Origin of the sequence: Peribacillus sp. NPDC097895, from assembly GCF_050277555.1 — a bacterium.
GTDB lineage: Bacteria > Bacillota > Bacilli > Bacillales > DSM-1321 > Peribacillus.
In genome coordinates, this window is sequence record NZ_JBNNSH010000009.1 from 1 (window position 1) to 106577 (window position 106577).

At 38.4% G+C, this 106577-nt stretch carries 93 protein-coding genes, 1 tRNA gene, 1 rRNA gene, 3 pseudogenes and 3 riboswitches; of the genes and pseudogenes, 32 read left to right on the forward strand and 66 right to left on the reverse strand.

The genetic code is table 11. From position 1 onward, the window contains the following. Positions 1-427 precede the first annotated feature (427 nt). The 7 genes from ptsG to ACQKMH_RS25590 all read right to left on the reverse strand — a co-directional run bounded on the left by ptsG (position 428) and on the right by ACQKMH_RS25590 (position 11639). Positions 428-2494, reverse strand: coding sequence for a glucose-specific PTS transporter subunit IIBC (gene ptsG, locus ACQKMH_RS25560; protein ID WP_427590146.1), 2067 nt, complete (start codon positions 2492-2494; stop codon positions 428-430). 216 nt (positions 2495-2710) lie between these two features. Beyond that, a complete protein-coding gene (gene glcT / locus ACQKMH_RS25565) occupies positions 2711-3553 on the reverse strand; it encodes a glucose PTS transporter transcription antiterminator GlcT (protein WP_427590147.1) in 843 nt (280 codons plus the stop codon). Positions 3554-3704: 151 nt separating this feature from the next. Then, the gene (locus ACQKMH_RS25570) at positions 3705-5036 is read right to left on the reverse strand and encodes an NCS2 family permease (protein ID WP_230161771.1); all 1332 of its coding nucleotides are present in this window, start codon (positions 5034-5036) and stop codon (positions 3705-3707) included. Positions 5037-5142: 106 nt separating this feature from the next. Then, positions 5143-5244, reverse strand: a riboswitch (purine riboswitch). Between the two features lie 222 nt (positions 5245-5466). Next, positions 5467-7023 carry a glutamine-hydrolyzing GMP synthase gene (gene guaA, locus ACQKMH_RS25575; protein ID WP_427590148.1) on the reverse strand — a complete coding sequence of 519 codons (1557 nt, stop codon included), beginning with the start codon at positions 7021-7023 and terminating at the stop codon, positions 5467-5469. Positions 7024-7165: 142 nt separating this feature from the next. After that, a riboswitch (purine riboswitch) is annotated at positions 7166-7267 on the reverse strand. A gap of 36 nt (positions 7268-7303) precedes the next feature. Beyond that, on the reverse strand, positions 7304-9508 hold the full coding sequence (locus ACQKMH_RS25580; RefSeq protein WP_427590149.1) for a transglutaminaseTgpA domain-containing protein: 2205 nt from the start codon (positions 9506-9508) through the stop codon (positions 7304-7306). After that, positions 9505-10683, reverse strand: a complete 1179-nt coding sequence (locus ACQKMH_RS25585; RefSeq protein WP_427590150.1) for a DUF58 domain-containing protein — start codon at positions 10681-10683, stop codon at positions 9505-9507. The genes ACQKMH_RS25580 and ACQKMH_RS25585 overlap by 4 nt, the downstream gene beginning before the upstream one ends. Continuing rightward, on the reverse strand, positions 10683-11639 hold the full coding sequence (locus ACQKMH_RS25590) for an AAA family ATPase (RefSeq protein WP_427590151.1): 957 nt from the start codon (positions 11637-11639) through the stop codon (positions 10683-10685). The genes ACQKMH_RS25585 and ACQKMH_RS25590 overlap by 1 nt, the downstream gene beginning before the upstream one ends. Before the next feature lie 187 nt (positions 11640-11826). Beyond that, positions 11827-12045, forward strand: a riboswitch (cobalamin riboswitch). Between the two features lie 151 nt (positions 12046-12196). Between ACQKMH_RS25590 and ACQKMH_RS25595 the strand changes: the two genes are divergently transcribed. Together ACQKMH_RS25595 and ACQKMH_RS25600 are read left to right on the forward strand one after the other, a co-directional pair. Further along, entirely contained in the window at positions 12197-12742 is a 546-nt protein-coding gene (locus ACQKMH_RS25595) for a hypothetical protein (protein WP_427590152.1), read from the forward strand. 2 nt (positions 12743-12744) lie between these two features. Beyond that, positions 12745-13689: an ABC transporter substrate-binding protein gene (locus tag ACQKMH_RS25600; protein WP_427590153.1), complete on the forward strand. Its 945-nt coding sequence runs from the start codon at positions 12745-12747 to the stop codon at positions 13687-13689. Positions 13690-13965: 276 nt separating this feature from the next. Here ACQKMH_RS25600 and essA read toward each other — a convergent pair whose 3' ends face one another. From essA to ACQKMH_RS25635, 7 genes are all read right to left on the reverse strand, one after another. Then, on the reverse strand, positions 13966-14448 hold the full coding sequence (gene essA, locus ACQKMH_RS25605) for a type VII secretion protein EssA (protein WP_427590154.1): 483 nt from the start codon (positions 14446-14448) through the stop codon (positions 13966-13968). Next, entirely contained in the window at positions 14435-17365 is a 2931-nt protein-coding gene (gene esaA / locus ACQKMH_RS25610) for a type VII secretion protein EsaA (protein WP_427590155.1), read from the reverse strand. Before esaA ends, essA begins: the two co-directional genes overlap by 14 nt. Continuing rightward, a complete protein-coding gene (essC, locus tag ACQKMH_RS25615; protein WP_427590156.1) occupies positions 17358-21839 on the reverse strand; it encodes a type VII secretion protein EssC in 4482 nt (1493 codons plus the stop codon). Before essC ends, esaA begins: the two co-directional genes overlap by 8 nt. Before the next feature lie 30 nt (positions 21840-21869). After that, a complete protein-coding gene (gene essB / locus ACQKMH_RS25620; protein WP_427590157.1) occupies positions 21870-23174 on the reverse strand; it encodes a type VII secretion protein EssB in 1305 nt (434 codons plus the stop codon). A 70-nt stretch (positions 23175-23244) separates the two neighbouring features. Next, complete coding sequence (locus ACQKMH_RS25625; RefSeq protein WP_377357412.1) at positions 23245-23484, reverse strand: EsaB/YukD family protein; 240 nt, start codon at positions 23482-23484, stop codon at positions 23245-23247. A 96-nt stretch (positions 23485-23580) separates the two neighbouring features. Further along, on the reverse strand, positions 23581-23871 hold the full coding sequence (locus ACQKMH_RS25630; protein WP_230161790.1) for a WXG100 family type VII secretion target: 291 nt from the start codon (positions 23869-23871) through the stop codon (positions 23581-23583). 589 nt (positions 23872-24460) lie between these two features. Next, the gene (locus ACQKMH_RS25635; protein WP_427590158.1) at positions 24461-25375 is read right to left on the reverse strand and encodes a nucleoside hydrolase; all 915 of its coding nucleotides are present in this window, start codon (positions 25373-25375) and stop codon (positions 24461-24463) included. A 390-nt stretch (positions 25376-25765) separates the two neighbouring features. Here ACQKMH_RS25635 and ACQKMH_RS25640 point away from each other — a divergent pair, with 390 nt between their 5' ends. Continuing rightward, entirely contained in the window at positions 25766-25948 is a 183-nt protein-coding gene (locus ACQKMH_RS25640) for a hypothetical protein (protein WP_427590159.1), read from the forward strand. A gap of 59 nt (positions 25949-26007) precedes the next feature. Here the strand turns inward: ACQKMH_RS25640 and ACQKMH_RS25645 are convergent, their stop codons facing one another. The 7 genes from ACQKMH_RS25645 to ACQKMH_RS25675 all read right to left on the reverse strand — a co-directional run bounded on the left by ACQKMH_RS25645 (position 26008) and on the right by ACQKMH_RS25675 (position 36075). Continuing rightward, the gene (locus ACQKMH_RS25645) at positions 26008-27735 is read right to left on the reverse strand and encodes a glycine betaine ABC transporter substrate-binding protein (RefSeq protein WP_427590160.1); all 1728 of its coding nucleotides are present in this window, start codon (positions 27733-27735) and stop codon (positions 26008-26010) included. Between the two features lie 4 nt (positions 27736-27739). Then, a complete protein-coding gene (locus ACQKMH_RS25650) occupies positions 27740-28945 on the reverse strand; it encodes a quaternary amine ABC transporter ATP-binding protein (protein WP_427590161.1) in 1206 nt (401 codons plus the stop codon). A 1035-nt stretch (positions 28946-29980) separates the two neighbouring features. Continuing rightward, the gene (locus tag ACQKMH_RS25655) at positions 29981-31375 is read right to left on the reverse strand and encodes an amino acid permease (RefSeq protein ID WP_427590221.1); all 1395 of its coding nucleotides are present in this window, start codon (positions 31373-31375) and stop codon (positions 29981-29983) included. Positions 31376-31722: 347 nt separating this feature from the next. Then, on the reverse strand, positions 31723-33240 hold the full coding sequence (gene hutH / locus ACQKMH_RS25660) for a histidine ammonia-lyase (protein ID WP_427590162.1): 1518 nt from the start codon (positions 33238-33240) through the stop codon (positions 31723-31725). A gap of 114 nt (positions 33241-33354) precedes the next feature. Beyond that, positions 33355-33804 carry a hut operon transcriptional regulator HutP gene (hutP, locus tag ACQKMH_RS25665; protein WP_427590163.1) on the reverse strand — a complete coding sequence of 150 codons (450 nt, stop codon included), beginning with the start codon at positions 33802-33804 and terminating at the stop codon, positions 33355-33357. A gap of 208 nt (positions 33805-34012) precedes the next feature. Further along, positions 34013-35035, reverse strand: coding sequence for a FecCD family ABC transporter permease (locus ACQKMH_RS25670; protein WP_427590222.1), 1023 nt, complete (start codon positions 35033-35035; stop codon positions 34013-34015). Continuing rightward, entirely contained in the window at positions 35035-36075 is a 1041-nt protein-coding gene (locus ACQKMH_RS25675; protein ID WP_427590164.1) for a FecCD family ABC transporter permease, read from the reverse strand. Before ACQKMH_RS25675 ends, ACQKMH_RS25670 begins: the two co-directional genes overlap by 1 nt. A gap of 136 nt (positions 36076-36211) precedes the next feature. Here ACQKMH_RS25675 and ACQKMH_RS25680 point away from each other — a divergent pair, with 136 nt between their 5' ends. After that, on the forward strand, positions 36212-37213 hold the full coding sequence (locus ACQKMH_RS25680) for an ABC transporter substrate-binding protein (RefSeq protein ID WP_427590165.1): 1002 nt from the start codon (positions 36212-36214) through the stop codon (positions 37211-37213). A 105-nt stretch (positions 37214-37318) separates the two neighbouring features. After that, a complete protein-coding gene (locus tag ACQKMH_RS25685; RefSeq protein ID WP_427590166.1) occupies positions 37319-39040 on the forward strand; it encodes an ABC transporter ATP-binding protein in 1722 nt (573 codons plus the stop codon). 119 nt (positions 39041-39159) lie between these two features. Here ACQKMH_RS25685 and pbp4b read toward each other — a convergent pair whose 3' ends face one another. Beyond that, entirely contained in the window at positions 39160-40530 is a 1371-nt protein-coding gene (gene pbp4b, locus ACQKMH_RS25690) for a penicillin binding protein PBP4B (protein WP_427590167.1), read from the reverse strand. An 84-nt stretch (positions 40531-40614) separates the two neighbouring features. Beyond that, positions 40615-41280 carry a hypothetical protein gene (locus tag ACQKMH_RS25695; protein WP_427590168.1) on the reverse strand — a complete coding sequence of 222 codons (666 nt, stop codon included), beginning with the start codon at positions 41278-41280 and terminating at the stop codon, positions 40615-40617. A 338-nt stretch (positions 41281-41618) separates the two neighbouring features. Between ACQKMH_RS25695 and ACQKMH_RS25700 the strand changes: the two genes are divergently transcribed. Continuing rightward, entirely contained in the window at positions 41619-42149 is a 531-nt protein-coding gene (locus tag ACQKMH_RS25700) for an ECF transporter S component (protein ID WP_427590169.1), read from the forward strand. Positions 42150-42420: 271 nt separating this feature from the next. Then, positions 42421-43377, forward strand: a complete 957-nt coding sequence (locus tag ACQKMH_RS25705; RefSeq protein WP_427590170.1) for a patatin-like phospholipase family protein — start codon at positions 42421-42423, stop codon at positions 43375-43377. A gap of 351 nt (positions 43378-43728) precedes the next feature. On the opposite strand, the gene ACQKMH_RS25710 is transcribed toward ACQKMH_RS25705, so the two are convergent. Then, on the reverse strand, positions 43729-43953 hold the full coding sequence (locus ACQKMH_RS25710; protein WP_427590171.1) for a hypothetical protein: 225 nt from the start codon (positions 43951-43953) through the stop codon (positions 43729-43731). A gap of 557 nt (positions 43954-44510) precedes the next feature. Between ACQKMH_RS25710 and ACQKMH_RS25715 the strand changes: the two genes are divergently transcribed. Beyond that, complete coding sequence (locus tag ACQKMH_RS25715; protein WP_427590172.1) at positions 44511-45755, forward strand: MFS transporter; 1245 nt, start codon at positions 44511-44513, stop codon at positions 45753-45755. A 54-nt stretch (positions 45756-45809) separates the two neighbouring features. Further along, positions 45810-47231 carry a M20 family metallopeptidase gene (locus tag ACQKMH_RS25720; RefSeq protein ID WP_427590173.1) on the forward strand — a complete coding sequence of 474 codons (1422 nt, stop codon included), beginning with the start codon at positions 45810-45812 and terminating at the stop codon, positions 47229-47231. Between the two features lie 135 nt (positions 47232-47366). Here ACQKMH_RS25720 and ACQKMH_RS25725 read toward each other — a convergent pair whose 3' ends face one another. From ACQKMH_RS25725 to ACQKMH_RS25735, 3 genes are all read right to left on the reverse strand, one after another. Next, entirely contained in the window at positions 47367-48659 is a 1293-nt protein-coding gene (locus ACQKMH_RS25725; RefSeq protein ID WP_427590174.1) for an ArsR family transcriptional regulator, read from the reverse strand. Between the two features lie 517 nt (positions 48660-49176). Continuing rightward, positions 49177-50082, reverse strand: coding sequence for a VanW family protein (locus ACQKMH_RS25730; protein WP_427590223.1), 906 nt, complete (start codon positions 50080-50082; stop codon positions 49177-49179). A gap of 84 nt (positions 50083-50166) precedes the next feature. Further along, the gene (locus tag ACQKMH_RS25735; protein WP_427590175.1) at positions 50167-51021 is read right to left on the reverse strand and encodes a hypothetical protein; all 855 of its coding nucleotides are present in this window, start codon (positions 51019-51021) and stop codon (positions 50167-50169) included. Positions 51022-51439: 418 nt separating this feature from the next. Here ACQKMH_RS25735 and ACQKMH_RS25740 point away from each other — a divergent pair, with 418 nt between their 5' ends. Next, entirely contained in the window at positions 51440-51904 is a 465-nt protein-coding gene (locus ACQKMH_RS25740) for a hypothetical protein (RefSeq protein WP_427590224.1), read from the forward strand. Positions 51905-52189: 285 nt separating this feature from the next. Here the strand turns inward: ACQKMH_RS25740 and ACQKMH_RS25745 are convergent, their stop codons facing one another. The 5 genes from ACQKMH_RS25745 to ACQKMH_RS25765 all read right to left on the reverse strand — a co-directional run bounded on the left by ACQKMH_RS25745 (position 52190) and on the right by ACQKMH_RS25765 (position 55140). Beyond that, on the reverse strand, positions 52190-52321 hold the full coding sequence (locus tag ACQKMH_RS25745; RefSeq protein WP_221408210.1) for a DUF6254 family protein: 132 nt from the start codon (positions 52319-52321) through the stop codon (positions 52190-52192). A gap of 115 nt (positions 52322-52436) precedes the next feature. Then, positions 52437-52619 (reverse strand): hypothetical protein, encoded by a 183-nt coding sequence (locus tag ACQKMH_RS25750; RefSeq protein ID WP_034310968.1) that lies wholly within the window; start codon positions 52617-52619, stop codon positions 52437-52439. A gap of 307 nt (positions 52620-52926) precedes the next feature. Continuing rightward, a complete protein-coding gene (locus tag ACQKMH_RS25755; protein WP_427590176.1) occupies positions 52927-53718 on the reverse strand; it encodes an aminoglycoside phosphotransferase family protein in 792 nt (263 codons plus the stop codon). A gap of 333 nt (positions 53719-54051) precedes the next feature. After that, positions 54052-54666, reverse strand: coding sequence for an undecaprenyl-diphosphatase (locus tag ACQKMH_RS25760; RefSeq protein ID WP_427590177.1), 615 nt, complete (start codon positions 54664-54666; stop codon positions 54052-54054). Between the two features lie 150 nt (positions 54667-54816). Continuing rightward, positions 54817-55140: a transketolase-like TK C-terminal-containing protein gene (locus ACQKMH_RS25765; protein ID WP_427590178.1), complete on the reverse strand. Its 324-nt coding sequence runs from the start codon at positions 55138-55140 to the stop codon at positions 54817-54819. Between the two features lie 16 nt (positions 55141-55156). Between ACQKMH_RS25765 and ACQKMH_RS25770 the strand changes: the two genes are divergently transcribed. From ACQKMH_RS25770 to ACQKMH_RS25785, 4 genes are read left to right on the forward strand one after another with little or no spacing between them, the layout of a single operon-like run. Then, complete coding sequence (locus ACQKMH_RS25770) at positions 55157-55825, forward strand: GntR family transcriptional regulator (protein ID WP_427590179.1); 669 nt, start codon at positions 55157-55159, stop codon at positions 55823-55825. Further along, the gene (locus ACQKMH_RS25775; RefSeq protein ID WP_427590180.1) at positions 55809-56480 is read left to right on the forward strand and encodes a DUF2848 family protein; all 672 of its coding nucleotides are present in this window, start codon (positions 55809-55811) and stop codon (positions 56478-56480) included. Before ACQKMH_RS25770 ends, ACQKMH_RS25775 begins: the two co-directional genes overlap by 17 nt. A gap of 12 nt (positions 56481-56492) precedes the next feature. Continuing rightward, positions 56493-57749 (forward strand): MFS transporter, encoded by a 1257-nt coding sequence (locus ACQKMH_RS25780; RefSeq protein ID WP_427590181.1) that lies wholly within the window; start codon positions 56493-56495, stop codon positions 57747-57749. Positions 57750-57773: 24 nt separating this feature from the next. After that, the gene (locus ACQKMH_RS25785; RefSeq protein WP_427590182.1) at positions 57774-58562 is read left to right on the forward strand and encodes a carbon-nitrogen family hydrolase; all 789 of its coding nucleotides are present in this window, start codon (positions 57774-57776) and stop codon (positions 58560-58562) included. A 105-nt stretch (positions 58563-58667) separates the two neighbouring features. Here ACQKMH_RS25785 and ACQKMH_RS25790 read toward each other — a convergent pair whose 3' ends face one another. Continuing rightward, positions 58668-58889, reverse strand: coding sequence for a cyclase (locus ACQKMH_RS25790; RefSeq protein ID WP_427590183.1), 222 nt, complete (start codon positions 58887-58889; stop codon positions 58668-58670). Between the two features lie 439 nt (positions 58890-59328). On the opposite strand from ACQKMH_RS25790, the gene ACQKMH_RS25795 reads away from it, so the two are divergent. The 3 genes from ACQKMH_RS25795 to ACQKMH_RS25805 all read left to right on the forward strand — a co-directional run bounded on the left by ACQKMH_RS25795 (position 59329) and on the right by ACQKMH_RS25805 (position 61511). After that, entirely contained in the window at positions 59329-59904 is a 576-nt protein-coding gene (locus ACQKMH_RS25795) for a LysE family translocator (protein WP_427590184.1), read from the forward strand. A 25-nt stretch (positions 59905-59929) separates the two neighbouring features. Beyond that, on the forward strand, positions 59930-60706 hold the full coding sequence (locus ACQKMH_RS25800) for a helix-turn-helix domain-containing protein (protein WP_427590185.1): 777 nt from the start codon (positions 59930-59932) through the stop codon (positions 60704-60706). Positions 60707-61133: 427 nt separating this feature from the next. Then, a complete protein-coding gene (locus ACQKMH_RS25805; RefSeq protein ID WP_427590186.1) occupies positions 61134-61511 on the forward strand; it encodes a hotdog domain-containing protein in 378 nt (125 codons plus the stop codon). 431 nt (positions 61512-61942) lie between these two features. On the opposite strand, the gene ACQKMH_RS25810 is transcribed toward ACQKMH_RS25805, so the two are convergent. The 9 genes from ACQKMH_RS25810 to ACQKMH_RS25850 form a co-directional block, all read right to left on the reverse strand. Continuing rightward, a complete protein-coding gene (locus ACQKMH_RS25810) occupies positions 61943-63238 on the reverse strand; it encodes a hypothetical protein (protein ID WP_427590187.1) in 1296 nt (431 codons plus the stop codon). Between the two features lie 229 nt (positions 63239-63467). After that, a complete protein-coding gene (gene argH, locus ACQKMH_RS25815; protein WP_427590188.1) occupies positions 63468-64787 on the reverse strand; it encodes an argininosuccinate lyase in 1320 nt (439 codons plus the stop codon). A gap of 32 nt (positions 64788-64819) precedes the next feature. Next, positions 64820-66391, reverse strand: a complete 1572-nt coding sequence (locus tag ACQKMH_RS25820) for an APC family permease (protein WP_427590189.1) — start codon at positions 66389-66391, stop codon at positions 64820-64822. Between the two features lie 1467 nt (positions 66392-67858). After that, positions 67859-69187, reverse strand: a complete 1329-nt coding sequence (locus tag ACQKMH_RS25825) for a 6-phospho-beta-glucosidase (RefSeq protein WP_427590190.1) — start codon at positions 69185-69187, stop codon at positions 67859-67861. 44 nt (positions 69188-69231) lie between these two features. Next, positions 69232-69555 (reverse strand): PTS lactose/cellobiose transporter subunit IIA, encoded by a 324-nt coding sequence (locus tag ACQKMH_RS25830; protein WP_427590191.1) that lies wholly within the window; start codon positions 69553-69555, stop codon positions 69232-69234. A 38-nt stretch (positions 69556-69593) separates the two neighbouring features. After that, entirely contained in the window at positions 69594-69902 is a 309-nt protein-coding gene (locus ACQKMH_RS25835) for a PTS sugar transporter subunit IIB (RefSeq protein WP_230162202.1), read from the reverse strand. 35 nt (positions 69903-69937) lie between these two features. Then, positions 69938-70651, reverse strand: a complete 714-nt coding sequence (locus ACQKMH_RS25840; protein ID WP_427590192.1) for a GntR family transcriptional regulator — start codon at positions 70649-70651, stop codon at positions 69938-69940. Between the two features lie 359 nt (positions 70652-71010). Continuing rightward, on the reverse strand, positions 71011-71292 hold the full coding sequence (locus ACQKMH_RS25845; protein ID WP_427590193.1) for a hypothetical protein: 282 nt from the start codon (positions 71290-71292) through the stop codon (positions 71011-71013). A gap of 17 nt (positions 71293-71309) precedes the next feature. Continuing rightward, complete coding sequence (locus tag ACQKMH_RS25850; protein ID WP_427590194.1) at positions 71310-72623, reverse strand: PTS sugar transporter subunit IIC; 1314 nt, start codon at positions 72621-72623, stop codon at positions 71310-71312. A 425-nt stretch (positions 72624-73048) separates the two neighbouring features. Here ACQKMH_RS25850 and ACQKMH_RS25855 point away from each other — a divergent pair, with 425 nt between their 5' ends. After that, complete coding sequence (locus tag ACQKMH_RS25855; protein ID WP_427590195.1) at positions 73049-73213, forward strand: hypothetical protein; 165 nt, start codon at positions 73049-73051, stop codon at positions 73211-73213. Positions 73214-73422: 209 nt separating this feature from the next. Here the strand turns inward: ACQKMH_RS25855 and ACQKMH_RS25860 are convergent. From ACQKMH_RS25860 to ACQKMH_RS25875, 4 genes and pseudogenes are all read right to left on the reverse strand, one after another. Continuing rightward, positions 73423-73548: pseudogene (locus tag ACQKMH_RS25860) on the reverse strand (IS110 family transposase); the annotation flags it as partial. 46 nt (positions 73549-73594) lie between these two features. Then, the gene (locus ACQKMH_RS25865) at positions 73595-74926 is read right to left on the reverse strand and encodes a peptide MFS transporter (protein WP_427590196.1); all 1332 of its coding nucleotides are present in this window, start codon (positions 74924-74926) and stop codon (positions 73595-73597) included. A gap of 404 nt (positions 74927-75330) precedes the next feature. Then, a complete protein-coding gene (locus ACQKMH_RS25870) occupies positions 75331-75966 on the reverse strand; it encodes a response regulator (protein ID WP_427590197.1) in 636 nt (211 codons plus the stop codon). Beyond that, positions 75963-77303: a sensor histidine kinase gene (locus tag ACQKMH_RS25875; RefSeq protein ID WP_427590198.1), complete on the reverse strand. Its 1341-nt coding sequence runs from the start codon at positions 77301-77303 to the stop codon at positions 75963-75965. The genes ACQKMH_RS25870 and ACQKMH_RS25875 overlap by 4 nt, the downstream gene beginning before the upstream one ends. Positions 77304-77507: 204 nt before the next feature. Between ACQKMH_RS25875 and ACQKMH_RS25880 the strand changes: the two are divergent. After that, positions 77508-77669 (forward strand): annotated as a pseudogene (locus ACQKMH_RS25880) (IS6 family transposase); the annotation flags it as partial. A 2144-nt stretch (positions 77670-79813) separates the two neighbouring features. On the opposite strand, the gene ACQKMH_RS25885 reads toward ACQKMH_RS25880, so the two are convergent. From ACQKMH_RS25885 to ACQKMH_RS25915, 7 genes are all read right to left on the reverse strand, one after another. Then, positions 79814-80521, reverse strand: a complete 708-nt coding sequence (locus ACQKMH_RS25885) for a hypothetical protein (RefSeq protein ID WP_427590199.1) — start codon at positions 80519-80521, stop codon at positions 79814-79816. 761 nt (positions 80522-81282) lie between these two features. Next, positions 81283-81921: an AAA family ATPase gene (locus tag ACQKMH_RS25890; RefSeq protein ID WP_427590200.1), complete on the reverse strand. Its 639-nt coding sequence runs from the start codon at positions 81919-81921 to the stop codon at positions 81283-81285. A 114-nt stretch (positions 81922-82035) separates the two neighbouring features. Next, positions 82036-82902, reverse strand: coding sequence for a class II fructose-bisphosphate aldolase (locus tag ACQKMH_RS25895; protein ID WP_148359447.1), 867 nt, complete (start codon positions 82900-82902; stop codon positions 82036-82038). Positions 82903-82942: 40 nt separating this feature from the next. Then, entirely contained in the window at positions 82943-83341 is a 399-nt protein-coding gene (locus ACQKMH_RS25900) for a hypothetical protein (protein WP_427590201.1), read from the reverse strand. 30 nt (positions 83342-83371) lie between these two features. Next, a complete protein-coding gene (locus tag ACQKMH_RS25905; protein ID WP_141993394.1) occupies positions 83372-84661 on the reverse strand; it encodes a PTS sugar transporter subunit IIC in 1290 nt (429 codons plus the stop codon). Positions 84662-84696: 35 nt separating this feature from the next. Continuing rightward, the gene (locus tag ACQKMH_RS25910) at positions 84697-85005 is read right to left on the reverse strand and encodes a PTS sugar transporter subunit IIB (RefSeq protein ID WP_098373543.1); all 309 of its coding nucleotides are present in this window, start codon (positions 85003-85005) and stop codon (positions 84697-84699) included. 87 nt (positions 85006-85092) lie between these two features. Next, the gene (locus tag ACQKMH_RS25915) at positions 85093-87201 is read right to left on the reverse strand and encodes a BglG family transcription antiterminator (protein ID WP_427590202.1); all 2109 of its coding nucleotides are present in this window, start codon (positions 87199-87201) and stop codon (positions 85093-85095) included. A gap of 916 nt (positions 87202-88117) precedes the next feature. Here ACQKMH_RS25915 and ACQKMH_RS25920 point away from each other — a divergent pair. From ACQKMH_RS25920 to ACQKMH_RS25960, 9 genes are all read left to right on the forward strand, one after another. Then, positions 88118-88567: an EAL domain-containing protein gene (locus ACQKMH_RS25920; protein WP_427590203.1), complete on the forward strand. Its 450-nt coding sequence runs from the start codon at positions 88118-88120 to the stop codon at positions 88565-88567. 46 nt (positions 88568-88613) lie between these two features. Next, complete coding sequence (locus tag ACQKMH_RS25925) at positions 88614-88850, forward strand: hypothetical protein (protein ID WP_427590204.1); 237 nt, start codon at positions 88614-88616, stop codon at positions 88848-88850. Next, complete coding sequence (locus ACQKMH_RS25930) at positions 88847-89503, forward strand: PIG-L deacetylase family protein (RefSeq protein WP_427590205.1); 657 nt, start codon at positions 88847-88849, stop codon at positions 89501-89503. Before ACQKMH_RS25925 ends, ACQKMH_RS25930 begins: the two co-directional genes overlap by 4 nt. After that, positions 89500-90810, forward strand: a complete 1311-nt coding sequence (locus ACQKMH_RS25935; RefSeq protein ID WP_427590206.1) for a glycosyltransferase family 4 protein — start codon at positions 89500-89502, stop codon at positions 90808-90810. The genes ACQKMH_RS25930 and ACQKMH_RS25935 overlap by 4 nt, the downstream gene beginning before the upstream one ends. 13 nt (positions 90811-90823) lie before the next feature. Continuing rightward, positions 90824-92002, forward strand: a complete 1179-nt coding sequence (locus ACQKMH_RS25940; protein WP_427590207.1) for a carbamoyl-phosphate synthase — start codon at positions 90824-90826, stop codon at positions 92000-92002. A 30-nt stretch (positions 92003-92032) separates the two neighbouring features. Further along, positions 92033-93106: an aminoglycoside phosphotransferase family protein gene (locus ACQKMH_RS25945; RefSeq protein WP_427590208.1), complete on the forward strand. Its 1074-nt coding sequence runs from the start codon at positions 92033-92035 to the stop codon at positions 93104-93106. A 96-nt stretch (positions 93107-93202) separates the two neighbouring features. Continuing rightward, positions 93203-93586, forward strand: a complete 384-nt coding sequence (locus tag ACQKMH_RS25950) for an NAD-dependent epimerase/dehydratase family protein (protein WP_427590225.1) — start codon at positions 93203-93205, stop codon at positions 93584-93586. Between the two features lie 194 nt (positions 93587-93780). Further along, on the forward strand, positions 93781-94014 hold the full coding sequence (locus ACQKMH_RS25955; RefSeq protein WP_427590226.1) for an NAD-dependent epimerase/dehydratase family protein: 234 nt from the start codon (positions 93781-93783) through the stop codon (positions 94012-94014). 96 nt (positions 94015-94110) lie between these two features. Further along, positions 94111-94689: an RIO1 family regulatory kinase/ATPase gene (locus tag ACQKMH_RS25960; RefSeq protein WP_427590209.1), complete on the forward strand. Its 579-nt coding sequence runs from the start codon at positions 94111-94113 to the stop codon at positions 94687-94689. A gap of 89 nt (positions 94690-94778) precedes the next feature. On the opposite strand, the pseudogene ACQKMH_RS25965 reads toward ACQKMH_RS25960, so the two are convergent. The 3 genes and pseudogenes from ACQKMH_RS25965 to ACQKMH_RS25975 form a co-directional block, all read right to left on the reverse strand. After that, positions 94779-95027, reverse strand: a pseudogene (locus ACQKMH_RS25965) (chemotaxis protein CheA); the annotation flags it as partial. A 102-nt stretch (positions 95028-95129) separates the two neighbouring features. Beyond that, positions 95130-95381, reverse strand: a complete 252-nt coding sequence (locus ACQKMH_RS25970) for a hypothetical protein (RefSeq protein WP_427590210.1) — start codon at positions 95379-95381, stop codon at positions 95130-95132. Between the two features lie 310 nt (positions 95382-95691). Continuing rightward, a complete protein-coding gene (locus tag ACQKMH_RS25975; RefSeq protein ID WP_427590211.1) occupies positions 95692-96201 on the reverse strand; it encodes a hypothetical protein in 510 nt (169 codons plus the stop codon). An 18-nt stretch (positions 96202-96219) separates the two neighbouring features. Here ACQKMH_RS25975 and ACQKMH_RS25980 point away from each other — a divergent pair, with 18 nt between their 5' ends. Then, on the forward strand, positions 96220-96387 hold the full coding sequence (locus ACQKMH_RS25980) for a tyrosine-type recombinase/integrase (protein WP_427590227.1): 168 nt from the start codon (positions 96220-96222) through the stop codon (positions 96385-96387). Positions 96388-96489: 102 nt separating this feature from the next. Here ACQKMH_RS25980 and groL read toward each other — a convergent pair whose 3' ends face one another. Both groL and groES read right to left on the reverse strand, forming a co-directional pair. Continuing rightward, complete coding sequence (gene groL / locus ACQKMH_RS25985) at positions 96490-98127, reverse strand: chaperonin GroEL (RefSeq protein ID WP_427590212.1); 1638 nt, start codon at positions 98125-98127, stop codon at positions 96490-96492. A gap of 59 nt (positions 98128-98186) precedes the next feature. Further along, on the reverse strand, positions 98187-98471 hold the full coding sequence (gene groES / locus ACQKMH_RS25990) for a co-chaperone GroES (protein ID WP_053348954.1): 285 nt from the start codon (positions 98469-98471) through the stop codon (positions 98187-98189). Positions 98472-98796: 325 nt separating this feature from the next. Here groES and ACQKMH_RS25995 point away from each other — a divergent pair, with 325 nt between their 5' ends. Together ACQKMH_RS25995 and ACQKMH_RS26000 are read left to right on the forward strand one after the other, a co-directional pair. Beyond that, positions 98797-99522 carry a CPBP family intramembrane glutamic endopeptidase gene (locus ACQKMH_RS25995; protein WP_427590213.1) on the forward strand — a complete coding sequence of 242 codons (726 nt, stop codon included), beginning with the start codon at positions 98797-98799 and terminating at the stop codon, positions 99520-99522. Then, a complete protein-coding gene (locus tag ACQKMH_RS26000) occupies positions 99519-99731 on the forward strand; it encodes a YdiK family protein (protein ID WP_230162263.1) in 213 nt (70 codons plus the stop codon). Before ACQKMH_RS25995 ends, ACQKMH_RS26000 begins: the two co-directional genes overlap by 4 nt. Before the next feature lie 33 nt (positions 99732-99764). Here ACQKMH_RS26000 and ACQKMH_RS26005 read toward each other — a convergent pair whose 3' ends face one another. Next, positions 99765-100427 carry a redox-sensing transcriptional repressor Rex gene (locus ACQKMH_RS26005; RefSeq protein WP_230162262.1) on the reverse strand — a complete coding sequence of 221 codons (663 nt, stop codon included), beginning with the start codon at positions 100425-100427 and terminating at the stop codon, positions 99765-99767. A 37-nt stretch (positions 100428-100464) separates the two neighbouring features. Continuing rightward, positions 100465-100971 (reverse strand): cyclic pyranopterin monophosphate synthase MoaC, encoded by a 507-nt coding sequence (moaC, locus tag ACQKMH_RS26010; protein WP_427590214.1) that lies wholly within the window; start codon positions 100969-100971, stop codon positions 100465-100467. A gap of 132 nt (positions 100972-101103) precedes the next feature. On the opposite strand from moaC, the gene ACQKMH_RS26015 reads away from it, so the two are divergent. Continuing rightward, on the forward strand, positions 101104-103023 hold the full coding sequence (locus ACQKMH_RS26015) for an ABC-F family ATP-binding cassette domain-containing protein (RefSeq protein ID WP_427590216.1): 1920 nt from the start codon (positions 101104-101106) through the stop codon (positions 103021-103023). Between the two features lie 269 nt (positions 103024-103292). Here ACQKMH_RS26015 and tsaD read toward each other — a convergent pair whose 3' ends face one another. From tsaD to rrf, 6 genes are all read right to left on the reverse strand, one after another. Continuing rightward, positions 103293-104306: a tRNA (adenosine(37)-N6)-threonylcarbamoyltransferase complex transferase subunit TsaD gene (tsaD, locus tag ACQKMH_RS26020; RefSeq protein WP_427590217.1), complete on the reverse strand. Its 1014-nt coding sequence runs from the start codon at positions 104304-104306 to the stop codon at positions 103293-103295. Then, positions 104303-104755, reverse strand: coding sequence for a ribosomal protein S18-alanine N-acetyltransferase (gene rimI, locus ACQKMH_RS26025; protein ID WP_427590218.1), 453 nt, complete (start codon positions 104753-104755; stop codon positions 104303-104305). The genes tsaD and rimI overlap by 4 nt, the downstream gene beginning before the upstream one ends. 22 nt (positions 104756-104777) lie before the next feature. Next, positions 104778-105470: a tRNA (adenosine(37)-N6)-threonylcarbamoyltransferase complex dimerization subunit type 1 TsaB gene (tsaB, locus tag ACQKMH_RS26030; RefSeq protein ID WP_427590219.1), complete on the reverse strand. Its 693-nt coding sequence runs from the start codon at positions 105468-105470 to the stop codon at positions 104778-104780. After that, entirely contained in the window at positions 105470-105922 is a 453-nt protein-coding gene (tsaE, locus tag ACQKMH_RS26035) for a tRNA (adenosine(37)-N6)-threonylcarbamoyltransferase complex ATPase subunit type 1 TsaE (protein WP_427590220.1), read from the reverse strand. The genes tsaB and tsaE overlap by 1 nt, the downstream gene beginning before the upstream one ends. Before the next feature lie 201 nt (positions 105923-106123). Beyond that, positions 106124-106197, reverse strand: a tRNA-Met gene (locus tag ACQKMH_RS26040). Positions 106198-106263: 66 nt separating this feature from the next. After that, positions 106264-106379, reverse strand: a 5S ribosomal RNA gene (gene rrf, locus ACQKMH_RS26045). Positions 106380-106577 lie beyond the last annotated feature (198 nt).

Genomic DNA, 106577 nt, shown 5'->3' on the forward strand with positions numbered 1-106577 from the left:
ATGTTTGACTTGCTCATTTGCTTTTTTAATAGTGTGTGCTCACTTAAAATTTAACGTTGGCGCTTTGTTTTGTTCAGTTTTCAAAGAGCAATTTTTTCATTGCTTCATCAGCAACTTTATTAGTTTAACACCTTTCAAACAACATGTCAACAACAATTTTATATTCATTCTTACTTAACGTTGCTGTCTCAAGCGGTGTATTTAATATATTATCACCCGCATGGAGACAAGTCAATTAAATATTTGAAATTTCTTCGGTTTTTTTTACATACCACCATCTTCTTCTATAATACATTCCCTTTCATACTATATTGCTAATATGTCCAAGCACAAAAATTAGAATACACTTTAGCACCTGTGCTAATGAATAACTAAAAACAGGAGGGCAGCTAATTGCAGCTGCCCTCCTGTTTTTATAATGTTTTATTTATCCGATGGAAATAACGTTCGCTTCTTCTCTATCTACATTTCCGACCTTTTCAATCTTTACACTTTCCCCTTCGGAAAGGTTGGTAAAGACGATTGGCGTAATGATAGAGGTGGCATTGTTTTTGACATACTCTATATCAACTTTAAGCAACGGCTGTCCGCTTGTCACTTTATCTCCTTGGGCAACAAGTGCTTCGAACCCTTTGCCTTCTAACTTAACTGTATCGATCCCAACATGTATCAATATTTCACGTCCAGCATCGGAAACGATACCTATTGCGTGCTTAGTCGGGAATAGGTTAACGATCGTACCATCTACAGGAGAAACAACAAGTCCTTCCTCTGGTAAGATGGCGAACCCATCACCCATCATTTTTTCAGCAAAGACTGGATCAGGAACTTCCGTAATCGGTTTTAATTCCCCTTTAATAGGTGAAATAAAATGCTCGGAAACTCCATCTGTCCGTAAAGGTTTAGGGACGATGTCCTCGATTTGATTTTCCACGCCCACTTCAGGAGACGCTTCAACTTTACGAGGTCTTTTTCCATCTATGATATCTTTTATTTGCCCTTTGATCGTTTCTGAACGAGGTCCAAAGATTGCCTGGATATTATTGCCCACTTCCAGCACTCCAGCGGCACCAAGTTTTTTCAACCTATTTTTATCAACGTTACCAATATCATTAACTGATACACGAAGACGTGTAATACATGCGTCTAAGTGAGAAATATTTTCTTTTCCACCCATAGCTTCCAAGATATCTGCAGGTAGACTTCCAGCAGTGCTTGCAGTTCCTTCTGCTCCCTCTTCCTCTTCCTCTTCACGACCAGGAGTTTTAAGGTTAAACTTCCGAATCGCAAATCGGAATCCAAAGTAATAGATAAGCGCAAAGACTAACCCAACCGGAATAACAATCCAAGCGTTTGTTTGAGGATTAATTAAGCCAAACAGTACGTAGTCGATTAATCCTCCTGAAAACGTCATCCCGATTTTCACATCAAGTAAATGCATAGTCATGAATGATAGACCTGCAAACACACAGTGGATACCGAAAAGTATCGGTGCTACAAATAAGAATGCAAATTCAAGAGGCTCTGTAATCCCAGTCAAGAACGATGTAAGTGCAGCCGAAGCCATCAAGCCACCAACTATTTTCTTTCGTTCAGGTCTAGCCTCATGATAAATAGCCAAAGCTGCAGCTGGTAATCCGAACATCATGAATGGATATTTACCAGTCATGAAGGTACCTGCCGTTAAATTCTGTACACCATCTTTAATTTGTGCCATGAAGATAGCTTGGTCACCTCTGACTGGCGTTCCCCCACCTTGAGGGATATAACTGCCAAATTCAAACCAGAATGGTGAATAGAAAATATGATGCAAACCAAACGGAATTAATGCACGTTCTACAACTCCGAACACGAAAGCTCCCAGAGTTAGGTTTGCTCCCAACATATTTTCGGAAAATGAATTTAACCCCGATTGTATCGTCGGCCAAACCAGAATCATCAACAACCCAAGGATAACTGCGCTTGCAGCTGTTGCAATGGGTACGAAACGTTTACCTGCAAAGAATCCTAAATAAGAAGGCAGTTCAATTTCATAAAATTTATTATACATAATAGCAGCCATGACACCGACAATAATACCGCCGAAGACGCCTGTTCCCAATGTCGGGATTCCCAGTACATTGGTATATACTGCACCATTGTTCTTAATATCAACAGCGTCAATTCCAAGAACCGTCCCCATTGTTACATTCATGATCAAAAATCCGATAATTGCCGCAAGCCCGGCAACGCCATCCCCGCCAGCTAGCCCAATTGCGACCCCAACAGCAAACAGCAAGGGAAGATTCCCGAAAATAATATTTCCGGCATTCTCCATGACGGATGCGACCATTTCTACTCCGCCACTCGCAAGAAACGGAGCGATATCCAACAAAGTCTCATTTTGCAATGCATTACCAAACGCAAGCAAGATTCCGGCCGCTGGTAAAATGGCTACAGGAAGCATCAAAGCTTTACCGATCTTTTGCAAAACACCAAACAACTTCTTAAACATATGTTTTCCTCCTCTTTACTGTTTTTTTCCGGCTAATAAAACGGTTACATTTAAACGATAGGATTCATCTTCCAACGCAACAGGATTCAATACAAAAAAGGCATAAGCAAAGATTAGGATTGAAATGAAAATTCAGGTATATAATACCCTCTTTCACAACAATCATTCTCCCCACTTATGCCTGATCGAATCAGTAACACGTAAGTTAATGTATTTTTATTTTATTTTCTTTTGTAATCGTTGGATATGCATCGTTAGATAGACAGCTTCCGCATCACAAACCGGTTTGCCTAATTTCTGCTGCATAATTTTTATTAGCTTCCATGAAATATTGTAACACAAAGGATATTCTTCTTTCAATAGCAATGCAATTTTTTCAGGTTCATCCACTGTTTCCCCAGCCATTACCCTGTCTATCATGAATCTTAAATGACGGACCAAACGCGTGTAATCAATGCTTTCCTTATTTATTTGTACGTTGAGTTGTTCTTCAACGACTTGGATAAGTTGAAAGATTAGCTGCGAATGCTGATTGACTTCCGATAAGTCCTTATTTGATATTGCACTATGAATATGAAGCGTGATAAATCCTATTTCCCCTTGGGGAAGGCCTATGCCTGTCTTATCTTGAATTAAATCGATGACATCAACAGCAATATCATGTTCAAAAGGATAGAGGGTTATCGTTTCTTTCAAAAAGGGGTTTTTGATGGTCATTCCTTGAGAAACACGCTGAAGGGCGAACAGTAAATGATCAGTTAAACCGACATGTATATGTTCATTGAGTTTTCCTGACACTCGATCGTTAATAAGATGAATGGATTCTATAATGGCTGCTTGAAGATTTTGATCGATCTGCGGCAAAAGTTTTTTATAACTTTCCTGTTCTTTAACATTTTTTAGAACAAAAGTTTTCTCTGCAAGTTCCGGACTCAACTCTTCGCCTTTCTTCCGGTTGAAGCCTAACCCCTTTCCAATAGAAACGACTTCGCCATATGACGGATGCGTGGCAATCACCACGTTATTGTTCAAAACCTTTTCAACGATAAAACCATTCATTTTTCTCCCTCATTTTTTCGCAAAGTCATCCCTAAGCCTCACAGGATAAAGTACTTAGTATTTAGTCCTTTTACTATACACGATATGTCCTTTCTCTTACAACATGAAAGAAGAGCCCCAAAAACAGGACTCTTCTTACTTACTCGTATTTTTACTTCAAGAAAATGAAATAAAGTAGGAAGACGACTCCAAGCCCCCACATGATAGGATGAACTTCTTTAGCTCTTCCTTTCATCGTCATGGTGATAGGATAGAAAATGAATCCACAAGCTATCCCTGTAGCGATTGAATAAGTCATAGGCATCATGATAACGGTAAAGAAGGCCGGTACCGCTATTTCGAACTTGTGCCAGTCAATATTTTTGAGTGAAGATGCCATTAATACTCCGACTATCACCAATGCTGGTGCAGTCACCGCCGATGTTACGACTGAAAGAAGCGGGAAGAAGAAAAGCGATAAAATAAATAGTAATCCTGTTACTACAGCCGCAAAACCGCTTCGAGCACCAGCAGCAACACCCGATGTTGACTCTACATAAGAAGTAGTTGTGGATGTACCTAGAATTGCACCTGAAACGATGGATAATGAATCCGCAAGTAATCCTTTTCCAACTCTAGGAAGAACATTATCTTTCATCAAACCTGCTTGTTGTGCAACAGCCACCAACGTACCAGCTGTATCAAAGAATGCTACGAACAAGAAGGTCAATATCACGATTAACATTTGTCCAGTAAAGAGGTCACCCGGGTTTCCGAAAGCATCGAATGCAACTCCGAATGTAGGCGCTATGCTTGGAACGGCCCCGATTATTTTCTCCGGAACGGGTACTTGTCCAAAGATCATTCCTGCGATGGCCGTAATGACCATTCCTATGAACACGCCGCTTTTGACGCCTCTTGTCATCAAAATAACGGTTACCACAATTCCAAAGACAGCCAATAAAGTATTTCCTGATGTTAAGTCTCCCAATCCAACAAGAACGCTATCATCATTCGTGATGATTCCTGCATTTTGGAACCCTACAAAAGTAATGAATAAGCCGATACCAGCCCCAACTGCGTATTTCAATTCAACTGGAATCGCATTAATGATTTTCTCACGTATTCCAGATAGGGAAAGCAAAACGAAGATAATACCTGAAATCAAAACTCCTGATAAAGCAGTCTGCCAAGGAATACCAAAACCAAGAACAACTGTAAAAGCAAAGAAAGCATTCAATCCCATACCTGGCGCGAGCGATATTGGATATCTGGCTATGAGCCCCATCAATATCGAGCCAATCGCTGCAGCTAAAGCCGTCGCTGCAAAAACTGCTCCGTAGTCCATTCTTAATTCATCCGGATAGTCCTCGATGCTTTGTAAAGTTAGCATCACAGGGTTAACAACCAGGATATATGCCATAGAAAGGAACGTAGTTAGACCACCAAGTATTTCACGGCGATAATTGGTTCCCAGCTCGTTAAACCGAAAATAATTTTTCATTATGAGTCTCCCCTATCTTAAAATCATAAGCCAACAGAAAATGCCCCATTCGCTTTCGAACGGGGCTTGACTGCGGTCATGTAAAGAAGTGGCGGCTTATCCATACTCGCCAATCCATACACATCGTAGTCAAGCCGTTCACGGCAGCTTGGTAGAAACTTTTGGGCCATATCCCCAATATTATACGACAATTATGTTTTTTTATTATTATAGGTATAGTGTATCAGTCACTAAAATAATCGTCAATATATCAAACGAATATTTTTTATGTAATTTTAGGAAATGTTCGCGTTTCGCTATATATTCCTTACTTATTATGGCTATTCATTCGCCAACATACGTGAAATTAAGTAATCAACCTATCCAAAAGTTATCTTAACAAAAAAACCAGTGAAGGTTAATTCCTTCACTGATTGGATGTTTTTTTATTCTATTCCCACTCGATCGTTGCAGGTGGCTTAGACGTAATGTCATACACGACGCGATTTACATGATTAACTTCATTAACGATTCTTGTTGAGATGATTTCAAGTACATCCCACGGAATTCTCGCCCAATCGGAAGTCATTCCGTCAATGGATGTAACCGCACGGATCCCGATAGTGTAATCGTACGTACGGGCATCGCCCATGACCCCTACACTACGGATGTTAGGAAGCACCGTGAAGTACTGCCAGATTTCACGTTCCAAACCGTTCTTTTTAATTTCTTCACGTAAGATATGGTCAGATTCACGAACGATTTCAAGTTTTTCATCTGATATTTCGCCTAATACACGGATGCCTAGACCTGGTCCAGGGAATGGCTGGCGCCAAACGATTTCATCCGGAATGCCCATTTCACTTCCAAGTGCACGCACTTCATCCTTGAATAGAGTATTCAATGGCTCAATCAATTTAAACTGCATATCTTCCGGCAGACCGCCAACGTTGTGATGCGATTTAATTGTTTGTGCAGTGGCCGTACCACTTTCAATAATATCCGTGTAAAGCGTTCCTTGTGCAAGGAAATCAATACCTTCAAGCTTCGTTGCTTCATCATCGAATACATAGATGAACTCATTACCGATGATTTTCCGTTTTTGTTCAGGATCTGAAACGCCAGCAAGTTTCGAAAGGAAACGTTCTGATGCATCAACCTTGATTACGTTCATATTGAAGCCTTCACTGAATGTTTCCATTACACCTTCAGCTTCCCCTTTACGAAGTAATCCATGATCAACGAAAATACATGTTAGCTGATCGCCGATTGCTTTATGGATCAATACGGCAACAACGGATGAATCCACGCCGCCACTCAATGCGCATAATACTTTTTTATCTCCGACCGTTTGACGGATTTTCTCCATCTCGATTTCAATGAAGTTCTCCATGGACCAGTCACCTTTGCAACCACAAACGCCGAATACGAAATTTTTCAAAATGTCATTTCCGTATACTGAATGGCGTACTTCCGGATGGAATTGTACGGCATACAATTTACGTGACTCATCACTCATTGCTGAAATGGGGCAAGATGGGTTCGTTCCATCAATACTGAAGCCTTCAGGTGTTTCCACCACTAAATCACCATGGCTCATCCAAACGATTTGTTCTTTCGGCAAGTCACTGAATAACTTAGATTCATTTTGGACAGCAAGTGTCGCTTTTCCGTATTCACGATTTTTCGCTGGTTCCACTTTTCCGCCAAAATGCTTGGTCATAAGCTGCATACCATAACAAATACCGAAAATTGGTAGACCCATTTCGAAAATGCGTTCATCACAGCCAAATGCAGCTGCATCATAAACACTGTTCGGACCTCCTGAGAAAATTATTCCAGTAGGGTTCATTTCCTCAAGTTCTTCTACAGTAATTGTATGAGGATGAAGCTCACTGTACACACCGAATTCACGGATACGACGAGTGATCAATTGGTTATATTGGCTTCCGAAATCTAGTACTACGATCATTTCCTGGTTTTTTTGCAATTCTGTTTTCCCCGGCACAAACGTCACCTCTATTAATGTAATTCACTCATAAAATCGAGCGATACTTTCTTAAAAAAAATATTATCATAAAAAAAGAAAAACTAAAAATCCACCCTCAAAAATACACAAAAAGTATAGACGAAGGCAGATTTTCAGCTTTCCTGTTAAAATCCGCCTTCATAGTCAAATCATTTACGGTGATTCGGTAGAAACTTTCGATCCATATTATCGAGGATATATGAAGGATATATTAGTTTAAGTTAGTTTTTGTTATTGTATCAATATAATAAAAACCTGGTCAAGAGCTAGTTTTTCTCATTAAGCTTTCCCAACCGTTTTGAAAGTGCTCCCATTCTCCATCTTCCACGTCTCCACGATATAACATTAACTCGTATCCGGCCGTCAATTCACTCATCACATCTGTCTCGTACACTGCATCCACATAGGCGGCATACTCCCTTAAGGTTTGTCCATCCGGACGAACTAAACCAGCACGTTTTAATTGTTTCAATAATATTATATAGGCTGTCGTAAAATGAGAACCGGATTTCTTTTTATAATGAAAAATCAGCAGATGCGGGATCCACTTCCTTCGGGAGAAATACCCAATTGCCCCGAGAATCATTACACTTAACAGACTGATGGCAGTCCATTTTAAGAACCCTAGCCGATCGCCAGCACCAGTTTTCCCAGATGATTGGGTCTCCTTATCTGGTGTCTCCTTGCGTTCCTCGATCTCTTTCTTTGTTTGTTCTTCCTTAGCTACAGCTTCCTGCTCTGAGTTCTTGACCTCATCCGGCTTCAATTCCGAGTCATAAAATTCAGCTTGCCCGTTAAAGCCCTTCGTCGGCTCGAAGGGTACCCAGCCTATCCCTGAAAAATAAACCTCGACCCAGGAATGTGCATTATTATTAGTCACCTTATATACGGATTCACCATCGAGGATTGTTTTTTCTCCTTCCGTGTACCCTTTAACCCACCTGGCAGGGATATTGGCGGCACGGAGTAAAACAACCATCGCAGTCGAATAATTATCACAATACCCTATCTGTGTCTCGAATAAAAATTGATCGACATAATCTTGATTTGTCTCTGGATACGGAATATCGTCCTTTGAATAAATGAATTCAGGACTGTCAAAATAATCCTCAATCGCTTTTGCTTTATCGTACCAATTCGTTTCATTTCTTGTGAGCAACGTTACCAATTCAAAGATTCGGTAAGGTAAGCCCTCTGGAAGCTGTGTGTGTTTTTCCATTAGCACATCCATCGTTTCATCGGGTTCTGTTACCTTCCTTAGCTCAGATATATCAAAACTCGGCATATCATAGTTCAGCTCATATTCTTTCATGACAAGTCGTTCGCCATTTTCCCGTTCGGAAATGATTTTGTCCAACCCAGGATAATAGTTAAAACCAATTCCGTTTTTGCCCTCAATCTTTTTTAAATACCCGGACTGCGGATGAAGGATATGAGAATACGATTCCATCATGGACACTTTTGCTGTCATTTCTTCTGTTTTCACTACATCCGGAACATCGTAAATATTTAAAGATGCGATATCCTGACCGTTAGAAAAAGATGAAAAGTCCGTTTCCTGCATGGAAACCCATCCTTTCCCCGTATAAATATCCTTGTTCTCCACTTTCCAATAATGTCCGGCTGATGCATCATTATAAAAAACGATGGAACTATCAGGCTCTATCGAACCGCCAAGATCGGAATCATCCTCATCGTATCCGACACTTTTGTCTTTTGAACCACCGTCTTCTTTCATCGCTCTATCTGAATATGATGTAAAATAAGGAACGGGATCCGGCCACTGTGGAGAAAGCTTTGGGGCACCGAAGCCAACAAGGACACTTATCAATATCATGCCTGCCAGCATCAAGATCCATTTATTAATGGAAGCCATCGGAAACCTAATCCGCTCCTGTATCGTTAGACGCAGCAGGGACAGCAGTCCAAGCATCAAGAACCCAATGAGGATGATTCTTACCATTGCCTTATCCCCCACATAGGGAGTGAATGTATCAAGTACAGATACAAAAATCACCGTTAACATAAAAAAGAAAAAGATGCTTTGCCTCACCATCACCCAGTAATGGATCATGTATGTTACAAGCCATAGAAGCACAAAAAATAGAAATGTCCGAAATGGATTTGTGATCAGCTCCCAATTCCCATCGTATATATAACCAAGGTTGCTTGTAAAATCCACTAGAAACCCCATCAACCATGTTAATTGAAATAATTCGGTTTTCGAATGAAGGAACTGTAATGAAATCATGATAAAAGCACTGATGAGAATAAAACGGATCGACCAATGTATGCGGGAATAATGCAAGAGTAGGGAAAAAATCAAAAATAGGACAAAAATGATAATATTACCTGTATCCGTGAGTTTATCGACAGGTCTTAACCACTCCGTGATCAATAACAATCCAAAAATATACAGAAGGACATGCATGAACCTTTCCAACTTTTCGGCATTGACAGTCATTTCTCCATCACCTCTGATCTGCCATCTCCAAAAAAGCTAAGCTTTATCCCCCTCGAGATAGCTGTAGAACTTGCCATTTTTTCCTCATCTGTAAGATCTACTGGTTTCTTCACACATAACATCGTCAATCCCTTATTAGCACGGAAAGAACTCAATATGTCCACCTTTTCAAGGGTTAAATCGGAAACAACGAATATCACAGCCGCGTTTGCCAGCAGAAGCCCCTTGCTTACTTTCTCGTTCAAAGCGTTTACCACATTGGGCTCTTCTTTAGCAAGGCGGTAGAAAATCTTTCGTCTCTGGTTACTGCCCGCTCCTGGCGGAAAGATTAGCCTTGAACCCGTACTCGCATATCCAATCTCCATGCCTTTTTTTAACAAGGCGTGTACAAAGGAAGCCGTCATTACAATGGATTCTTCAAAGTAAAGGGATGGCTGGTTATCAAGCATGATGAATACATCCAGTTTTTTCTGCACTTCGAATTCCTTCGTCATGATTTCACTCGCTCTAGCCGTCGCCTTCCAGTTAATCCACGACAGCTGATCTCCCGGCTGATACTCTCTCACCCCTGAGACCACTGAATGTTCCCGTTGTGTTTTCTTTGTTGAGCCCAATGACCCATGATTGAACATTCGATCAAGATCGCTGTATGCCAGCTCACGATATGGAGGAAAAACAGTTATTTTCAAAGGCGAGCTATATACCGCTTCCTTTTCAAAGAGCCCAAATAAGTCACCTATCCAAAAGCGGATCGATTGAAACGAATGATCACCGCGCGGCAAATTTTCCAAAGTATATGACATACTGAAAGTACGCTTGATTCCCGGAAAGATAAGTGTCTTCCTTTGGATCGCCCTATCTTCCATTTCCTGAGGCATCTCCTCCTCCACCACCATCAATAATAGCGGCAGCCTGTTTTTACGGGTAAATGTCATGGATATTTCAACAGATTCGCCGGCCTGGCATTCTCTTTTATTGACCTTTCTATCAACCGTAAAGGCGTGAAGCGGATATAACAATAGAATCGCAGCATACACAGCGAACGGCAAAAATGAATAAAAAATGAACCAACTGACAAAACCTCCTTGAAACATCGCAAAGCAAAAGGAAATTGTCATGAGAAATAACAGTCCGACCACACTCATGTTTTTCTTTAGAATGATGAAGTGGCGCATTAGGTTACAGCCCGCTTCACAGGCACTTGAGTCATCGCGACGATTTCATGGATCACCATTCCAGCGTCGAATCCATCATAATTCGCTTCAGGTTTCAAAATAATTCGGTGGGAAAATACGAACGGAACTAAATATTGAACATCGTCCGGAAGAACATAGTCCCTGCCCTGGAGAAGTGCGTAGGCTTGTGCTGCCTTCATCAATGCAATCGAACCACGCGGACTTACCCCTAGATAGACTCCTTCATGTGTACGGGTTTGATTCGCCAATTCGACAATATAACGTCTTATTGTATCATCCACTATTACCGCTTTAGCCTCTGCCTGTAAAGCGAGCAGTTCATCTATGGTGATGACGGATTCCAGCTCTTCAAGCGGTGCCATATATTGAGCTCTTTGAAGTACCTCTATCTCTTCTTCTACACCTGGATAGCCCATTTTCATTTTTAACAGGAATCTATCCAATTGAGCCTCTGGAAGCGGGTATGTTCCCTCGTACTCGATGGGATTTTGTGTCGCCATGACGAAAAAGGGCTTATCCAATCTTCTTGTGATACCGTCTATCGTCACACTTGCCTCTTCCATCGCTTCAAGCAAGGCGGACTGCGTCTTCGGTGAAGTCCGGTTAATTTCATCGGCTAAAATAATATGGCCCATTATCGGTCCTGGCCTAAAAATGAATTCTTGTTCCTTAGGATTGAAGATCGAAACACCCGTTACATCAGAAGGCAGTAAATCAGGCGTGAATTGTATACGCTTAAAACTTGCACCTATGGATTTTGCCAGGGCCCTGACCATCACAGTCTTGCCGACACCCGGAACATCCTCCAATAAAACATGCCCACCGGAAAGAAGTGCTACGATGCTTAGTTCTGCTATATCCCGTTTTCCAATAATAACCTTTTCAATGTTTCCTAGAACCTTTTCAAGCTTTTGATTGACCTGCTTATATATCATTCTCTACCTCCCGAAAACACCTATCACTTTTATTTCATTCCTATTCTATCAATGTTTTTTTACATTAACCTCCAATTAAACCTTACATTGTAATTTTACTAGATATTTAGTAAACCATAAACGAAATTCTCTAAAAATATTAATACTCTTTAAGGAAAAAGGTATGGTAAACTGTTGCTAAGTGAATATAAACCTTGCAGAAAAAGGTGCTGCCCAGTCAGCTTAATAGGGAATTCGGTTTAAAACCGAAGCTGTTTCCGCAACTGTAAATGCTAATGAAATAAGATGCATACCACTATTTGAGGATGAAATCGCACATCGATTACCATCCATTTACCCAAATGGGAAGGTTCTTAGAGTAAGATGACGCACAAGCCAGGAGACCTGCCTTTTTTTATCGTATCATGCTCTTCGGAAGATAGGAGATTGTACGGCGGTCTTCCATCTTTTTTCTACTATGATGTTCGATGCCGACCAAGTCTCTTGGTCGGCTTTTTGTTTGCTGCAAAAAGCGATACGGAGGTCATTCACACAACTACGTACAGGAGGTGGGAGTTATGGTAAAAAAGGACTTTCGATTTCTATGCTACCCATACATGCGCGAATCCGTTTCCACCGTCGATTTTGAAATCCGCACAGACTCATTGACGACACAAATCGGCCTGGCTGCCTCGCTTACTAAGGATGTCCCGGACGTATACCGTGACTTAATGGAATTACTGCCCATGGCTTACCATTTGAATGGCTCAGTTCGTGGAAATTTAGCCATTACCAACAATGACCTGGACCGGTTAAGTGGAACCTATGACCGGTATGTCGCTGAAGTAAAAGATCGCATCGAGACATTTGTCCTACCACAAGGCTCAACGGCAGCATGTGCTCTGCACACTTGCCGCAGTGAAGCCAAAAAATCCGTACGCGCTTTACATAAGGTAAGTCTAGAAAGAGAGATTCCATCCATTCTCTTTGATTACGCACACTTGCTTGCAAACGTTTTATTCGTAATGGCAGTATACGTCAATAAGCACGAGGGTATCGAGGAGATTCCTTTTATTAGCAAATCATACCCAACCAAACCCTTGAAAAAGAAAGTGGAGGAATAATAATGAAGAAAACCCTACAATTCAGCTGGATTTCCATGCTGTTGCTTACCCTTTTCCTTTCCGGATGTGGAGTTACCGATGATTCAGCCTCAAAGGATAATAAAGATACTAACAAGGCAGACAAAGCCTATACTGTTATAGATGATACTGGAAAGAAAATAAAATTCGATAAAGCGCCAGAAACAGTTGTTTCACTTCAGCCAAGCAATACGGAAATCCTATTTGCTCTTGGGCAGGGAAAAAAAGTCGTTGGCGTGACAGACTTTGATGATTATCCTAAGGAAGCAAAGGATATTGAACATGTTTCAGACTCTGTGAATATCAATACAGAAAAAATCATTGCCTTGAAGCCAGATGCCATCATAGCTTATACCATTGGTGATGAAACCGCACTGAAACCACTCGAAGATGCTGGCATCCCTGTATTCGTCATTAAATCTGCGGCAAATTTTGATGATGTATATGGAGATATTGGACAGATCGCTAAAGTCATGGGTGTTACCGATAAAGGGAATAAATTAGTGAAAGATATCAAATCCCAAATTACAAGTGTCGAAGAAAAAGTGAAAACGTTAGATGAAAAGGAACAAACATACTTTGAAATTAGTCCTGCTCCGGAAATCTATACAACAGGTGCTGAAACCTTCCAACAAGAAATCCTGGACACAGCAGGCATTAAAAACATCTTTGACGACCAAAAAGGCTGGGTTAAAGTATCCGAAGAAGAAATCGTCAAGCGGAACCCTAAAGCCATCATTACCACTGCCACATATACAGAAGATGCTGTTGGTGAAATTAAATCGCGTAAAGGCTGGGAAGATATCGATGCGGTGAAAAATGATGACGTCCATTTGCTTGATGAAAATGTCATGTCAAGACCTGGACCAAGGATTGGTGAAGCTGTAGAACTCGCAGCAAAAACCGTTTATCCTGACTTATTCAAATAACCCGTAAGAAAGAAGGATGCCCCAATATTTTGGGGCATCCTTCCTTTTCCAGCTCATTACATTGATACATGTAACTAAATTTGAACCCACTGCCCTTCTTTGTTGTTTATGCTAAAATGAATGCAATTCACTCTAAAGATCGGGGTACTGAACATGTATAAAAAATTCTTCATTTGGGTCTTGGCAGCCGCCATTCTTTTAGGGCTTCTTAAAACCCTTATGGCCATGTAGCAAAAACAGCCCGAGTTCTGACAAAGATCAGGACTCGGGCTGTTTTCATTTTTGTTTAACGTCACCATTTTGCTTCCCCATTTTCGGGATAAGGATAAAAAACAAACAAACCACCGAAAGCGCTAATACGATACCGAGCAAAATCGTCAGGTCAAAATTAAGGGAAGGCTCTGTTTCTTCTCCGCTTCTCGTTCGAATGCCGACTTCTGAAAATAATCCAAGCTGGTCGGCTTTAGAAGCGATGGTATTATTATTTTCCTCCGTTATCGGGGAAAGAAACAGTGTGTCCTTAACCGAGTCCATGACATCATATTTCCCTCTTTCAAAAGTAAGATCCTTTTGTTCTTCCGGCAGTCTCTGCTTCTGTTCCAGTAACCCTTCCTCATGGAAATACTCCGTCTGAATATCAATATTCTTTTCTTGATATTCATTGGGCTCCACCATGGGTTCCTCCTCGGCCACACTATGTGAAGTGTGGCTAAAGAACAAGATAAGCAGAATGGGCATTACATATTTATTCCACTTCATGGGCCATTTCTCTTCTTTCCGTAAAACGCTTCACTATATATGGAATGATCGTTCCGATTAACGTCAGGATGATCAAGATGACAATAGCCGGAATGAATGCCGACTGATCACCAAATTGAATGGACATGTATACGTCTGCAATCGGGTGGTCGACATTAAAGTTAGGCATGATTAAATCCAATAATGGAATGGTAAAGAAACTGATCAAACCGATCACCAGGATGGAACCGACAAATGGTCCAATGGAGAAGGCAAGTCGGGTGAACGCTGAGCAGAAGAATAAAAGCAGGACAGTGAAAACGGTCCACTTAATCGCCTGTATATCACCCAGTGGATAAATCTTCAAACCATACATGCTGATGATTAATCCCACGATCAGATTCAATAAGGTAAACAATGCCGCATGCACCATCGTTGTTATGGTTTCATAATGATGCAGGAAGAAACCGATCAATAATCCGGAAATGAGTATGATCACCAACATGACGATTGGCGGAATATTGACCTTTTCCTGATGAAGGACTTCCCCGCTAATTTGAACGGGATTCGCTAAATATTCGTACACATAACCGTTCTGCTGATCATCGACTTGGGTGTTATTCAAGACACTATATACGTCCGTCTTGATTTTCACGGTTGAGTCTACATTTTGGGACCAATTATCATTAAGCTGATCGGCCCTTTCCTGTACGGACCCCACTTTCGCTTGCAGGTCGGCTGTATCCTTCGTAACCGTGTCTTGTCGTTCGGCGACAGAATTAACCAGTTCGGAAATGAAGCCGACCGTTGTTGCCGTATTATCTTGCAGGGATACGAACATTTCACCATCAAGGTTTACTGGTGGTTCAGGCTCCATTTCAGGTACCACCGTATGCTCAGACAAATTGGCTGACACTGCTTGAGCCCGTTCGGTAATGGCCGCCAATTCTGCCAATGTGGCTTCCTGCCCTGATTTTACGTTTTCATCATATTCGGTCATATAACCTAAAATGGAATCGGAGAACATCCCAAAATTTTCATTGACTCCTGCTAAGCTGGCTTTGACGAGTTTCGCTTCCTCATCTACGTTTCCGGAAACCCCATTTTTCAAGTTTTCCAATTCTTTTATATTGGCTGCAAAAACCTTATCTACATTCGCTTCCGTGACTCTTTCAGCCAATTCACTATAAGATGATAGCGAGCCATAATAGGCAAGGAGGTCATTTGAATCGCGGTTCGTGATCGAATCATTAAAGACCTCGACTAACACCGCCCGCCTTTCTCCCCCCACTTTTTCAAGGAGTGCCTGTTCGAGGTTCTTGATCTCCGCTATGGACTCGTCGATGGTCATGCTCTGAATGTCCTGTAGCTTTTGAATATCCTCTTGTGACTTTTTCCATTGGTCTCCTAAATCCTTATAATTCGTGCCGAGTTTATTATAATCGTCTTGTAATTGCGTAAACTGCGCCAGAAGCTCATTATATGAATCTACCAGTGTATTAAACTCCGCTATCACTTGATTATAATTTCCCGTTCTACCGTTCACCGTTCCGCTCAGATTATTGATTTCAGTTTGGAGTTCTGCTGTAAGAATGTTGATTTGTTCAGCAGTTCCTTCACTTCCCTCAGCCGGCACCAAACTTTCAAGTGCCGTGTTGATACCATTGATTTGGTCCAGCAGTCCCTGTAGCGAAAGTTCATCGATCGGATCCTTCTTAGAAGGAGCGGCACCCGATTCACCTTTTCCCGTTTCGGTTTCAATTTCCTCTATTGGTGCCGTACCGCCTTCTGTAACATCCCCCCCATTACCAGGGCTTCTTGCAAGGTTCCCTCGTTGCGCAAGCAAGGTAGCCTGAAGTGTATCAAGACCAGCCTCTTCCGATTGTTTGATTTGTTCAATCGAGCTTTGTTGATCTTGGGTGATTTTCGAAATTTGTTCTACTTGTTTGTCTTTCACGTTAGTTGAAAACTCTTCTAATTCATTATTACTAGAATCAATTTTCTGCTGCATGACCCCTACATTCTCATTAATGCCTTGGTCATTAAGACTGTATTTCGTATTCATCCCTTGCTGAATCTCTGGTACCGATTGGTTCCCCTCATTCAACACCTTGTCATATGATTGAACACTCTCCGTGATAAGTTGCTGATTTTGGGCCGAAGCCTCCGCAAAAAGGTCACTTTGAGCTTGTTGATATTCTTCAAAAGTAACGACATCCTTCACAAAGGAAGCCATTTGGGCTTTCGTGTTTCCTAGTTCACCCATTGTTTCATTACTCGTTTTCCCTGCATCCTTCGTTTGGGCAAAGACTCCTTCAAGCATGTCCTTATGTTGCTTGATTTCCCCAGCAAGACTTTCCGAGCTTGGAGTATAGAACTCATACATCGTGTTTTGAAAAGCGATTTCTTTGGCAAGGACATTATCGAACTTCTTACGAATATCCTCGACTGATTGGGAAACATAACTCCAATACTGCGTTGAAATGTGCTTATTCATCTTGCTCTTTGTTTTTTCTAATTCCTTTTGTACCTTTTCCATATTCTCTGCGTTCAAACTTGTTTGTACTTTGTACTTAATTCCCGCCTTGACTGGCTGTTCATCATCGAACGTATAAATATTCTCTGAAAAATCCGATGGGAAGTAAATAACGGCATCGTACTTTTCGTTTGCCAGTCCACTTTCCGCCGTACTTCGGTTAACCACAAACCAATCATATTCAGAATCCTTGTCCAATGTGGTAGAAAGCTCTGAACCGACGTAAATGGGATTATTGTTAAATTCAGTCCCATTATCTTCATTGACAATGGCGATTTCACGAGAAGCCGTTTCCGTCTTTTTCATTGGATTTTGTCCAATATAAGAAAAAAACAGGATTGGCAGCGCTAAGATCACCAGTATTTTACCGATTAATAGAATCGGCTTTATTTTTTCAGACACTCTCTTGCACTCTCCTTCTATATTCACTTAGAGGAATTTGGATTTTACTTTCCTGACCGTTCAGTACAAAATATCCGTAACCAGGCTGAATTTCTTCTTCTTTTCTCGAATAGGAGAGCGTGTACAAGCTTTGGTCCGACTTTTTAAGAAGCAAAACTGCCTGTCTTACTTGTTTCAATTCGGTTGTCAACGAATCATACCCTTTGGTGAAGTCATTAGCATTTCCAGCGACGATCAGACTAAACCCAAGATGACTGTACTGTTTCATCAAACCACTGATCCTATCTTGAATCCTGCCATCGATCGATTGTTGAAGCCTTGAAATACTATCAATGACAAAAATGATCGATGGGAACTCCATCTGCTTCAACGATTTCATTTCCAATGCCGCTAGATAACGTCGTTCACGATCCTCAAAGATGTCAGTGATATGATCGAGCCATTCGGTTATCTGATCTTTTGTCTCCACATAACGTACCGTCTCCATCGAAGCATATGAAGATAGGCCACGGTCAACTCCGTCAAATAAACCTATTTCCCCAATGGTCTGTGTAAGCAGCGATTCCAAGAGTATTTTAAGAACATTCGTTTTCCCCTTACGTGACTGTCCGACGACAAGCAAGAATGGATTGGAATCCAACTCCACACAAACAGGTGTAACGCTTTCCTCTGAAAGCCCGATTGGTATGGAATCCTCCTTAATGGCTTGTGAATAATATGTCTTGAAGGTGCCGGAATCAAGACGTGTCGGTAACATCGGAATGGCCGGCGGCTTAGCTAATTCTTTATATTTATCCTTATGCTTTGCGACAGCTTGTTTCATTTCATCCAACACGGATATATCATCCGCTCCATCGGCTGGTAAATAGACCTGCATGAGATAGGTTTGGTCCTTTTTCACCAACGCCCTACCCGGAACAGGTTCATTTTCATAAGGGGTTCTGCCCAAGACTGAGTATTGTTCCGAGCTGTCCATTAAATAATGAACGACCTTCGTCTTAAGACTATTCATTAATGGCTGACGAATCGCATTGATTCTCGTTGCCGACAATATCATGAATATCCCCAGTGATTGACCGTCACGTGCAAATTGAATGAATTGTGCTTCTTGGTCTTGCATCTCATCCTTCACTAAGTCAAAATTGTCGACTATGATATAAATAATCGGTAATTTATCTTCCACTAACGTATTATAAAGCTTGATGTTACTAAGCTCCCTTTCCGAAAAAAGCTGCTTACGCCTTTCCATTTCCGCCTTCATGAATAACATGAATTTTTCAATTTTCCTTAACTCATCGAATCGGAAGTAATCCCCTGTATGAGGAAGCTGGCGCAATGGCAGTAAAGCGCTATTCCCGAAATCAAAAATGTAATAATGGAGCTCTTCAGGAGTGAATTGGTCTGAAAAACTAAAGAGAAGGGTCAAAATGGTTGTTGACTTGCCGTATCCGGAAGAACCAAAAATCCCAATATTCCCATCTTCAATCCAGTTATAGACATAATTTGTCTGGCTCTGTAATTCGGGTTCATCCTTCATTCCCAGATGGAATTGATCCCTCGTAAGGCTTCTTTCATCGCTTCTCGATAGACGATCTTGAAGAGGCGGAAGCCACGGGCTTGCCAACTTCCTAATTTTCATTTCGTGCTGCGTTGTCACAATTTGATCCGCCACAGCTTCAATTTCACTAATCTTTTCTTTCCTCTTATTAGTGATTTGTTCCGTAACATTTGAGATTTGAACGAGACCAAGGTCTGTGACAAGAGCCACTTCGTCCTCGGATCCAACCGTATCCTCTAAATACGGTGCACCGCTCCACGCTGACTGGAACAGTTCATAAACCTCATTATTTCCTACTTGCAAATATCCCCGTCCGGTGACCGTAATATTTGCAGCATCGCTATTCTTAAGGATTTCCTTACTATCATTGGCATCCTGCACCTTCAAGGAAATTTTAAAACGTGCATTACTCCAAATCTGGTTATCAATAACACCGCCTGGCTTTTGTGTAGCAAGAATTAAATGAACACCCAAGCTTCGTCCAATTCTCGCCGTACTGACTAATTCGCGGATGAACTCGGGTTCTTCGTTTTTAAGCTCGGCAAATTCATCTGATATCAAAAATAAATGCGGCAGCGGTTCATCCGCTTTGCCTTCTTTGTATAAATCCGTGTAATCATTGATGTGATTGACTTCATATCTGTCAAACATTCGCTGGCGTTTCTTCAATTCGCTATTGATGGAGGCTAGTGCCCTGGCACTGAAATTCTTGCTTCCCTCAATATTCGTAATGACTCCCAGCAGATGCGGAATCTGCCTGAAAGGCTGGGCCATTCCCCCACCTTTATAATCAATGAGCAAAAAGGCAACTTCATGAGGGTGATAATGAACGGCTAACGATAAGATGTAGGTTTGCAGTAGTTCACTTTTCCCTGATCCCGTCGTCCCAGCCAACAATCCATGCGGGCCATGTGCCTTTTCATGCAAGTTCAATTCAACCCTATCCGTTTTCCCTTTCAATCCAATGGGTACCGCCAAGGATTTGGAAGACTGATTGGTCCGCCAGTTATGGCTGATAGGCAGATCTTCCACTTCACGCGCTTTCAATAATTCCAGAAATGATACCGTTTCTGGTATCGAATTGTTCATGCCCTTTTGATGATCTAGTGAACGCAGCGTACGTGCATAGCGTTCATTACCTTCTTTTGTATGGGTATCAAGTGTAAAAGGAGTATGAACAGCCTTCGTTTGCTGGATGAGAATCTCACCTTCGCGATCATTTATATACTTCACAAGCGTATGGACATTTTCCGTCAAACTCTCTTTTGCATCTGCAGCAAAAATCGTCGAGATACCTAAATCATCCGTTTTGCCTTCTAAATATTCCAGGATGACATGCTCCGCAATTAAATTACGATCCGTGACGATAAAGACGAAATGAGGGGTGAATCTCACTTTCCCTTTGTTTTCATCCAAATCCCTTTCCCTCAATAGCTGATAAATCGAAGTCAGCAACTGGTCGCGGGATTGCTCATTGTAGATAAACCCTTTTGCATATGCATGCGGCAGTTGAAAATGAGGGAGCCATTTCATCCATTCCCATTCTTGGTAATCCTTTTCAGGAAAAATGGCCACAAATCGAACATCATGATAACTATGAAAAAAGGCAAGTTGTCCAATCAATTGCTGCAGCTCCCGTTTAACGATTGATTCTTTACCGACAAGACCCATGGACCCTCTTGATAAATCAATGGATAACGGAAGATCATCCAGGTTTTTATAAACATCGACAAGTTCCTGAGACTGCTCAAGTAAATCATCTATATCCCGATTGGACATATCGTTACTATTTACCGACACCTCATAGCTTGATGGTATAGTCGCCGTTCCGATCTTAAAGTGGAGAGCGTCTTCACTTTCCAATGTTCGCTCCCAAATTCGGTCGCTGATACTATCGGTTAGATGCTTCATCCTTTCAAAAGAAGGGTAATGATAGAGCAATACATTCTTTTGCTTTTCAGACAGCTCTTGCAGTTCTTCCCTCTTCTGCTCTAGATACCGTGTATACACACGTTGACGTTTTTCTTCCCTGAATTTTTGCCTCTTTTTATCTTTAAAGTATTGTACCGTCGAGGTTACTAAAGTCGTTGTGAACATCACAATCGATATGATGATGAAAATTCCCCGTGGCTGAACGATCGTGATGACCCCCATGACAATCAGCATCATTAATGGTGGCATAAGGATTAGCCATAACCCTCTATTATTATCCTCCGATTCTTGGCTCGGAAATGATATCGTCACTTTCTCATCCGGCAGTTCATAGATCATTCTTGGTGTTCGGCGATATTGTGGGTAACTTTTTTTCATTTCAGAGATAGGCTTCTTCATTTTAGATAAGGATGTTTCATAACTTTCAGCACTTTGAATCATCAATAAGTCGCCTTCAATCAACCTCAGCACCATATTCGGCCAGCAAATCAGATCGCCATTTTGAATGGGAAGTGTTTTCATTACCTTTTCACCGTTCAGGTAAAGCCTGCTTGCTGCATCTGGTTTGAGAAGCCACTGCCCTTTATGATGAACAAGGGAAAAGCCATCGCCGGAAACGGTACCTTCTTTACGGAAAGTCGCTCCACGATTTGCCGATAAAGTGACTTCTTTCAAGTTTCCAATATAATAGAGGCTTTCTTCCACTTCCCCTGCCGTATAAAAAATCTCGACCGTTTCTTCTCCTTCATTGAAAGTGAAGCCCTGAAATGGCTTTACATCGCCAAGTTTCTTGTTCTTTCTAAACACCTCATATTCATCAAGCCCACCCTGTTTTCTCAGCTCGATAGATCCCTGTTCAAAGGGAATCGAATAGACGGTGATCGTATCCTGTTTTGAAGGCCCAATCGTAATTGGACCGTTATGTTTATCCTTGACCTTATAGGATTGGTAGGTCCCCTTAGAATAAATCCATAATAAACTCATTTAATCTCACCTCCGCAAAAGGCCCTATGCTCACTCTTTGCTTTTCTCTTTTTCTTCAGATGATTTTTTCGAAGAATCCTTGCTTTCTTCTTTTCCCCCAGAAGCTGGTTTCTTTACTTCCTCTTCTTTTACAGCAGGCTGTTCTTGCTGTTCTTGCTGTTCTTTCATTTGCTTATCCAATTCCTCTTTTTCCTTTTTATATTGGGACAGTTCAGTATCGACTTCTTTAATTTGTGTTTCCTTTTCTTCCCCAGAAAGTTTATCATCTAACTTAATCTGTTCTTTCTGATTTACCAGTCCATACATAATCAATTCTCGATCTTCCATGATTCTCGCCAAATCGATCGCGTCCTCATTCATGCCCCTGCCTATATAAATCCAATATAGAAGATACTGATTATCGGTCTGCAAAGTGATCGCATTTTCTACATTCTTCTTCGCTACACCCTTCAACGGCTCATAAGTGACATAAGATCTTGCCAGTTCATATTGAACGACATACGGCATCTTTTTTGGATCGTAGTTTTCCAAACGGTCAATGACTTCACTATATTTTTGTTTTAAGAAGCTTTCACCGCTCTCTACATAGGCATCCTGTCTTGGGTGGGAGAAGAATAATGTGTAACTCGTAAAGTACAGCAGTGGCACTAGAGCTATCATCGTTCCCCAAAGTGTATAACGACCCGTTTTCCACTTTTTTTCCGGGATATGTACAAAGGCTTGGTCTTCCTTCTCTAAAGCATCTATCTGATTTTGAACGACCAAGGCAAGTTCATCCCAAGTCCTCGCTGCCAATATGCTTTGTGATTCCTTCGATAGTTTTAGGGTTTTATGGTAAAGCAAATACTCATCGAATGAATACTGCCCATCCACAAGAGCCGCAATCATTGCCTTCGTTTCTTGAAATAACTCATCTTGATCTTGCTCATAAGGAGGCAAACTGTCTTTTACTCCATAATGAAGAAAATATGGAGCCAAGCTCGTATCAAAAACGAAATTCTCCGGACAGACGACTAGTTTAAGCCGAGTCAATTCATGATTTCTGATTTTCTTCAAGATTTGATAAGCTGACATCCATCGCCCCATCAGGTTTTTATCTTTAGCTTTGGAAAAATCAAAAAAAGAGGCTGGTGGATTTACTCTGATCTGCACCTCGTCCTCTGTCACTTCTATATGTTTCTTTAAAGCAGCATCCGCTTCATGGATAAGCTGTAATTCCAATGGGTCTTGCATCGAAAGTTTTGCCCGTTGGAAAACGAACAAATGCCCATTATCATCCTTTACCATTGCGGCTTCTGTTTTTTTCTCCAGATATGAGGGTCTTTTCTCATCCATTCTATGTACTCCTTTACCCCTGCTAAAGGGCTTTAGACTTTTTTCCTATAACGAGACCGCACTTAATCTACTAGAGGATCTCTAGGCGGTCCCCCGTCGTAATTCCGCTATCAAGCAGGGTATCATAACCTGAACATACGAACTCTTTATTCTGGACCCGCACCCAATAGCCTTCTTTAGGTGTACTGGCAATTTCCTTTACCTGCCATACTATCTCCACAACCTTCTTGATGGAGCGGTAATTAGACACTTGCAAGTCGAATACTTCCCCCGTATATCTCTTTAAATCGATCGTTAGTTGAATATATATGGAAACCACCTCTTTAATGCAAAAAAAAACACCACGATCTTCATTAAGAGTCGCGGCGCTTTCCCTAGAAATTTCTTTATCTCTTTGACCTAATGATTATCCGCGAATTTGACTAGCAATCTGATTATCTGTGTCTTCAAGGATTTGAGCTGATTTATTCAATTGTTGGGAAACTTCATTCAACAAGCGAGCCATATCCATGAATGAAGGTTTTAACTCTTCATACTGTCCTACGAATGCCTCGCTGGAAGCACCTTCCCATATACCAGTTAAATGATCTCTCATTTTATCTAAACGGCCAATGATATCCGTTACCTGTTGGCTCTCATTATCATATTGTCTAGCTACATCTTTCAGTTCCGAAGGTGTTACGCGAATTTGTGACATAGTAAAACTCCTCCTTTTATCTAATATAGTTACATTTTAATAGACCCATACAATTTCTGCCATATAAATAAGAGCAAAGTCGAAAAATGGTAAATTATGATTATGAAAAACATCCTAAATATGGCATTATAAAAGTCTATGTACCTGTTTTTCAAAATCCCCAAACTCTTTTTTGTATAAATTTTAAATATTTTACTTTTTAATGGTAAAAAAAGTTCCTTATACCCAATATCCCTGAAGCATTGCTCAAATATATGGTTTTCCCTAAACATTATAGTGACTTTAGAATGGAATTAATCAAACGTTTGATTAATATTTGAAAAAAAGGACATCCGACAAAACGGACGTCCTTTTTTCAAAGCAAATAAAATATATTTTGGCCTAACTGTTTTTTTTCGTCCTACCTCGAATGTAATTCGATCTCCACCATACTGACTTCAGCGTTCCTTACATAGCAGCAGGAATACGACATAAAGCGAGAATCGAACTAAAAGGAAAAACAGGATACCTCTTCCCGATAGCCTTTACTAATCCATGGGTTTTAGCTACGTTGATTATTCAAAGGACACCTTACCAAATGATAAAGTCCTCAAATTACCCGCTCTAAAAAGTGTTTCACAAACCGATCACTTTCCACTTTCGTACAGACGCGGGTTCTGGATTCGCTATCCTGTTGACCGATGGTCCTGCCTGTCTCTTCGCCTTCGGTCACCACCTTGACGTTCATCCATTCTGTACTTACAAAACTAGAGTCAACCGTAACCCCCACTGCAAGTGGATCATGAAGGGCGCATCCGCCCAAGCCTGGATGGGAGGATTCATAAGCTTTCATATAAAAGTCAGTCATTTTAGCTAAAAAATGGGCGCTCTCCTTACCTGTGGCCCGCCATTCATCAAGCTTCGATTTCAAGAGACATGTTTGCAGCGTCACATCAAGTCCCACTAATGTGATTGGCAGCCCGGATGAAAATACATAATCAGCCGCCTCAGGATCGGATACGATGTTCGCTTCAGCATAAGGCGTTACATTTCCTTGTACTCTTACAGCACCACCCATTATAACCACCTCTTTAACAAGGGACATGATTAGTGGGGCTTTTTTAATCGCCAAGGCGATGTTAGTCAGTGGCCCAACTGCAATAATCGTAATTTCATGCGGTCGGCTTTTCACTTGATCGATAATGAAATCCGATGCATTTCCTTGTGATGCATTGATGGTCGGTTCAAACTGAAGGGTATTTCCTAACCCGTCTTCCCCATGAACGTGCTTGGGATATTTCTTCTTTTCTCCGCGCACCAATGTTTGGTCGGCTCCTTCAAAAACCGGAATGTGCCTATTTAACTTCTCCAAAACGGCAAGAGTATTACGAGTCGATTCAACAACGGGTACGTTACCAAAGCAAGTCGTAAAACCCAGCACATCCAATTCTGGGGAATTTAATGCATAGGCCATTGCCAAGGCATCATCAATCCCTGTATCAACATCGAATATGATTGGTTTCAATAATTTCACACCTTCCAGAATAGCTTTTTGAGCCATTCATTCAATATTAATGGCCCTTCTCAATAGCCGATCATTTACTTATGTATCGAAGAATCCTTGTTTTCCATCTGAATTTTACCATTCAATCATAAGCAGTTCCACAGAAAGTTAGGAATAATCATAATTTCCAAACAAATAAAAAATCCCAATGGCTCGTTTATCTTCTACTATAATAGAAATGGTTGACCACTTATAAATATCAATGATATAAAAAAGTGAAAAGACGAAGTTGTATCTTAGTAACGGTAAATTCCTTTTTAACTTGCTCAATGCCATCACTTACATTAGAGAGTGTTCTCCAAAGTTATGATTACATGCAGTTGACGAATTTATATTCAAGGTGGAAAAAGGATGAAAATGTTTAAGTTAATAAAAGATGATCCTTCTACGTACAAAAAGGGAACAAAATTCTTTTTAATATCACATTCAGAATTCATTGGTGTGAAAAGTTATGTATTACTAGCTGAAGATTTGAAAGGAAAGATCGAAGTGACGGAAGAGGAATTGAAGAGTAAGTTCGTTTCCATACATTGATCAGTTCAAAAAGCTGAAAAAAGCGAGGGAATTTCATGTATGAAATTCCCTCGCTTTTCTTATTTTAAGTCTTCAATTGAATCAATATCGACGTAATCTGGTACGACCAGTCCATTCTTTGTTCCTTTTAAGTTTGGTCCAAGGTCTACCATTTCATCTTTATACTTATTATAGTATTCAAGATGTGTACCAGGAAGCCATGCAGCCACCATTGCGTCCGCACTTCCGTTTGCAACGCCGGCAAACATTGGTCCGACTTCAACTTGACTTAATGTTACGTCATAACCATTCTGCTCCAGAACTTTGCCAATCACATTTGTGCTGGCAATTTCAGTGTCCCATGCAACATAAACCAGTTTGATTTTTTCACCATTTCCTGATTCAGCACCTTTGGTCCATTGGGATACTTTGTCCTGATTTTCCTTTATCCATTTTTCTGCTGCTTCTGAAGGAGACATACCTTCAGTAACTTTGACCATTACATCTTCCATATCTTTAGTATCCCAGAAGAATTGATCAAGAATTTTATAAGCGCCGGGGGCATCTTTCTCAAGGCCTTTTCTGGCAATCGAATTAATATTTTCAGCCCCGCCAAAGGATTCATTCGGATCTTCGAGATATTTCAAGTTATATTTCGAGAACATCCAATGCGGTGACCATCCTGTAACGACGATTGGTTCTTTTTTATCAATCGCTTTTTTCAATTCAGCAACCATTGCCGCCGAAGACCCTTCAACCAACTTCCAATCATCCAGCTTATAATCATCTATAGCCGTTTTAGTCAACTTCATCAATCCTGCTCCAGGTTCAATTCCGATGATTTCATAATTGGCTTTGGCTGCAAAGCTATTTTTATCCCCGTGCACAGCCGTATCTTTTGTAAAAGCACTGAATAACGCAGTACCTACAACAAGTAACGCCAATATTGTAAAAATGATTTTTCTACTAATGATATGCTCGTAAGCTGGCTTACGTAGGTTTTGTGTAATACGATCGAGAATGATTGCAATGATTACGATGGATAAACCTGCTTCAAATCCTTGCCCAACATTTATTTGGCTGACAGCCCGGTAGACATCCGCCCCAAGTCCAGGTGCTCCAACCAATGAAGCCGTAACTACCATGGATAGTGCTAGCATGATGCTTTGGTTAACTCCTGCCATGATCGTTGGAGTAGCCAATGGTATTTGTACCTTGAATAACTTTTGGCTGCTGGTCGAACCAAAAGCATCCGATGCCTCGATCAAATCATTGGGCACTTCCTGAATCCCAAGATTGGTCATACGGATCGTCGGTGCGATTGCGAAAATGAATGACGCAATGATCCCCGGCACTACCCCTATTCCAAAGAATAATATCGAAGGAATCAAATAAACGAATGCAGGCATCGTTTGCATGAAATCCAAGATTGGGGTAACGATCTTGCGCACCGTTTTATTTTGGGCACACCATATTCCGATCGGTATCCCTATAAGTATGGTTAAGAATCCTGACAATATAACGATAGCCAGTGTTTGAATGCTCGATTCCCAATAACCAAGATTATCGATCAATAGTAAGCTAATGAAAGTAAATATCCCTAATGGCCATCTGCTTGTATAGGTAACCAGAAGGGTTAGGACGATGATTAACACGATGGATGGTCCCGCACTCATTACATCGACCAGGATATCCAATAGACCCTCAATCACATTCGTAATAAGTGTAAATAATCCAGCAAATACAATAGTTATCCAATCCACTAAAGAATCGACCCAAGCTCCCAGTGGGATTTTTGGCATATTCATTGAATTATTCACTCTCCATTTCATTCAAGGAATCTTTATTTCCTGCCAAAGCACCGATAACGGCACCGCGAAGAAGAATTCCTTTAATTCTTTTTTGATCATCAATGACTGAGATTGGCAAGCTTGACGTTGCCATCACATCCATTAGGTTTCCAAGTAATTCATCCTCTTTTACAGTTGGGATATCAGTTGTCATCACTTCTGAAATCGATTGGTTATTGCTCATTGCCTGACGTGCCTGTTCAGCAGTGACGGCACCCAATAACTTCTGCTTTCTATCCACAACAAAAATGCTTGAATACCCTTGTTTACGCATGATTTCCAGTGCTACCCTCGGACCTCTGTCCACTGCGATTTTCTCAGGACGTATCATTACATGTGACGCTGTCAATACTTTTGAAAGATCAACGTCCTCCACGAACTTCTCGACAAATTCATTGGCTGGATTCATCATGATTTGTTCAGGGGTTCCCAATTGAATCACACTTCCATCTTTCATCAGTGCGATTCTATCACCTATTCTTAATGCTTCATCGAGATCATGGGTAATGAAAATGATCGTTTTTTTGTACTGATCTTGGATTTCAATCAGTTCATCCTGCATATCTTTACGTATCAATGGATCAAGAGCACTGAAGGCTTCATCCATCAAGAGGATATCCGTATCACTTGCGAGTGCACGAGCTAATCCAACCCGTTGCTGCATACCACCGCTAAGCTGCGATGGAAGCTGATTTTCGTAGCCTTTTAATCCTACGACTTCAAGGGCCTTCATCGCTTTTTCTTTACGTATTGTTGGATCCGCTTTTTGAATTTCGAGCCCGAATTCAGCGTTTTCCAATATCGTTTTATGCGGAAATAAAGCAAAGTTCTGAAAGACCATGCTTATTTTCTTTTGTCTGACTTCCCTTAACCGGGCAGCGTTCATCTTTACGATATCTTCGCCCCCAATTAAGATTTCACCCAATGTCGGATCGATCAAACGATTGAACATGCGGATCAAAGTGGATTTACCGCTTCCTGATAGGCCCATGATGACAAAAATTTCACCGGGATAAATCTCGAAATTGACATTGTTAACTCCTACCGTTTGTCCCGTTTCTTTCAAGATTTCTTTTTTTGTTTTGCCAGCTATCAATAAATCCGTTGCTGCTTTTGGAGATTTGCCAAAAATTTTCGAGACATTTCTGACTTCTACATATGGCTTCATCAAGTCACCTCATTCTAATAGTTGCCCATATGATTCAGTTTTGCTGAATTTCCCCGTTTTATGCGAGTGATGATTATTAATACACAAGTACCTTGAACTAACCGAAAATGAAAAAGCTATTTTACCCCTACACTTTTTTCATCTGTTCCATTACATATTTACACCGAAAAAAGCGGAATTGACACATATATTAATGGCACCTTCCAGCACAGGGCACAACGTGCAATGAAAAATATTCTATATTTATTATTCCCAAGAATCATTTCTTTACTTGGATTATATATGTGTGATTAATTGAGCATTTCAAGTAGGAAAAAGAGGTGCAATCACAACTGAGGAAACTAGCAGGCAAAACATATACCAACTGTAATATAAACGATTTCCACTTAGAGTTTTTTGTCCAGATGATGGACTAAAGACTACCCTCTAAATTACTTCATTTCCTTAATCAGGTGGAATGATACTTGCAGTGCAGCATGACACCAATACGCATAGAAAAATTGATTATGGGATTCCCATTTCAAGTAGGGAAAAGAGGTGCAATAAAACTGAGGAAACTAACAGGCACAGCATATACCAACTGAATTAAATGGTTTTTTTTATTTTAGAGTTTTGTTCATTCCCAGCACACGGGCTAAACCGTTATCCCTAAAGTACTTCATTACCTTAACAAAGAATGAATATAAATTCAAATGATGTGGGGCGGAATTCTCGCCTATACAGGCAAAAATCACCTTCCAATTGAAAGGTTCCGACATCCAGTGAAAACGTTGATATGCCAGCGTTTTAACAAGTTATTAACCTAAAGGCCCATCTTCCTTCATAAAATTTTTTAGTTTTTTTTAAACCCAAAATGATCCAAAAAACGGAAAAAGCAGTTTTTGGTCAAATAAAACATGTATTTTCTATGCATTTCCCCTTCTGGAGAATCTGGTATTTTGTTCCCGAAACGGCAAAAAAACCTTGAAAAGAATATTCTCATTTCAAGGTTCATAATTAATATTGAATTAATAGTATTGAGAAGCGGAAAGTTCGTTATGCATTCCGGTGTTCATCGAAATCAATTTGGCACTCCTCTAACGGAACTACTTTCGTTTTCTTAATGAACTTATAGCCAAGCCACATTACCAGAAAAAATGGAATGCCAAGATAGGCAGCCATCACACTTGCCCAGTTAATATGATCTCCAATAAAGGCTTGATAGTTTTGCGCCATTAAAACGAAAAAACAAAGGGCAAAGGAAAATATCGGTCCGAAAGGAAACCATTTTGATCGATAGGGAAGATCGTTCAGTGAATACCCTTGAGCAATGTATGCTTTCCTAAATCGGTAATGGCTCGCCGCTATACCGAGCCAAAATATAAATCCAGTGACTCCAACTGCATTCATCAGCCAAAGATAAATGACTCCATCACCGAAAATGGAAGCAAAAAACGCCAACATCCCTACAAGTGAAGTAACAATCAATCCCCAAATAGGAACGCCGCGCTTGTTAAGCTTTCCAAAAATACGCGGTGCCAGCCCTTCGTTTGCCATCGAGTACAACATTCGGCTTGTCACGTAAAGACTTGAATTACCTGCGGATAATACGGCCGTTAAAATGATGGCATTCATCACGGAAGCTGCAAAGGCCAGTCCCACTTTTTCAAATACCATCGTAAACGGGCTAACCATGATCGTGTGTCCCTGCAGACTTCCATTCGTATAAGGAACGATCAATCCAATAACAAGGATTGCCAGGATATAGAATAAGAAAATCCTCCAAAAGATGCTGCGAACTGCACGTGGTACATTTTTTGCTGGGTCTTCACTTTCACCGGCTGCAACACCGACTATTTCTGTTCCTTGAAAAGAAAAACCAGCGGCTATGAAAATACCCAATGTTGCCAAAAATCCACCGGCAAACGGAGCGTCACCCACCGTGAAGTTTTTAAAACCAATCGCCTCTCCGTTCATGATGCCGAATATCATCAATATACCGACAACGATAAAAATGATGATGGTCGCCACTTTAATGAGCGAAAACCAATATTCCCCTTCTCCATACCCTTTAACGGATACGTAATTCAACAAGAATATTAAAACTAAAAACAAAGAACTCCATAAAAACGACGGACTGTTAGGAAACCAAAACTTCATAACCATCGTTGCGGCAGATAGCTCCGCGGCAAGTGTCATCGCCCAAGTGAACCAATAATTCCAACCAAGTGCGAAACCCAGTGCTGGATCGATAAATCGCGTGGCGTATGTACTGAAAGCTCCGCTGACTGGCATAAATGAAGCTAGTTCCCCAAGACTTGTCATAATAAAATAAACCATGATGCCAATTACGGCATAAGCGACCAAAGCCCCACCAGGTCCTGCAGAGTGAATGGCGGGTCCGCTCCCGAGGAAGAGTCCTGTTCCAATCGCCCCGCCCAACGATATCATCGTCAGATGGCGCGCTTTTAGTTTTCTTTGTAAAGAATTTGACGGCTCGTTTTGTTCATTTTCAGCAGGCAGTTGCAATTGCCGATTCTCCAAATTAGATTCCCCTCCAAAAATGCATATTTAATCTAGCACGAATAAAGCATAGTCGATCATTCTCTCAATAGTTTACTTCTTCTATTTCAAGGTCATTTTCTCTTTATGCTGAGACCTTTTTTGGATATAGGAATCTATATAGCATTTACGCAACTATGTTAGGCTTAAATACCCAATACAAAGGGGCATATAAGCCTAACGAATATTAGAAGGAGTCTACGGCATTTTAAAAAACTTATATTCAGCACTTCCCATTATGTCGTAGGTAAGCTCCCATGAATAAATGAATTCCAATCGATTTGATGTAACCAGCTCGCCGTTGCTTCAATGTCTTTTGAAAAAATACGATCTTGCGTAATGCTTGGAATAAGCTTTCTTGCTTCCGTATAAAACTCTTTTGTAAATGGAGCCATCTTTTCAATCCCACGGTATTCCACCGCCTGCAAGGCACAAATGAGCTCAATCGCCAAAACGCGTCGAACGTTTTGAATGATTTGATGGGCGTGTCTGGACCCAATCGTCCCCATGCTTACATGATCTTCCTGGTTCGCTGAAGATGGAATGGAATCCACACTTGCCGGATGTGCGAGTGTTTTATTTTCAGAGACGAGTGAAGCGGCACAATATTGCATGATCATCGCTCCGGACTGCAAGCCAGGCGAAGGACTTAAGAATGGCGGTAAATCATTCAGCTGAGGATTGACCAGTCGCTCAATGCGGCGCTCTGAAATATTCGCAAGCTCGGCAACAGCAATTTTCATGAAGTCCATCGCAAATGCAATCGGCTGGCCATGGAAGTTGCCCCCTGAAATAACCTTTTCACCATCATCAAAAATAAGCGGATTATCCGTCGCAGCATTCATTTCGATTTCCAATTTTTCTTTTACATAATCGAGAGTTTGCCATGAAGCCCCATGCACTTGCGGAATGCATCGAAGGGAATACGCATCCTGAACCCGCAGTTCCCCTTGCTTGGTGATGAGCTGACTGCCGTTGATCATGCGACGAATCCGTTCGGCGACCTCCGTTTGCTGGCGGTAACCGCGTGCTAGATGAACATCCGCATCAAAAGCGTCTTCAATGCCGCGTAACCCTTCTAACGTCAGTGAAGCAATCGCCTCCGTTTGATGGGCCAGCTGTTCGGCTTCAATGTAATTGACGAGTCCCATCCCCGTCATGGCCTGCGTTCCATTAATTAATGCAAGACCTTCTTTTGCTTTAAGTGTCACCGGAAGAATGCCTTCTTTCGATAAAGCGATGATGGCCTCCATTCGCTCTCCTTTATAGAACACTTCCCCTTCTCCCATCAATACTAGCGCCAAATGAGAAAGAGGTGCCAAATCCCCACTAGCCCCGAGAGAACCTTGCTGAGGGATGACCGGATGAATCTGAGCATTCAAAAGCTCGATCAAACGTTCAATGACAACCGGACGAACGCCGGAAAACCCTTTTAATAGCGCATTGGCACGGAGAAGAACCATAGCTCTCGATACCACCTCAGGAAACGGTTCACCTACTCCGCAAGCATGGGAATGAATCAAATTCCACTGAAGTTGCTCTGCGTCCTCTGCATCGATCAACACATCGCTGAACTTCCCGAATCCTGTTGTAATACCGTAGACGACTTTCTTTTGTTTCACGATATTCTCAACCGCTTCCCGGCTTTTTTCCACCTTTTTAACACTCTCGGCTGAAGCCGTGACAAAAGCTTCCCCATACAATACTTTTTTCGCTTCTTCAATCGTTAAAGACTGGCCCGTTAACATAATCATTTCCTGCACCCCTATTCTTTTTTTAAACAAACAAAAGGAGGCCGTATTGACAGACTTATCCAGTCTTTCAATACAGCCCCCTATTTCACTAAATAACTATAGGCTTTTAATTATTCAAATGTGGTTAATTCCCAAGCCAACCGCTTCATGTTCAAATCCCCGAACCGGTGCCCCAATTGTTCCATAAACGGCAACAGCAATCCATTCACCTTCGTCCCCGTTTTTAAACGGCCTGCCCCGAACGATTGCAAACCGAAGGCCTGCCGTCCTCAATAGACCGCCAAGCTCGACTTGGCCGCGTGTCACTCCTTGGAGTGCCTCGAGGATCGCATGATACAGCGCATGCATTTCACGATAAATATCAGGATTGACTAATCCCAATCTTTTCGCTGATGTCTCAATGGCCGCAACTATTTTCTGCAGCTCCATTGAACCGACTTTACCTTTTCCATAAAGCCAATTCATACGCTTTAGATCGGTTGTTAATATGACTTCTTCCTCTTCGTCCGCAAACGCGTACATGATTGCATGGCGCCCGATTCTTCTGTCGAATTCCTTTGTCATGCGGTACCTCTTTTACAATTTTCTAAATACACTAATAACTAAATATTATTGTAAGCGGATACAAGCTGTTTGGTCAACATATTTTTTAATATTTCTTTTTAGGGCTTGCCTATCACCCCCAGTGCCTGTTTATCTTTCTAAAAAAACGGGACTAATTAAAAAAAGCCAATTCTCCTTACAGTACCGGAAAATGGCTTTTTTTCTTATTTTAAATGTTTTTCACGAGTAAGTAGATAAAATACGGCGCTCCTAAAATCGAAACGATAATCCCAACTGGCAATTCCATTGGGGCCATGAGGACTCGTCCCAATGTATCGGCAGATAACAGCAATAATGAACCTAAGATTGCAGTGAGTGGTAATAGTTTTGCATGTCTTGCCCCCACTAATCTCCTGGCTATATGCGGTGCGATCAGACCTAAAAACGTAATGCCTCCTCCAACCGAAACGCATACACCAGCCAATGCGACTGAAATCATCAATAATAGCCTGCGTTCTTTTTCTACCTGTACACCTACTCCAATCGCAATCGAGTCGCCTAAGCGCAAGACATCCAATACTTTTGATTTATAAATCGATAAAGGAATTAGCACGACCAACCACGGTAACAACGCCCATACAAAGGTCCAATTTGTCCCCCAGATCGTCCCGGATAACCAGATTAGTGCCTTCATGAAATTGTTCGGCTCCATTTTCATCTGGAAGATCACCAGACCCGCACCGAATGCTGCATTTATTCCTATGCCTACCAATAATAGTCTCGCGGGCGTCACCCGCCCTTTTTTCCAAGATAATACATAAATTAAAAAAGCGGCAAGAAAAGAACCCAATAAAGCAGTGAACGGCATGATGAATACCGATGCCCCCCCCTTGAAAAATGCAGTGCTTTGGAAGAAGAACATATAAAGTACAACTGTGAATCCTGCTCCTGCGTTGATGCCCAGTATGCCCGGGTCAGCTAGGGGATTTTGAGAAATGCCCTGTAGAATGGCACCTGAAATGGCAATCCCCATTCCAACTAGAATAGCCAGAACAATTCTTGGTAAACGAAATTCGAAAATCGTCAACTCATTTTGAGCAGTGCCGTTTCCTAATAATGTCGTCATGACATCAGTCAATGGAATCTTAATATAGCCTGCATTAATACTAATGAAAAATACAATAACGGTTAAAACGCTAGTTATGAAAAGCAGTTTTTTATACAATCCCTCTTTTGGGGCTGAATGCTTCATCATAATCCCCTCCCTTCATTACGTGCTAAATAAAGGAAAAAGGGGACACCGATAATGGCTGTTATGGCTCCAACAGGCGTCTCGAATGGGGCATTCACCATGCGTCCGACGATATCGGCCACAATCAATAGCACCCCACCCAAAATTGCAGAACATGGAATGATCAGCCGATAATCATTACCTATCAGAAACCTTGTAATATGGGGAATGACCAAACCTATGAATCCTATCATTCCCGCTATTGATACTGCAGCTCCCGTCAGCAACAATACTACAATCGTTCCCATTAGTTTCACTATGCCTGTATTTTGTCCAAGTCCCTTTGCCACTTCTTCACCTAGGCTGAGAATGGAAATAGAACGCGAAAGGGCTAAAGCTAACAATAGCCCGGCCAATATAAATGGCAGCGTAAATAAAACATGCTGCGGCTGCACACTTGAAACTCCCCCAGCAAACCAATAGCTTATATCCTTTGAAATATTGAATTTAATCCCGACTGCCGTAGAAAGTGAGCTAAGCAAGGATGTAATGGCCGAGCCGGCCAACGCGAGCTTTACAGGTGTAATGCCACCTCTCGAAAACGATGTAATCCCGAAAACCAGTGCTGCCCCTAAACCTGCACCTACAAAAGAGAACATCATTAAACCTAGGTAAGTTACACCTGGTATAACCACGAGAGCAATTGCAATTAGGAATGAAGACCCCGCCGTTACACCCATTATCGAAGGTGATGCCAATGGATTTCTTGTCATTCCCTGCATGATCGCTCCGGAAACGGCTAAAGCAGCTCCTACACATATAGCGGCGATTGCACGTGGAAACCTTAATTGCCGAATGATCGTATGTGCCGGATTATCTTCATCGAATTGAAATAATGCGTTGTAAACATCACGATAACTTAAATCGGCAGCCCCAAAGTTAATCGAAGCCACGACCGAAATGAGCAATAAGACAATACCTACTATCATTATTATCAAACTTACTAATCTATTTTTATATGTATTTTGCGGTATCTTATCTATCTTTGTTTTTGAATTCATCTTAACAACTACTCTCTTCATAGTGAAAATGCCAAAAATAACGATTGACAATGAGTGGTTTCTATAATTAAATTAATTGAAATCGATAATCATTATCATCCACGGTATATTTTATCATATCTTTAGGAGGATTCAAATGTATAAAGTGATAAGCACAAAAAAAATGTTACAGGCGATGGGCGCTGGATTATTAGCCCTTTCCTTAGCTGCCTGCGGTGACGAAGAAGCGACGGATAGTCAATCTTCTACAAATAAAACAAATCAAACTTCAGCTAAAGACCAACAAGCAGAAGCCAAAACAAGAACCTTAACGGATGCAATGGGGAACAAGGTAGTTGTCCCAGCTAATCCGAAACGTGTCATCGCTACATATCTTGAGGATAATCTAGTCACACTTGGGATAAAGCCTGTCGCTCAATGGAGTGTGAAAGATGGGGCAAGTATACAGGGGTATTTACAAGACGAACTTGATGGAATTCCTACCATTCCACATGACCTCCCTTTTGAAGCTGTTCAAAAAATGGAGCCGGACTTAATCATCATGGACTCTGCGAGCATGGTTGAAGGCGGAAAGTATGAGCAATATAATAAAATCGCACCTACATATGTAATCGGAACCGAGGTAAACAATGACTGGCGTGATGAACTGAAGCGCGTTGGAGAAGTATTTGGCAAGGAAGAAGCCGCTAAGAAGGCTTTAGAAAAGTATGATGCTAAAGTTGCAAAGGCGAAAGAAACCTTAAAAAAAGAAACGGACAATCCTTCCGTGGCAGCCGTTTGGCTAGTCGGCGGTAAATTCTTCGTGGTAAGCGACAACCTATCCAGCGGAGCTGTCATGTATGATGATTTAGGCTTGAAAGTTCCGGCTGTCGTAAAGGAAATATCCGCTAGTGCAACAGGAAACTGGAGCGCCATCTCTCTAGAGAAGTTAGTGGAAATGGATGCCGATCACCTATTCTTGATCAATAGTGATGAAGCCACTGGCTCTGAAGCCTTGAATGAGTCTTTATGGAAAAGCATTCCTGCTGTAAAATCCGGAAATGTTCATGAGTTTTCTGCTGATGAAAGCTGGTTATACACTGGTGCAATCGCTAATGAACAAATCATTGATAATGTTTTAAAAAGTTTAGTGAAATAATAAACGAGGCTATCACAGACAGTGATGGCCTCTGCCTGTTTCACCCATAAGGGGACCTATTTTCGATTCATGTATAATGAAATCAAGGAAAAATGAGGTTATATCATGTTGACTGTTATCAAGCGTTTCTTAAATTATTATAAACCTTATAAAAGGCTATTCATTATTGATTTTTCATGTGCAGTTTTAATTGCCGTTTTAGAATTGGTCTTCCCTCTGGCAGTAAACCGAATAATAGATGACTTATTACCATCTAACAATTGGAAATACATAATTATTGCTTGCATAGTGCTTCTTTCCATCTACTTATTAAGTACTCTATTAAACTTCATCGTTTCTTACTACGGACATAAACTTGGTATAAATATCGAAACGGATCTTAGGGAAAATCTATTCTCCAAGCTTCAAAAGCAATCCTTTAAATTTTTTGATAATAATAAAACAGGACATTTAGTATCCAGGATGACGAATGATTTAATGGATATCGGGGAAATCGCACACCATGGTCCAGAGGATTTATTTATAGCGTTCATGACCATTTTTGGCGCCTTCTTTGTCATGTTTCAAATTAATTGGCAATTAGCCATTATCGTATTTACCGTCGTTCCTTTTTTAATAATCTTATCCGTTTATTTCAGTCGTAAAATGACAAGGGCTTTCAAAATGATGTTTGGTGATATCGCGAATTATAATGCCCGTATCGAAAATAATATTAGTGGCATCCGCGTTGTCCAATCCTTTACTAAAGAAGCTCATGAAGTTCAGTTATTCAATCGCAGCAACTCAGAATTTCGCCTAACAAAGCTACTTGCTTATAAAATTATGGCGTGGAGTACATCCATGAACTTCATACTTATGAAATTAGTCGCCTTAACCGTGTTAGGCTGCGGAGCATGGTATGTCATCCATGGAAAAATGACTTATGGGGAATTCGTGGCATTCATCATGCTATCCAATATCTTCATAGCACCTATCAAACAAATCAGCTCGATTTTGGAAACCTTGCCAAAGGGGTATGCAGGGTTCAAAAGATACCTGGAATTGGTTGATATGCTTCCAGATATTGATGATGTCAAGGATGCAATCGAAGTTGATCATGTAAAAGGTAATGTAGTTTTTGAAAATGTTTCTTTTGGCTATGAAGCGGACAGAACGATACTGAAGGATATCTCATTTTCCGTAACGGCAGGTAACACGATTGCATTGGTAGGTGCTTCAGGTGGTGGTAAAACAACATTATGCAGTTTGCTGCCCCGCTTCTACGATATCCAGTCAGGAAGTATTCAAATTGATGGCATCGATATCCGGAACTACAAATTGACTTCATTAAGAAAGCATATCGGCATCGTACAACAAGATGTCTTTTTATTTGATGGAACGATTCGGGATAACATCATGTACGGCAATACCGAGGCAACCGAAGCCCAATTGACCCAAGCCATCGAAGATGCTCAATTAAATGACTTGATCGAACAATTGCCCGAAGGCTTGGATACGTTGATTGGAGAACGTGGAGTGAAATTATCAGGTGGGCAAAAGCAGCGTGTCTCGATTGCCCGTATATTCCTAAAGAATCCACCGATATTAATACTCGATGAAGCCACTTCCGCACTAGACACCGAGACCGAAAAAGCAGTTCAGAAAGCATTGGAACGACTCTCGATAAATCGGACTACACTTGTCATTGCACATAGATTAGCGACAATTAAACATGCCGATCGCATCATCGTTGTACAAAATGGGGAAATCATCGAACAAGGTGCCCATGATAACTTGCTCCATCAAGGCGGAGCATATAAAAATCTGATTCTTGCCCAAACTGTATAATTTCAGCTCGGAAACCAACAGCGGTCAGACATTCTGCCATAATCGATTACAAGATAAAAGACCTCCCAACATGAACTAATGGGAGGTCTTCAACTTTTTGGAGATATACATACATACATTCATTCATTCGTTTCCAACGCTTCATAAATAGCAGTCACAACACTTCCATAGCTTCCTGTTTTGAAGAGATCGCCGAAAAACTGATTGGAATTGGCTACAGGGTTGACGAGCGGAGAGTGCTTTTTATTTGTTAGTAACACGATCCCTAAATCTATTTCAGGATCGATGATCGTGACTGTTCCAGTCCACCCCGTATGACCGTAAGCACGGTCGCTCGCATAAGGACCGAACATCCACTCCATGCTAGCATCGCCATTTCGTCTCCAGCCAAGTCCATAGGTTGGATTCATGTCGGAAGGTGCAATGAATTCATCCACCGTTTCTTGATCAAACAACGTATGCTTCCCGTAGCCTCCTCCATTCAGCATCACCTGCAGAAGGGCAGCGAGATCTTTAGTAGTGGAGAAAAGACCTGCATGACCTGAAACGCCTCCCATTGAATAAAAGGCTTTTTCATCATGAACTTCCCCCTGAAGTGTGTATGTTCGAATGTTAGGAAAGTCAATCACCCCATCCCGTGTGTTCCCGAGCAATTCAGTCGCCGCGGCATCCTTTGGCTTAAAGCCTTTCTGAAGGGGATTGAACATTGTATTTTTCAATTTGAGCGGCTTGTACAGCTCATTTTCAACATACGCATCAAGTTGCTGACCTGTAATTTTCTCAACAATGGCGCCGAGTAGCATATAGTCGACATCACTATATACATTCTGCGTTCCAGGTACATATGTCAGCGGTGTTTTGGAGATGAACTCAATGGTTTTATCCCGTTCCTGTGAGTAAAGTTCTTTTGAAACATGTGGATTATGATATTGCGGATCTGGTTTAAAGCCGGCTGTATGATGAAGGACGTCAATAACCCTCAAGGTATCCTTACCTTTAATTACATCCGCTTTCGTATCCTTGAATTCAGGAATATATTGCTGAACTTTTGCCTGGATATCCAGCTTGCCTTCACTGACTAATTTCTGAAGTGCAAAATTAGTCGCATACATCTTCGTGTTTGAAGCAAGGTCAAACAATGTATCGTTTTCCATTTTCTGAAATCTCTTAAGAGGCGTATGTTCATTAAACTTCCGCTTGTACCCGTAGCTTTCATTTTTAACGATTTTTCCGTCCTTTATGACAATCAGGGCAGCACCAGGGAAACCGGCAGCCACTTCCTTTTCAATCAGCCCATCCACCCTTTCAAGCTTTTCCGATGAAAAGCCAACCTCCTCCGGTTTTTTTGCTTTTGTTAACACAGGATATAGGCTGGCTGTTTCCTTCGCAGCAACTTCCTGTATGGTATTTGCTTTGACATAGGATGCCGAAGGTGCAAGTAATGAAAGTGCCAAAATTGAACCTAGTGTGCAACTTGTCCATATTTTCATCATGTTCCCCCTTTGAATGCCTATTTTAGAAAACCATGAAAAACGCGTTTCCAACCCTTTAATACTTTGCCGAAGTTATCATTGCTACTCTAAATAGTTATCAATGAAAACGGATTTAGTTGTTTCTATGTCTGTACTAAAACTCTCATGCCGTTCACTTCCTATTACTTGTAAGTTAAAGCCTGAAGATACTGTTTTAGGTCCTATATGAAGACTTTCATTCTCTAAAAGGTAATGATCACCTTCTAGGTCTATCTCTTCATTCAATCCAGATGAAACGATTAATGCGTATGCAAATTCTTGATTATCAAAAAAATCTTTTTGATTTAAGGTATCGAGGGCTGAAAAAAAACGATCCGCATACATTAACTTTTCATATTGTTGCCATTGGGTTACTGTACTTTTGCTAATTTCAATTTTATTGTCTTCCTTTGATGCACAAGAAAAACAGTTTCTATAATGATAAATTGTATATTCACCAGGATCTTTGTCTACTAAATCAAACTTAACTGAATATATATTGTTCTTTTTATCCAAAATTAATTGGAAGTTTTCAATTTTGACTTTCCTCTTTGATATGTTTAATTTTCCCCTAAAAGATTCCCAACTTTCTTGACTGTTTACCGTTTTAAAGTCAGTCTGTTTATATAAAGGCACTTCTTTTATATAATTCTCATTAACATAATATATTGCAGTGAGTATTGCTATTAATACAAACGTACCGCTAATCGCCCATTTTTTTATATTCAAACCTATCTTCCTTTTTTATCAAGTCCAGCCTTTTCCTAAAACCAACTAAATATTTCTATTTATTGTCAATTTTCAGTATATAATATCTCAAGCATCATTTCAATTTGATATTTATAACTATGAAATGATGTTTTTAATAATGACTTTTCCTGACGATCGTACACTTTAGGGGCCTTCAACTTAATAGATATTCTTGATGAGCATTCATTTTCTATATTCTATATCCCGTTTAACCACTCCCATATGGACTAGAATTCTGTAAATAAATACTATTACATATTTATTTACTACCTATATAGGAGTAGAATATACTTTAAAAAAAAGAAAGAGGCTATCATATGAATTCAGCATACTCACCAACAGAAACGTCTAAAACAAAAGCCTTGGTCATCAATGCACTTTTCATCGCATTGACCCTTGTAGCCACGATGTTCATCAACATAAAGCTCCCTATAATGGGTAACGGTGGCCTGATCCATCTGGGTAACGTTCCTCTTTTTATAGCTGCCTTCGTATACGGCAAAAAATCGGGCGCCATTGCAGGCGCTTTCGGAATGGCCCTTTTCGATCTTTTCTCCGGTTGGGCAGCTTGGGCACCGTTTACATTCATCATTGTAGGAACAATGGGCTTTTTAGCCGGCCTCATAGCCGAAAAGGTACCTGGTAAAAGAGTATTAGTTTACTCAATGGCTGTTGTCGTTGCACTGATTATAAAAATCGTCGGCTACTATTTTGTCGAAGTTATCCTTTACGGTAACTGGATACAGCCATTCGGCTCCATCCCTGGCAATGTTATGCAAGTCGTATTGGCCGGTATCATTGTTGTGCCACTTGTAGGACGCTTAAAGACAAGAGCTCTACAATTATAGGATGAAACATAATTTGGAACTATTTTCAAACCATCCTTCGAATTGATGGATTCGAAAAAGTCCTGCTCCATTTGATAACGGGCTAAAGACAAAAGAAAAGCACCTAATAAAGTAGACACTTTGAAAAAAGAACTACTTTATTGGGTGCTTTTTTATTTGATTTGTTTAATGGTGGAATGACAAAAGAGGTATTCCTTACCCATACTACAGACACGAAATAAAACATATACTGAATGATACTTGAGATCAGATAAGAAAGGAGAAATCTGCTTTGACAAAATATCGGATCATATCATTTGATGGCGGCGGCACCTTAGGCGCTTTAAGTTTACAACTTTTGAATAGACTGGCTCAGCAAAACCCCAAATTAATTAGTCGAACCAATGTTTTTTCGGGAAATTCAATCGGTTCATTCACTGCCCTTGCGTTAGCAAGTGGAAGATCGCCGAAGGAGACACTCCGGTTTTTTAAGGATGAAATACTGCCGGCATTCAGCGTTTCCCGATCAGGTGGACCTGTTTTTAATCAACAATTACCATACTCTGGTTTCATTAAAGCGGTACAAACATTTTTTCCGCCAGATCTTCTCCTCAAAGACTTAAAAAGACGAATTGTTGTCCCTGCATTTCATTTGTTCTCACCGGAGCTGAATCGTTGGACTCCTGTGTTATTCCACAACTTTCCTGGCTCTCCCTATTTAAATGAGAAAGCGAGTGATGTAATACTACGGAGCAGTGGTGCTCCTGCGACGCAACGAGCTTATCAAAACTACGTGGATGGGTATACAGTAGCAACTAACCCCAGTACTGCCAGTATCGCGTTTGCAGTGGGGAAAGCCAAACAGCCATTGGATCAAATTGCGGTATTATCCATTGGAACGGGTGAAGAGTCGACTCGACTAAGAAGAGATACGACGGGTTGGGGGATGGTGAGCGCAGATAATATACGCCCCGAAAATATGAAGAACCTTCCCCCAAATTGGGGAGTTCTTTTGGACCGATCGCCCAATGAACCCTTACTGCCATTTCTTCAGATTGTCGCAAGTGGATCCGGTTTCTATGAATCCATGGTCAGTTCTCAGCTTCTAGGAAATCGTTTTTTTCGGCTAAATCCACGCATCCCTAATTTCTCCAAAACGGACCCTTCTGTGGTTCCAGCCCTCATTTCAATTGCTAACAAAACAAATTTGCAACCTGCCGTTCAATTTATAGAGAAAAACTGGAATTAATAAAATTATCCCATAAAAAAACAGCCAGAACCTGGCTGTTTTTATTCATTCAGTTCTTCTTCAACTATACTGCCCCTTTAGTTTATTAAGAAAAACCGAAATCAGATAGCTGGGCAGATGTAAAAGAGATACAAGAAAGATTAGGCATACCAGAGGACAAAAAAAAGCCCTTCTTGTTGTGAGTGGGCTCTAGTTAAACTGTTTCCTCTTCCTTCATTTCGATAACAAAATTAGATGGAATCATTTAATAAATCTATCTTATCGAATCTCAAAAGCCATTGACTTATGCCACCACTCGTTAGGTATAAATTGGAATAACCATAGGTAGAGTGTCGAGGTTGGGAAGTAATTCTAACGCTTAACTTTAACACGCATCGCTTGATGACTAGTGGGTTCTTGATTGTTCGCATACATCGGTATAGGAACGACCATGTTTGTATGGAAAAACAAATTATCCATAACAGCAGTAACACAATCTTCACAATAATAATTGACGAAATCTCTCCCTTGTTCAAAAAGCGGTGTCAAGGTATCTATGTCAGCCCATTTAAAACAGTACATACACATTTGCCTCATGATATATCACTCCTTTTTTTATGCTGGGAAATGATCAAAAGAAGAACATGTGCTACTTGTCGACATTATTCATGACACGAAACTCTTTCGTAAAGAACCCTACAACCAAAAAAATTTTAGTAGCAAGGGCCAGGGAATAAACTGATATCCATATATATACCACTTATCCTGAGTATTAAACCTCCCCAAAAACATTATTCGAATTAATAGACTAGATTGGTAGTAGTCCAAAGTTCGTTTTACCTGCTCAAATATAATCAAATATTAGCTGCTTATTCTCCTGTTCTACTCTAATCCTTCTATCCATAGGTCAACTAATTGGAACCATTGATTAATTCATATTTATCATCGGGTCATGTACGTTTTTGCTAAATTATCTTTGAACCTCTAAAACAGGTCAAAGAAATATTAAATAAATTAGTAATTTGTTTATTGCGAAACGTTAGGAATAAATATATAATTACGGACAAGACCTTTATTATCCGTAAATATAAAAGAGGTTGAATCCGGCTTATTATCGACTTAATTATCTTAATATTAAAAAAAAGGGGGCAATCATGGAGAATGCACAGATGAGCAATGGTAAACGTAATTTCATATTTTCGTTGCTATTTCTTGGATGGATTGTTGATTCATTAACGTTGTTTGGTATGAATGTTGCTATCATACCTATTAGTAAAGAATTGCACTTATCGCAAACTCAGAGTGGAATGGTAATTAGTAGCTTCTGGTTAAGTAGTACGTGTATGACTCTTATTGCTGGGTGGTTTGCAGACAAGTTTGGTTCGAGAAAAGTTATTGTAATAGCAGTATTCATCATATCTCTATTTTCATTGTTAACAGGTATGGTTGGGTCATTTTTAGCGATTTTAGCTATTCGATTAATTCTAGGATTAGGTGATGGGGGATTGCCCACAGGTAGCAGTGTTGCTATTACAGAAATTTACAAAAGAGGAGTTCGTGCAAGAGTGAAGTCGATGTTACTTGCTGCTCAGTTAATTGGTGGGGTACTCGCTTTATACCTTTCTGGTTTAATCGCAGACACTTGGGGCTGGCGAGTTATGTTTTACCTTATTGGCGGCGTTGGTCTAGTCGTAACACTGTTATTACTTAAATTTTACCATCCACCAAAGGTTGTTAAATCAACACAAGATAGTAATATCAGTCCAAAAATTCCGATGAGAGACTTATATAAAAGTAAGTTACTATGGACCCTTGCCATTATGTACTTTAGTTCAAGCATTGTCCATTGGGGCTTCTCTTCATGGCTACCGTCTTATTTGGAGCAATCACGTGGTTTAAATATAAAGACAGTTGGTTCTCTTGCGATGATCCCACAAGCATTTGGGTTGTTATCTGCTATTTTAACAGGCTATTTAATTGATAAATCGTTGGCAGGTAAAGAAAAGTTTATCGTATTAATTGGTGCAGTTATATCAGGCATTTTTTTATTTTTAATGTTTAAGGCACCTTCTATTCAATTAGCCATTACCTATCAAAGTATTTTCACTTTCGGAGAAGCAGCGATTGGTATGGCCACTTTATCTATTCCACTTAAATACGTATCGCAAAATGTAATTGGATCATTTATGGGAACGATGTATTTTTCTGGAGGATTAGCAGGAATTATTGCTCCAACAGCAATGGGCATACTTATAGATGCATTTGAAGGATCGTTCCAAGCGGCGTTCATCTTCCTGATAGGAGCATTAGTTGTAGTATTAATTTGTGCGATATTGTTTAAATTACCAAAACATAATACCAACATTTATGAAAGCGCTTCACTAGAAGTGAAAGCATAAGTTCTATTAATTGTAAAAAATTTCATATTATAATGTTATCTAGGGGTGAAAGAAATGGATTATCGCAATCGATTATCAGAGATAATAGAAGAAAAGCGTGAAAAGCTTATTCAAGTGAGTGATAAAATCTGGAGTTATGCGGAAACAGGCTTCGAAGAGTTTAAATCAGCAGAATTATTATGTCAAACGTTAGTAGAAGAAGGATTCTCTGTTGAAAAAGGTGTGGGAAATATCGAAACTGCTTTTATTGGCAGTTTCGGAAGCGGAAAACCAATTATAGGCTTTTTAGGAGAATTTGATGCCCTTTCAGGGTTAAGTCAGGCTGGTGGTGTTCCACATTTCAATCCTGAGAAAATTGGCGGTAATGGACATGGGTGTGGTCATAACTTACTAGGAACAGGTGCACTAGCTTCAGCCTTAGCACTCCGTTATTATATGGAAGAAAACAAAATTAAAGGTACAGTTCGTTACTACGGTTGCCCTGGCGAGGAAATTGGTGGCGGTAAGACGTTCATGGTAAGAGAAGGATTGTTCGATGATGTAGACCTTGCATTATGTTGGCATCCTGGAACACGCAATAACGTTATGTCGATGGCATCCCTCGCTTGTTACGAAGTTTACTTCAAGTTCAAAGGAAAGAGTGCCCATGCAGCAGCCAGTCCGCATTTAGGGAGAAGTGCCCTTGATGCAGTTGAACTCATGAACGTTGGCGTGAACTATTTACGTGAACATATTATTCCTGAAGCAAGAGTACACTATGCGATTACGAATACAGGTGGTTTTTCACCAAATGTCGTCCAGGCAGATGCAGAAGTCTTATATTTTGTAAGAGCTCCTCGCGTCTCACAAACAGAAGAAGTTTACCAACGTGTTTGTGCTATTGCCAAAGGTGCAGCTCTAATGACTGGAACAGAAGTGGAAATAGATTTTGCATCAGCTCTCTCTAACGTAATACCGAATACAACATTAGAAAAAATTATGTATGATAACTTCGTTGCATTAGGTGTGCCTGAACATGATGAAGATGATCTCCAATTTGCAAAAGCTATTCGTGAATCGCTTTCAGAAGCGGACAAAAAGTTAGAAGTGCAAATGAATAAAGAATTAGCTGGAAAGGCCTTATCGGATGTCATTGACTCATTAATACCTGCAAATGGATCAATGACAGGTTCTACAGATGTTGGGGATGTAAGCTGGGTCGTTCCAACCGTACAATGTATGACAGTTTGTGACGCACTAGGAACACCATTCCATACATGGCAAGTCGTTGCAACTGGAACAACTTCCATCGCTCATAAAGGAATGCTTCACGCCGGAAAAGTGATGGCGGCAACAGCAGTAGAAGTACTCAATCGCCCTGAGATAATTGAAAAGGCAAAGGCAGAGTTAGTTGAGCTTCGGGATGGTGAAGAATACGTTTCACCATTACCAGCCGAGGTTAAGAAATATAAAGTACGTATTTTACAAAACACATAACGCAGGAGAAAGAAGAGCACAAGTAGTTTTGTGCTCTTCTTTCTCCTGATATAAACCCTCCTTGGCACACATCTGGACAAAAAATCCAAACTGAAAATTGCTAGGTTTTTATTTTCTCGCTTTTTGTAATCTGAGTTAAAAATGTGAAATCTTATATATCTTTCGTGGTCGTCCTCGTGTATGCGGCTTCTCCTCGGCAACAACCTGCGCAAACCCTTTCTCCTCAAGTACTGTTAAAATTCTACGGGCACTCCTTGGAGTAATCTGCATATAATTTGCAAGCTCATTTGCATTAAGTTCATCACTTGATAATTTCTTTAGAGAAGATTTCAGCTTATTTAATGTTATAACACTAAGTGATGTTTGTTGGCTTATCGATTCTAATTGTTCTGATATATAGGAATACGTAAGTTGCTCCGGCTTTCCTAACGGGCCTGCTATCTTTTTATCATCAAAGCAAACCATCCATGTGCCTTTTCCACATTCTTTCGCGTGTAATAAGGCATTTCCTGCATTAATTTCAGCATCATATACAGTCTGTCCTATCCCGATTCCACAAGTAACTGCTTCCTTACTGGCCTGATCAAAATCATCGATATCTGGTATCTGGCTAAAATTACCCGTTATATCCTGTAAGAGTCCTCTGGTAGTAAAAATAACATAGCGTCCAAATCCTGAAGATTTAATCGAACCATGTACTTTTTTCGTATATGAGAGCAATTTTTCCATATATTTAATCTCAATTCTAAAAATCTCATCAGTAGAAAATGTATCCTTTATCAGTCCAACAAAAGAATCAATTTCAATGATCTGTACTGCAATCTGGGTAGCCTTAAAATGTAACATTTCATAAGTGCGAAGTATATTGGTTACCACTGCCTCAACGGCCATTGATGATGGAAGAGTTCGATAAGCAGGAACACCGAGACGTTGAAGTTCATCATGTATAGGATGACCAGTGATAGCAGCTTTAGTTTGGCCACTTTTCCAAAGGTCAAAATGATATTGCACTAATCCTTCTAAAGAAATCATTTCCGATTCTACAAATCTTGGCTTATTTTTTATCCCTGCCTCCTGTAAGGCTTGTTCCCATGTAGAGACATCGCTTGAATCAAAACTGATTTCATCAACCTCGATTTTTTGTTCATAAAGTACTTTCAAAACAGTTTTGTACAGAATAGATCCTGTATATTTTACGTAAAATACAGGGGCTTCAATCCGTTTCCAGTCCTGTACTATTTTATAAGTGATCGGACCTGAACAAAGCCACATATCGACTTCTTCTAAAATAGGAGATACCTTCTTATTTAAGTCCTCTTCTGATAGGCACTCAATGGGTATACAAATGATTTCCGGATATTTAATGATAACGGACTGGATAATTTCAAAGGAATCTGCTACACCTAACAGCCCTAGACGAATTTTCAAGAATACCCCTCCTCTTTCATGTTAGCCCCTAAGTTGCTTTATAAACTCAATTTCCATTCTAATTTAATTATATCAAAAGAATATAGCAGAAAAACCTCTTTTAAGGCTTCCCCCTTATCTATCTGTATCCGTACTAACCCTATTCATCCGCGCAGGTATATTAAAATAAGTAAAGCTAATTAAGCTTCACTCATCCATATAAAAAACAACTAAACCAAGGCTTGAATAGGCTTGGTTTAGTTGTTTTACTTAATGATGGAATCATCTTTATATTAGAATTGGACAGGTTCTTGGAATCCAAAAACACAACATAATCAATTTAAAAGTAAGAAATCCTTTGATATTTTATAATTCATATTGAACTAGTTCATTGAGACCTTTTTCCAATATGGCTCTTATGTATCCGAATTTAGAAACATCATTTCTTTTCCTCTACTTTTTCAAAACGTTGGCAAAATATTACCGAACTTTAAAATGAGTGGATTTTATCAAAATATCTTTAGATGAGTATTGGTGTCTAGCTCCCACGGTCAGAACGTGATTGCACCAAAATTTCTTTTGAAATCTGATTTGAAGCGTTGGGGACTTTTCGGTTCTCATAATTAATCATATCTGAAGAATAAACCATGATACTCACAACTCCTCCTTGTGTTGTAGCTCGGATTAGGATAGGTTGATTGTACTTGTTTTTAAAGCTAAAATCAGGACCATTCCAGCTTACTGTAGCATCTCGACCAGATGGAACATAAGGAACGCTCCTAGTATGGGAATAGCGTTGAATAGTTTGCAACCCTGCATTGTCGATTGCGTTAAACAGGGTGGATGACACCTGACAGATTCCTCCACCGATTCCTTCAGAAAACTCCCCTTCGACAATAACTCGAGCAAGCATATATCCTTTGTCTCCTGTTCTCCTGCCAACGGCTTGGTTAAAAGAAAACGTCTCTCCTGGAAACACGACATAATTATTAATGGCTTTTGTAGCAAGCAAGATATTATTTGAACGATTTTTATTGTTCTCATTAAAATAGGTTCGATATTCACCTATTTTTTTCACACGAATCTGAGCAAGCAATTCGATGTCAACTTTTGGATAAATAGCAAGCAAAGGTACTTCTACTTTGTTTGCTTTATTACTATACAAAAAGGAATAAAGTTGCTCATCAAACGCTTGATGGTAAAGCTTATAACCTACCCGCCCAGGTAGAATATTACCATAGTTATCGATAGTGGCATTTACAGGTTTTTGGTACACTTGTCGGTCAAGTTTTTCAATAAACAGATTGTATTTATTCAAGTCCATCATAGGAACATTTAGTAAGGGGATAGTAACATCAGCACGGTTGACACTGGCAATGGTTTGTCCATGTTGAGTTACAGATAAGCTTTCAGAGATATTCACTTGTTGAACGAATAGTAGCATTCCGGCTATCCATATTAATCTCAATTGAATGCCCCCCGCACTAAGTTGGATTTATCATTTCATGTATACCTTGCTTCATAAATCCTATTTTAAGGCTTCATAGAGTGCATCTTGATCAATGAACCAACGATCAGTTAAATTTTCCCTACGGATCATAAAATGCATAACCTTTATTTCTTTGCCTTCTCTCTTCGTATAAATAGCTACTTGAACGGGTACATCCACTAGAAATAGCCCATTTAGTTGTTCAGGCGGTTGTCTTAAAGGGTCAGCTACTCCAAGATATGTAATATCTTTAACAAGTTTATTAACACGATCAGGCTGACTCGGATTTGATAAGGTCATTGCTAATAATTTCTGATTTTCTTGATTAATCGCAATGGTAAAAATACGTATAAGTTCATAGGGACTTACCGTTTGTATATAATCATCAAGCTTACCAGCCGCTTTCAATACCATTAATTTATGAGAAAGATCTTCGTTTTTCAAACGATGCGTAATACTTCCAGAAAAATGAACACAGAAATGACCTGAAAAACCATTTTGAAGTGCACCAGCACCATGTGGCATTCCGTGCATAGATGCAGCAATCATTTGATTATTGATTAATACAATAATGGCTCTTCTATTCCAACTCCATTTATTATTATAAATTTTCTTCATGATCTGAGTGTCTTCTTTGGTTAGTGGCTGTACATCCGCATGATGACTACCTGCTCTTCGTTGTACCTTAAATGATAAACCAGTTTCAATATCAATAATGGTGAAATTTGTTTTATTAGGAATAATGTTGTTTACAATCTCCCAAGGTAACATCTCAATTTTAAAGCTTATGGGTGCTTCTTCATCTTCCCATTCAATTGCATAAACCGAGTGATCGACCATTAAGACAATAAGAAAAATAGCGATAAATACTTGATAACATTTATTTTTTTTCATTTGATCTCTCCTGCATTTTTTCTTATTATTTCAGGACATACTCAGATGAATACCCTTGAATATTTGGAAATTCTTCAAATCAAACTCCTCCCTGTTCATTTATGTTCTAAACGAATCAGTTATAAAGGCTTAAAAAGACTTAGTCATAATAGTGTTGATGGTCCAATAAGTACTTTTGATATCCCTAATCGAATAACTTTATAAAACACACAAGATTCCACCATGATTCAATCTTTGCAGAATAGCATTGAGCAAAATTAAAAGTTCATATGGATTGTTTGAATTAAGAAGAATAAAGATATATTCTCCATACGGAAAAATCAACCATGGGCTATTTTTTGTTAATAATCAGTAAACGATCGCTTTAACTCCTAATTTAAAGGCACTCGAACGGGCTATTCAAGCGAATGTCCCCCAAATTGCTGTATTTATTGGGGCAAGCTCAACCTTTAACAAAAAAAATATAAACAAGACGACATACGAGTCTCTTTTAGAAACTGAAAAAATGTTTATCCTAGCTAAAGAACATGGGATTTTCACGAGAGCTTATGTCTCAATGTCCTTTGCTTGTCCATATCAAGGAAAGGTATCTTTCGAAGAGTTAAATTATGTTTGTCAACGTTTTGTGGAACTTGGGGCAGGTGAAATTGACATTGGCGATACAAACGGATACGCAAGCCCTAAGATTGTCTACGACCGGTTTTCAAGACTAAAAGATTTATATCCTGACACTGTTTTTATTGGCCACTTCCACGATAAACGAAAAATGGCATTAGCTAACACATTAGCAGCTATGGTAGCAGGAATTGATAAGTTTGATAGTTCAATTGGAGGGCTAGGTGGCTGTCCATTTTCACCGGGAATTTGGCAACTGAAGAAATAGCGCTGATGCTCTCGGAAATGGGAGTAGAAACAGGCCTACAATTAGAACAAATTGATTGCAAGTAACCCATACATCTGTATGGCGGCTAATTCCTTTGGAGTCACGACTCTTCCCTAAACCGATTGGAGTCAGTTCTTTAATCCAATGGTAACTTCTGATACGCTATTTCTGTATTAATAATTATGACCTTATTGGTAACGACTAAGAGAGGGTACCCCAAGGAAGTGACCTCACTATTTGTGGGGCTCTGACCCTTTGGGATAGCCTCTTCATTATTAAACAGTTTTACTTCGTTTCAGATTCATTTTTGCCCATATCTTCAGCTAATTGTTCAAATGATCTGACCTTACCATGTGGATTCTGCGATTGTTTACGATCTTTCCATTGGCGTTCTTGTTGCTGCTTAGATTGAGTCATCTAAAATAAGCTCCTTTACATAAAGTTCAGTAAATAGTTTGAAGCATGATAAGCCTTCACCCTCTGTACTCGGTGCAGGCATCACTTATCATGAGTCGAGTCTGGAAAGTATTAATTAATGCATGCCTTTCCACTCACCTTGATTTTTAGATGCTTTTTCTTTTTTTGCTTTATTTTTATGTGCCTGATTAGCGTTTGCACTGCCAAATTCTTTAGAGAATTCTGAATCAGTTTTGCTTGAATCAAATCCTTGTTTGTTCTTTTGGTCTGCATCATTTTTCTTTGTTCGTTTTGCCATGGATACCCCTCCTTCTTATCTTTAGTATGAGATCAGAAAGAAGAAATATACCCTGAATTAAAACTGATAGTAACAAGAATCTGTCATGCAATTCGGGTTAAAAACAAAGTAAATAATAAGTTCCAGTTCGGTTATTTTATAAGATATATCTACAATGTTGACATTTTACATAAGATGTTTGAAATTAACTTAACACTAGAGTTTCTTGACTTGGATTTTTACGAAACAATGGATACCCTAATGCACGAGATGGCTCACTTGTATAATCGGACCCATGATGTTCAAGACGTTCAACAAAAGCCTATACTCAAATCCACTCTTTTCCATTTTCGCGAATGAATTTAATATCGTTTTGATAATGTTCAAGATGCCCTTCATCTATCATCATTTGAAATGCACTGTCACCTTCACTGGCTTTTCTTGTAATTGTATTACATAACCCTTCCAAGCGTAGCAATATCATTTCCAAATAATCTTCTTCTATTCCCTCACCGTAGGATTCAAAAAACAATCTAATTCTTTGTTTTATACGGTTAGCGTGCTGTAATGAATCATAATAAACTTTCTCACCTGTTTCAGAAAGATAAAATCTACTTAAGGGGACAACAGTATAAAGGGTATAAGCTATGTCCCAAAGTTTTGGACCAGGTCCAGCAACATCGAAATCAATAATACCTATTGGGCTTTCATGTTTAAAAATAATGTTGTATATCGCAAAATCATTATGGCATACTACCTCAAATTGTTGGGGGGTGTTATCTATCGATTGCCAGCTATCATCAAATGAAAAATCACTCACAGAATCATGATAAAGACGGAGCATTTTCGCTATTTTTATTAAGACATCATCAGACCACATGTATTCTTTTAAAGGATGATTACCAGCTTCTCCTTCAATAAATGATAATATCTCTCTTCCTTTTTCATCAATACCTAAAAACTTTGGGGCATAACTGAAACCTTTGGTCTCCAAATGCTTTAATAGCTTATGAATTTTAGGACTATCTGGCTTTAATTCTCGTCGTACAGTATCTCCCGATCGATAAACCCTAGAGACATTCCCTCCTGTTAGCATTTCTTCTTTTTCATGGTTTGACATCTGAATCCCCCTCCTTAATATGACTTTCTATAAGCCGTAAAATAAATCCTGTTTGTTAAACTCCCCTGCCCCTTTAGTTCCATAAGAAAAAGGTTGCCGCAGCAACCCCTTGTTATACTATCGACCTTTTAGTTGAAGAATGGTTAATTAAAACGTAATGTTTAATAATTCTTTCATTTCAAGAAGAAACATCAGAATGTTTTTCTTTTGATAAATACATCATTTTCTGTCCTGCTCCATTTGCTTCTTTCCGTTCGGTTCTTGAAACAAGACGTAAAACAACAAGTGATCGATTTGGTCTGCTAATTTGTTAGTATATTAAGTAACTCTTTTTTAAAAGTCCTTTGACTTACCTTTCTTATGTTTGGATAGGGCAGATAAAATGGATTGTTCGCCCTCCTCTTGATTCCCCAAAAATTTCTTGGTCAGTCTTAAACTAGGAACAATTTTGAAAACGACCATGGCTGAAACGATACTGATGATGGCTCCAACAAGAACATCTGCTGGATAATGGACACCTACCCAAATTCTCGAAATGCCTACAAGGGCAGCCAAAATTCCCCATAAAAATCCCCAACCCCTTTTGAACAACCAGAAGGTTATACAAAATGAAAAAAATATGATCGTATGATCGCTTGGAAAGGAATTATTGACTGCTTTTTCAACTAACTTATTAACGTTGGGCAACTCAGCAAATGGTTGATAATTCGAGTGGACTTGCCCTACTATTTTCGCCAATATTTCCGAGATAACTAATGTAATAAATGCACAGATTACCATGATTCTATTTTTATTTCTTCGAGAAAACAAAAACATCAGGACTGCCAATACTAAGAAAAAAATCATGTATTCAGCGATGAATACAAAGAAAGGATTTAAATCGGGGTATTGTTTACCTAGATTATTAATCATTCTAAACAATTTACTATTCATTTCGGACAAAGCCATTGAAAAATTCCTCCTGACTGTATTATCACTTTAACCTTCATTAAGATTAAGCTCCATTATGTATATAAGATGAACTTCAATTAAACCTAAATTTTACATCCTTCAGACAGAAAGTCCATCATCAACTTTCAGAATAAAGTATTCCAATACTCAAATACAAATATGTTTTATCTTGTAGATAAAAAAATCGTTCCATCTTATGCAGGCATATACACCAGATACATCAATGCCTTCTGCAGCTAATACGTTTTGTGCTTTTTCTGCTAGGCTTACTTCTGAGCCCGTTGCAAGTAATAAGGCATCAGGCTTGGTCTTTTCTAACTTTCGATACGACGTATGCACGCCTTCGTATACCTTCTCTTTTGTCCCCTCAAGCGTTGGTAAGTTTAAACGAGACAACACAAGGTGCTGAATAAATCTATTTATTTCAAATTGACTGAATTTTCGGCATGTGATACAGTTGGTATACCACATACCAAGAGGAGGAAAAATGAAAAAAATAGAGACAGTTATGCCATTAAGAGATATAGCTTTTGAGGCAATAAAGAAATCAATTTTGAATTATGAACTATTACCTGGTCAAGCAATTTATGAGAGAGACCTAAGTGAAAAATTAGGTGTAAGTAGGACTCCTGTCAGAGAATCTCTGTCGTTGTTAGAAAGAGAAAAATGGATAATTTCAAAACCACGGGTTGGTACATTTATTAATGAAATAACAGAGGAAAATGTAATGGAAGTAATGGAAATTCGAATGATTATTGACCGATTCTCATTAGAAAAAATGTGTGGAAATATTACTCTAGAACAAATAAAAGTATTAGAGGGTTACATTGAGGAGCAAGAAAAATATAAAACAGATCACCAAAGATTTATTGAATTAGATAAAGAGTTCCATTCTGAAATTGTATTATTAACTAAAAATCAGCGAATAGAAAAGTGGTTTGAGGAAATTGGTGATCAGATTAGATGGTTTGGGTTAAAAGCAATAACTGAGAAAACGCGTATTGAGGAAACAATATCTGAACATAAAGCAATTGTGCAAGGTTTAAAATCACAAGATATTAATCAACTTCTGGTAGCATCAAATAACCATGTGGAAAATACCAAAAATGAAATTATTAATCAATTGAGGAGGAATTCAAATGAGAAAAGTAATTAATTTACATCTTTCTAATGGAGAGGTCAAAAAACATGAAATTGATATTAATAAAGTAATCGTTGTTGGATATGGGGGACGAAATAAAGAAAAAATTCAAGAACACATAGATGAATTAAAAGAATTAGGAATTGCACCTCCACCTAATGTACCGATGATATATCCACAAAAAATAGAACAACTGAATTTTTCTAATGAATGTAATGGAAGCAAATTTTCTTCAGGGGAAACAGAGTATGTGTTATTCCATGACGGAAACGAATGGTTGGTTACCCTCGGAAGCGATCATACTGATCGAGAATTAGAAAAAGAAGATATTTTAAAGTCTAAATCAATATGTGATAAACCTCTTGCAACTGATTTTTGGAGATTAACAGATTTAAAAGAAGACTGGGATAATATTATTTTACGTTCTTATGTTACTTCAAATGGAGAAAAATGCTTATATCAAGAAGACACTTTAGAAGCACTCTTAGAGGTTGATGTTTTATTAGAAAAGCTAGATAAGTTGGGAGAAAAGGATTTAAAACATACGGTTATTTTTTCAGGTACTGTTCCTACAAAAAATGGATTTATTTTTGGTGATAAATTTGAATATGAAATTGAACACCCCAAGTTGAACAGAAAAATTAAACATCATTATTCCATTGTTTATTAAGGGGGGATTGTTTTGAAAAAGAAACCTACAAAGGTTAGATGGGGACTAGCATTCTTTTTCTTTATAATAGGTGTAATCGCTTACATGGACAGATCGAATATTTCAATAATAGCAAAGCCAATGATGGATGATCTAGGCTTAGATAAAGTTCAGTTTGGCATGCTTGCTTCATTATTCTCATTAGGTTATGCGCTAGTTCAAATTCCAGCAGGACTTATGGCAGAAAAGTTTGGTCCAAGAAAAATGATCACTTTTGCTTTAGTATGGTGGTCAGTATTTACGGGTTTGACGGGTGTAGTTAAATCTCACGGTCTATTGTTTATGGTGAGATTCTTATTTGGGATAGGTGAAGGACCGATGTTTCCAGCTAACGCCGTATTTAATACAAACTGGTTTAGAAGAGATGAAAAGGCCAGAGCATCTAGTGCTTTATTGGCCGGTTCATATTTTGGACCAGTTATTGCCCCTATCGTTACGGTTTATATCTATCAATATTTTGGTTGGCAAGCTGTATTTTATATTTTTGGATTAATAGGGTTAATCATTGCGGTTGTCTGGTATGTTATAGCCCGAGACTATCCTGAAATACATAAATTAGTGAATGAACAAGAAAAAGAATATATACTTGAAGACAGAGAAATTGTTGATACCGCTAAAGTTAGAGCCCCATGGAATACTTTTCTGAAAAGCTATAGATTTTGGGCGTTAGGAGTACAATATTTTGTTGTTTTATATATCATTACTTTCTTTTTAGTTTGGTTACCTACCTATCTACTGGAAGATAGAGGGTTCTCATTAAGTAAAATGGGATTTGCCGCAAGCCTACCATGGTTAGCAATACTGATAACTGTAATGACTGGCGGTATTCTTTCTGATTACTTAGTACGTAAAGGTTTTTCAAAACAAATATCAAGATCCTCTTTAGCTATATCAGGTTTAATAGTATTTATTATATCAATGTACCTTGCTGTTATGACAGTATCGCCTTATATGAATGTTTTATGGTTATCATTATGCTTGGGTTCACTAGGATTCACAGTAGTGTGTTCATGGGCTTCTGCTACAGACTTAGGAAGAAACTTTTCAGGTTCCGTTTCAGGTTGGATGAACTTGTGGGGAAATCTAGGAGCGTTTGTATCACCGTTACTATGTGGTTGGTTAGCAGAAAACTTTGGGTGGAATATCACATTAGGAGTAACTGTAATCCCTGTGTTTATTGCAGCTATATTATGGTTGTTTGTGAAACCAGACACTTCATTACTAAACTAAATACAATTAAGAGGAGTGATCCATGTGAATTATTTAGTATTTCAAATGGAATTAGAAGTTGGTAATCCTGAAGAGAATAGGAAAATCATTGAACGTTGGTTAGAAGCTAACTATAGTGATGATGTGGATGTCGTAGTACTTCCTGAAATGTGGTCTACGGGCTATGCGTTGGAGGAATTGGAGGAACTTTGTAAAGTGGATGGTAATCAATCCATTGAATTTTTACAATTACTGGCTAAGAAGTTTAATGTAAACTTGGTGGGTGGCTCAATTGCCATATTAGAAGGTAAAGATATCTTTAATCGTGCGGTGATTGTAAATCGAATGGGTGAGATTGTTCATAAATATGATAAGATGCACCTTGTTCCGATGTTAGATGAGCCCAAATTTTTAACGGGCGGTCATAATCAAGTGGAAATGTTCGAACTTGAAGGTGTAAAAATGGGAATTATTATTTGTTACGATTTGCGATTCCCTGAAATTATTCGTGACTTAGCATTACAAGGTATTCAAGTGTTACATATCGTTGCGGAGTGGCCATTAGCAAGGAAAACACATTGGAATACGTTACTTCGTGCACGCGCAATTGAGAACCAAATGTTTGTTGTTGCATCAAATGTGACGGGTACAAAATTAGGAGTGGAATTCGCAGGTTGCTCACAAATTGTAGATCCATGGGGAGACATTGTTCAAAAATTAGATCAAGAAGTTGGTGAATTAAAGGCAACTTTAGATTTAGAGAAAGTACTCCAAATAAGAAAAGATGTTCCTATATTCGATTCCAGAGTACCAGGAAAGTATAGAAAGTTATAAAGTAGGAGCTACTTCAGAGATACCAATCTTTAGGAGTAGCTTTTCAGGTTTAATTCAACAAAGTATATATTTAATCGGAAATTCAGACAAGTAGATAACTAATCGTCACTCATCAACAGGTTTTCGTTTATGTTTTTCATTAATTATTTTTTTATTAAATATCTTAACTTCTCCAACCATTAGTAACCTCATATCCTCTACAATATACTTGGCTAACTCTTGGACAGTGATGTCCTCTCCATCAATATCAAGGCGGAATTCCTGCCCTTGAAGCCCACCACCATTAGTAAACTCTATTTCAAAGTCAAATTGAACTCTTTTATCCATTTAAACCCTCCTAAAATATTGATTGATGCTTCAATTGCATTGATAAATTAGCCTTTTAGAAACACAGGTTTTTTTACACATTTCAACAGTTCTCAATAGACATATTCTAGACGAAAAAAACAATTACCTTCTTCAACTAACCTACACCGATAGTTCCATAAGAAAAAGCTGCCTTATAGACAGCTCCGATTCAGCTAACACACCCGTTAATTCATTAATAAACCCTGTATGGAAACAAAGAAAACAAATAAAGAGGTAATAAAGCAAGGAAAATAAAAAAGAGAATCATGGAAACTAACTCGAGAAGTAGTACGTTTAAGGTTAGATGAGGGCTGGTCCTATAGGTTAACTTTATAGAATAACCCTGCAATAATATACTATATGCCATTTAATTTTAGGATGTATAATTCCAGGAGATTACCTTGAAAGGAGTTTCCTCATGAATATTACATCTTTTTTAATATACTGTTTTATTGTTACTTTTACACCAGGACCTACTAATATCGTCATATTATCCACAGTGCATAGCTTTGGTCCAAAAAAGGCATTAGAATATACGTATGGAGCAACGATTGCTTTTGGTGTATTACTGGTTATTTCTGCTATGTTGAATACTTTGCTTATAACGATCATACCAAAAATCTTAATTGTAATGCAGATAGTCGGAAGCCTTTATATGTTCTATCTCGCTTATCAAATTTACAAAATGGATACATCAAAACCCCATGTAAACGAAACTGCTACCTTTAGGTCAGGCTTTCTTATGCAGTTTTTAAATCCAAAGGTGGTATTATTTACAATGACTGTAATTCCCAGTTTTATTATGCCGCACTATACCGCAATGTCTGCGGTCACTATAAGTGTTTTAGCTATAACTCTTATTGGACTTTTGGCATTTATTACATGGGTTCTTTTCGGTACAATCTTCAAAAAGTTTTTACAGAATCATAGTAAGATTGTTAATGTAATAATGGCATTATTTTTAGCTTATTCTGCAGTGATGATATGGATGTAGGTAAATTAATTATGAGGTGAATGTAATGGATAAATTTATCTATAAAAAATCGGCAGGTATTACTGCATTGTCAGCAAATATTACTGATTTTACCTATAAAAAGCACTCTCACATGGAGTATGCCATAGGTGTAACTTTGCGTGGTATTCAACATTATAACTTGGACGGCAGTTTACAATTATCATATCCAAAGGGTGTAATGCTTTTTAATCCAGAACAGGCACATGACGGAATGGCACATGATAAGGCAGGGCTTGATTATGTGATGCTATATATTGAGCCACAATTGCTTTTAGAGGTTGCTGAGAAAAAGGATATAGTACGTTTTTCAACCCCTATTGTATATGACTATAGACTTGAACAAAGAATATTAAGTCTTGCTCATGCAATTTTAAGCGAAAAAGATGAGGCTTTGTGCAGCGAATTACTCTTATCCCTCACAGATAGCCTTATTCAAACTAATCTTTCTCCAAACTATAAGAAAGATAACGCTCTAATTAGAAAAGCAAAGGATATGCTTCATACCAACTTAGAAAATGTACTTAAACTTGACGAAATATGTAAAGAGCTTGATTTATCGAAATTTCAGTTTATCAGATTATTCAAAGCCCATACTGGAATTCCACCATACCAATACTTTCTTAACTGCAAGATAGAACGCGCAAAGCAGTTAATAGAAAAGGATGGAGATATTTATTCAGTAGTAGCAGAATGTGGTTTTGTTGATTTATCCCATTTAAATAAACACTTTAAAAGCGTATATGGAACAACAGCATTTGAATATATGTCACAATTAAATTGAGGCGGAGCTTGGTCGATCATAATTGGTTAGTCATTGAATTTAAGAAATGATTATTGTACCAGCTTGCTGCTCCGGAACGAATCATTTCATCGAGCAGGATTTGAATAAATTCTTCTGGCTGAAGCTGGAAAGAGACCGCCCCCCCCTTTACCAAGCACCACAAAAGAAATGGATGAATAAGAACATAAAGCCGAAAGATTGGAAACCTCATTATTTTCTCACATAGGGTAAAACGAACGTTTTTGGTCATTCCAAACAGCACTTTTATCTTCCGTTCCTCAGATGGATATCTTATCTCCAAAAGCTTAATCGGAAACAAATTACCAAAACAATACTTCAACGACATTGTTAGTTATTAAGATATTAAATTCGCATTTTGTCCGCAAGTATGAACCATACAGGATAAAACCTTCAGGGGGAGATTTATATGTCATTAAAGGTTGGAGAAATCATTACATTTGAACGAACTTTTACAGTAAGGGATGTTGAATTATTTACAGAGATTTCAGGTGATGAAGGGATCCATCATATAACCCCGGATGAACAGGGAAGACTTGTAGTTCAAGGGTTATTAACGGCAACTCTACCAACAAAAGTAGGTGGAGATCATAACGTACTGGCTCGTACTATGAATTTCGAGTTTTTAAGGCCTGTGTTTATTGGGGATACAATCATTTGTGAAGTTAAAATTGAAAAATACGAAAGGCAAGAAAATAATAGAACTGCTATTATCGCATCCTTTTTATGTAAAAATCAGAATGAAAAAGAAGTATTAAAAGGGGATTTTTCAGGTGTAATCCTTTAAATTCTTTATACTTTCTTTAACTAGGTACTTTAGTAAAATAGCTGAGGTGCCATTTTTTTAACTTTTCTACATTTTACATATTCCGCAATCGGGCGTGATTGCGGAACAATGAGCAGTCACTTTTTACTGAACAGATCAGAACGTTCTATAAATGATTGGATGTAAATAATTAAGAAACCCAGCTAATCTTCTCATGTGAAGGTAGCTGGGTTTTAAAGTTTGATGTGCAACATAACACTTAAAATAAGCGCAAAATATCTCCAAAAATGACAGTGGTTTTTGTTTGTAAAATGCAAATATCCATTTAATTGTGCAATCGTAGTATTGAGTTAGAGGTGATTAAGATGAACATTACTATCGAGGTTCACTTACGTACATATTGCCAGCAGGGATAAAAGCTAAAAGTCTAAAAACACCCGAAAATTGGGTGCTTATTTTAAACGATAAATTTTACTTGGTCTTCCTCGAGAAGAATAAGATTCCTCTCCAATGATTTCTGCTAAATTAACTTCACATAAACTTACTACAATACGACGTGCATTACTTTCGTCCCAATAGAGATGCGTTGTTAAATCTTTTATTGTAAAATCTTTCAATTTCAATCTGTTAACTAAAGCATATAATTTATTATAATTTTTCACACTTATTTTGGCTTTTTTTAGTTTTTCCATAAAACCCTTGTCATCTATCCGGTAAGAAAAACGTAATTCTTCCTCTTCACCCACAGACTCGATCATTGTTCCGTCCTCTTGTACAATGACGATGCCCTTCTCTGACTTTTCTTTTGAAAGTTGGATGGCACGTTGAGCGTTTATTTCTGCTGAATGAAGTGTTTGGCCATATCCGATTCCTACTGTTACAGTAGCATTGGATTCATTTGACAACAGAAAGACAGTATCTTTTAAATCTTTTATTTTTGATTCAATTGTACCCCGTGTACTAAAGATAAAGTAGCGGCCGTTTCCCTTCTCAACTAATGACCCCTCCAATTGTTCGCAAAATTTAAGAAGTGTTTCTTTTAATTTTATCTCTAAAAATTGTAGATGGTACGAGCTTTTAGCTCTCTCAAATATTTTCTCAAAATGTTCAATTTCAATAATTTGAACACCAATTTGGGTGTCTCTAAAGTAAAAAGTTCTCGATTTTTCTGCAAGAATTCTTAATGATTGGCGAATTTCCATATCAGTTGTAGATATTCGATAGGTTGGTACTCCAGCTTCTTTTAAATTTAGATATACAGCCTCGAAACAAGTTAGTGCACCTTCCGTTTTTCCGGCTTTCCATAAATCAAGATGGAATGCGATTAATTCTTCCGTGTTTGAATCAATATTGAAGTTTTTTATATACATTTCTTTTGGGGGAATATCAATTTGTTTTAACGCCTGCTCTAAATGGGTTGTAGTTATTTCATCGATACTTACTTTACTTAAAAACTCCTTTTGAAAATATCCCATATGCAAAAGACTTTTATAGATGCCTGATTCAGTATGATCAATATATAATAGATTTTCCCCTATTCCTACAGTATTTTTTGCAACCATATATGAAATTTGACCTGAAAAAAACCAGACATCCACGTTTTTATTGAATTCCAAAACGATTTTTTCAGTTTCTCTGAAATCCTCATATGGGTAGGCTTTAAATTCCATGATTGACTCATATTCTTTACCTAAATTAATAATACGCTCAACTGATGAAACAGGACCAATTACCCCAATTTTATACATATTTTTCTCCTTAGTTCAAAAAACTTAATTTCTTTAATCTTATCTTTAAAATGGAGGAAATTAAAGTTTAATCCTTCTTCTATTGGGAAAATACTTTATCACAAGTCATTGTATCTCTTGATTCGTTAAAAGAAAATATTGACCGATTAAATAGGGAATTTTAAAAGAGCTATTAGCATAGATCGTACTTATCTTCTATGCTATAGCTCTTTAATTGGAAAAAACTAGATTATTTTAATAAATTCACCTTAATGCCTTTATTTAATATATTTTGATAATCAATAAAGTCATATAAGTCCCCTTCAATTAATGGATTTAAGCTCTTCAATTCTTCTAAAGTCAATTCTTCTATAGATTTATTATGATCTTCACAATAAATGACAATAGAACCAACAATACTGTGGGCATCTCTAAACGCAACCCCCTTGCTGACTAAATAATCAGCGACTTCTGTTGCATTGAGAAAGCCATATTTTACAGCTTTTTTCATATTTTCAGTATTCACCTTCATGGTAGAAATCATATTAGACATAATTTCTAAACAAGACAAAACTGTATCCAATGCATCAAAAAATGGTTCTTTATCTTCCTGCATATCTTTATTATAAGCCAATGGTAACCCTTTCATCGTCGTTAAAAGCGAAGTAAGAGAACCATATACTCGTCCTGTTTTCCCTCTTATAAGCTCTGCTGCATCAGGATTTTTCTTTTGAGGCATAATACTACTACCTGTAGAATATGCATCATCAATACTAATAAATTTAAACTCTTGACTACTCCATAAAATCAGTTCTTCACTTAATCTGCTTAAATGCATCATGATGATCGAAAAACTAGACATTAATTCTAAAAGGTAATCTCTATCACTAACACCATCGAGGAAATTGTTTATAGGTTTTGAAAAACCTAACTCCTCTGCTGTCATTTCTCGGTCTATATTATGAGTCGTCCCTGCCAATGCTCCACATCCCAGTGGACTTTCGTTCATAATTTCAATTGCATTAAGAACTCTTTTTCTGTCCCTATCCAGCATATTAAAGTAGGCCATTAAATGGTGCTTAAGAGTTACTACTTGAGCTCGCTGCAGATGGGTGTATCCTGGCATAATCACATTGTTTGCTTTTGCCTTTTCTTCCAGGTTATTTTGAAGCTCTTCAATATACTCGATCACTTCTAACGCCTTATTTTTTGCGTAAAGCCTGATATCTAAAGCAACTTGATCATTTCGACTTCTTGCTGTATGGAGTTTTTTTGCTGTTTCACCTATTCGTTCTGTTAGTTTTGCTTCAACAAAACTATGAATATCTTCAAAATCGCCTTCGATCACTAATGCTCCGCTCTCGATATCCTCCAATATAGAAAGAAGAGACTTTATAATACTTTCTCCTTCTTCCTTGGTAAGCAATTCACATTTCACAAGCATATTTACATGTGCAATACTCCCTTTAATATCTTCAGAATAAAGTCTCATATCAACATGAAGAGAACTATTAAAGTCCTCCATTAATTTATTTTCTTCTTTTCTAAAACGTCCACCCCAAAGCTTCATAACCATTTCTCCTTTTGTAAAATGAAATTGTTTTAAATATCTGTATTATCCATATCTTGCAATTCTTGGACGTTCCCTTTTTTTCGCATGTACCAAACACCGTTATAAACAGCAAAATAGTAAAAAACGAATCCTATTATTGCCACGATGTAAGACATAAATGGCTCTGGAATAATACCCTTACCACCAAAATTTCCGATTGATGATATCCCAACGAGCATCAGAATATAAATAACAAGATAGATCCCACCTAGGATTTCTATCGATTTATGTTTATTGATAAAATGAGTAATCAAATATCCAACAATTCCAATTGCTAATCCCCAAATTGCAAGTTGAACCCTACTCCAATTTGTCCAATAAATAAGTAGAGTGGCAAATATAAAGGCTAAAGGAGCAATAAAATTCATGCCTGGGATACCGTTGTCTTTTGTCAAACCAACCTTACGAAACACCATTACTGTGACACATGCTGAAGCGTATTTGAAAATACCAATTGCTCCAACAATTGCAACAATTGCAGTCCAACTCTTTAAAGGAAACAAGAAAAGCAACCCGATTAGGAAATTAAGAGTAAGTGCACGTGTTGGAACTCCAAATCTCTTATTAATAGTTGCGAAATAAGAAGGTAGGAATCCACTCTTCGCCATTCCAAAAACATGTCTTGAAGTTCCTGCTGTATAAGCAAGCGCTGATCCAGTTGGGGAAATCATTGCGTCCGCTGTAATGGTCCAAGAAAGCCAAACCATATTCGCCATAAGTGCTAAATTAGCAAATGGAGAGTCAAATTTAATTCCACTCCAACCATTAGCTAGCATTTCGGGCGGTACGGCCCCTATAAAAACGATTTGAAGTAAAACATATAAAATTGCTGAGACTGACAGCGATGTGATAAGAGCAAGTGGAATATTCCGTCTTGGGTTTACCACCTCGCCACTCATCATTACCACATTCCCGAATCCTGTATAGGCAAAAAATATACCACTAGTTAAGATTGCGCTTAATCCTGCGCCATATCCATTAGGGGCAAACCCATGACTTGTATAATTCTCTTCATGAAAACCTGTCATAAAAAAGGCAATGATGGTTAGGACAGGTACTATAAATTTAATCGTGGTAATAACGGTATTCGTGACAGCAAATAATTTCACGCCAAAATAGTTCACCACAACAAAGAATACCATTAAAACAGTCGATGCTAGAATTCCTGTTGTCGTTAGTTGCTCCTTAGATATATCATATAGGCCTGGCCAGAACTCATTAGCGTATTGAATAACTCCCGATGATTCAACGGGTGCAGTGGCACAGTAGCCAAGCCAAATCGAATAACTAGTCACTGTAGCAAGCAATTTTCCATGAGAATAAAGGGGATAACGACCTAAACCACCTGTTTCTGGTCTGACCCTTGCTAATTCAGCATAAACAAGAGCTATAAGAGTAATGACGAATGCAGCAATAATCCAAGACATAATAGCAGCTGGTCCAGCCATTTTTGCCGTATTCCATGGTCCAAAAAGCCAACTTGATCCAATAATTCCTCCAAGAGATAATGCAGTAAGTGACCAAAAGCCCATTTTCTTTTTCAAATATCGTTCTTGATTCATGAAATTCCCTCTCTCTTAATGGGGTATATTATTATTTGCCAACATAGATAGCTTAGTACTGTACCTAAAATAATTAACTCCTTTCAAATTTTTAAGTTAATACTTTGAGAAGCTAACTTTACCTAATGGATGGGACAAAATCTAAAAAACAACTAGGACACCTTAGCTTGACCCACAAAGATTAGCTTAATTGCAGATTTATTTTAAGGTTAAAAAAACGTAATTACCTTAAATTGATTTTATTTGAATTGTTTTCATTTTGCAATATTATTTTTTGAAAATTCACAACACAAAACACTAAAGGAGTTCGTTCACTGAGTAAGGCAATGCATGACCTACTTGGATGTGGCCCACAAGCATAAGAAGAGGACCAGAGAGGGTGGTTTTCTTTAATAGCCCTTGCCTTAAAGTCTGAAGCTGTACAATAGAAAAAAGGGTTTATGTGTTTTTACTAATGAGCCCAAGGGGGATTTATAGAATTTCAACTTGATGGCTATGCGACGAGACCTCATCAAGAGTACTTTTCACATTAAATAGGCCGCCATAAAGACAGCTCTGATCTGCTAACGCACCCGTTCGCTGAAAAAGAAATATTCTTAAAAATCACTCTCGAACTTAGTTTCAGTAACTCCATCTAACTTGACAACAAAAGTCAGTGTTACAGGACCCTCCGGTGGATTATGTGGCCCTGCATAGGTATCATATTTAATCTTTATCGTAAAATCATATTGAGAAATCCACCAGATTTCCGATTAACTTCTAAAATTTCTGCATTTTCCATCCCTAGTAGGGATTGCACAGTACTTGTCGCTAGCATAGGTTGCTACTCGCGTGGATCTAGCGCCTTCCTTAATTTACTGTAGTTGGCCCCCTTCACCTAAAAAAAACGTTATCATTGTTAGACCCACTAGACATGTATAGCTTCCCCTTGGGATCCTCTCTGTGTTTCTCCCTTAGCCTTGTTCTCCTTGGCTCACTTGTAGTCTAGTGTGATGTTTGAGCGAGCATAGGTTGCTACTCGCGGTGGCTTAGCTGCCTCTTGTACTATCGTAGGTTGGCCCTCACCCTTTATTACTGATACTTTTCCTTAGCTTCCTATGCTATTCACAAATTGATAGATCATAATTGAATCATTGTATCTGGGAATAAGAGTTCAAGACTTTCTTTCTACTCACACTTCAAGAAAATCTATGAATTCACCGCTTCCGTTTTCATCACTAAAGCCGTTCATTAAGTCATTAAGTTCCCATTCAATAGTCTCTAACTCTTGGTTGAACAGAGGTGTTAAAAAAGTCTAACTCCCATTAATCTTCTTCCACCATCTTGAAAAACTTCGGCAAAATCGCTGCAGTTAGACACTCTATCCAGGTTAGTTTTATTATTTATAGGCTGTATGCCTTGGCAATTAAAAAAAGCTGGGTTTGCCCACTATTCATTGTGGGTTACCCAGCTGTCAAATAATAAATGTTATGCAATTGGTTCTTTAGTGAATAATGGCAGGTGTTCTTTATGTGCTTCTAACATTTCATCCAAGATTTGTTTTGCTACAATATCAGATGGTACAAGCGGGTTAATCGTCATTGCAAGTAAAGCCGTTTGGTAATCCCCTGTTGCACCAGCGTCTGCAGCCAGTCTTTCAAAAGATTTAATCTGCTGCACAAGTCCTTGAGCCGCTACTGGCAGGTCTCCCATTGCTATTGGCATTGGGCCGTCCTTTGTAATGACTGCACTTACTTCTACTGCTGATTCATTCGGGATAGAAGAGATTGCACCATTATTGATTGTATTAACGGGCTGAATGTCACATTTATTAGTATACAACGATGCAATCAGACGGCACGCAGCGTCACTATAATATGCTCCTCCTCGTTTTTCCAATTGTGGCGGTTTACTATCCAAATTAGGGTCTTTATATAATTCGAATAAATCAGATTCAAGTTTCTTGACAACTTCTGCCCGGGTACCCTCTGCCTCTGCATCTTTTAGTTCCTGTTCTAGCATTTCACGCGTTTTATAGTAATAGCGATGATATGGACAAGGAATTAAACGCAGCGCTTTAATAAATTCCGGACTCCATTCGATTGACTTAATATTGTTCATTGTCATACTTTCAGATGAAGTCGCAATTAAATCGATAACATGTTCTGTCACATCTTCACCATCCAACAATACCTTCGAGCCATACACCATATGGTTTAATCCCATAAAATCGACATGAACACGAGAAACGTCCGCATTAAGCATCTGCGCAATATCCATTTGCATATGAATCGGAACATTACAAAGTCCAACAACCTTCCTGAATGATGTATGTCGAAGAATGGCCTCCGTAAGAATCCCAGTTGGATTTGTAAAATTAACAAGCCAGGCATCTGGACATAACTCCTCAATGTCCTTAACCACATTAAGGATGACAGGAACAGTTCGAAGGGCTTTAAATAATCCCCCCGGCCCATTGGTTTCTTGTCCTATAACATGATATTTTAACGGTATCCTTTCATCGATTGCACGTGCATCGAGCAAACCAACACGGAATTGAGTTGTAACAAAATCCGCATCCTTTAAGGCACTCCTACGATCAAGTGTTAGGTGGATATCGATTGGAAGGTTCGCTTTTTCCACCATCCGTTTGGCTAAATCACCCACAATTTGCAGTTTCTCTTTTCCTTCTTCAATATCAACCAGCCAAATCTCACTTACCGGCAGTTCTTCATATCTCTTAATAAATCCTTCAATTAATTCTGGTGTATAGCTTGATCCTCCACCAATTGTTACAATTTTCAATCCGTTTTTCATTGCCCGCACCTCCACCTGCAAAAATAAAGACTCTTGGATGTTATTTAGCTATTTTCTATTTTTTTATGTAAAAAGATTATTTCTTCAGTTAATTCTTTCACGGTTATCGTAGTCATTAAATGGTCCTGCGCATGAACAAGTAGGATTGAAAACTCTACACTTGTCCCAAGTGCTTCATTTTGGATCAATGACGTTTGAGAGTGATGAGCTTCATTCAATTCATATTTCGCTTCTGAAACTTTAGTCTCTGCCAGTTCAAATTCGTTATCCCGCGCAAAACGCATTCCTTCCATAAGCAAACTTCTTGCATTTCCGCTGTGCAAAATAAGTTGGAACGCCACTTTTTCCGTAGATAGATTCTGACTCACTATATATTCCCCCTATAAGAAAAGCGCAAGGCGCCAAATTATTGATTGTTCACTAATCCAAGCGCTGTTTCTAAAACGGCTTCCCCATTCATTAATCCATAATGAACCTGATTGATTACATCAACTACAACTGGTTTAGATTCGGCCATCTTTTTCACATCGTTTAACAAATAACGTACTTGAGGCCCTAATAGCAGGACATCAGCATTATCGATATTTTCCCCCGCTTGATCTGCGGAAACAGCCCAGATTTTTGCTTCAATTCCTTTCGCCTCTGCTGCCTTCTCCATTTTTGTAACTAAAAGACTAGTAGACATTCCTGCTGAACAAACTAATAAAATATTCATTTATATTCCTCCTATTTTCATCCAAAAGTTTTAGACTATACTTCGAATTTCACAACATATTTATGCACTTTGGTTTGATAGAATGCTTCTGAGTATTCTACCAGGCGATCATCCTCATCATAAGCGTATCGCATTCGTTTTAATAAATTTTGATCTTTACTAATCGATAGGGACTTACAAATAATTTCATCTGGTAATTCAATATCAAACTCGTCTGTAAATCGTGCAAAAGATATATTTTGTTCATTTAATAAATGATAGAGTGATCCTTTATATGCATCCTTTTCTAAAGGTAGCTTTAACCAATTAGGCAAGTAATGCGAGAAATAGATATAGGGATCGTCATTTAGGAAATAAATCCGTGACACATGGTAACATGTATCTCCAAATTGCTGATAAAGGAAAGTATCAGGCTGATTATGAATAATACTGATATTCGCATATTTTTTCTTTATCCTGTATCCTTTTTCCACCAACAGTTCCGAGAAGTTCTTGCCCTTTGATAATTTAGAAATGATTTTGTTATTAATTACTTTTGTCCCTTTTCCACTTCGTTTTTCAAGATACCCTTCGCCTACAAGATCTTCAATTGCATTGCGGATTGTTATCTTACTTACACTGAATTCTTTTTCTAATTGCTCATGAGTAGGAATATTCATCTCAAGTTGGTATTCACCACTTAATACCCGATCTTTGATTATATTTTTCACTTGTAAATAGATAGGACCCTTTTTTCTTGAAAGATTCAAGATATATCTACCTTTCTAGTTCAATATCATTTGATTGCATCACGCTCTCAGTTCATCCACCTAATGAAGGAGCAACTCCGTAGTTGAATGCCTTACATACTTGCCGCTGCAGCATCAAGACTTATCATCGAAGTTAGATTCCTTGAGAATCCTGCTGGCGAATGCATACCCACCACCTAATCGAACTGTTGTTGAATAGGTAGTGTTTCCTAAATACATTATATATCCAGTTTATTCATGTTTCACAACAGAATTTATGCTGAAGACCTTATTTAGGGAATTCGAATTTGATATTGTTTTATTACTTTCAGTAGAACTACTTTCCTTCATTCGAAAAATACATTTTAAGATAAACAGATTTACTTTCCATTTACTTTTATCAGGGACTGGCGATGATTCTGTGAAGCAAATAAAGCCAATCTAAGCTTATTTGAAATATAAGTTGAACTTGCGATTGTAACGATAATAACAATCGGGGTCATTATTTTGCCTGCCAGCATCACTAAGACCACTGACAAACCAATCACTCCAAATGCCAAAAGAACATCTTTCACTACGGAGCCTTTACTAAATGTTTTCAATCGGCTGCACACAATTTGAGCTACTATAAAGGTTAAACCTGCAATAATTAAAGAAACCACTTAGAATTCACTCCTTCTTACATCGCAGTTTTTTCTTCTAGCTGCTCACTATCACTTGCAGCCTGAAGCTGTTGTTTTTCAAACATTTTAAAGAAAGGATAATAAATAATCAATGAAACAATAAAGTTAAAAATCATGAGAGCTCCGGCAGTTAAACTCCAATTCGTACTCATAACCGCCCCCACTGGTGCAATCATGGTAAATGGAAGCTTGGCCATCATCATTGGCACCAATCCAGAAATGGTTGCAAAATAACTGATTGTGGTAAGCACCATTGGCGTTAAAATAAATGGGATAATTAGAATCGGATTCATAACGATCGGTGTTCCAAATACAATTGGCTCATTGATATTGAAAAGGCTTGGAACAATTGTAAGTTTACCTAACTCCTTTAAAAATTTCGCTCTTGAGACTAAGAATAGAACGGCAAGGGCCAAGGTAGAACCTGATCCACCAAGCTGAACAAACCATTGAAGAAATTGTTCGGTAAATAAATTTGGAAGGTGCTGTGCATTACCTGACTGGGTAAACGCCTCCATATTCTCAAGAATAGCCGAATCCCACATTGGACGGATGATAGGTCCAAGAATTGCCTCTCCATGGATTCCAAATGACCAAAATAGTTGAATGATAAAGACAGTTAGCAATCCTCCTATTAAACTATTCCCAACCAGTAAAGATTTTAATGGTGATACGATAAGAGTGATTACTGTGTTTACATCAAAGTTCAAGCCATAACGGATGCCCCACCAAAGCAGCATGATGACTAAAGTCGGCAGCAATGCTGAAAATGACTTGGCAACTGCAGGAGGAACACTGCTTGGAAGCTTGATTGTAAGGTTTTTCTGCAGCATATAGCGGTATATTTCCACAGAGATAAGTGAAGTGACTATCGCCCCAAAGAGTGCGGTTGAGCTTAAGCTGCCAATTGAAATCCAGCGGCCTGCATCAATCACTCCTTCTACTGGATCAGCAATCTTCACAGGTACAGCCGAAGTAATCATAAATGCCAGTACAGATAACATCCCTGCACTTAATTGGTCCACCTTATAGGATTGCGCCAAATATGCTCCCACTGAAAAAGCTGCATATAATGCCATGATACCTACTGTAAAACGGAAAGGAATATCGAGTGTCTGCCTATAAGGCTCAATAAAATCTTCATATCCTTCGAAAGGCAAATTCAAAAAGATAACAAATAACGATCCAACAATCGTTAATGGCAGTGTTGATATTAAACCATTCCTAATTGCCAACAAATGCCGTTGAGATCCCAATTTGTTAGCAAAAGGTAGAAAATATCTTTCTAAAAAACGCATAACCTTATCCATTCACACACTTCCTTTTCCAAAAATATATTTAGAATTTTCATAAAATAATTGTAACTACAAATGTAAGCGTTGTCAATATAACGTTATAATGTTATATTATTTATTTTTTTGCATGGATAATACAATCTGTATGATTTGGTTTTACATTTTCAAGGGAAACGTTCAGCCTCTAGGAATCCCTATAATCGTAAAAGAAATAAAAAAGGCCCCCCACAGTAAACTGTGGGGGGCCTTCACCTTTAAAAATATTCATATGTTAGATGAGCATTCATTTCTGAATCCTCGCTAAACCCCTATATTTCAAGGGATTGAAGCGATGATTACATCATGCCGCCCATTCATTCAGAAAGTTAATAGAAGAAAACAGGGATAAAAACACTTGGCAGGTTGTAACCATCGGTGCTACATCCATTGCTCATAAAGGGATGCTTCAAGCAGGAAAAGTTTTAGCAGGTACGGCGCTTGAAGTGATGAAAAATCCAAAACTTCTTGAGAAATGTAAACGTGAACTGAAAGAAAAATTTGGCGATGACGTTTATCAGTTTTCCATTCCTAAAGAAGTTGTGCCTGCAAGTAAGCAAGACTTATGATTTTGCTTTAGTTCTGAAATAGGTGGTTTTCCGCCTATTTCAGGACATTTCAGCCTATGCCAAGAATGAAATCTTATTGAATTATCCCCATGATGTTCATCGTAATATCATCCACTCATGAACTTCTTCCTTATTCTCCGGGTTTCATAAATTCAATTAAGCCAGCTAGTGAGCCGTCTTCAAATGAAAGTTGTACACGATTTAAGTGGTTAACAAGCTATCATTCCCACTTTTGAAGGTTTTCCTTCTTTTCGCTTTCGTTCATAATACTCTTTCAGTTTCTTGTTTCGAGAGTTTCTTATTCCACAAAGCACGGCCATATACAAAAAAGCTCGACCTAAAAGGCACATTATGCGCCTTTTGGGTCAGCTGCTTTTCTCATTATTTCATCAGCTTTGCTACCGGCTTCGAAAGAAACAACAATACAATACCTAAACCAATTGTTACAAAACCAATTACACTGAAGATTTCCAGGTAACCTAAAGACTGCGTATATGCAGCTAATTGGCCTGCTACCATATTAGCCACCGCGGAACTCGCCAGCCATACTCCCATTAGAAGAGAGGCAAGCTTGATTGGAGCAATTTTACTTACCATTGATAAACCAACTGGTGAAATCATTAATTCGGCTAATGTATGAAGGAAATACGTTACAATCATGAACAGGATGTTTACTTTCAGCGCTGTATCGTTTCCTGTATACATAACAGCAGGAAGCAGTACTAAGAAACCTAAACCAACAGTGACTAAACCAAGAGCCATCTTCGTTGGAGTTTTTAAGTCACCGCGTTTTGAGCTGCCAAGCTTGTACCATAAAGCAGACATAATTGGCGCTAAAATCACGATGAATAATGGGTTCAATGATTGGAACCAGGCAGTTGGAACCTCAAAACCAAATACATTCCGATCAATTTGGTCATTAGCATACAATGTCAATGAACTTCCTGCCTGCTCGAAAGCGGCCCAGAACGCAATAACGAAGACTGCCAAAATCACGATAGCCGCTGTACGTTTTTGTTCTCTTTTCGTTAACGGTGCAGCTGATTTTTGACCAGCTGTTACATCCGGTTTACCAGTAGGTTCTTTACCGATATCACCTAAATAGCGATTGCCTAATAAGTTGAAAACTAACTGCCCTACAATCATACCAATGGCTGCTGTCAGGAACCCATATTTATAGCTCATAAGTCCAACTACTAATGGTGCGAAGAAAGCCCCAACGTTAATACCCATATAGAAGATGGTGAACGCTCCATCACGACGCGGATCGTTGTCTTCATAAAGATCACCAACAATTGTCGAGATGTTTGGCTTGAAGAAACCATTACCGATAATCAATAAACCAAGACCAATGTAAAGCGCTGTCAAACTCTGACTTGCGAATAGCGAAAAGTTACCAAGCGCCATTAAAATGCCACCAATCGTGATCGCCAATCTTCTGCCTATGAAACGATCAGTTAAGTATCCGCCAATCATTGGCGTAATATAAACGGCACCAGTAAAGAATCCGTATATGCCCATAGCTGTAGATTTGTCGACTCCAAGCCCGCCGTTTACAACAGTTGCTGTTAAGTAAAGAACAAGAATTGCTCTCATTCCGTAATAGCTGAAGCGCTCCCATGCCTCAGTTGCGAACAACATATACAGTCCTGGAGGATGCTTTTTCCTGGACTGGTTTGGCAGCTGAACATCATCTTTTAATAGTGCTTGCATAATAAAGTCCTCCTAAATATGGTTAATCACCAATCGTTACATTCACAAAATAATTGCATCGTCTTATTTTAATAGACAAATTATTGATTCGTTCCACCTACCCCTAATACGATGATGGCCATGCATGCCATCCAACCCATTATCAGTAAGCGTTTACATTTTTAATCTTGACTCTGATACAAAAGGAATCAGATAGCAAAATCTAAATGAGCATTAACTTATAAAGACATTCAATGAAGACATTTAAATTTTTAAAGAATATTTAGTGTTGTAAAATAATTTTATATTATCAGAAAATATAAAAATACAGAAAAAAAAGAAAAAAAGTCCTACTGCATTAGCGGTCTGTGCAGCAACGAAGACCCCCATCATAATAAAAAACTGCCTTGTATTAAGGCAGTTTCTTAGTCAACAATCCATTGATATAAATTTTTCGGTCTTCCTATTTTTTGATAACTCACAATAATTTCCACTTTTCCTTCATCAAGCAAATGCATAATATAGCGATAGACGGTCGGATAAGCCAAACCAACTTCTTTAGAAATTGTATCAACAGAAAAAGGTTCACGATTAGAATGAAGAAAATCACTAACGTGACAAAGTGTTCTCTTACTAATTCCCTTTGTTACAAATGCATCCTTTTCTTCACTGGATTTTTGCTGCGGAGCTGATTGAGTTAATTTTGCAAGGCGAGCATGCAGTTGAATTCTTGAAATCAAATCAGGCGCTTTTACAGGCTTTAATGCAAAATCCGTTGCGCCTGCTTCAAGAAAGCGATCAGCAATTTCCTGTCGTTCATCGACTGTTAATACAAGAATCGGAACATCAGCATTATGTTTACGAAGCTCACCCACTGTTTTTATTCCGTCCATTTCCGGCATATGATAATCAACTAAAACAACATCTGCTCCTTTTTCTGCAAACACATTCAACCCTTCTTTTCCGTTGTTAGCCGTATCTACATTCCAGCCGGCAAATTCACAAATTTCACTTAGCATATATTGAATTGATGCATCATCATCAATGACTAAAATGTTCACCTTGACACACTCCTCTCAGCTAGTTTCATCCAAATTATTGTCCCGTGCCCAAGCTTGCTGTCAATTTCTAAAGATGCACCATGTCCTTCAGCAACTTGTCGTACGAAAGCTAATCCCATTCCTGGATGCGATTTTGTACTGAACCCAGCTTTCCATATTTTCAGCTGCTCTTTAGGTGGAATCCCTTTCCCATTATCTGATACGCCCAACCAAAGTTCATTTTCATATGTTTTTACCTTAAGCAAAATCTTGCCTTCTTCTATTCCATTCACTGCATCGTAAGCATTGTCAATTAAATTCACTAATGCCCTTGTCATTCGGATTTTATTAATGAAAATTTTAATTTCAGGATTTGTTTGAAAGTCTACCATCAGATTAATATTTGTCCCGCTCAGTCTGCTTGCTTCGACGTATTCAACTAAATCTTTTATACGGCACCAATGTTTTTTATCATTATATAAAATCTCGGAAATCATGTCGCTAACGGAATGAATCGATGATGAAATCCTTTGACAATATTCTTTAATTTTAGAATCGTCCACTTTCAAACTAATTAAGGAATTTAGCCCCTCAATTGCTGTGAGAGGTGTTTTTAAATCATGGACCAGATATAGTGCTTCTCGTCCTGATCTTGACTGCATTGCTTCTAACTGCGCATAATGAAGCTCTTGCTTTATCCGCCACTTTTGTTCAGCTAAAGAAAAATACACAGCTAAAATAACAGCATTAATAACAAAAATTAAACACAAAGTTAAACTGTACAATGTTAAAGATTGCTCAAATCCAATTTGAACCGCTATATCTTTTAATTCCTTTGAAAGCGACCCTTGGCCAAATCCATATTTGGTTAAAGAAGGAATCTCATTCAGCCATTCAATCCCAAAGATTAATTGAGAACAAATAATTGTTTTAATAATTGGCTTTAGCCTATCCTTTTCAAAGGCTTGCAATAATAAGATGGCTAACAACAATAACAACGCATAGGCGCTAAATGAGTATGTTAAAGAATAATAAGCATTTATCACGATATAGTCGAGAGGAATAACAATAAGAGGAATGATGATTTTTACCCATGGACGGTTTAATCGATCACCGATTTCGTCTCCCAACAGCAGTGCACCAATATAATGAAACAAAGCTAAAACTGTATTTAAAGACACTAACAAAAAAACGGCAAGCATTAACTTATTTCCCGTTTCTTCATCTTCTCTTAATGAAACAAGCAAATCAGTAAGGCCAATTTCGTCAGGACCCAACCACGATAATAAGAATACTCCGAATAACATTACTCCAATTTTCATCCATATTGTCCAAGACTTCATAAGACTAGCTATCATAATCATTTCACCTTTAATAGATTATTTGCTTATAGAATAGAATGATAAACATTCTTTCATTTCGTATTTATTTAAATTATGTATACCCTTTCATAATCCCATTATACGCAATTCATCGTAATTATGAAAATTACAAAAAATGGGTTCTCGTGTGAAATTTGAACATCTTGCAAGTAATCTCTTTAGAAGCATTATGTACCAGAAATTATTATTCTCACAGTTAGGTGGTTCCTACGGTACAACTTGAGTTTTCGTGATTTTATGGAAATTATGGATGAACGAGGCTTGTCCATAGCTCACACAACCATTATGCGTTGGGTCCATCAATATGTTCCTGAGTTAGATAAGGGAGTCCGTTCTATGCTAGGATTAAAAACATTTCGAACAGCCCAACAGATCATCTGTGCAGTGGAGATAATCGGTTGGGCTGAAAAAAGGATAACCTTCAACAAGGGGTGAAGTCTGTCCAAAGAGAGATTGAATTCATAGATGAAAAGGATATTGATGGCTCTTTTTTAAACAAGTCATTAGCGAAGAAACATTTTTTTCCATTTACACAGCCGTTATCTTGCAGTTTTAATAAAAAAACAGCTCAATTGGTCATAATTTTCACCAATGTATTAACTTCATTAATATTAAACTCTTCGTTATGCTCGATAAAGAAGCTCTCTTTTGCAACTTCTAAATAAGTTAAAAAAGCGTAATCATATACGTTATTTACATGCGTAAAAAATCAAGCAATCAAAAATATATCTTTGCAACTTTATCTGAAAATCCTGCAATAATTACTGCATAGATATCATTTTTACAATAAGTGTGCCTGGCTAAGAATTTAGTCATATTTACTCTTTTCGATGTACTTGTTTTACTACTTCTTTTAGAAGCTTCTAATTTTGTCGATATCTACTCAGAATTTGTAGATATTTCTCGGGAAATTGTTGAAATTTGAAAATAGTGATTCCGAATAGTTGGAACAAAGGAATTTCTACTTTTGATTTGATTGCCTTAGGTTTAAATAGTTATTAACGCAAATTAACACATGAATATCGTAAAGGAGACTAAAAAAAAGTAATGAAACCTTTTTCTTATTGAAGTAATGTTTCGTAATGGGTTTTTTGTTGTTCAGTTTTAAGATGTGACATATCGTTTGTCAGTTAGATGTTCATTTCACGCGTAGCTGCGAGTTCATTGGTTAAAAAATCAAGCTCTCTATTAATTGAATGAGAACATGGGTTAAATATATTGTCATATGTATCGTGTATCGCTATCTCTGTTTCATTGGTTCCTTCTAATCTTTCTTTTTCTTGATACAAGGGTCTCTAGCTCTATCGTTTAGAGGGTTGCTCGTATCGCGTAGCGCTTTAAGCTTTTCGATGTCGGATTGAACGAAGGTGTGTCCATTTCCACATTTTAACAATAACTATCCATTTAGCTCTAAGTTTTAAACATACTTTCGAACATTGATTTTGCATCTCCACTTCTTTGCCACTTCCTTGGAAGAGGATGCTCATTCATTCGTATGTATATCCTGTCGCATATCGGACCTCCCTTTCTATTAAAGATGAAGGTTCCGTGGATTTATTTTCATGTTATATCGCCCAGCGATACGATACACAAAAAAGAACCGATAAGCCCCTTTCTTGAGGAACACTATCATAGATCTTGCTGGAGCTGGGAAACCGTTGTTTTAAGCTGAGACATATCGTTTGTCAGTGGATGTTCATTTCACGCGTAGCTGCGAGTTCATTGGTTAAAACAATTAATATCTCTTTTATTCGTTTGAAATTATAGGTTAAATTGTCATATGTATCAGGTATCGCTATCTCTGTTTCAATAGATTCATCTAATCTATCTTTTTGTAGATACACTTGGTCTTTAGCTGTACGCTCTAGGGACTTGTCCGTATCGCGTAACGCGCTTCGATGTCAGATTGAATAAAGATAGGCAACTACCATCTTAAAAACTCATATCCGTTTCGTTCTAAGTCTTGACCATACTTTTGAACAGTGGGTGTTGCATCCCCAATTCCTTAGAAAAGAATACTCGTTCATTCGGATGTATATCATGTTTGCATATCGAACTCCACTTTTCTATTAAACCTAAAGGTTTCGAATTTATTTGCAAGTTATATCGCCCAGCGATACACCCCTGTCTGGAGCAACTCTAGTAAGGATGACTCTTGTTTTAGATGCATAACGTTTCAACAAATCTCCAATGAATTTCAATTGAGCCTTAGTTTGCCTTTGGTAGAACGTCCGATACATTGGTATCGCCGATCTCTCACACAACAGGTACCAAATCCTGTAAAATCGAAATATTCTTTCTTAATTCTGTGTTTCAACTACGGGAATCATATATGGCACTATGATTTTTTAAAAGTTTTGTTGATTCGCATCTCAATGCTTTTATCCATCATTATTTATTAAAAAATATATATCAAATGTTTCTACATCAATAATTTGCTTCAACAAATCAATACACAGCTAGGCAAAAAAACCTTAACAGTCACCTTATTTTCTGAATATGGAGAAAAGCCCCCGCCATTTTTCGGAACGTTTTTGTATAGCCTCTTCTAAACGTTTATTAAATTCATTTTGTGAATTCCATTCTTTTTTCTGTTCGTCCCGCATATTTTGTATTTCTTTTTGTAAGAGTTCACTTTTTTGTTTTTCTTGTTCCAGCAATGTTTCGTAATGGGTATTTTGTTGTTCAGTTAATTGTTCAATTTTAGCATTAGTTCTTTGCGCTGAATTTCCAATACTAGAACTTATAACATGATGATCTTGCTGGAGCCGGGAAACCTTTGTTTTAAGCTGTGACATATCGTTTGTCAGTTGGACATTCATTTCACGTGTGGCTGCGAGTTCATTGACTAAAAACATTAAGACCTCGTTTAATTGATTGGGGTCGTGAGGTAAATTTTTATATGTATCGGGTACCGCTATCTGTGTTTCATTGGATCCTTCTAATCTTTCTTTTTGTTGATATACAAGGTCTTTAGCTGTATCGTCTAGGGGCTTGTCCGTATCGCGTAGCGCTATAAGCGCTACAATGTCAGATTGAACAAAGATACGTCGATCTCCATCTTTCAAAAACTCATATCCATTCCGCTCTAAGATTTGACCATACTTTCGAACAGTGGGAGTTGCAATCCCCACTTCTTCTGCCACTTCCTTGGAAGAGAAAGCTTGTTCATTCAGTTGTATATCACGTCGCATATCGGACCTCTTTTCTATAACTAGTTGTATCTGTAGTCTACCTGTCCTTAAATTTTCTGTCTAGATAAGTATAGCCTATCCAGAAGTTATTAGGGATACCGATAAGATTTCCTTTTCCTTTCTTCTGTTTCCATATAGGATTAGATCATCTATTCGCTTACCTTCCTTCTCTTGCATAGCCTCTATCTATCCTTATCCGTTGTGGGTGTTACATCTGGTTGGGCCTGGCTCCCGGTCCCGTGCCTTTAGAAAACTGGCCAGCCTTATCCTCAAGATTTACCACCTAGTTCCGTGCCACCAATTGGTACCTTATTTCCCTAAGTCTAAATCAGGGTTCTCTGGAAACTCCTCTGTAATTTAATTAAAAACTGACTACCTCAAAGCGATAGTCAGTTTTGTCACCACTTATAAATTAGTGTCAGCCAGAATCTTATAGTACATGTGCTTATTATCACGACTAGTATACTCGTGATCATCGTTGGACTTTAGCGTGATATTTCAGAGCGTAATGAACAATTTGTTCCAAGTCCTCTTAGGGTACACCTTTTATTTTTTGAGAAAGTTTCTTTCTCAATGTTTCTGCTGCACTACCAAAGTTATAAGTTTTCATAGTGAGGAACTTCAATAATTCTCTTACTTTGTCACGACATTCTCTACAGTAAAATCGTATTCCTTCAAGCCCTTAGATTCTGCACCAAGGGTTATATGCTTAAAGAGATGAATAATATAATGTAAGTAAAAAAGCCTCTAAGTTTTGGATTTCACAATTCTTTGCTAGTTTCAGAAATGTGCCTTTTAATGTATCCCCGTTCTATATCTTCCAACAACCTGGAATAATTCACTTTTGTATAATCTGATACATCGACTTCATATAATTTCCCTAATTCAAACGTGTCATATCCTCTTGTTGTACATCTATTTATAAATTCCTCATAGATCAATAAATTATCTGCATTACTTCTATTAGCTAAATGATCCCCTTTTTTATAGGAAGTCACGATATGACTTAAATGCCTTGTCGGATCCAAATCTCGCTTTTTTTGCCGTTCAAACAAAATATCTAAATCTGCAATTAACCGAATAGTAACGATCTCATAACCATATCTATCTACTAATTGCTGAATATGAGGCTTTTGTTTCTGACTAAAAGGATAATCAGACATAATATTGTCGCCTACTTGCATTTGCATTTCCATTATTTCATAGTACTTCGCCCATGCTATCTTTTCTATCTTCTGTTTTTCTTCTAAATTACAATAACCATATATATCACAATAATATTCTTTCAAGTCATCCTGAGAAAGATTATAAAATGACCCTAATTTACTATTGATGATATTACTCAAGTAGGTTTTCCCTGTTCCTGGTAAACCTGCTAATAAGATTAAGGCTTTATCCATCTTACCACCTCATAATCTAACGAATAAAGAAAGAGTACTAGGAATACCCCGTACTCTCTTAATTATCCATCTTCTCCAACTCTTATAAAAATGCCAAATGAACTTTTTTTTTTACTATTTTACTTGAAGCGTACTGTCTTCTTTATTCATGAAGATTCCAATTTTATGTTTGACAATTTCTTTTACTGCCTTATTACATGGAATAATATTATGTCGTAATGATTTAGTTACTTTTGTTTCTCCGAATGTTTCTTTCGCTGTTTTCGTCCATGCTACTAACAACTCAGTACCAACATTAAATTTACGAATCCCATTATTTATTAATTCATGAATATCCATTTCATTAACACCTGTACCTCCATGAATAACTAAAGGTACATCTACTACAGCATTGATTTCTTTTAATAGCGGTAGATTTACTTCTGTTTTAGATTTATATTGACCATGATTAGTACCGATTGCAATGGCCAAAGCATCAACCCCTGTTGCTTTAACAAACTCTTCTGCATCTTTTGGGTCAGTATAAACCTTATCATCCTCATCTACATGAATCCCTTCTTCAGTACCACCAATTGTCCCTAGTTCGCCCTCTACCGAAACACCATATTTGTGTGCATATTCTACTACTGCTCTTGTTTTCATAATGTTCTCTTTGAATGGTAAATGAGAACCATCAAACATCACTGATGTATATCCTTTATTGATTGCCTCTTTAATATCATCAAAATCCCTTGCATGGTCTAAATGCAATACCACATCTACCATTTCATTTGTGGCCATAGTTTTACATACAGCAACAAAATTTTCATGACCAATGTATTTCGCAGTATCTATACTTGTTTGGATAATAATTGGTGCTCCTTGCTCTTTTGCTGCACGTATCATATCAGGTAACATCTCTAAATTATGTGCATTAAATGAACCAACTGTATAATTCAATTCTTCAGCCCTAAGTGTTACTTCCTTTAGTGTTATATACATAATCAATTACTCTCCCTTTATACTTCTTTTATTTTCTTCCTTATCGAACACCACGTGTAACCTCTTTAGAAACTTGCATCATTTGATCCATTTTCTTTAGATATAACTGTAATAATTCTTCATCATTCACTTTTGCTGCTTCTGCACGCTTCTTGTTATAAAGTTTTAATAAAGTTTTGTAACCTTCGCCTAATGACTTTTTTGCCTGAATACTTTTTTCTAACGAATCAATAGCATTATTTTCTTCACCAAGTTCATTAAATGCTAGGCCCATCTCCTCATGAATTTTTGCTTGTTCTTCTCCAACTGTTTGATTTACTTCTTCTTTTTTAGTGGAGATAATACGTACTAACTCTTCTTTTCGTTCTACTGTTAACACTACCTTTTCGGTTGTTTCTTTTTTCGGTTCTTTAGGTTTTTTCTTACCAAATCCAAACATTACTTGAACCTCCTTTTCTCTTTCAACATCCTAAAAAGCTTTTAAAAGTGGACCAATGAGCCATGCATATAGTAAAGCAGCTGTTACTGTATCAACATCTGTAGCTGTTGCATTGACAAATCCCATAGAATTGAAAGTCGTTACTAACAGTGCTGGTAATAATGTAATGAAGAAACCATGTACAATACCACCAATAATTGCACCGCGAATACCACCTGTTAAGTTACCGAAGATACCGGCAGTCCCACCCGCGAAGAAGGCTGTCAGAATACCTGGTAAGATCATTGCCAACCCAAAGACTGGTAATACAAACATTGCAATAATTGAACCTATAGTAGTTGTGATAAACCCTACAATGACTGCATTAGGGCTAAATGGAAATAGGACTGGACAATCTAATGCAGGCTTTGCATTTGGAACCAACCGCATGGCAATCCCTCTAAACGCCGGAACAATTTCACCTAGTAATAAGCGAACACCTGCTAGTAATACATACACTCCAACTACGAATTGGATAGATTGTAAGAAAGCAAACATCAAGTAGTTTGTATTTTCTGATATTTTAGAGGCGAACTCATCACCTGCGAATGCTGCTGTAATAATATAAAGAGGAGTCATTACCACCATCAAAGATAGATAGGTATCTTGTAAGAATTCAAATTGAGCTGGTAATTTCAAATCTTCAACAGATTTTTTCTTTTCGCCTTTTCCCCCAACTAGTTTTGCTACACCTGCTTCAAACACATACCCAACCGTACAAAAGTGTCCTAATGCAATATCATCCATACCAGTAATCTTCCGAACAAACGGTTGTGCAATCGCAGGCATTGCTACCGCAAAGACGCCCCCAATGAAACCGCCTACTAAAATCAATGCAACACCACGTAAACCTGCAAAGTAACCAAATACTGTTGTCATAGTAGCCATCCAAAGAATTGCCTGACCAGTTAAAAAGATGTATTTCCATTTAGTAAACCGGGCAATTAAAATATTAAAAACAAAGATAGCTAAGAAAGTTAGTGCGATATCACGACCCAAGCCTAACTCATTCATTGCTTGGCCATTAATGGCTTCAATTGAAGGAATAATCCCTTGCATATGGAAACCTTCTGTAAAAATTTTACCGAAATATATTAAACTACCAACTATAATGCTAGATCCGGCTGACAATACCATAAATCCTAACATCGTCTTTAACGAACCAGAAATAACTTGCCCTGTTGATTTCTTTTGCAAAATTAACCCCAACATAGCAATCAACGCGATTGTGACTGATGCCTGTGTCAAAATATTCTCTATAATAAAGTTGACTACACCCATTTTCTCCCCCCATCTCTAGCTATCTCTATTTATTTTTAAGCTAAAACGCCTTTTTCCCTTAATACCGGGGTGATTTTTTCTTCAATCTCTAGTTTAGATACAATATTTCTCAAATAAACAATTGTCGTTTGTTTTGGATCAACTGAAAATTTCTCAAATTGGGATTTGAAATTCTGTGCCGTAATAATAATATCGGGTTTTACTGAAACAGCAGACGAGATATCACTATGATCTAGCTTGGCATTAATACCCAACTTGCTTAATACATCCTCTGCCGCCATTTGACAAGCAAAACTGCTTCCTAAACCTGCTCCACATACAAATAAGATATTTACTTTTTTCATGTCACTCTCTCCTCTTTCGTTTTTTGTTTTATATAATTCATCTTCTCCTACTTGCTTCTACACCAATTGTAATAACCACAGCTTTCCTCATTCCATTACTTCACTTCCATATAACACCTGATTAAACATGGTTACATCTTGTGCTGTAATTAACTGGTCTAATTTCTCTTCATCATTAATTAACTCAATCAGATTTTTCATCACATTTAGATGCGAATAAGAATCCACTGCAGCTAGACAAAAAACAATTTTCACCGGATCATTATCAGGATTTCCGAAATTCACCGGTTCCTTTAACGTCATGACACTAATACCTAATTTATTTACTCCATCTTCTGGCCTTGCGTGTGCTAACGCTAAATGCTTCCCTACTACTATATAAGGCCCATACTCTTCAACAGATTTAATCATGGCGTTTATATATTGCTCTTCAATGACTTCTTCTGTTAACAATATCTGGGCAGATTTCGTAATCGCTTCTTTCCAGTCTTTACATTCTTGCTTTAGTAGAATGTTGGAATCCCTCAAAATATCCTGCAACATCGGCTGTATCTCCCTTGTATTAATTTTTAAATGATGTTCTTTAAAAGTCTCTTCTACTTTCTGATAGCTTTCCTGTGTTACCGTACCGCCGCTTTCTACAATTAACATAAGAATATCCTGCATTAGCATTGTGGCATCTAACTTATTGGAAACGATCCTTCTCTTATTCTTATTTTTGAGTAAAAAATCTTTAATTTCCTTCTTATCACTTTCTCTTAATATTGGATTAAGCAATAATACGGGTTTTCTTGGATAATCAATTGAAATGGTCGTAAAAACTAAATCAACATCAAGCTTGTCAATAAAGGTTAATTCAAACGAACTCAATACTGCTACAATCTCGATATTGAATTGCTCTTTCAAATTCGCAGCCAATAGCTTTCCAGTTGAAATCCCATGATTACAAAGCACAACAGCCTGATAAACATATTGTTCTTTCTGTTTTATTTGGCTGGCAGAAGTTGAAAAATAAACGGTCAAAAACCCGATTTCATCTTCAGATAATGGTTTTTTTATATAGTCCTCTATTTGCTTACTAAAGCATGTGACTGCCTGATAAATCTCGGCAAAGGACTCCTTAATAGTTTCTTTCAACGGATTAAATACCTGTAAATCGTTCTTCGCCCTGCTTAATAACCCTGTGATATGCTTATATAAACCTTCATACAAATCTTCTTCTCTCTGAGAAAAGGGGATTCTGGTTACTTTTTCTACATGCTCAATTAATTGAATAGCTAATAATTGTGCGGTAACCCAATCGAATGAATTATTCATATCTTTTGGATTAAAAGATTCGATTGTAAAGGTAGTATATTTTATTTCATTTAATGATGGATATAAACCAAACTCCATACAGATGAAATCCACAAAATTTCTGACAGGATCTTCTTTTATCTCGGCTCTAACTTTGGCTAATTCCCTAAGGTTATTTCCCTCTTGCAACCGCCTTACCCATATTCCTAAAAATAGAATGCTTTGATTTCGATATACATGATTTATCTCTACTCTAGACTTTTCAAAGACTTCGTCATAATGTTCTCCAATGACCCTCAATGCACTTGTATCCAAATAATCAAGGACAAATTGATCTGCAAAGGTATTCACAGTATCTCTATCTCGGTACCCCAATAGGGTGGAAATATCTGTAACACTATTAATTACGTCGTACAACATAGTGCGTATTGATCGTTCATCTCCTTTTAATACAATCCCTTGCTTCGTTAAACTCACTACAGAAATACCATATTCCTTTAAAAACTGGCGAAGTCTTCTCATATCCTCATCCAATGTACTTTTCGATACCTGCAGTTTTTCTTCCATTTCAAAAAGCATTGTCCTTTTTGTGGTATCGGCAATATCTAAAAGTAAGGCAAGAAAACGTTCATTGGGCCTATAATAATCCGTTTCCCTATCATCACCAATTTTCAATTGGAGCTTTCCGCGGTCCACATCAGACAGGTCTAACTTCAACCCCTTTCCTCTTATCGTCGTAATGGATGGATAATTATTTTCAGACAGATATTTATTAATCAGAACCAATTCGTTTCGAAAAGTACGCTCACTAATATTGAACTCTTTACTTAAATCCTCACAAGTCAAAAAGGTATTTACTTTCAAAAATCTGGTAAGTACTCGTTGAGACCGTTCTTTCATGATAGTAACCCCTTTCATAATTTGATTATAAATGGACATATTCAAATAGTTTAGTACATCTTATTGCAACTTCAATCTGCAAAAATGTAAGCGTTAACAACTTTATAAATCTACAAATCAAACATCCAACGAAATAAGGAAAAACCACCTTTGGATGTTCCTTCACTAAGTTAAAAACATTTTTAATCCAACTTTCAACAGTTCCTTTTACTTGAAAAAACTCTAGTAGTTGTTATCCCCCCATCGCCCAGAACTATATGTATGTCTTTCGTTGAAATTGGATGTATGAAGTTTACCTTTACATCCCCTAAGCGATTTACCATTTTGATGGGCGATCAGATCATGAAGTTATTAAAAAGGCCTCTACTACAGCAAAATAAAATGAAACCTTTGTCTTCACTTCACCAGAGGGATATACATTGGTGCAAAAACTGCCTGCAATACGATTACAACGTATTCTTAAAAAATTACCGCATAACAACAAGAAAATTACGTTGCATCCATTCAGGCATACGCATACATCATTACAGCTCAAGCAGGTACAGGAATTAAAAAAAGCCAACAATAACTAGGACATACCGAATTCAAATATTAAGAAAAGGCCTCCCACAGTAAACTGTGGGAGGCCTTCAAATTTAAAGATATTCACATGTTCAGTCAGCATTCATTCTGAATCCTCGTTAAACCCCTGTATTTAGGGATTTAAGCGATGATCACATCATGCCGCCCATCTAAGTGGTGGTTTTTTACTCTTATATGGGTTGGCAAAACCTCTGTATCAACTTGGGTTTTAAGAATGGAGATTGTATACGTTGGAATGAAAAATAAAAATTAGGTTAGCAAAAAAGTTAGCAACCCTGGATGGTGAATTTTTAAATCATTCAATCCCATATTAATTTCAGAAGGAGAGATTATCATGAAAATGAAAAAACCCTTAAATCCTATTCAAACTGCGTTATTAATTGGGGCTGAAGCATTAATTCGATGGAATCATCCTGAGAGAGGAATGATTGCCCCAGCTGATTTTATCCCCAAAGCAGAAGAAACCAGTTTGATTATCCCGATAGGTGAGTGGGCATTACGTACGGCCTGTAAGCAAAATAAGAAGTGGCAGGACGATGGCTTTCCGCCAATAACTGGAGCGGTCAACCTATCAGCAAAACAATTTTTTCAATCGAGGCTGCCTGAAGTGGTTCGAAAAGTATTAAATGAAACGGGACTTGAACCCAAATATTTAGAGATTGAGATTACTGAAAGTATGACTTTGGATGTTGAATCCGCTATTTCAACACTGATTGAGCTTGAAAAAATTGGTGTTATGATTAGTATCGATGATTTTGGAACGGGATATAGTTCGCTTAATTAGCTTAAACGATTCCCAGTTGATAAGCCTGAAAATTGATCAATCCTTTATGTCTGAATGTACTCATGACTTAAATGATCAAACCATCATCAAGACTATTATTCTAATGGCACAGTTATTAAAACTTCAAGTCATCTCTGAGGGCGTTGAAACAAACGATCAAGTAACCTTTCTGCTTCGACATGGGTATTTCGAAGTTTTTTTACCATTGTCCATATCCACTTCGGATCAATTTCATATAATTACAAGAGTACTAATATTAAATGGAGTTGAGGAATCTGAATGAGTATGAATGTTCTAGTGATTGCCGCTCATCCCGATGATGAAATTCTTGGAAGCGGCGGAACGATAAAGAAATTAATTAATCATGGCTATAAGGTAATCACAGTGATTGCCGCCAAGGGACGTAAGGAAGAGGAGCAGCACATTCAGCCATTAATGCAGCAAGCTAACAAACACTTAGGGGTAGACGAGGTCCTATTTTTGGAATTCCCCAATCTATTGTTGGAAACAATTCCTCTTCACGAAATCGCCAAAGCGATTGAAGCTCTATTGGATAAGTATCAACCTTCTATAATTTTCACTCATCATTATGGAGATACAAACAAAGACCATCAAATTTTGTTTCAAGCAGTCATCACAGCAGCCCGGCCGTTGCCTGGAAAACAACCGATTGAGATCCTTTGTTTTGAAACGGTTTCTTCCAGTGAATGGAGCCAGCATACGAATGATAAGGAATTCAAACCCAATTATTTTGTGGATATTACAGATACCATCGATGACAAGCTACAATCTCTTCACCATTATGATATAGAAATGAGACCATTCCCTCATCCACGTTCATATGACGGAGTGAAATATTTAGCGCGCGTTAGGGGAATGACGGTTGGGGTCGAATTCGCAGAAGCTTTTGAAATCATTAGGAGGGTGTGGAAGTGACAGGAAAACATCAAAAGGACCAGCATTTTGTGCCGACTCTTTTTCCTTACCTAATCTCAGCTATGGATCAATATTATGAGATTAATGAAATATTTGAAGAAGAACAAGTGGTAGAAAGGCAGCAAATCCATTCAGCAGAAATTCAAAACAAAAAAATGAAAATATTAATCACAACGTTTTGGGAGTATCCAAGTATCGGTGGACTGCAAAACTATATCACATCACTTAAAAACGGCTTGGAAAAATTAGGTCATAGTGTCCATGTAATAGCACCAAATCATTTCCCATCTAAAGAAATGGAGGTATTACGAACTAGATATTCTGAGGAATTTACACATTTTTTTATCAATCGGTATGGCAGCTGTAATGGAAAAATTCTACACAACATTAGCAAACTATATAGTTACTATACGATGTTAAAGGATATTGACCTGGAGCAATATGATATTATCCACGCTCAAGATCGATATACAGCTAATGTAATAGGGATACTAAACCGATCCCTTCAAAAACCTCTTCTTTTTACACCTCATGGATTTATGACCCACAACAGATTAAAGTTTAACTTGATGGAAAAAGGGTCGGTTGAGGAAATCTATTTTTCGGCCATTGACAGACAAGCCATTAAAAATGCTAATCAATTAATCATCGTTTGTGATGTCTTTCGCCCAATTCTAATAAATTTAGGTGCGGAGGAATCTAAAATGACCACTGTTTATACTGGAATTGATTCTGGTGGATGGAATATTCAGAAGAAAAGGAAAAAAAGCCAATCTAAAGTGGTGATAACTTGTGTCGCACGCCTTCGACCACGTAAAGGTCATAAGTACCTATTTGAAGCCCTTGCGCTTATTAAAGACAAGCTGAGAGATGTAGAAGTCCGGATAGTAGGCGATGGTGAGATGAGAAAGCAGCTCGAGAAGCAGGTTAATGAGTTGGAATTGAAAAACGTTTCCTTTTTAGGCAGCAGAGAAGACATACCTAAATTGTTAAGTGAATCAGACATATTTATTCTGCCAACCACAAGCGATACGCTGCCAATCTCAATTATTGAGGCAATGTTTACCAAACAAGCAATTATTACTACCAATTGTGGAGGAATCCCGGAAATTATTAAAAATAATTATTCAGGATTTATTGTTGAACCAGCTAACCCAAAGAAGCTTGCAAAAAAGTTATCGCTCTTATTACGAAAAAAATCAATTAGAAAAGAATTAGCACGCAATGCACAGGCATTTGCACAAAAACATTTAACCACTCGTAACATGGTCAAAAAGATTGAAGAAATCTATCAATCATTATTTTGAAGGAGGAAAGAGCATGCTACATGATGTTCCAGCCGTTGTTCTTGATCTAAGTGCAACCGGTATAGGGATTGTGAGGAGTTTAGCGAAAGAAGGGATAAAGGTATATGCGTTTGATACGAGCGGAAAATATGAAATCGGTAAAACTTGGTTTGCCACTTGCGGAATTTGTCCGAATCCAGTTAGTGAGGGACCAGCATTAATACTATTTCTTACTAAACTGTCGCAAAAGTTTGGACAAAAGCCAGTCCTGTACGCGGGTTCTGATGACTTTGTTCAGTTTATTTCAAAAAACAGATTTGTCCTTTCACACTACTATCGGTTTCTATTACCTAATCTCACACTGGTCGAAGCTGTATTAGATAAAAGATTAACGTATGAATTGGCCATGAAATCAAATGTGCCATGCCCCAAAACTTACGCTATAAATAATGAAGAAGAATTTGAGCAAATTATCAATCAAATTACCTTCCCTTGTATATTAAAACCAGTTTATTCTTCTCATTTCCGCTCAAATATCGATCATCGTCTTTATAAGAAAGCCATTGTAGTAGAACGCCCTTCCCAATTGAGAGAAGAATACCTTTTTTATCGCCCATACGGTGAACTAATGATCCAGGAAGTCATTCCTGGTGCGGAGGATTGTATTTATTCCGTCAAGACTTTTTTTGACGAACAAATGAATTTAATTGGCTTGTGGATGAACCAAAAATTACATCAATTTCCCCCTCATTTTGGATCCACTGCTCTTGCCCTAAGTGTTAGGGATGAAGAAGTCATTCAACTTGCTACTGCCTTTCTAAAAGATATTCAATTCAAAGGCTTGGCTATTGCCGAATTTAAACGGGATCCAAGAGATGGGAAACTGAAATTTATCGAAATCAATTCAAGAATAGGTTTAACTCAAGCATTATCGATTGCTTGTGGGGTTAATTTGGCTTACTTGTATTATTTATCCCTTACCGGGCAAAATCCATCACCAGTGACAGAGCAGAAAGAAGGGGTCAAATGGGTTTACTTCGTCCGTGATTTTCTTTCCTTTCGCCAAAAACAAAAAAATGGGGAAATGAGGTTCGTTGAGTGGATAAAGAGCTTATATGGAAAAAAGGTTGAGGCTCTCTTTGCTTGGAATGACCCTCTTCCATTTGTTCGGAGTTTTGTTTCCCATTTGCGAAATTTATGGGGGAGACAGTAAAAATGATAAAAGAGGGAGGGAACTTTCTATTTGAATAGTATAGAAGAAATTCTTAGCAGTTGGAAACAATTTGATTGGGAAAAAAAGCTTAAAAATGTCCTTGGTAAAAAAATGAAATTAGTGGAAGAAAGAATAGAATGCCTCAAAAATTCACGTGAAAAGACAAGTATTTGGAAGTTGGTTCTAACTGATGGCACGGAGTTCATTCCCATTGTGCTTAAAATATACAAACTGCCACTGAAAGAAAATCATAGGTTGGAAATTAATATGTATCAAAAAGCCTATAACATTTATCACGAGATTATGCCGCGTTTGTATTGGCTTGAACCGAATGTAAATGGGAATGAAACATGGATGTTTACCGAATGTTTGAAGCCGTTACGAGGACAAATAAAATTAGCTCCAAATCATTTGGAACGAATTATCCCCACGGTGGCAAAGTTTCATGCCAAAACCTTTGATAATCAATTTGTGAGGCATGCAGATCTTTTCGACGCCTCTCTTCCCCATTTTGATTCTGAGGAGAAGGAAAAGGAAAGGACTAAAGGGGTCAAAAAAGCAATGGAAAACCTAGATTTGGCAATGAAAGATCCTAACTTAAAAGAATTGGTGGAACCAAGGTATAAAATTATCAAAAGAATATTAAAAAAAGGTCCGGTTTTTTTCCCCGAAATTACTAAATCTGGCCAGTGTCTGATCCATGGCGACCTCCATGTCCACAATATTTGCTGTGAAAATGCGAATGATGAGGAGGAGAACTGGAAAGTCTCTTTGATTGATTGGGAGTCAGCGAAGCATTATCCTTGCTGGTATGATTTGGTCGTTCTAGTCGAATTATTAATAGATTTTCGCTGGGATTGGCAACAAAGCGAAGAGGAGATTCGAAGTCAATGTGTGCAAGTTTACTGCCAAGAAATGCTAAAATATGGGATAACCTTCAGTGAGGATCCACTGAATCTTCTTAAAAAGGCGTATTTACAAAGAACCCTAGAAAAAAAGCTTTCTAGCCATTTGCAAAAGGTGTTGGATGGAGGAAAAAGCACTCTTCTCAAAAGATACCTTGAAAAAATTGAGGTTTGGGGAAAAGAACTTGGGCTATATTAGTGCATCGCACGAATTCATAATACTATGAAGGAGTTTTATGCATGCAAAATATTATACGGTCTTCTCATATATATAGAAATGATAGTTGTGAGTCGGATGAAGGTACTCGTTACAGGCGGAGCTGGATTTATTGGTTCACATGTTGTCGATTTATTAATTCAATCAGGTTATGAACCGCTAGTAGTGGATAATTTACGTTCAGGTAAACGAGAAAATGTGCCTTCTCACGTTTGTTTCATTGACCTGGACATTTCTTCACCACAAATAGAAGATGTTTTTGCTCGAGAAAAACCGGATGTAGTGATCCATTTAGCGGCACAAGTGGATGTTGCCTACTCGATACAAAATCCAGTTGAGGATGCTAATCAAAATATTCTTGGAACGATTCGTTTGCTTGAATGCTGCAAAAAGTACGATGTGAAAAAATTCATACTTTCCCATCTTGTGCAGTATACGGAAAATAAGACGATTGTAGTATAATAGAAATATTTTTTCATTCAACCTCAATCCTATTATGGTATTAGAAATGTATATTCAAATATTTAACATACTTCATAACGTACCTTTTACCATTCTAAGATATGCCAATGTTTATGGTCCCCGCCAAACTTCAAAAGGATAAGGGGGAGTGATTTCTATTTTTTAAGAAAATCCTTAATGGGGAATCTCCCATTATTTTTGGAGATGGAGAGCAGACAAGGGATTTTGTGTATGTGAAAGATGTTGCTTTGGCCAACGTGCTGGCCATTGAAAAAGGAACAAATGAAATCTTCAATATTGGTTGTGATTCGAAGATAAGTATTAATGAACTTTATCAGATGATTACATCACTTACCTCTATAAATATTCACTCCCTCTCCATGCCCGAACGTAAGGGAGATCCTTTTGGGCTGGAATCCGGCTTATGATTTGAAAGCTGGATTAAATGAAACTTTAAAGTATTATAAAGGTTGTTAAAATTATAGGCGCATTTGAAGAAATATCGAAAAAAAAGGAGATCAGAAATGAAGGATTTTGAAAAAATAGCAGCCATGAAAAAAGGCGTTGTAACCGTTCAAGACCTGAGTGGTTACACAATGCTTGGAAAGGGGGCAGATGGATCCGTCTTTCAATTGACCCCTGAGAAGTGCGTCAAAATTTTTGTTAATGAAGACACACAAAAAAAGGAATTAAATGCACTGCAAAAAGGACAATCGTCTCCAATTATTCCTAAATTATATGAATATGGCTCTAACTATATAGTGATGGAGTTTGTGAAAGGTTATAATCTTAAGCATTATTTAAAAAAAGAGAAAAAACTCTCAGAGGCAATTGTGGGGAAAATATTATCGATGCTGGATGAAATGAAAACTGTGGGTTTTACGAGACTAGATATTGAAGTTCGCCACATTTTTTTCAATGAACTAGGGGAAATAAAAATAATTGACCTTAAGAGGGCATTTAATACGGTCAGATCTGTCCCTACTAAATTGTTGACTGATTTAAAAAAGATTGGATTTTTGGAAGAGTTTTTGGAACATGTGAAAAAGCTTCGCCCATCCTTATATAAGGAATGGAAAAACTTAGTGACTGATAAAAAATAAGCATGCCTCAAGCCTTCAAAATCAAGGGCATTTACAACAACCTGATCCACTTCGGAAACCTTCATGATTTTTTTCTTTATCTCTTCACTCGATTCTGTTGTTACCATGGTGACTGTAAATTGCTGATCGAACTGCTCTTCTTCCAAAAGTTCTACGGGTGGTTGCGTCTTGATTACTTCACCTGACTTTTCAAGCACCTCAAATACCATAAACACCCTTGCCGCTTTTAAAAGACAGTCCTCACGCAACCCTATCGAAATTTCGAAGCTGTTGAAGCCTTGATCTTTGGACTGCTGAAGTACTGTCCATTCAAATTCATCAAACTCTCCCGCAGTCATTTCCTCATTATTCAAGAGCGACAGAAGCTGCAACCTGTGCAATTGAGGAAGACACGGGGGACTCCCCTTTTTCAATCAATTCAAGTTGATTGACAATATTCACTACATCCCTTTTTCCATCTCCACCTTCAGCAATGGACATTTTTCAGTAGTTTTAACTTTCTTTTTTCCATGGATTTCTTTAAGACTTTTCAATAGTTCTTTGAAATAAGGAAAATCATCCGTTTTCCATCGGTGGAGTTCGTTAAACCTATCTACTGTATCTTCTACAAAATATTTAAGAATATCGCTTGTTCTTAGACCCTTGTCCTTTATTTCTTGAAGTTCCTTTAGCAAATCATTTTTATTATTCATATGATAAAACCTTATATATCATTACAGTATCGTCCAAGGGGTTAAATTTATAATTACAAAAATCGCAGGTCAAATCTGGATCTACATCTGTTAAGGTATTTAATATCTTACCTTTAAAACGATGACACTTAGGGCAGTATACTTCATAGCTTCTCTCTAAAATACCCATACCTCTCATAACCTCTAACATTTTATAAGTTTTTATTATTTCTATATTTAGTTTTGATTTTAGCGTACTAGGATAGATGTACTCACCTTCATCCCAAAACTCAAAAAATTTTCCAGTTGTTTAACTTGGTAATTAGTCAGTTCATGTTGCTTCGTTAAGTGCTCTATAGCTACCGATAAGGTATTCCCTAACATAATCCATCCTCTCCTTACTATCTACCAACTCGTCATAATACATAAAAAAGCTATACTTTCTGTCCTTGTAAGTATGTTCCACGCCCAATCTTATACCCTTTTGAGGCCATATCATTTTGACGCTAGGCAAATCAGACTTATTCTCAATTCCTGATATAAACTTTTCTAACTTACGACCAATTTCTTGAGTTTTATCGTTATTTTGAATAAGTTGCTGATTATCTTCAATAAATGTTTTTAATTCTCCTAAGATTGGAATGACCAACTCCTCATTACTAACCCCAAAAACAAAAAAGTCAATCCGCACAATCATGATTGACGATGGACTTGTCGCATTATTCAAAGCACACAAGCGTGAGCAGATGGAATTGAAAATGAAACAAATGGTATTGCGTTTACATCGTTTATTTAAGCATTTGGATGTATACAAGCATATTCCCCCCACAGCTTTAGACATACTCATACATCCCTTCTCATTGAAGCTGGGGCAGGCGTAAAAGAGATTCAAGAAAGATTAGGGCATTCAGATATAAACACGACGATGAACATTTACGCTCATATGACAAAAAATATCGAAGAAAAAAGACCTCCCATAAGTTCAGTGAACTTACGAAAGGTCTCCTCCTCTAATTGGTTGAAGTAAAGTTGTTTAAAAACTGAAAGTTAGCTGAAAGTTAGCTGAAAGTTAGCATTTCACTAATCTCCACCTTACAAACCCCTATATACCAAGGGTTCTAGGCGATGATTACATCATGCCGCCCATTCCGCCCATGCCGCCCATGTCAGGCATGCCCATGCCGCCAGCGCCAGCAGGTTCTGGTTTGTCAGCAACAACTGCTTCTGTTGTTAAGAACATGGCAGCAACTGAACCAGCGTTTTGTAGAGCTGAACGAGTTACTTTAGTCGGATCGACGATACCGGATGCGATCATGTTAACCCATTCGCCAGTAGCTGCATTGAAGCCAGTACCAACAGATTCGCCTTTAAGGCGCTCTACGATTACAGAGCCTTCAAGTCCAGCGTTGTGAGCGATTTGACGTACAGGCTCTTCGATGGCACGAAGAACGATTTTCACGCCTGTTGCTACGTCGCCTTCCGCTTGAATTTCTGCAATTTTATTGTATACGTTAAGAAGTGCTGTACCACCACCGGCTACGATACCTTCTTCAACGGCAGCACGAGTGGAGTTCAAAGCATCTTCAATACGAAGTTTACGTTCTTTTAATTCTGTTTCAGTAGCTGCACCAACTTTGATTACCGCTACACCACCAGCTAATTTAGCAAGGCGTTCTTGTAATTTTTCGCGGTCGAATTCAGAAGTAGTTTCTTCTAATTGAACACGGATTTGGTTTACACGAGCTTGAATTTGAGCTGTATTTCCAGCACCTTCAACGATCGTTGTATTTTCTTTTGTAACAACCACTTTAGACGCACGGCCTAAAGAATCGATTGTTGCAGATTTAAGATCAAGTCCGATTTCTTCAGTGATCACTTCGCCGCCTGTAAGAGCTGCGATGTCTTCAAGCATTGCTTTACGACGGTCACCGAATCCTGGAGCTTTAACCGCAACTGCATTGAATGTTCCACGAAGTTTGTTCACAACAAGAGTTGCAAGCGCTTCGCCTTCTACATCTTCAGCAATCAATAATAGCGGTTTCCCTTGTTGAACAACTTGCTCAAGTACAGGAAGGATTTCTTGGATATTCGTGATTTTTTTATCTGTGATTAAGATATATGGATTTTCTAAGACAGCTTCCATTTTATCTGAATCTGTAACCATGTATGGAGAGGCATATCCACGATCGAACTGCATACCTTCTACAACATCCAATTCAGTTGTGAAACCTTTAGACTCTTCGATTGTAATGACGCCGTCGTTACCAACGCGCTCCATTGCTTCTGCAATCAGTTGTCCCACTTCTTCATCAGCTGAAGAGATGGCAGCAACTTGTGCAATCGATTCTTTGTTTTCGACTGGTTGGGAAATGGCTTTCAATTCTGCAATGGCAGTATTGACCGCTTTCTCGATTCCTTTACGGATTCCCATTGGGTTAGCACCAGCTGTTACGTTTTTAAGACCTTCACGGATCATCGCTTGTGCTAGAACCGTTGCAGTAGTTGTACCGTCACCAGCTACATCGTTTGTTTTGCTTGCTACTTCAGCAACCAATTTCGCACCCATGTTTTCGAATGCATCTTCCAATTCGATTTCTTTAGCGATTGTTACACCGTCATTTGTGATAAGCGGTGAACCAAATTTTTTCTCAAGAACCACGTTACGACCTTTTGGTCCAAGCGTTACTTTAACTGCATCTGCAAGTGCGTCCACACCACGAAGCATCGAGCGGCGGGCTTCTTCACTAAATTTAATTTCTTTAGCCATTTATAAGTACCTCCCTAAAATTTTAAGAAATTTTTCGTTCAGTTAAGTATGATGTATAATTAGCCGATTACAGCTAGAATGTCGCTTTCACGTAAAATTAAGTATTCAGTATCTTCGTATTTAACTTCAGTACCTGCATATTTTGAGAAGATAATTAGATCGCCTTGGGCAACCTCTAAAGCAACACGTTCGCCATTTTCAAGAACACGGCCAGTGCCAACTGCCACTACCTTACCTTCTTGTGGCTTTTCTTTTGCAGTATCAGGAAGAACAATACCGCTTGCAGTTTTTTCTTCAGATTGAACTAGTTCAATAATAACGCGATCACCTAATGGTTTTAACAAGTGAAACAACCTCCTCATATTCTCTTGATATTTGTTTCATGATTATTAGCACTCTTCATCATCGAGTGCTAACACATTTATAATATTAAATAAACCGAGCCTTTTTTGCAAGTATCTTATCGAAAATTTTTTATTAATTTCTGATAAATTACGGGTATACTACTTTAGCATAATGATTAGTAACTGAAATGTTTTCTAAGGGGTACCTTTAAGTGGTGTTCTGTCCTAATATTTGATACCATTTTGGAGTATGCGTTTATAGATTGTCCCCATGTCAGGAACGTTATATATCAAATGGGTGACTTAATAAAAGGAGTTTTCATTTTTGAAAAAAGAATATTGGTTCGTCATCATCACCTACATTGCCATGCAATTATCCAGTATTGTTGGGGTACCCATTTTCATGCTGATCGGATCTTCAACCGGAATGCCTGCTGATGAACTTGAAGTGAAGTCAGCCGCATACTGGATTGTATTCAGCTTTCTAGTTGCTCTATCATTGATTCTTTTATTAATGAGAAAAGATATGAGGGAAAAGATAGACAGAAAAGATCAAGCCTCGATTCCCATGTCCATATTTTGGGCAATAGCAGGTATTTTCTTGGCTCTTTTCTCTCAAACCATTGCTGGGAGCATTGAACAAATGCTTGGGGTGGAGTCTGAATCGGAGAATACACAGCAGCTCATTTCACTCATTTACAAAGTCCCCTTGGTCATTTTCGTCACTTCAGTAATAGGACCAATATTGGAAGAAATCATTTTTCGAAAAATCATTTTCGGATCACTTCATAAACGCTTTAACTTCTTTATTTCAGCTTTACTCAGCTCAGTTATATTCGGCTTGGCGCATGGTGAATTTGAACATCTTCTTTTATATACGGCAATGGGTTTTACCTTTGCTTTCCTTTATAAGCACACGGGACGCATTCTCGTGTCCATATGCGCACATGTTGCGATGAATACGCTTGTTATCGTCTTTCAAGTGGTCTATCGTGAAGATATTGAGAAGATGTTAGATACTGCACAGGCCTTCATCGGAGGTTTATTATGAAACGTCAGTCACCTTTATTCATGGGAATCATCTATGCTGGCTTAGGAGCTCTTTTTACAGCGATCGCGATTCAATCCGTCAGTTCATCAGGATGGGGAATCTTTGCCTATATACTTATCCTTATTGCTACCCTTGATTTTGGATCGGGATTACGGATGATCATGCTGCACTTTAAGATTAAAGCCGCACAAAAAAATAAGAAAAAATAAGAAAAACGCTGCGAAGTTGCAGCGTTTTTCTTTTTATTCCTCCAATGCAGCTTCTTCCACTACAGGATAATGCTTCAAAAAGTAGATGAGAGACTGAAGCTCCACCGCCAGGTCAATGTGGTGAACCCTAATCGATGGGGGTACCGTCAGCCGTGCGGGAGTGAAATTCAATATTCCTTTTATATCGGCTTTGACTAAACGATCGGTTATCGTCTGGGCCACTTGTGCAGGTACTGTCAAAATAGCTGCAGTAATATTGTTTTCCTGCAATAGTGTATCAATTTGATCCATATGATAAATTGGCACATCTGCTATTATCTTGCCGACCTTATCTTCAGAAACCTCAAATGCCATTTCAATCTTTGTATTATTATTTTTCATGAAATTGTAATTTAAAAAAGCAGTCCCTAAATTTCCTACACCGATTAAAGCGACTTTTGTCAGTTCATCTTGATCTAGTGTTTTTCTAAAGAAGGATAATAAATAATTGACATTATAGCCGTAGCCTTTTTTCCCAAGCGCGCCAAAGTAGGAAAAATCACGGCGAATTGTAGCAGAATCCACTTTTACAGCTTCGCTTAGCTCTGCAGAGGAAACTCTTTGTTTGCCTGAGGAATGTAAGTTCTTTAAAAATCGATAATACAATGGCAACCTTTTGGCCGTTGCCTGCGGTATCTTTGGGTCATGGTTCATCATTCTTCCCCGCCTTCACACATGCTTTTCAACTTAATTTCTACTCTCTATCTTTTTGATTTACTTGTCTTTTATAATCGCTACTGGACACTCCACCTGTTTTCTCCACTAAGAATGTAGGCCCGATTACCATTCCTTTATCAATGGCCTTACACATGTCATAAATAGTCAAAGCAGTTACGGATGCAGCTGTTAACGCTTCCATTTCCACACCTGTACTTCCTTTTGTCTTAGCTTCCGTTTCAATCCTAAGCCTATATCCTTGATCTTCTTTTTCCCAATCAAAGGCTATATTGACCCCTTGCAGAGGAATGGGATGGCACATCGGAATTATATTGGATGTATTTTTGCTGGCCATGATTCCTGCAACCTGTGCAACAGCCAATACATCGCCTTTTTTCATTTTTTGGTTGGTGACCAATTCATATATTTCTTCATTCAATAAAATGCTCGATTGAGCTATTGCGGTCCGGGATGTTTCGGGCTTCGCACTCACATCAACCATTTTGGCCCTGCCTTGTTCATTAAAATGCGTCAAGTCTCCCATTTAAGTAACCCCTCCTAAATCATACACTATTATTCCACTTTATGTAACAGCTTGTTTTTAGCTCGGAACCAAGCTGTTGCCGATAATAACTATAATACGTTACACTAACAATAATCAATTGAGGTGAAATCTATGATTTTATTACAAATCAATCAACTATCGAAATATTATGGAGCTGAACTTATTTTATCAAATATGAAGCTCGAAGTTCAAAATAAAGATCGAATTGCACTTGTTGGCCGAAATGGCGCTGGTAAATCGACTCTGCTGAAAATCATAGCCGGGCAGCTTTCCCATGATGGTGGTGAAATCATCAAGCCAAAAGGCGTCACCATCGGCTATATGGCTCAGGATACGGGATTGGAATCCGAGCTGACCATTTGGGATGAGATGCTGACGGTATTCAAGGATCTTATGGAGCAAGAAAAGGAACTGCGGCGAATTGAGGCTGATATGGCCAGACCTGACATCTTTGAGAATGAAGGACTTTATCAAAAAGTATTAAATGAATATGACACTTTGATGATCACCTTCAAAGAGAAGGGCGGTTATCAATATGAAGCGGATATCCGTTCGGTATTGCATGGACTCCAGTTTGCCGACTTTGACTATTCTACCCTAATTTCCACTTTAAGCGGTGGGCAAAAAACAAGACTTGCTTTAGGGAAGCTGCTTTTAAGGAAACCGGATATTTTGATTCTGGATGAGCCAACGAACCATTTGGATATCGAAACCCTCTCTTGGCTTGAACAGTATTTACAGAGTTACCAAGGAGCTGTTCTTATTGTTTCCCATGACCGCTATTTTTTAGATAAAGTTGTAAATCAGGTATATGAAATTTCCCGGAATAACATGAAGAAATACTATGGTAATTATAGTTCTTACCTAGAGGGAAAAGCGGAAGATTATGAGCGGGACATGAAGCTGTTCGAGAAACAACAAGGGGAAATCGAAAAGCTTCGTGACTTTGTCCAACGTAATATCACAAGAGCCTCCACTACGAAAAGGGCACAAAGCAGACGCAAACAGCTCGAAAAGATGGATGTATTGGACAAGCCGCAAGGTGATGAAAAATCCGCTAATTTTTCATTCCAGATTGAAAGGCAAAGCGGAAACGAAGTACTTCATCTTCAGGACTTGGCAATAGGCTATGAAGGAGAAACGGTATCAAAAAATATAAATTCCCGCATGACAAAGGGCGAAAGCATTGCTCTTGTTGGCCCGAATGGTGTCGGGAAATCAACGTTATTGAAAACAATCATCTCTAAGCTTCCGGCACGTTCCGGAAGTTTCCGTTTTGGAACGAATGTTGAAGTCAGCTACTATGATCAGGAACAAGCAAATCTGATTTCCAATAAACGCGTACTCAATGAATTATGGGATGACTATCCCCTTAAACCTGAAAAGGATATACGTACGGTACTCGGTAATTTCCTTTTTAGCGGGGACGATGTTTTGAAGACCGTCTCCACACTAAGCGGCGGCGAAAAGGCCCGGCTTGCCCTGGCCAAAATGATGATGGAAAAAGGGAATTTTTTAATTCTGGATGAGCCAACGAACCATTTAGATCTCGACAGTAAATTGGTGCTGGAAAATGCATTGATTGATTATCCGGGAACTATTCTTTTCGTCTCACATGACCGTTATTTCATAAATCGGATAGCAACTAAAGTGATCGAGCTCTCCAAAGACGGTAACGAAGAATTCCTCGGCGATTATGATTACTATGTAGAGAAAAAACAGGAGCAAGCGGAAATCAAAGCACTTGAACAAGAGAATAAAGCAAAAACAATAGATGTAGCCGCAGAAAAAACAAATTACAAAATCGATAAAGAAGCAAAAAAAGCTGAACGTCAGCGAAAACGGCGCATTGAGGAAATCGAGGCAGCGATGGAGTTGCTTGAAATCGAAATAAACGAATACAATGAACTACTTTGTGATCCAAATGTCTTCCAAGACCATGAAAAAGTAATGGAAGTCCAAACAAATCTTGATAAAGCACAGGAAACACTAGACCAGCTTCTCGAAGAATGGGCCGAATTGGAAGAATGACAATGGACCGAGTTAAATGACTCGGTCTTTTCTTTTCTGTTTCTTCAAAGTTATCCACATACTTGTTAACAAAACACTTACCGTGCACAAGCCGATAATTTGAGTTATTCACATTATCCACAGAAACATATCCACTTATCCACAAAAACACGTGTTTATACACATGCAGTTTGTTTATCAAAAATAATTATCCACAGAATATTCTATTTTTTTATACACAGGATAAAAAAGACAGGATGCCGATTTTAGGCATCCTGTCTTCACTTGCATTAAAATGCTTCTATATCCAATCCTGGGTTTCCGTTCAAATCTAATCCAGAGCGCTTTCCTTTTTCGAACATGACACTGCCAGCAGCACCGATCATGGCTGCATTGTCCGTACAAAGGTAGAGGGGCGGAATGGATATGTCCATAGGCATAACCTTAAAAGCTTCCGTTAACGCTTCCCTCAGGCCTTTATTTGCCGCAACTCCTCCGGCAAGCAAAACCTGTTCCACATTATATTCCTTGGCAGCCTTCACCGTTTTCGTTACAAGTACTTCTATAACACTTGCTTGGAAACTAGCCGCTAAATCTTTAGGTTCAATTATTTCCCCACGCTGTTCTGCATTATGCAAAGTGTTGATTACAGCTGATTTCAATCCGCTGAAAGAAAAGTCATAGCTATCATCCAACCAAGCCCGAGGCAGTTTCAATGAAGGTGAGCCCTCTTGTGCAAGCCTATCGATATGAGGTCCTCCAGGATAAGGGAGCCCCAAAGTTCGAGCCACCTTATCATATGCCTCTCCTGCTGCATCATCCCGCGTCTCCCCTATCACCTTGAAAGAACCTGGTTCTTCTAAAAGCACCAATTCGGTATGTCCTCCAGAAACGACTAAAGAGAGGGCGGGATATTGGATTTCTTGAATAAGTCTATTTGCGTATATATGGCCCGCTATATGATGCGTACCGACAATTGGAATTCCATGTGCAAAAGCTACAGCCTTTGCCGCATTCACTCCTATTAATAGTGCCCCTACAAGACCAGGGCCTTCTGTAACGGCAATAGCATCTAAATCTTCATATGTCACACCTGCCTGAAGCAGCGCTTCTTCAAGAACAATCGTAATTTGCTCTACATGGTGGCGGGAAGCTATTTCAGGGACGACACCGCCAAAACGTTTATGGCTTTCAATTTGTGAAGCCACGACATTGCTCAATATCTCTGTTCCATTTTTTATGACAGCTGCTGCCGTTTCGTCACAGCTCGTTTCGATTCCTAATATAAGTTGATCTGTTTTCATGAAAAATTCACCCACATAACATAAGCATCTTCTTGATTATCTGTATAATAATTTTTACGGATTCCACCCTTTTGAAAACCTAGTTTTTCATAGAGTGAAATGGCTACTGCATTACTGACACGAACTTCAAGCGTCATCCTTACCACACCCATGGAAATGGAGATTTCAATCATCTTCCGAAGCAATGCTTCCCCAAGCTTTTGCCCTCGATATTCAGGTAAAATCGCTATGTTGGTAATGTGCGATTCATCTATGACGATCCACGCGCCGCAATAACCGGCAATTTTCCCTTCATCCTCAATCACCATATATACGGCATATTGATTGTGATTCAATTCATTAAAAAAAGCTTCCCGGCTCCAAGGTAAAGTGAAGGACTGTTTTTCCACGTGTAGCACTTGGTCGATATCTTCCGTTTTCATTTTTCGGAACGTCAATGTTTTACTCATAATAATCGGTCGCTTTCCTTTTTTATTTCCCCTGCTGTTCGAGCCACTTAGCTTCCGCTTCAGCCATGCGAATATAGTTTGGTACAAACTGGTGAATATCCTCTTCAGTCTTGTTAAGACCAATAAAGGCCAGTTCGCTTGGTCTTGAGTTAAAGGACTGTACAGGAGCAAATATGGCTAAATCGCCTAACGCTTCCGTAATTGCATCCCGATGAATGTCCACATCTTGACCAATAAATAAAACAGGACGATTTAATTCCTTCAATCGAATCGCCCACTCAGAGGATAGAATATTACAATCTTCCATGATTGTTTTTAACAGATCATCTTCCATTTCATATAATCCAGTATAAATCTGCCCTCTTCTTGCATCGAACAAGGGAGATATCAATCCATTAAAATAACGACCATTTGCTGCTAAAACTTCTAAACTAGAAACACCTGATAAAGGAATCTGAAGTGTCCAGGCCAAAGTTTTTGCAATCGTCACACCAATCCTAACCCCTGTATAAGAGCCTGGCCCCCGAGCTACCACTATCTTGGTCAGATCCTTCGGATTAGTATCACAATCCCTTAGCAGCGTCTCAATAGCTGGCATTACCCGCACCGAATGATTTTTCTTTAGGTTGGTCGTATATTCGCCAATTACTTGACTTCCACTTACCAGTGCTATCCCTAATGTGAAGTTCGATGTATCTATAGCTAAAACCTTCATCAAATAATCTCCTTACATAACGTTTCATAACGTTCGCCTTTGGCTTCCAAGACAATGCGCCGGCTTATATCACTAAGACGATAAATATAAATGGTTAAGATTTCACTAGGGAGGTAATCCTTAATTAAATGAGCCCATTCAACGACGGTTACACCGCCACCATCAAAGTATTCATCAAAGCCTAAATCTTCTTCGGATTCACTTACCCTATATACATCCATGTGATATAAAGGCAATCGACCCTGGTATTCCTTTATTATCGTAAAAGTTGGGCTATTTACTGTTCTAGAAACGCCTAATCCTTTAGCCAGCCCTTTTGTGAATGCCGTTTTCCCTGCACCAAGATCACCTTCTAAAGCCAGTACATCACCACTCGAAAGCATTAGTGCCAACTTCTGCGCAAATTGTGCTGTTTCTTCCTCATTGTGAGAAATCAATTCAAATTGTTGCATATATCAATCACCTTTATCATTATTAGCAAAACGTCGTTATCGTACATGACGAAAACCATAAACGCAATATTAAAATGGAACAAAAACTTCTATATATGTAGTTTACCTTGTTTCAAAAGAAGACACAAATAAGTTAGGGACATAATTATTTGAATTTCGGATAAAACAAAAAAACGAAACCTAAGTTTCGTTTTTTCATGATTGCGGGGACAGGATTTGAACCTGCGACCTTCGGGTTATGAGCCCGACGAGCTACCGGACTGCTCCACCCCGCGACGGTATAAATGTTACTTTTATAAATTAAGTATTCCCTTTTTCTCAAAAAGGATACAAAGATTATAGCTTGGCGGCGTCCTACTCTCACAGGGGGAAACCCCCAACTACCATTGGCGCTGAAGAGCTTAACTGCCGTGTTCGGAATGGGAACGGGTGTGACCTCTTCGCTATCGCCACCAAACATTTAACCTTTTTTCAGTACATTCATAATCATAACATGTATGACATCAGAATGCAAGAAGAAATTTTCATTCCTTCAAAACTAGATAATAAGAAGGTATTTTATTTTTTTAAAGCGTTGGTTAAGTCCTCGATCTATTAGTATCAGTCAGCTCCACATGTCGCCACGCTTCCACCTCTGACCTATCAACCTGATCAT

Excerpts from the sequence above, each read along its gene's own strand:
- ACQKMH_RS25810 (WP_427590187.1), bottom strand. The coding sequence starts at position 63,238 with ATGTATAAAATTGGGGTAATTGGTCCTGTTTCATCAGTTGAGCGTATT.
- ACQKMH_RS25645 (WP_427590160.1), bottom strand. The coding sequence starts at position 27,735 with ATGAATATGCCAAAAATCCCACTGGGAGCTTGGGTCGATTCTTTAGTG.
- ACQKMH_RS25765 (WP_427590178.1), bottom strand. The coding sequence starts at position 55,140 with ATGTGGTATACCAACTGTATCACATGCCGAAAATTCAGTCAATTTGAA.
- ACQKMH_RS25640 (WP_427590159.1), top strand. The coding sequence starts at position 25,766 with ATGAAAATGTTTAAGTTAATAAAAGATGATCCTTCTACGTACAAAAAG.
- ACQKMH_RS25585 (WP_427590150.1), bottom strand. The coding sequence starts at position 10,683 with ATGCGCCACTTCATCATTCTAAAGAAAAACATGAGTGTGGTCGGACTG.
- ACQKMH_RS25915 (WP_427590202.1), bottom strand. The coding sequence starts at position 87,201 with ATGAAAGAACGGTCTCAACGAGTACTTACCAGATTTTTGAAAGTAAAT.
- ACQKMH_RS25895 (WP_148359447.1), bottom strand. The coding sequence starts at position 82,902 with ATGTATATAACACTAAAGGAAGTAACACTTAGGGCTGAAGAATTGAAT.
- ACQKMH_RS25755 (WP_427590176.1), bottom strand. The coding sequence starts at position 53,718 with ATGTCAAACCATGAAAAAGAAGAAATGCTAACAGGAGGGAATGTCTCT.
- ACQKMH_RS25925 (WP_427590204.1), top strand. The coding sequence starts at position 88,614 with ATGTCTGAATGTACTCATGACTTAAATGATCAAACCATCATCAAGACT.
- ACQKMH_RS25745 (WP_221408210.1), bottom strand. The coding sequence starts at position 52,321 with ATGACTCAATCTAAGCAGCAACAAGAACGCCAATGGAAAGATCGTAAA.
- ACQKMH_RS25655 (WP_427590221.1), bottom strand. The coding sequence starts at position 31,375 with ATGATATCGTTGGGCGGGGCGATTGGAACAGGACTCTTCCTCGGGAGC.
- pbp4b (WP_427590167.1), bottom strand. The coding sequence starts at position 40,530 with ATGAAAATATGGACAAGTTGCACACTAGGTTCAATTTTGGCACTTTCA.
- ACQKMH_RS25905 (WP_141993394.1), bottom strand. The coding sequence starts at position 84,661 with ATGGGTGTAGTCAACTTTATTATAGAGAATATTTTGACACAGGCATCA.
- ACQKMH_RS25730 (WP_427590223.1), bottom strand. The coding sequence starts at position 50,082 with ATGCTACTATTCGTTCAACAAGTGAATATCTCTGAAAGCTTATCTGTA.
- ACQKMH_RS25885 (WP_427590199.1), bottom strand. The coding sequence starts at position 80,521 with ATGCGACGTGATATACAACTGAATGAACAAGCTTTCTCTTCCAAGGAA.
- ACQKMH_RS26015 (WP_427590216.1), top strand. The coding sequence starts at position 101,104 with ATGATTTTATTACAAATCAATCAACTATCGAAATATTATGGAGCTGAA.
- ACQKMH_RS25715 (WP_427590172.1), top strand. The coding sequence starts at position 44,511 with ATGGAGAATGCACAGATGAGCAATGGTAAACGTAATTTCATATTTTCG.
- ACQKMH_RS25700 (WP_427590169.1), top strand. The coding sequence starts at position 41,619 with ATGAATTCAGCATACTCACCAACAGAAACGTCTAAAACAAAAGCCTTG.
- hutH (WP_427590162.1), bottom strand. The coding sequence starts at position 33,240 with ATGATTATGTTAACGGGCCAGTCTTTAACGATTGAAGAAGCGAAAAAA.
- tsaB (WP_427590219.1), bottom strand. The coding sequence starts at position 105,470 with ATGAAGGTTTTAGCTATAGATACATCGAACTTCACATTAGGGATAGCA.
- essB (WP_427590157.1), bottom strand. The coding sequence starts at position 23,174 with ATGGATGAGAAAAGACCCTCATATCTGGAGAAAAAAACAGAAGCCGCA.
- ACQKMH_RS25850 (WP_427590194.1), bottom strand. The coding sequence starts at position 72,623 with ATGGATAAGGTTATGCGTTTTTTAGAAAGATATTTTCTACCTTTTGCT.
- ACQKMH_RS25590 (WP_427590151.1), bottom strand. The coding sequence starts at position 11,639 with ATGATATATAAGCAGGTCAATCAAAAGCTTGAAAAGGTTCTAGGAAAC.
- ACQKMH_RS25975 (WP_427590211.1), bottom strand. The coding sequence starts at position 96,201 with ATGTCTAAAGCTGTGGGGGGAATATGCTTGTATACATCCAAATGCTTA.
- ACQKMH_RS25920 (WP_427590203.1), top strand. The coding sequence starts at position 88,118 with ATGAAAATGAAAAAACCCTTAAATCCTATTCAAACTGCGTTATTAATT.
- ACQKMH_RS25790 (WP_427590183.1), bottom strand. The coding sequence starts at position 58,889 with ATGGATAAAAGAGTTCAATTTGACTTTGAAATAGAGTTTACTAATGGT.
- hutP (WP_427590163.1), bottom strand. The coding sequence starts at position 33,804 with ATGACAAAGGAATTCGACAGAAGAATCGGGCGCCATGCAATCATGTAC.
- ACQKMH_RS25720 (WP_427590173.1), top strand. The coding sequence starts at position 45,810 with ATGGATTATCGCAATCGATTATCAGAGATAATAGAAGAAAAGCGTGAA.
- ACQKMH_RS25940 (WP_427590207.1), top strand. The coding sequence starts at position 90,824 with ATGCTACATGATGTTCCAGCCGTTGTTCTTGATCTAAGTGCAACCGGT.
- argH (WP_427590188.1), bottom strand. The coding sequence starts at position 64,787 with ATGAAGCTTTGGGGTGGACGTTTTAGAAAAGAAGAAAATAAATTAATG.
- ACQKMH_RS25650 (WP_427590161.1), bottom strand. The coding sequence starts at position 28,945 with ATGAAGCCATATGTAGAAGTCAGAAATGTCTCGAAAATTTTTGGCAAA.
- essC (WP_427590156.1), bottom strand. The coding sequence starts at position 21,839 with ATGAGTTTATTATGGATTTATTCTAAGGGGACCTACCAATCCTATAAG.
- ACQKMH_RS25875 (WP_427590198.1), bottom strand. The coding sequence starts at position 77,303 with ATGATAGCTAGTCTTATGAAGTCTTGGACAATATGGATGAAAATTGGA.
- groL (WP_427590212.1), bottom strand. The coding sequence starts at position 98,127 with ATGGCTAAAGAAATTAAATTTAGTGAAGAAGCCCGCCGCTCGATGCTT.
- ACQKMH_RS25680 (WP_427590165.1), top strand. The coding sequence starts at position 36,212 with ATGTATAAAGTGATAAGCACAAAAAAAATGTTACAGGCGATGGGCGCT.
- moaC (WP_427590214.1), bottom strand. The coding sequence starts at position 100,971 with ATGGGAGACTTGACGCATTTTAATGAACAAGGCAGGGCCAAAATGGTT.
- ACQKMH_RS25865 (WP_427590196.1), bottom strand. The coding sequence starts at position 74,926 with ATGCAAGCACTATTAAAAGATGATGTTCAGCTGCCAAACCAGTCCAGG.
- essA (WP_427590154.1), bottom strand. The coding sequence starts at position 14,448 with ATGAAGTGGAATAAATATGTAATGCCCATTCTGCTTATCTTGTTCTTT.
- tsaD (WP_427590217.1), bottom strand. The coding sequence starts at position 104,306 with ATGAAAACAGATCAACTTATATTAGGAATCGAAACGAGCTGTGACGAA.
- tsaE (WP_427590220.1), bottom strand. The coding sequence starts at position 105,922 with ATGCAACAATTTGAATTGATTTCTCACAATGAGGAAGAAACAGCACAA.
- ACQKMH_RS25630 (WP_230161790.1), bottom strand. The coding sequence starts at position 23,871 with ATGTCACAAATTCGCGTAACACCTTCGGAACTGAAAGATGTAGCTAGA.
- ACQKMH_RS25750 (WP_034310968.1), bottom strand. The coding sequence starts at position 52,619 with ATGGCAAAACGAACAAAGAAAAATGATGCAGACCAAAAGAACAAACAA.
- ACQKMH_RS25855 (WP_427590195.1), top strand. The coding sequence starts at position 73,049 with ATGCTTCAAGCAGGAAAAGTTTTAGCAGGTACGGCGCTTGAAGTGATG.
- ACQKMH_RS25735 (WP_427590175.1), bottom strand. The coding sequence starts at position 51,021 with ATGAAAAAAAATAAATGTTATCAAGTATTTATCGCTATTTTTCTTATT.
- ACQKMH_RS25600 (WP_427590153.1), top strand. The coding sequence starts at position 12,745 with ATGAAGAAAACCCTACAATTCAGCTGGATTTCCATGCTGTTGCTTACC.
- rimI (WP_427590218.1), bottom strand. The coding sequence starts at position 104,755 with ATGAGTAAAACATTGACGTTCCGAAAAATGAAAACGGAAGATATCGAC.
- ACQKMH_RS25760 (WP_427590177.1), bottom strand. The coding sequence starts at position 54,666 with ATGGCTTTGTCCGAAATGAATAGTAAATTGTTTAGAATGATTAATAAT.
- ACQKMH_RS25970 (WP_427590210.1), bottom strand. The coding sequence starts at position 95,381 with ATGAATAATAAAAATGATTTGCTAAAGGAACTTCAAGAAATAAAGGAC.
- ACQKMH_RS25950 (WP_427590225.1), top strand. The coding sequence starts at position 93,203 with ATGAAGGTACTCGTTACAGGCGGAGCTGGATTTATTGGTTCACATGTT.
- ACQKMH_RS25820 (WP_427590189.1), bottom strand. The coding sequence starts at position 66,391 with ATGAATCAAGAACGATATTTGAAAAAGAAAATGGGCTTTTGGTCACTT.
- ACQKMH_RS25710 (WP_427590171.1), bottom strand. The coding sequence starts at position 43,953 with ATGAGGCAAATGTGTATGTACTGTTTTAAATGGGCTGACATAGATACC.
- ACQKMH_RS25930 (WP_427590205.1), top strand. The coding sequence starts at position 88,847 with ATGAGTATGAATGTTCTAGTGATTGCCGCTCATCCCGATGATGAAATT.
- ACQKMH_RS25960 (WP_427590209.1), top strand. The coding sequence starts at position 94,111 with ATGAAGGATTTTGAAAAAATAGCAGCCATGAAAAAAGGCGTTGTAACC.
- ACQKMH_RS25890 (WP_427590200.1), bottom strand. The coding sequence starts at position 81,921 with ATGGATAAAGCCTTAATCTTATTAGCAGGTTTACCAGGAACAGGGAAA.
- ACQKMH_RS25570 (WP_230161771.1), bottom strand. The coding sequence starts at position 5,036 with ATGAAAAATTATTTTCGGTTTAACGAGCTGGGAACCAATTATCGCCGT.
- ACQKMH_RS25900 (WP_427590201.1), bottom strand. The coding sequence starts at position 83,341 with ATGTTTGGATTTGGTAAGAAAAAACCTAAAGAACCGAAAAAAGAAACA.
- ACQKMH_RS26000 (WP_230162263.1), top strand. The coding sequence starts at position 99,519 with ATGAAACGTCAGTCACCTTTATTCATGGGAATCATCTATGCTGGCTTA.
- ACQKMH_RS25835 (WP_230162202.1), bottom strand. The coding sequence starts at position 69,902 with ATGAATATTTTATTAGTTTGTTCAGCAGGAATGTCTACTAGTCTTTTA.
- ACQKMH_RS25770 (WP_427590179.1), top strand. The coding sequence starts at position 55,157 with ATGAAAAAAATAGAGACAGTTATGCCATTAAGAGATATAGCTTTTGAG.
- ACQKMH_RS25580 (WP_427590149.1), bottom strand. The coding sequence starts at position 9,508 with ATGACTGTCAATGCCGAAAAGTTGGAAAGGTTCATGCATGTCCTTCTG.
- ACQKMH_RS25670 (WP_427590222.1), bottom strand. The coding sequence starts at position 35,035 with ATGAAGCATTCAGCCCCAAAAGAGGGATTGTATAAAAAACTGCTTTTC.
- ACQKMH_RS25825 (WP_427590190.1), bottom strand. The coding sequence starts at position 69,187 with ATGAAAAACGGATTGAAAATTGTAACAATTGGTGGAGGATCAAGCTAT.
- ACQKMH_RS25675 (WP_427590164.1), bottom strand. The coding sequence starts at position 36,075 with ATGAATTCAAAAACAAAGATAGATAAGATACCGCAAAATACATATAAA.
- ACQKMH_RS25805 (WP_427590186.1), top strand. The coding sequence starts at position 61,134 with ATGTCATTAAAGGTTGGAGAAATCATTACATTTGAACGAACTTTTACA.
- ACQKMH_RS25595 (WP_427590152.1), top strand. The coding sequence starts at position 12,197 with ATGGTAAAAAAGGACTTTCGATTTCTATGCTACCCATACATGCGCGAA.
- ACQKMH_RS25775 (WP_427590180.1), top strand. The coding sequence starts at position 55,809 with ATGAGAAAAGTAATTAATTTACATCTTTCTAATGGAGAGGTCAAAAAA.
- ptsG (WP_427590146.1), bottom strand. The coding sequence starts at position 2,494 with ATGTTTAAGAAGTTGTTTGGTGTTTTGCAAAAGATCGGTAAAGCTTTG.
- ACQKMH_RS25800 (WP_427590185.1), top strand. The coding sequence starts at position 59,930 with ATGGATAAATTTATCTATAAAAAATCGGCAGGTATTACTGCATTGTCA.
- ACQKMH_RS25685 (WP_427590166.1), top strand. The coding sequence starts at position 37,319 with ATGTTGACTGTTATCAAGCGTTTCTTAAATTATTATAAACCTTATAAA.
- ACQKMH_RS26005 (WP_230162262.1), bottom strand. The coding sequence starts at position 100,427 with ATGATGAACCATGACCCAAAGATACCGCAGGCAACGGCCAAAAGGTTG.
- ACQKMH_RS25795 (WP_427590184.1), top strand. The coding sequence starts at position 59,329 with ATGAATATTACATCTTTTTTAATATACTGTTTTATTGTTACTTTTACA.
- glcT (WP_427590147.1), bottom strand. The coding sequence starts at position 3,553 with ATGAATGGTTTTATCGTTGAAAAGGTTTTGAACAATAACGTGGTGATT.
- ACQKMH_RS25910 (WP_098373543.1), bottom strand. The coding sequence starts at position 85,005 with ATGAAAAAAGTAAATATCTTATTTGTATGTGGAGCAGGTTTAGGAAGC.